Source organism: Pseudoalteromonas sp. B160 (assembly GCF_037162485.1).
Lineage (GTDB): Bacteria > Pseudomonadota > Gammaproteobacteria > Enterobacterales > Alteromonadaceae > Pseudoalteromonas > Pseudoalteromonas rhizosphaerae.
This window is the reverse complement of record NZ_JARLUX010000001.1, coordinates 173014-288356: the sequence shown is the minus strand read 5'-3', so window position 1 is coordinate 288356 and position 115343 is coordinate 173014. Positions and strand designations below refer to the sequence as shown.

93 protein-coding genes, 2 rRNA genes, 11 pseudogenes and 1 riboswitch (2 of these 107 only partly in view) are annotated in these 115343 nt (G+C 40.2%); of the genes and pseudogenes, 59 read left to right on the top strand and 47 right to left on the bottom strand.

Annotation, left to right across the window (positions count from 1 at the left end; genetic code table 11):
* The 5 genes from P4S61_RS01180 to adk form a co-directional block, all read left to right on the top strand.
* Positions 1-1656, top strand: a 23S ribosomal RNA gene (locus tag P4S61_RS01180); it begins 1231 nt to the left of the window's first position.
* 197 nt (positions 1657-1853) lie between these two features.
* Positions 1854-1968, top strand: a 5S ribosomal RNA gene (rrf, locus tag P4S61_RS01175).
* Between the two features lie 299 nt (positions 1969-2267).
* Positions 2268-2981, top strand: a complete 714-nt coding sequence (locus P4S61_RS01170) for an RluA family pseudouridine synthase (RefSeq protein ID WP_337117644.1) — start codon at positions 2268-2270, stop codon at positions 2979-2981.
* A gap of 135 nt (positions 2982-3116) precedes the next feature.
* The gene (gene htpG, locus P4S61_RS01165; RefSeq protein WP_337117643.1) at positions 3117-5030 is read left to right on the top strand and encodes a molecular chaperone HtpG; all 1914 of its coding nucleotides are present in this window, start codon (positions 3117-3119) and stop codon (positions 5028-5030) included.
* Between the two features lie 180 nt (positions 5031-5210).
* Positions 5211-5855, top strand: coding sequence for an adenylate kinase (gene adk / locus P4S61_RS01160; RefSeq protein WP_064665952.1), 645 nt, complete (start codon positions 5211-5213; stop codon positions 5853-5855).
* A gap of 69 nt (positions 5856-5924) precedes the next feature.
* Here adk and tpx read toward each other — a convergent pair whose 3' ends face one another.
* Positions 5925-6506, bottom strand: a complete 582-nt coding sequence (tpx, locus tag P4S61_RS01155) for a thiol peroxidase (protein ID WP_145242161.1) — start codon at positions 6504-6506, stop codon at positions 5925-5927.
* Positions 6507-6679: 173 nt separating this feature from the next.
* Between tpx and P4S61_RS01150 the strand changes: the two genes are divergently transcribed.
* The gene (locus P4S61_RS01150) at positions 6680-7684 is read left to right on the top strand and encodes a response regulator (RefSeq protein WP_145242159.1); all 1005 of its coding nucleotides are present in this window, start codon (positions 6680-6682) and stop codon (positions 7682-7684) included.
* 4 nt (positions 7685-7688) lie between these two features.
* Positions 7689-8654 (top strand): sensor domain-containing diguanylate cyclase, encoded by a 966-nt coding sequence (locus tag P4S61_RS01145; RefSeq protein ID WP_145242157.1) that lies wholly within the window; start codon positions 7689-7691, stop codon positions 8652-8654.
* A gap of 118 nt (positions 8655-8772) precedes the next feature.
* Here P4S61_RS01145 and P4S61_RS01140 read toward each other — a convergent pair whose 3' ends face one another.
* The 5 genes from P4S61_RS01140 to P4S61_RS01120 all read right to left on the bottom strand — a co-directional run bounded on the left by P4S61_RS01140 (position 8773) and on the right by P4S61_RS01120 (position 15193).
* The gene (locus tag P4S61_RS01140; protein ID WP_145242155.1) at positions 8773-9654 is read right to left on the bottom strand and encodes a universal stress protein; all 882 of its coding nucleotides are present in this window, start codon (positions 9652-9654) and stop codon (positions 8773-8775) included.
* 5 nt (positions 9655-9659) lie between these two features.
* Positions 9660-11174: a SpoVR family protein gene (locus P4S61_RS01135; protein ID WP_337117642.1), complete on the bottom strand. Its 1515-nt coding sequence runs from the start codon at positions 11172-11174 to the stop codon at positions 9660-9662.
* A 21-nt stretch (positions 11175-11195) separates the two neighbouring features.
* Positions 11196-12479 carry a YeaH/YhbH family protein gene (locus P4S61_RS01130; protein WP_145242150.1) on the bottom strand — a complete coding sequence of 428 codons (1284 nt, stop codon included), beginning with the start codon at positions 12477-12479 and terminating at the stop codon, positions 11196-11198.
* A 30-nt stretch (positions 12480-12509) separates the two neighbouring features.
* Positions 12510-14432, bottom strand: coding sequence for a PrkA family serine protein kinase (locus P4S61_RS01125; protein WP_145242148.1), 1923 nt, complete (start codon positions 14430-14432; stop codon positions 12510-12512).
* A 179-nt stretch (positions 14433-14611) separates the two neighbouring features.
* On the bottom strand, positions 14612-15193 hold the full coding sequence (locus tag P4S61_RS01120; RefSeq protein WP_145242146.1) for a superoxide dismutase: 582 nt from the start codon (positions 15191-15193) through the stop codon (positions 14612-14614).
* A 276-nt stretch (positions 15194-15469) separates the two neighbouring features.
* On the opposite strand from P4S61_RS01120, the gene P4S61_RS01115 reads away from it, so the two are divergent.
* Positions 15470-15808: a Grx4 family monothiol glutaredoxin gene (locus P4S61_RS01115; protein WP_064665960.1), complete on the top strand. Its 339-nt coding sequence runs from the start codon at positions 15470-15472 to the stop codon at positions 15806-15808.
* A 29-nt stretch (positions 15809-15837) separates the two neighbouring features.
* Here P4S61_RS01115 and P4S61_RS01110 read toward each other — a convergent pair whose 3' ends face one another.
* From P4S61_RS01110 to P4S61_RS01085, 6 genes and pseudogenes are all read right to left on the bottom strand, one after another.
* Positions 15838-17178: a sensor histidine kinase gene (locus tag P4S61_RS01110; RefSeq protein WP_145242144.1), complete on the bottom strand. Its 1341-nt coding sequence runs from the start codon at positions 17176-17178 to the stop codon at positions 15838-15840.
* Positions 17178-18506, bottom strand: coding sequence for a sigma-54-dependent transcriptional regulator (locus P4S61_RS01105; protein ID WP_337117641.1), 1329 nt, complete (start codon positions 18504-18506; stop codon positions 17178-17180). The genes P4S61_RS01110 and P4S61_RS01105 overlap by 1 nt, the downstream gene beginning before the upstream one ends.
* Positions 18507-18589: 83 nt before the next feature.
* A complete protein-coding gene (locus tag P4S61_RS01100) occupies positions 18590-19798 on the bottom strand; it encodes an ABC transporter permease (RefSeq protein WP_149982775.1) in 1209 nt (402 codons plus the stop codon).
* 11 nt (positions 19799-19809) lie between these two features.
* Positions 19810-21122, bottom strand: a pseudogene (locus tag P4S61_RS01095) (ABC transporter permease).
* A gap of 3 nt (positions 21123-21125) precedes the next feature.
* Positions 21126-21836, bottom strand: a complete 711-nt coding sequence (locus P4S61_RS01090; protein WP_145242138.1) for an ABC transporter ATP-binding protein — start codon at positions 21834-21836, stop codon at positions 21126-21128.
* Positions 21837-21863: 27 nt separating this feature from the next.
* The gene (locus tag P4S61_RS01085; RefSeq protein ID WP_145242136.1) at positions 21864-23117 is read right to left on the bottom strand and encodes an efflux RND transporter periplasmic adaptor subunit; all 1254 of its coding nucleotides are present in this window, start codon (positions 23115-23117) and stop codon (positions 21864-21866) included.
* 790 nt (positions 23118-23907) lie between these two features.
* Between P4S61_RS01085 and gltB the strand changes: the two are divergent.
* From gltB to P4S61_RS01060, 5 genes and pseudogenes are all read left to right on the top strand, one after another.
* A pseudogene (gltB, locus tag P4S61_RS01080) lies at positions 23908-28365 on the top strand (glutamate synthase large subunit).
* 9 nt (positions 28366-28374) lie between these two features.
* On the top strand, positions 28375-29790 hold the full coding sequence (locus P4S61_RS01075; RefSeq protein ID WP_337117640.1) for an FAD-dependent oxidoreductase: 1416 nt from the start codon (positions 28375-28377) through the stop codon (positions 29788-29790).
* A gap of 224 nt (positions 29791-30014) precedes the next feature.
* A complete protein-coding gene (locus P4S61_RS01070) occupies positions 30015-32186 on the top strand; it encodes an ATP-binding protein (RefSeq protein ID WP_337117639.1) in 2172 nt (723 codons plus the stop codon).
* A 121-nt stretch (positions 32187-32307) separates the two neighbouring features.
* Complete coding sequence (locus P4S61_RS01065; protein ID WP_337117638.1) at positions 32308-32505, top strand: hypothetical protein; 198 nt, start codon at positions 32308-32310, stop codon at positions 32503-32505.
* 12 nt (positions 32506-32517) lie between these two features.
* Positions 32518-33207, top strand: coding sequence for a response regulator (locus P4S61_RS01060; RefSeq protein ID WP_337117637.1), 690 nt, complete (start codon positions 32518-32520; stop codon positions 33205-33207).
* 109 nt (positions 33208-33316) lie between these two features.
* On the opposite strand, the gene P4S61_RS01055 is transcribed toward P4S61_RS01060, so the two are convergent.
* The 4 genes from P4S61_RS01055 to P4S61_RS01040 form a co-directional block, all read right to left on the bottom strand.
* Entirely contained in the window at positions 33317-33799 is a 483-nt protein-coding gene (locus tag P4S61_RS01055) for a hypothetical protein (RefSeq protein ID WP_337117636.1), read from the bottom strand.
* Between the two features lie 72 nt (positions 33800-33871).
* Positions 33872-34648 (bottom strand): sensor histidine kinase, encoded by a 777-nt coding sequence (locus P4S61_RS01050; protein ID WP_337117635.1) that lies wholly within the window; start codon positions 34646-34648, stop codon positions 33872-33874.
* Positions 34633-35028, bottom strand: a complete 396-nt coding sequence (locus P4S61_RS01045) for a hypothetical protein (protein WP_337117634.1) — start codon at positions 35026-35028, stop codon at positions 34633-34635. Before P4S61_RS01045 ends, P4S61_RS01050 begins: the two co-directional genes overlap by 16 nt.
* 287 nt (positions 35029-35315) lie before the next feature.
* Positions 35316-35879 carry a hypothetical protein gene (locus P4S61_RS01040; protein WP_337117633.1) on the bottom strand — a complete coding sequence of 188 codons (564 nt, stop codon included), beginning with the start codon at positions 35877-35879 and terminating at the stop codon, positions 35316-35318.
* Between the two features lie 691 nt (positions 35880-36570).
* Here P4S61_RS01040 and P4S61_RS01035 point away from each other — a divergent pair.
* The 6 genes and pseudogenes from P4S61_RS01035 (at position 36571) to P4S61_RS01015 (ending at position 40061) form a co-directional block, all read left to right on the top strand.
* Complete coding sequence (locus tag P4S61_RS01035) at positions 36571-37044, top strand: Crp/Fnr family transcriptional regulator (protein WP_337117632.1); 474 nt, start codon at positions 36571-36573, stop codon at positions 37042-37044.
* Between the two features lie 70 nt (positions 37045-37114).
* Entirely contained in the window at positions 37115-37324 is a 210-nt protein-coding gene (locus tag P4S61_RS22865; RefSeq protein WP_442961537.1) for a hypothetical protein, read from the top strand.
* 6 nt (positions 37325-37330) lie between these two features.
* Positions 37331-37564, top strand: coding sequence for a GNAT family N-acetyltransferase (locus tag P4S61_RS22860; protein ID WP_442961583.1), 234 nt, complete (start codon positions 37331-37333; stop codon positions 37562-37564).
* A gap of 29 nt (positions 37565-37593) precedes the next feature.
* Positions 37594-38142: a DMT family transporter gene (locus tag P4S61_RS01025; protein ID WP_337118866.1), complete on the top strand. Its 549-nt coding sequence runs from the start codon at positions 37594-37596 to the stop codon at positions 38140-38142.
* Positions 38031-38435, top strand: a complete 405-nt coding sequence (locus tag P4S61_RS01020; RefSeq protein ID WP_337118865.1) for an EamA family transporter — start codon at positions 38031-38033, stop codon at positions 38433-38435. Before P4S61_RS01025 ends, P4S61_RS01020 begins: the two co-directional genes overlap by 112 nt.
* A gap of 475 nt (positions 38436-38910) precedes the next feature.
* Positions 38911-40061 (top strand): annotated as a pseudogene (locus P4S61_RS01015) (IS3 family transposase).
* 523 nt (positions 40062-40584) lie between these two features.
* Here the strand turns inward: P4S61_RS01015 and P4S61_RS01010 are convergent.
* The 6 genes and pseudogenes from P4S61_RS01010 to nadK form a co-directional block, all read right to left on the bottom strand.
* Positions 40585-40905: a hypothetical protein gene (locus P4S61_RS01010; protein ID WP_145242196.1), complete on the bottom strand. Its 321-nt coding sequence runs from the start codon at positions 40903-40905 to the stop codon at positions 40585-40587.
* 103 nt (positions 40906-41008) lie between these two features.
* Complete coding sequence (locus P4S61_RS01005; protein ID WP_337117631.1) at positions 41009-41374, bottom strand: hypothetical protein; 366 nt, start codon at positions 41372-41374, stop codon at positions 41009-41011.
* 169 nt (positions 41375-41543) lie between these two features.
* Positions 41544-43215: pseudogene (gene recN / locus P4S61_RS01000) on the bottom strand (DNA repair protein RecN).
* Positions 43216-43307: 92 nt separating this feature from the next.
* Positions 43308-43586 (bottom strand): hypothetical protein, encoded by a 279-nt coding sequence (locus tag P4S61_RS00995; protein WP_337117630.1) that lies wholly within the window; start codon positions 43584-43586, stop codon positions 43308-43310.
* Positions 43587-43714: 128 nt separating this feature from the next.
* Entirely contained in the window at positions 43715-43846 is a 132-nt protein-coding gene (locus tag P4S61_RS00990) for a hypothetical protein (RefSeq protein WP_337117629.1), read from the bottom strand.
* A 78-nt stretch (positions 43847-43924) separates the two neighbouring features.
* Positions 43925-44809, bottom strand: coding sequence for an NAD(+) kinase (nadK, locus tag P4S61_RS00985; protein ID WP_145242288.1), 885 nt, complete (start codon positions 44807-44809; stop codon positions 43925-43927).
* A 100-nt stretch (positions 44810-44909) separates the two neighbouring features.
* Between nadK and P4S61_RS00980 the strand changes: the two genes are divergently transcribed.
* A complete protein-coding gene (locus P4S61_RS00980; protein ID WP_145242204.1) occupies positions 44910-45875 on the top strand; it encodes an HrcA family transcriptional regulator in 966 nt (321 codons plus the stop codon).
* A 58-nt stretch (positions 45876-45933) separates the two neighbouring features.
* Positions 45934-46542, top strand: a complete 609-nt coding sequence (grpE, locus tag P4S61_RS00975) for a nucleotide exchange factor GrpE (protein WP_145242206.1) — start codon at positions 45934-45936, stop codon at positions 46540-46542.
* Here grpE and P4S61_RS00970 read toward each other — a convergent pair.
* Positions 46526-47767, bottom strand: coding sequence for a Bcr/CflA family efflux MFS transporter (locus P4S61_RS00970; protein WP_337117628.1), 1242 nt, complete (start codon positions 47765-47767; stop codon positions 46526-46528). The two genes, grpE and P4S61_RS00970, sit on opposite strands and share 17 nt — an antisense overlap.
* Positions 47768-47959: 192 nt before the next feature.
* Between P4S61_RS00970 and P4S61_RS00965 the strand changes: the two genes are divergently transcribed.
* The gene (locus tag P4S61_RS00965; RefSeq protein WP_145242210.1) at positions 47960-48757 is read left to right on the top strand and encodes a M48 family metallopeptidase; all 798 of its coding nucleotides are present in this window, start codon (positions 47960-47962) and stop codon (positions 48755-48757) included.
* A 71-nt stretch (positions 48758-48828) separates the two neighbouring features.
* Here the strand turns inward: P4S61_RS00965 and ald are convergent.
* Positions 48829-49949 (bottom strand): annotated as a pseudogene (ald, locus tag P4S61_RS00960) (alanine dehydrogenase).
* A gap of 139 nt (positions 49950-50088) precedes the next feature.
* Here ald and lrp point away from each other — a divergent pair.
* The 6 genes and pseudogenes from lrp (at position 50089) to serS (ending at position 56880) form a co-directional block, all read left to right on the top strand.
* Positions 50089-50568 (top strand): leucine-responsive transcriptional regulator Lrp, encoded by a 480-nt coding sequence (gene lrp / locus P4S61_RS00955; RefSeq protein ID WP_145242214.1) that lies wholly within the window; start codon positions 50089-50091, stop codon positions 50566-50568.
* Between the two features lie 186 nt (positions 50569-50754).
* Positions 50755-53223 (top strand): DNA translocase FtsK, encoded by a 2469-nt coding sequence (locus P4S61_RS00950; protein ID WP_182731956.1) that lies wholly within the window; start codon positions 50755-50757, stop codon positions 53221-53223.
* Entirely contained in the window at positions 53224-53865 is a 642-nt protein-coding gene (gene lolA / locus P4S61_RS00945) for an outer membrane lipoprotein chaperone LolA (protein WP_149982719.1), read from the top strand.
* The gene (locus P4S61_RS00940) at positions 53858-55201 is read left to right on the top strand and encodes a replication-associated recombination protein A (RefSeq protein WP_145242220.1); all 1344 of its coding nucleotides are present in this window, start codon (positions 53858-53860) and stop codon (positions 55199-55201) included. Before lolA ends, P4S61_RS00940 begins: the two co-directional genes overlap by 8 nt.
* Positions 55188-55573, top strand: a pseudogene (crcB, locus tag P4S61_RS00935) (fluoride efflux transporter CrcB). The gene P4S61_RS00940 and the pseudogene crcB overlap by 14 nt, the downstream one beginning before the upstream one ends.
* An 8-nt stretch (positions 55574-55581) precedes the next feature.
* The gene (gene serS / locus P4S61_RS00930) at positions 55582-56880 is read left to right on the top strand and encodes a serine--tRNA ligase (RefSeq protein WP_149982716.1); all 1299 of its coding nucleotides are present in this window, start codon (positions 55582-55584) and stop codon (positions 56878-56880) included.
* Between the two features lie 205 nt (positions 56881-57085).
* On the opposite strand, the gene P4S61_RS00925 is transcribed toward serS, so the two are convergent.
* A complete protein-coding gene (locus P4S61_RS00925; protein ID WP_145242227.1) occupies positions 57086-57190 on the bottom strand; it encodes a phage integrase N-terminal SAM-like domain-containing protein in 105 nt (34 codons plus the stop codon).
* Positions 57191-57364: 174 nt separating this feature from the next.
* Between P4S61_RS00925 and P4S61_RS00920 the strand changes: the two genes are divergently transcribed.
* The 4 genes from P4S61_RS00920 (at position 57365) to P4S61_RS00905 (ending at position 60795) form a co-directional block, all read left to right on the top strand.
* The gene (locus P4S61_RS00920; RefSeq protein ID WP_145242229.1) at positions 57365-57670 is read left to right on the top strand and encodes a hypothetical protein; all 306 of its coding nucleotides are present in this window, start codon (positions 57365-57367) and stop codon (positions 57668-57670) included.
* Between the two features lie 170 nt (positions 57671-57840).
* Positions 57841-58110: a hypothetical protein gene (locus P4S61_RS00915; protein WP_337117627.1), complete on the top strand. Its 270-nt coding sequence runs from the start codon at positions 57841-57843 to the stop codon at positions 58108-58110.
* Positions 58111-59243: 1133 nt separating this feature from the next.
* Positions 59244-59684, top strand: a complete 441-nt coding sequence (locus P4S61_RS22855) for a hypothetical protein (protein WP_149982715.1) — start codon at positions 59244-59246, stop codon at positions 59682-59684.
* 355 nt (positions 59685-60039) lie between these two features.
* On the top strand, positions 60040-60795 hold the full coding sequence (locus P4S61_RS00905; protein WP_182819966.1) for a hypothetical protein: 756 nt from the start codon (positions 60040-60042) through the stop codon (positions 60793-60795).
* A 76-nt stretch (positions 60796-60871) separates the two neighbouring features.
* Here the strand turns inward: P4S61_RS00905 and P4S61_RS00900 are convergent, their stop codons facing one another.
* On the bottom strand, positions 60872-62143 hold the full coding sequence (locus P4S61_RS00900) for a PQQ-dependent sugar dehydrogenase (RefSeq protein ID WP_337117626.1): 1272 nt from the start codon (positions 62141-62143) through the stop codon (positions 60872-60874).
* On the opposite strand from P4S61_RS00900, the gene P4S61_RS00895 reads away from it, so the two are divergent.
* A complete protein-coding gene (locus P4S61_RS00895) occupies positions 62128-62583 on the top strand; it encodes a hypothetical protein (protein ID WP_182758634.1) in 456 nt (151 codons plus the stop codon). The genes P4S61_RS00900 and P4S61_RS00895 overlap by 16 nt on opposite strands.
* Positions 62584-62692: 109 nt before the next feature.
* Here P4S61_RS00895 and P4S61_RS00890 read toward each other — a convergent pair.
* Positions 62693-63219: pseudogene (locus P4S61_RS00890) on the bottom strand (helix-turn-helix transcriptional regulator).
* A 194-nt stretch (positions 63220-63413) separates the two neighbouring features.
* On the opposite strand from P4S61_RS00890, the gene P4S61_RS00885 reads away from it, so the two are divergent.
* From P4S61_RS00885 to P4S61_RS00870, 4 genes are all read left to right on the top strand, one after another.
* Positions 63414-64454 carry a hypothetical protein gene (locus P4S61_RS00885; protein WP_337117625.1) on the top strand — a complete coding sequence of 347 codons (1041 nt, stop codon included), beginning with the start codon at positions 63414-63416 and terminating at the stop codon, positions 64452-64454.
* A complete protein-coding gene (locus P4S61_RS00880) occupies positions 64455-67529 on the top strand; it encodes an efflux RND transporter permease subunit (protein WP_337117624.1) in 3075 nt (1024 codons plus the stop codon).
* Positions 67522-67827, top strand: coding sequence for a DUF3240 family protein (locus P4S61_RS00875; RefSeq protein WP_337117623.1), 306 nt, complete (start codon positions 67522-67524; stop codon positions 67825-67827). The genes P4S61_RS00880 and P4S61_RS00875 overlap by 8 nt, the downstream gene beginning before the upstream one ends.
* An 815-nt stretch (positions 67828-68642) precedes the next feature.
* Complete coding sequence (locus P4S61_RS00870; protein WP_145242251.1) at positions 68643-68927, top strand: hypothetical protein; 285 nt, start codon at positions 68643-68645, stop codon at positions 68925-68927.
* Between the two features lie 71 nt (positions 68928-68998).
* On the opposite strand, the gene P4S61_RS00865 is transcribed toward P4S61_RS00870, so the two are convergent.
* A complete protein-coding gene (locus tag P4S61_RS00865) occupies positions 68999-69655 on the bottom strand; it encodes a nitroreductase family protein (RefSeq protein WP_145242253.1) in 657 nt (218 codons plus the stop codon).
* 124 nt (positions 69656-69779) lie between these two features.
* Between P4S61_RS00865 and P4S61_RS00860 the strand changes: the two genes are divergently transcribed.
* Positions 69780-70718, top strand: a complete 939-nt coding sequence (locus P4S61_RS00860; protein ID WP_145242290.1) for a LysR family transcriptional regulator — start codon at positions 69780-69782, stop codon at positions 70716-70718.
* 95 nt (positions 70719-70813) lie between these two features.
* Here P4S61_RS00860 and P4S61_RS00855 read toward each other — a convergent pair whose 3' ends face one another.
* From P4S61_RS00855 to P4S61_RS00845, 3 genes are all read right to left on the bottom strand, one after another.
* Positions 70814-72259: a serine hydrolase domain-containing protein gene (locus P4S61_RS00855; protein ID WP_337117622.1), complete on the bottom strand. Its 1446-nt coding sequence runs from the start codon at positions 72257-72259 to the stop codon at positions 70814-70816.
* 173 nt (positions 72260-72432) lie between these two features.
* Positions 72433-75612: an efflux RND transporter permease subunit gene (locus tag P4S61_RS00850; RefSeq protein WP_145242257.1), complete on the bottom strand. Its 3180-nt coding sequence runs from the start codon at positions 75610-75612 to the stop codon at positions 72433-72435.
* A 3-nt stretch (positions 75613-75615) separates the two neighbouring features.
* A complete protein-coding gene (locus P4S61_RS00845) occupies positions 75616-76788 on the bottom strand; it encodes an efflux RND transporter periplasmic adaptor subunit (RefSeq protein ID WP_145242259.1) in 1173 nt (390 codons plus the stop codon).
* Between the two features lie 126 nt (positions 76789-76914).
* On the opposite strand from P4S61_RS00845, the gene P4S61_RS00840 reads away from it, so the two are divergent.
* On the top strand, positions 76915-77178 hold the full coding sequence (locus tag P4S61_RS00840) for a YkgJ family cysteine cluster protein (protein ID WP_149982705.1): 264 nt from the start codon (positions 76915-76917) through the stop codon (positions 77176-77178).
* Between the two features lie 44 nt (positions 77179-77222).
* On the opposite strand, the gene P4S61_RS00835 is transcribed toward P4S61_RS00840, so the two are convergent.
* Positions 77223-79079, bottom strand: a complete 1857-nt coding sequence (locus tag P4S61_RS00835) for a TonB-dependent receptor plug domain-containing protein (RefSeq protein ID WP_337117621.1) — start codon at positions 79077-79079, stop codon at positions 77223-77225.
* Between the two features lie 202 nt (positions 79080-79281).
* Between P4S61_RS00835 and P4S61_RS00830 the strand changes: the two genes are divergently transcribed.
* Positions 79282-79794 carry a peptide-methionine (S)-S-oxide reductase gene (locus tag P4S61_RS00830; protein WP_145242264.1) on the top strand — a complete coding sequence of 171 codons (513 nt, stop codon included), beginning with the start codon at positions 79282-79284 and terminating at the stop codon, positions 79792-79794.
* A gap of 224 nt (positions 79795-80018) precedes the next feature.
* Here the strand turns inward: P4S61_RS00830 and P4S61_RS00825 are convergent, their stop codons facing one another.
* The 5 genes and pseudogenes from P4S61_RS00825 to P4S61_RS00805 all read right to left on the bottom strand — a co-directional run bounded on the left by P4S61_RS00825 (position 80019) and on the right by P4S61_RS00805 (position 86709).
* Complete coding sequence (locus P4S61_RS00825) at positions 80019-81137, bottom strand: ISAs1 family transposase (RefSeq protein ID WP_337117620.1); 1119 nt, start codon at positions 81135-81137, stop codon at positions 80019-80021.
* A gap of 248 nt (positions 81138-81385) precedes the next feature.
* A complete protein-coding gene (locus tag P4S61_RS00820; RefSeq protein ID WP_145242267.1) occupies positions 81386-81931 on the bottom strand; it encodes a DUF4136 domain-containing protein in 546 nt (181 codons plus the stop codon).
* A 169-nt stretch (positions 81932-82100) separates the two neighbouring features.
* Positions 82101-84879 (bottom strand): annotated as a pseudogene (locus tag P4S61_RS00815) (ATPase).
* A pseudogene (locus tag P4S61_RS00810) lies at positions 84879-85423 on the bottom strand (condensin complex protein MksE). Before P4S61_RS00810 ends, P4S61_RS00815 begins: the two co-directional pseudogenes overlap by 1 nt.
* Before the next feature lie 5 nt (positions 85424-85428).
* Positions 85429-86709 carry a hypothetical protein gene (locus tag P4S61_RS00805; protein ID WP_337117618.1) on the bottom strand — a complete coding sequence of 427 codons (1281 nt, stop codon included), beginning with the start codon at positions 86707-86709 and terminating at the stop codon, positions 85429-85431.
* A gap of 178 nt (positions 86710-86887) precedes the next feature.
* Between P4S61_RS00805 and nhaD the strand changes: the two genes are divergently transcribed.
* Both nhaD and lysC read left to right on the top strand, forming a co-directional pair.
* On the top strand, positions 86888-88135 hold the full coding sequence (nhaD, locus tag P4S61_RS00800; RefSeq protein WP_145242276.1) for a sodium:proton antiporter NhaD: 1248 nt from the start codon (positions 86888-86890) through the stop codon (positions 88133-88135).
* Positions 88136-88249: 114 nt separating this feature from the next.
* A riboswitch (Lysine riboswitch) is annotated at positions 88250-88420 on the top strand.
* A gap of 77 nt (positions 88421-88497) precedes the next feature.
* Positions 88498-89901 (top strand): lysine-sensitive aspartokinase 3, encoded by a 1404-nt coding sequence (gene lysC / locus P4S61_RS00795; RefSeq protein WP_149982695.1) that lies wholly within the window; start codon positions 88498-88500, stop codon positions 89899-89901.
* Here the strand turns inward: lysC and P4S61_RS00790 are convergent.
* Positions 89878-90621 (bottom strand): 4'-phosphopantetheinyl transferase family protein, encoded by a 744-nt coding sequence (locus P4S61_RS00790; protein ID WP_182758642.1) that lies wholly within the window; start codon positions 90619-90621, stop codon positions 89878-89880. The two genes, lysC and P4S61_RS00790, sit on opposite strands and share 24 nt — an antisense overlap.
* A 153-nt stretch (positions 90622-90774) precedes the next feature.
* Between P4S61_RS00790 and P4S61_RS00785 the strand changes: the two genes are divergently transcribed.
* From P4S61_RS00785 to P4S61_RS00775, 3 genes are all read left to right on the top strand, one after another.
* Positions 90775-92097 carry a sodium-dependent transporter gene (locus P4S61_RS00785; RefSeq protein WP_182719136.1) on the top strand — a complete coding sequence of 441 codons (1323 nt, stop codon included), beginning with the start codon at positions 90775-90777 and terminating at the stop codon, positions 92095-92097.
* A 137-nt stretch (positions 92098-92234) separates the two neighbouring features.
* A complete protein-coding gene (locus P4S61_RS00780) occupies positions 92235-92639 on the top strand; it encodes a biotin/lipoyl-containing protein (RefSeq protein WP_182719137.1) in 405 nt (134 codons plus the stop codon).
* A 5-nt stretch (positions 92640-92644) separates the two neighbouring features.
* The gene (locus P4S61_RS00775; RefSeq protein ID WP_182719138.1) at positions 92645-93124 is read left to right on the top strand and encodes a zinc-ribbon domain containing protein; all 480 of its coding nucleotides are present in this window, start codon (positions 92645-92647) and stop codon (positions 93122-93124) included.
* A 433-nt stretch (positions 93125-93557) separates the two neighbouring features.
* Here P4S61_RS00775 and P4S61_RS00770 read toward each other — a convergent pair whose 3' ends face one another.
* On the bottom strand, positions 93558-94394 hold the full coding sequence (locus P4S61_RS00770; RefSeq protein WP_337117617.1) for a DUF2971 domain-containing protein: 837 nt from the start codon (positions 94392-94394) through the stop codon (positions 93558-93560).
* A 456-nt stretch (positions 94395-94850) separates the two neighbouring features.
* Here P4S61_RS00770 and P4S61_RS00765 point away from each other — a divergent pair, with 456 nt between their 5' ends.
* On the top strand, positions 94851-95825 hold the full coding sequence (locus tag P4S61_RS00765; RefSeq protein WP_337117616.1) for a transposase: 975 nt from the start codon (positions 94851-94853) through the stop codon (positions 95823-95825).
* A 194-nt stretch (positions 95826-96019) separates the two neighbouring features.
* Here P4S61_RS00765 and P4S61_RS00760 read toward each other — a convergent pair whose 3' ends face one another.
* The 3 genes from P4S61_RS00760 to P4S61_RS00750 all read right to left on the bottom strand — a co-directional run bounded on the left by P4S61_RS00760 (position 96020) and on the right by P4S61_RS00750 (position 98712).
* On the bottom strand, positions 96020-96790 hold the full coding sequence (locus P4S61_RS00760) for an AbiJ-NTD4 domain-containing protein (protein WP_337117615.1): 771 nt from the start codon (positions 96788-96790) through the stop codon (positions 96020-96022).
* 454 nt (positions 96791-97244) lie between these two features.
* Entirely contained in the window at positions 97245-98231 is a 987-nt protein-coding gene (locus P4S61_RS00755) for a 2-hydroxyacid dehydrogenase (protein ID WP_337118864.1), read from the bottom strand.
* Complete coding sequence (locus P4S61_RS00750; protein WP_182731252.1) at positions 98191-98712, bottom strand: glutathione peroxidase; 522 nt, start codon at positions 98710-98712, stop codon at positions 98191-98193. The genes P4S61_RS00755 and P4S61_RS00750 overlap by 41 nt, the downstream gene beginning before the upstream one ends.
* Positions 98713-98834: 122 nt before the next feature.
* Between P4S61_RS00750 and P4S61_RS00745 the strand changes: the two genes are divergently transcribed.
* The 11 genes and pseudogenes from P4S61_RS00745 to P4S61_RS00690 all read left to right on the top strand — a co-directional run bounded on the left by P4S61_RS00745 (position 98835) and on the right by P4S61_RS00690 (position 107930).
* Positions 98835-99716 (top strand): NAD(P)-dependent oxidoreductase, encoded by an 882-nt coding sequence (locus P4S61_RS00745; protein WP_145233016.1) that lies wholly within the window; start codon positions 98835-98837, stop codon positions 99714-99716.
* 242 nt (positions 99717-99958) lie between these two features.
* On the top strand, positions 99959-100597 hold the full coding sequence (locus P4S61_RS00740) for a thermostable hemolysin (protein ID WP_337117614.1): 639 nt from the start codon (positions 99959-99961) through the stop codon (positions 100595-100597).
* Positions 100597-102070 (top strand): annotated as a pseudogene (locus P4S61_RS22850) (AMP-binding protein). The gene P4S61_RS00740 and the pseudogene P4S61_RS22850 overlap by 1 nt, the downstream one beginning before the upstream one ends.
* Positions 102067-102756 carry a TenA family transcriptional regulator gene (locus P4S61_RS00725; RefSeq protein WP_145233019.1) on the top strand — a complete coding sequence of 230 codons (690 nt, stop codon included), beginning with the start codon at positions 102067-102069 and terminating at the stop codon, positions 102754-102756. The pseudogene P4S61_RS22850 and the gene P4S61_RS00725 overlap by 4 nt, the downstream one beginning before the upstream one ends.
* Complete coding sequence (locus P4S61_RS00720) at positions 102753-103547, top strand: SDR family oxidoreductase (protein WP_182757570.1); 795 nt, start codon at positions 102753-102755, stop codon at positions 103545-103547. The genes P4S61_RS00725 and P4S61_RS00720 overlap by 4 nt, the downstream gene beginning before the upstream one ends.
* A complete protein-coding gene (locus P4S61_RS00715) occupies positions 103544-104197 on the top strand; it encodes a hypothetical protein (protein WP_442961536.1) in 654 nt (217 codons plus the stop codon). The genes P4S61_RS00720 and P4S61_RS00715 overlap by 4 nt, the downstream gene beginning before the upstream one ends.
* A 1-nt stretch (position 104198) precedes the next feature.
* Complete coding sequence (locus P4S61_RS00710) at positions 104199-104858, top strand: response regulator transcription factor (protein ID WP_149980957.1); 660 nt, start codon at positions 104199-104201, stop codon at positions 104856-104858.
* On the top strand, positions 104858-106162 hold the full coding sequence (locus P4S61_RS00705) for an ATP-binding protein (protein WP_182719150.1): 1305 nt from the start codon (positions 104858-104860) through the stop codon (positions 106160-106162). The genes P4S61_RS00710 and P4S61_RS00705 overlap by 1 nt, the downstream gene beginning before the upstream one ends.
* Before the next feature lie 13 nt (positions 106163-106175).
* A complete protein-coding gene (locus tag P4S61_RS00700; protein WP_246175520.1) occupies positions 106176-106502 on the top strand; it encodes a cupredoxin domain-containing protein in 327 nt (108 codons plus the stop codon).
* Entirely contained in the window at positions 106489-107229 is a 741-nt protein-coding gene (locus P4S61_RS00695; RefSeq protein WP_337117610.1) for an iron transporter, read from the top strand. The genes P4S61_RS00700 and P4S61_RS00695 overlap by 14 nt, the downstream gene beginning before the upstream one ends.
* Positions 107230-107267: 38 nt before the next feature.
* Positions 107268-107930: a hypothetical protein gene (locus tag P4S61_RS00690; protein ID WP_246175522.1), complete on the top strand. Its 663-nt coding sequence runs from the start codon at positions 107268-107270 to the stop codon at positions 107928-107930.
* Between the two features lie 48 nt (positions 107931-107978).
* On the opposite strand, the pseudogene sbcB reads toward P4S61_RS00690, so the two are convergent.
* Positions 107979-109423 (bottom strand): annotated as a pseudogene (sbcB, locus tag P4S61_RS00685) (exodeoxyribonuclease I).
* Between the two features lie 846 nt (positions 109424-110269).
* On the opposite strand from sbcB, the gene P4S61_RS00680 reads away from it, so the two are divergent.
* A complete protein-coding gene (locus tag P4S61_RS00680) occupies positions 110270-110677 on the top strand; it encodes a hypothetical protein (RefSeq protein ID WP_145233033.1) in 408 nt (135 codons plus the stop codon).
* A 251-nt stretch (positions 110678-110928) separates the two neighbouring features.
* Here the strand turns inward: P4S61_RS00680 and P4S61_RS00675 are convergent, their stop codons facing one another.
* The 4 genes from P4S61_RS00675 to P4S61_RS00660 all read right to left on the bottom strand — a co-directional run bounded on the left by P4S61_RS00675 (position 110929) and on the right by P4S61_RS00660 (position 114905).
* Entirely contained in the window at positions 110929-111135 is a 207-nt protein-coding gene (locus tag P4S61_RS00675) for a hypothetical protein (RefSeq protein WP_337118863.1), read from the bottom strand.
* Between the two features lie 2 nt (positions 111136-111137).
* Positions 111138-113063 carry a PKD domain-containing protein gene (locus P4S61_RS00670; RefSeq protein ID WP_337117609.1) on the bottom strand — a complete coding sequence of 642 codons (1926 nt, stop codon included), beginning with the start codon at positions 113061-113063 and terminating at the stop codon, positions 111138-111140.
* A gap of 503 nt (positions 113064-113566) precedes the next feature.
* On the bottom strand, positions 113567-113812 hold the full coding sequence (locus tag P4S61_RS00665; RefSeq protein WP_182718880.1) for a hypothetical protein: 246 nt from the start codon (positions 113810-113812) through the stop codon (positions 113567-113569).
* 169 nt (positions 113813-113981) lie between these two features.
* Positions 113982-114905: a DMT family transporter gene (locus tag P4S61_RS00660; RefSeq protein WP_337117608.1), complete on the bottom strand. Its 924-nt coding sequence runs from the start codon at positions 114903-114905 to the stop codon at positions 113982-113984.
* A 91-nt stretch (positions 114906-114996) separates the two neighbouring features.
* Between P4S61_RS00660 and P4S61_RS00655 the strand changes: the two genes are divergently transcribed.
* Positions 114997-115343, top strand: partial view of a LysR family transcriptional regulator gene (locus tag P4S61_RS00655; protein ID WP_145233038.1) — the start only. 547 nt of this gene lie beyond the right edge of the window; 347 of the gene's 894 nt are visible here — the first part of the coding sequence; the start codon lies at positions 114997-114999; the stop codon falls past the right edge of the window.

The window sequence follows — 115343 nt, the reverse complement described above, 5'->3', positions numbered from 1 at the left end:
TGCGAATGCTGACATGAGTAACGATAATGCGGGTGAAAAACCCGCACGCCGGAAGACCAAGGGTTCCTATCCCATGTTAATCAGGGTAGGGTAAGTCGACCCCTAAGGCGAGGCCGAAAGGCGTAGTCGATGGGAAACGGATTAATATTTCCGTACTTGGTATAATTGCGATGGGGGGACGGAGCAGGCTAAGCAAGCATGGCGTTGGTAGTCCATGTGAAAGTGAGTAGGCTAGTGACTTAGGTAAATCCGGGTTGCTGTTAGGCTGAGACACGAGACGAGTCACTAAGGTGATGAAGTTGCTGATGCCATACTTCCAGGAAAAGCCTCTAAGCTTCAGATTATACCGAATCGTACCCCAAACCGACACAGGTGGTCAGGTAGAGAATACTAAGGCGCTTGAGAGAACTCGGGTGAAGGAACTAGGCAAAATCGTACCGTAACTTCGGGAGAAGGTACGCTCCGATTGGTGATGAGACTTGCTCTCTAAGCTGATTGGAGCCGCAGTGACCAGGTGGCTGGGACTGTTTATTAAAAACACAGCACTGTGCAAAATCGCAAGATGACGTATACGGTGTGACACCTGCCCGGTGCCGGAAGGTTAATTGATGGGGTTATCTTCGGAGAAGCTCTTGATCGAAGCCCCGGTAAACGGCGGCCGTAACTATAACGGTCCTAAGGTAGCGAAATTCCTTGTCGGGTAAGTTCCGACCTGCACGAATGGTGTAACCATGGCCACGCTGTCTCCACCCGAGACTCAGTGAAATTGAAATCGCAGTGAAGATGCTGTGTACCCGCGGCTAGACGGAAAGACCCCGTGAACCTTTACTACAGCTTGGCACTGAACATTGAACCTACATGTGTAGGATAGGTGGGAGACTTAGAAGCAGAGACGCTAGTTTTTGTGGAGTCGTCCTTGAAATACCACCCTTGTAGTTTTGATGTTCTAACGTTGGCCCCTGAATCGGGGTTACGGACAGTGCCTGGTGGGTAGTTTGACTGGGGCGGTCTCCTCCCAAAGAGTAACGGAGGAGCACGAAGGTTGGCTAAGTACGGTCGGACATCGTACGGTTAGTGTAATGGTAGAAGCCAGCTTAACTGCGAGACAGACACGTCGAGCAGGTACGAAAGTAGGTCATAGTGATCCGGTGGTTCTGAATGGAAGGGCCATCGCTCAACGGATAAAAGGTACTCCGGGGATAACAGGCTGATACCGCCCAAGAGTTCATATCGACGGCGGTGTTTGGCACCTCGATGTCGGCTCATCACATCCTGGGGCTGAAGTCGGTCCCAAGGGTATGGCTGTTCGCCATTTAAAGTGGTACGCGAGCTGGGTTTAGAACGTCGTGAGACAGTTCGGTCCCTATCTGCCGTGGGCGTTTGAGAATTGAGAGGGGTTGCTCCTAGTACGAGAGGACCGGAGTGAACGAACCGCTGGTGTTCGGGTTGTCATGCCAATGGCATTGCCCGGTAGCTACGTTCGGAACTGATAAGCGCTGAAAGCATCTAAGCGCGAAGCAGGCCTCGAGATGAGTTCTCACTAGAGCTATAAGCTCTCTGAAGGGCCGTTGAAGACTACAACGTTGATAGGCAAGATGTGGAAGCATAGTGATATGTTAAGCTAACTTGTACTAATTACCCGTGAGGCTTAACCATACAACGCCAAACGCGTTTTATGTGATAGTTGATAGCGCAAGAAGTTAATAGACTAAAGTAGATTTACTGAAAACTTTATTATCAGAATTCCAAATTTATAAGGTGACTCTTAGCGCGTAGCGTTAAAGTTGAGGCACCTTGCGCAAAGGAAATGTAAGCACTACGTGCTTTGTCATTACTCCTTTGCACCGTATTTGCTTGGTAACAATAGCGTTTTGGACCCACCTGACCCCATGCCGAACTCAGTAGTGAAACGAAACAGCGCCGATGATAGTGTAGCATTTGCTATGTGAAAGTAGGACATTGCCAGGCTCCAAATTGAGAAAGCCGCTTCAGAAATGAAGCGGCTTTTTTACGTCTGTAGGAAAGTGAAATAGTAAGCGAGTTAGCGAGAGTAAAGCTAGCGAGCCGCACTGTGTCAACCTATACACCGTAGCGTGGGTTGAGTATCTGACACCCACGGATAAAAGAACGCGACGATTAAGCCAGAGCTTTTTCTTTCACATATTTAAATAAGCTTTAAAATAGTGCAATAAGAACTTTTCGTACTCATCGCTAAATTCTAGCGCTAATTATTTTGGTTTATGTACTAAATCACAGTAAGGAATTAAATGTCTGATTGTAGTTTGAAACCTAAGATTATTGTTGATGACTTTATTGCATCGATTTGCTATGAGTATGTGGAAATTTTATATCAAGACGATGATATTTTATTGATCAATAAACCCAGTGGTTTACTGAGTTTGTCTGGTAAAAACCTGGCCAATTTGGATTCCGTGCATTATCGCCTAGTGCATGGGCAGCCAGGAATTACAGCTGCATTCCCAAGCGCTAAATTGCCGCATCGGTTAGATTATGGTACTTCAGGTATTATGATTGTTGGCCTTAACCCTGAATCAACTAAGCTCCTTAATAAGCAGTTTCAATCAGGGACAATAAAAAAACACTATATAGCCATGTTGGATGGCTGGTTATTAAATGACGTAGGTCAAATAAACGCTGCAATAGTCAAAGATAAGTTACTCTTTCCATTAGTTAAAATTTGTAATGTGACGGGTAAGTCTGCCGTCAGTGACTATTTAGTATTACAGCGCTTAACATCACCGCCGCGTACTTTAGTGCAATTTACCCCTGTGACGGGGCGTACACATCAATTACGTATACACAGTCACAGCATTGGGCACCCAATTATTGGCTGTGATCTGTATAAAAACCAACATAGCCAACAACTGGCTGAGCGCTTACAATTACATGCCAGCGATCTGTTTTTTGTACACCCTCGAAGCTCCAAGCAAACGCACCTACATTGCCCACAGCCATTTTGATTGTAAGAAAAAACAACTTAACTTCCGTGTTTATCTTGCTATGGCTTACTTTTTTGCTCTTTTGACTTGAAGTTAACAAACCGCGCCCCATATTAAGTGCATAACGCAGACACTTTGCAAATTGGAGATATATAAATGACTGCAACACAAAAAGAAACATTAGGCTTTCAAACAGAAGTTAAACAACTATTAAACTTAATGATTCACTCACTTTATTCTAATAAAGAAATTTTCTTACGTGAGCTTGTGTCAAATGCCTCAGACGCAGCTGATAAATTACGCTTTTTAGCACTTTCAAATGGTGAACTATACCAAGGTGACGCAGACTTACGTGTACGTATCAGTGCCGATAAAGAAAAAAATACCGTAACTATTTCTGATAACGGTATTGGTATGACTCGTGATGAAGTGATCAGCTCGTTAGGGACTATTGCTAAATCAGGCACTGCTGAGTTTTTCAAAAACTTAACTGGCGACCAAAGCAAAGATTCGCAACTAATTGGTCAGTTCGGTGTTGGTTTTTACTCTGCATTTATAGTTGCAGACTTAGTGACTGTTCGTACTCGCAAAGCCGGTGAAGAAAAAGGCGTTGAATGGCAATCACAAGGTGAGGGCGAATACACGCTAGAAGAAATTGAAAAAGCAGGCCGTGGTACTGAAATTACTTTACATCTTCGTGAAGATGAAAAAGAGTTTGCTGATGAATGGCGCCTACGTAGTATTGTAACTAAGTACTCGGATCATATTTCAACACCAGTACAAATGTACAAAGCCGAAGTACCTGAGTCAGAAGGTGAAGATGGCGAGAAAATTCCAGCCGTACCTGGTGAGTGGGAAAGCATTAACCGCGCCACAGCAATGTGGACGCGTGATAAATCAGAGCTATCTGATGAAGAATATAAAGAATTTTATAAGCATGTAAGCCATGATTGGGAAGATCCACTGAGCTGGGCTCACAACAAAGTTGAAGGTAAAACTGAATACACAAGCTTACTGTATATTCCTAAAAAAGCACCATTTGATTTATGGAATCGTGACCGTCAAAGTGGCTTAAAGCTATATGTACAACGTGTATTTGTAATGGATGATGCTGAGCAATTTATGCCTAGCTACTTACGCTTTGTAAAAGGTTTACTTGATTCAAACGATTTACCGTTAAACGTATCACGTGAAATTTTACAAGATAACAAAGTAACGCAAGCAATCCGCAAAGGTTGTACGTCACGTACCTTAAAACTGCTTGAGCGTATGGCGAAAAATAAAGCCGACGATTACCAAGTATTTTGGAATGAATTTGGTCAAGTGATCAAAGAAGGTCCAGCAGAAGATGCAGCGAATAAAGAAGCGATTGCTAAGTTACTGCGTTTCTCATCAACACATACTGATGAAGAAGCACAAAACGTTTCATTAGAGCAATACGTTGAGCGTATGAATGAAGGCCAAGACGCGATTTACTACGTTGTTGCGGATTCATTCACTGCGGCGAAAAGCTCTCCACATCTAGAGATCTTCCGTAAGAAAGGTATCGAAGTACTGTTGATGAGTGACCGTGTTGATGAGTGGATGATGAGCCACTTAACCGAGTTTGCTGAAAAACCATTTAAGTCAATTACCCGTGGTGACCTAGACTTAGGTAGCTTAGATGATGAAGAGACCAAAAAAGCGCAAGAAGAGTCTGAAAAAGAAGTTGCAGGCTTAGTTGAGCGCATCAAAACAGCACTTGGCGATAATGTTAAAGATGTACGCTTTACGCATCGTTTAACTGACTCACCAGCCTGTGTGGTCGCTGATGACAACGACATGAGCTCACAAATGCAAAAGCTAATGGAATCAGTAGGTCAAGCTGCTCCAGAAGCAAAACCAATTTTTGAGCTTAACCCTGAGCATCAACTTGTTAAGCATTTAAATGTTGAACAAGACGAAGACAAATTTGCACAGTGGTCACATGTACTGCTTGATCAAGCCTTGCTTGCAGAGCGCGGTACATTAAAAGATCCAGCAGGTTTTGTGACTCGCTTAAATAAATTAATGTTAGATTTGAGTAAGTAATTGCTCAAAAACTAACATTTTAATAAAAAGGGAACTTCGGTTCCCTTTTTTTATGATCTCAACGTAGTCAATTGGTATAAGTTGCTTGAGTATCTGCGGCGCTTATGGAAGAATTCAAGCTTTATAATAAATCATACTGATATGCTTTTTGTAAAATCAGTATCAAACGAGGACAATGATATGCGCATTATTCTTTTGGGCGCGCCAGGTGCAGGTAAAGGCACTCAAGCTCAGTTTTTGATGGATAAGTACGGTATTCCACAAATTTCAACTGGTGATATGTTACGTGCTGCAATTAAAGAAGGCACACCACTGGGTCTTGAAGCGAAAAAAGTAATGGATGCAGGTCAGTTAATTTCTGATGACATCATCATAGGTCTTGTTAAAGAGCGTATTACTAAAGCTGATTGTGAAAAAGGTTTTTTACTAGACGGTTTCCCACGTACCATCCCACAAGCTGATGCAATGAAAGAAAATGGCGTAGTTGTTGATCACGTTATTGAGTTTGATGTGGCTGATGAAATTATTGTTGACCGAATGGGTGGACGTCGCGTTCATCCTGGTTCCGGCCGTGTTTATCACGTAGTTTACAATCCGCCAAAAGTGGAAGGTAAAGACGACGTTACAGGTGAAGATCTGATCATCCGTGCTGATGACACAGAAGAAACAGTACGTAAACGTTTAGGTATTTACCATGAGCAAACAATGCCATTGGTTGATTATTACCAAGCGGAAGCGCAAGCGGGCAATACGCAATATCATAAACTAGATGGTACCCAAGCTGTTGAAGCTGTTAATCAGCAACTTGCTGAATTATTGGGTTGATAATTCAATCAATAAAAAACCGCCGATTGGCGGTTTTTTTATCATTGTAATGTACTCTAGCGCAATAAATTACAATGCGTTTAAAGCACTTATAACTGGGTCATACTTTGGCTCTGTTGATAAATCAGCTACTAACTGCTTGTAAACAACTTTATGACTTGCATCTAATACAAATACGGCTCGTGTAAGCAGACCCATATCTTTAATGATCAGACCATAGTTTTGACCAAAGTCACGCCATACTGAATCAGATAAAGCAGTAATTTTATCTATGTTCTCGGCTTTGCAAAAACGTTTTTGTGCAAACGGTAAATCAGCACTAATGGTGAGCATGGCTATATTTGGAAATTGCGATGCAACCTTTTCGTTAAAATGCTTGGTTTGAATGCTACAAACACCAGTATCCAGACTTGGAACAACGCTTATTAAAACGGCTTTACCTTGGTAATCGGCTAAAGTAATTGGCGTGAATGAGCCATCAACCACTTTAAAGTCTGGTGCTTTATCGCCTAGTTTTACACCTTGTCCTAATAAAGTGATTGGCTTAGATTGTGCTGATACTTTTCCCGCATCAAGCGTGTTTTCGGTCATATCGGCGGCAAAAGCCATTGAACAAAAGGCACTTAAAGCAAAAGTGAGTGATCGGAGCATAAGGTATTTCCTTTAGAGTTAACGCAATTAGGCTGAGTGTATTATAATCATCCATGGACACCAAGAGTTTAATGCAATTTAAAATTGTAATGTATGGTTACATTGATTAACATAAAGCAGTAATAAATGTTTACATTTTTACTAATAAAAATAAAAGCAATCAGAGAGAGACTATGTCAACATCGGTACTAATTTGTGATGATTCTAAGCTTGCGCGCCGTCAGTTAGCTCGTTCGTTGCCCGATGATTGGGATATTAAAGTTGAGTTTGCTGAAGATGGCGTGCATTGTATTAAGCAAATTAAAGCGTTAAACCCGGAAATCTTATTTCTCGATTTAAATATGCCGCAAATGGATGGCTACGAAGTACTGCAAGCGATTCAAGAGCAAAACTTGGATATATTAACCGTTGTTGTCTCTGGCGATATTCAGCCCAATGCGCATCAACGGGTAATCGAACTTGGCGCGATAGACTTTATCCAAAAACCATGTGATGCCCAAAAGCTTGCCGATATTATCGAACACCATGGAATTAAAGATAAAGCAATGCGTGAGCGGCTCTCACACCGCTTAGGTGAGCAAGTTGACCCAGATGTCAGAGACATATACCAAGAGCTGACTAACGTGGCAATGGGGCAGGCTGGAGACTTATTAGCACGGCTATTAAATGTATTTGTTGAATTGCCTATTCCTAATGTCAATATTCTCGAAGTTAATGAACTTGATATGGCACTGCGATCAATTGATGCCAATGCAACAACGTCAGGCGTGTGCCAAGGTTTTATTGGTGGTGGTGTATCCGGTGAGGCATTGTTACTTCTAAATGATTCTAGCTTTAAAGAAATTGCGTCCTTGATGAATTATGAAGGGGAGCTCACTAACAAAATTGAGCTGGAGTTATTAATGGATATTAGTAATATCCTGATTGGTGCAATCTTAACGGGATTATCTCGCCAATTAGATATGACTTTTAGCCAAGGACATCCGGTGGTGTTAGGCCAACATTGTGATGTATCTGATTTAGTTAAAGCAAACAAATCACGCTGGCAACGTACTCTGGCAATAGAAATTAGCTATGGTATTGAGAACCACAATATTAACTGTGACTTGATGCTATTATTTACCGAAGACTCACTAAAAACTTTGAAATACAAAGTTGCTTACCTATTAGAAGACTAACATTATGCCTGCTGCTGATTTTAATATGAATGAAATCCATTGGTTAATGGATATGTTTAATACCGTAGATGTTGGTTTAGTGGTGTTAGATAGGGACTATAAAGTGTGTATTTGGAATGGTTTTATGGAAAACCATTCAGGTATGTTACCCAGCGCTGTAAAAGATAAAGACTTGTTTGATTTATTTCCATCAATTGATGAAAAGTGGTTTCGTAGTAAGTCAGAATCAGTGTTTATTTTGAAAAACCGTTCATTCACTATTTGGGAACAGCAGCCATATATTTTCCGCTTTAAAAATTACCGTCCAATCACGGGTAAAGCAGACCATATGTTTCAAAACGCTACGTTTATTCCTCTATCAAATACGATGGGAGAAGTTGGCCATATTTGTATCATTCTTTATGATGTAACTGATATGGCAGTGAATAAAAAAGAACTTGAAGAAGTAAATCGTGAACTTGAACAAGTGAGTCAAACGGACGCACTAACAAAATTGACTAATCGAGGTCATTGGGAAGATACCCTACGAAAAGAATTTCTTAGGATCAAACGCAGTGGTGGCACAAGTACTTTATTGATGTTTGATATCGATCACTTTAAAAAAGTAAATGATGAACATGGGCACCGTTGTGGCGATGAAGCACTGCGTAACATTGCTGATTTACTGCGTAAAACATTACGTGAAACAGACATCGCAGGTCGTTATGGCGGCGAAGAATTTGCAGTAACGTTATTAGACACGGATCACAAAGGTGCTGAGATATTTGCTGAGCGTTTGCGTAGTTTAATTGAAAACTCATCCATTTACTTTGACGAAAAGCAAATTAAAGTGACTGTTAGTGTTGGTTTTGCCTGTTTTCAAGATGAATTCGAACGTTATGAAAAATGGATTGAAGCGGCTGATAAGGCACTTTACTTTTCAAAAGAAAATGGCAGAAATTGTATTACTGCATATAAAGATTTGAGTTAACCTTGATTAGTATAAATACCCTCGCGACACAATAGCAAAAGTTTAAATTAAGTTGCTTTGAATAGGCATAAAAAATGACGCAAAATGCGTCATTTTTTATGCTATCGCCAGCAGGTATCTAGCATTCAGGTGGCAAAATAAGCAAGTCTGTTTTTAGTAACCGCATAACTTTTTCAGCGGTATTGCCAATTAACTTACCTTTTATACCTATGTTGCCTACTGAGCCCATGATCACGAGACCGGCACTAAGCTTAGCTGCAATACTTGGGATCACTTGCTCGGCTAGGCCCGCTTTTATATGAAGGTTATTTTTTATATCGTGCTCAATAATTAAATTACGTTGAATGACAGGTAGTTTGTCAAAAGCATTCAGTACTTGTTCGTCTGAAAATACAATGCCTAAGTCTCTTAAAATTGGGGATACATGAACGGTATAACAAGTATAAAACTGACAGTCATAATGCTTAGAATAAGCTAAACCAGTTTCAATTATATCTTTGTTTAGTTTGTATTTAGTGGCTTTTTCGCTACCTAAATCAAGCGCAGCTAACACATTGGTGTTATTGCGCCAGGTATTATCCGCAGCTAAATAAAGTGGTAGTGGGGTAAAGCGGATCAACTGCCAGTCAAGTTCACTAAATTGACAATGCTCGTCAATATGCCGCGTTTTTATCACCATCTCATAATTTTCAAAGTCACTCTCATTGGCTAACCATTGCTCAGGTGCCTCATGCCAAATAATATTTAATGAATAATCTGATTCTGACAATTCGCTTTCAAGTAGTGGTACTAATTCTTTTTTGAGAGTAGCCAACCTTGTTTCTTGAATTACTTGCAATTGTTCAGCTGGCGGCGAGAACAAAATATTACCAGCACTTTCATAGGCAAAGGCGACAATATCAATATGTTTTTGCTTACCAATTGCTTTGTGTTTCGCGTGCAAAATAGCAGTACGTGCAAATTCTACTGAATCAATTAGTACGAGAAGCTTTTTATCCATTCTATTCACTCTGTTGTATGGCGTGAATCATCTGATGGACATTGCCCGAGTATATTCAATTCGCCAGAGGTTGACTCTTGTTCCAGTTTTACCTTAAAGCCCCATAGTCTGTAAAGGTGTTTTAATACCTCATGGTGAGACTTTGCCAGTGGAATATCCTGATGTGGCACGTAGCGCAAGGTTAAAGAGCGATCACCTCTAATATCAACATCATAGATCTGAATGTTGGGTTCGTGATTACTGAGGTTATATTGTGCTGAGAGCGCAGTCCGTACCGCGTGATAGCCGCTTTCATCGTGGATCGCACCAACTTGTAGATTCGGATCTTTTTCATGATCGATAATAGTGAATAATTTAAAGTCACGAATAAGTTTGGGTGATAAAAATTGGCTAATAAAACTTTCGTCTTTAAAGTTTTCCATTGCAAAGTGCAGCGTATCTAACCAGTTGCTCCTGGCATATTCTGGAAACCACTGTTTATCTTCTTCGGTAGGGTTTTCACAAATACGGCGGATATCCACCATCATATTAAAACCCAGCGCATAAGGGTTAATACCCGAATAATAATTACTATTGTAAGGGGGCTGATACACAACATTAGTATGACTTTGTAAAAACTCTAACATGAATGAGTCAGTGAGTTTCCCTTCATCATATAAGTGATTCAAAATAGTATAATGCCAAAACGTTGCCCAGCCTTCATTCATTACTTGGGTTTGCTTTTGAGGATAAAAATATTGTGAGATTTTACGCACAATACGAATTATTTCTCGTTGCCAAGATTCCAGTAATGGCGCATTTTTTTCTATAAAATACAAAATATTTTCTTGTGGCTCTGAAGGAAAATGACGCTCGTGTTTTTTAGTTTCCTGTTGATGTGAAGGTATTGTGCGCCAAAGTTCGTTCACTTGTGATTGTAAGTAATCTTCGCGCTCTTGTTGGCGTTTTTGTTCTTCAAATAAAGATATTTGCTGTGGGCGTTTATAACGATCAACACCGTAATTCATAAGTGCATGGCATGAATCGATTAGGTTTTCGACTTCATCAATGCCATGTTTTTCTTCGCAACGAGCAATATAATTTTTTGCAAATAATAGGTAGTCAATAATAGAGCTGGCATCAGTCCATGTTTTAAATAAATAATTACCTTTAAAAAACGAGTTGTGCCCGTAGCAAGCGTGCGCCATCACTAAAGCCTGCATTGGAAGGGTATTTTCTTCCATTAAATAAGCAATACAAGGATTCGAGTTTATGACAATTTCATAAGCCAATCCCATTTGTCCGCGTTTGTAGTTTTGCTCAGTTTGAATAAATTTTTTACCATAAGACCAGTGACTATAGCCAATAGGCATACCAACACTGGAATAGGCATCCATCATTTGTTCTGCGGTGATCACTTCAATCTGATTAGGATAAGTATCGAGGCGATAATGTTCAGCAACCCGCGCAATTTCGTCTTGGTATTGTTGTAGTAATTCAAATGTCCAATCTGGCCCATCACTCATTCGTTTATTGGTCATATAAATACCTCGCTGTACAGCCTAGGCTGCCCCTTGGTGTTGACGACTCTTCTTGAATAACTCACGGAAAATAGGGTAAATATCTTCAACATTGCGTATATGTTGAATCGCAAAGTTATTATGAGTTTGACAAATATTTTGATACTCACGCCATAGGCTCTGATGGGCGCGGGTAGTGATCTCAATATAAGCGTAATAGCGAATGGTACTGAGCAACTTGTTGCGTAAGATCTCTGAGCATTGGGGAGAGTCATCTGCCCAATTGTCGCCATCAGAGGCTTGTGCTGCATACACATTCCACTCGCCAGCGTTATAACGCTCGGTAATTATCTCATTCATTAACTTCAGTGCGCTGGAGACAATTGTGCCGCCAGTTTCTTGGGAATAGAAAAACTCCTGTTCGTCGACCTCTTTGGCTTGGGTATGATGGCGAATATACACCACTTCAATGTCTTTATAACTGCGGGTCAAAAATTGATAAAGCAAAATATAAAAACGTTTTGCCATATCTTTGGTTGCTTGATCCATCGAGCCCGACACATCCATAATACAAAACATCACCGCTTTACTAGTTGGATGAGGCTGTTTTTCATAGTTACGAAAGCGCAAATCGTAATTATCAATAAAGGGCACTGCACTGATGCGTTTTTGTAATGCGGCGATTTCTTGCTCCATTAATGCAATAGCAGCTATATCAGGTTCAGGCTCAGCCATTAATAGGCAAAGCTGTGCTTCAAGCTCTGCTAATTGACGCTTTTTACCCGCGCTCATCGCAACACGCCTTGCAAGTGAGCCCTGAAGTGAACGCACAATATCAATATTACTCGGCATACCATCACTACAAAAACCAGCACGATGAGTTTTCATTTGCACGAGTTTGTCTAACTGGTTTTGCTGTAAATTTGGCAGTTCTAAGTCTTCAAACAGTAAGTCTAGATACTCATCTTTAGAAATCGAGAAGACAAAGTCATCTTCTCCTTCACCAGAGTCACTCGCTTCACCTTCGCCGGCTCCACCACCTTGGCCACCTTGCGGGCGTTTAATTTTATCACCGGTTGAGAACTGATCGTTACCAGGATGAATTTGTTCTCTATCGCCCCCTTTACCTTGATGGAAAGTAGGTTCACTTATATCCCGTTGCGGAATTGAAATACTCTCACCGCTACTGGAGTCAGTGACACTGCGTTTATTTATTGCATCTGACACCGCTTCTTTGATCTGTTTTTTATAGCGCCTGATAAAGCGTTGACGATTTAACGTGCTCTTATTCTTACCGTTCAGGCGACGGTCTATAAAATGCGCCATAAAGACCCCCTAAAAATACACAGCTGCGTGTTATTGCGATTTACGCACGCGTAAATACCACTCTGATAACAAACGAACTTGCTTTTGGGTATATCCTTTTTCCACCATACGATTGACAAAATCTTCATGTTTTTTCTGATCTTCTGCGGATGTTTTCGCATTGAAGGAAATAACGGGTAATAGTTCTTCAGTATTGGAGAACATTTTTTTCTCAATCACAGTGCGCAGTTTTTCATAGCTGGTCCACAATGGATTTTTACCATTGTTGTGCGCCCGTGCACGCAATACAAAATTAACGATTTCGTTACGGAAATCTTTTGGATTTGAAATGCCTGCTGGTTTTTCAATTTTTTCAAGTTCGGCATTTAATGCTTCGCGGTTGAATAGCTGGCCGGTATCAGGGTCGCGATACTCTTGGTCTTGGATCCAAAAATCAGCATAAGTGACATAGCGGTCAAAAATGTTTTGCCCGTACTCAGAGTAAGACTCTAAATAAGCTGTTTGCAGTTCTTTACCAATAAACTCAACATACTGCGGGATTAAATAGCCTTTCAAGTGGCTTAAGTAGCGTTCTTCAACGTCGGCAGAGAATTGCTCTCGTTCAATTTGTTGCTCTAATACATAAAATAAATGCACTGGGTTTGCCGCTACCTCAAGTGTGTCAAAGTTAAACACGCGCGATAAAATTTTAAATGCAAACCGAGTTGATAGTCCGGTCATGCCTTCATCTACACCGGCATAATCTCGATACTCTTGATACGATTTAGCTTTAGGATCGGTGTCTTTCAAGCTTTCGCCGTCATATACCCGCATTTTTGAGTAGATACTAGAGTTTTCTGGATCTTTTAACCGTGATAGCGTGGTAAATTTTGCCAATGTTTCCAGTGTGCCTGGCGCGCAAGGAGCATTATATAATTCACTATGTTCCAATAGCTTGTCGTAGATTTTTACCTCTTCAGATGCACGTAAACAATACGGCACTTTGACGATGTAAACACGGTCTAAAAAGGCTTCATTGTTCTTGTTGTTTTTAAAGGTCTGCCATTCTGATTCGTTTGAATGAGCCAAAATCATGCCATTAAAGGGCAGTGCACTAATACCTTCGGTGCCATTATAATTTCCCTCTTGCGTGGCTGTTAAAAGCGGATGCAATACTTTGATTGGCGCTTTAAACATCTCAACAAATTCCATTAAACCTTGATTTGCAAGACATAATGAACCGGAATAAGCATAAGCATCAGCATCGTTTTGAGCAAAATGTTCTAGTTTGCGAATATCAACTTTACCGACTAAAGCGGAAATATCTTGGTTGTTTTCATCCCCAGGTTCAGTTTTTGCAATAGCAATTTGATTTAAAATAGAGGGGTAGCGTTTTACCACTCTAAACTGGCTAATATCACCATTAAATTCAGATAAGCGCTTAGTGGCCCATGGTGACATAATGGTTTTTAAGTAACGGGGCTTTATTCCGTATTCTTTTGCCATCAGCTCAGCATCTTCATTAGGATCAAAAAGCGCCAACGGGTGGTCATTGACCGGTGAGCCTTTAATTGAGTAAATAGGCACTTGTTGCATTAAATATTTTAGCTTTTCGGCAATCGATGATTTACCACCGCCAACAGGTCCAAGTAGATAAAGCACTTGTTTACATTCTTCAAGGCCTTGCGCGGCATGTTTTAGGTAAGAAACGATTTGTTCAATCGCATCCTCCATACCGTAAAAATCATTAAAGGCAGGGTAACGTGCTACTACTCTGTTTGAAAATAATCGACTTAACCGTGCATCCTTTGAAGTATCGATCATTTTTGGCTCACCAATGGCCGCTAATAATCGCTCTGGTGCGCTGGCATAAGCCGATTTATCAGTTTTACAAATCTCTAAGAACTCAGCGATACTATACTCTTCTTCTTGTGCCGCCTCGTATCGTGCTTGGTAATGCTCAAAAATACTCATGGAAACCTCCGAAAAACCTGCTTAAACTAGGTGCTTACAAATTAAAAAAGAAGCAAAGGTTATTTAAAGCTTAGTCACGAATTTGATTTTTTGTGCAATAAAATTAAAAATTTATGTTAGAAAACAAAAAAGACGCCGGAGCGTCTTTTAAATTGGGCTTGCTCAGAACGAGCAATCAATTATGCGAAGTTAGCGTTCGCGAATTCCCAGTTAACAAGCGACCAGAATGCTTTTAAGTAGTCTGGACGAACGTTACGGAAATCAATGTAGTAAGCATGTTCCCACAGGTCCACAGTCAGGATCGGTGTTACACCGTCTTGAGTTAGTGGCGTTGCTGCGTTAGAAGTATTAACGATGTCTAAAGAACCATCAGCTAATTTAACTAACCATGTCCAGCTTGAACCAAAGTTGTTTACTGCTTTATCATCAAAAGCTGCTTGGAATGCTTCAAAAGAACCCCATTTAGCATTGATAGCATCTGCAACAGCGCCTGTTGCTTCGCCACCGCCATTTGGAGATAGGCTGTTCCAGTAAAAAGTATGGTTCCAGATCTGTGCTGCATTGTTAAATACGCCACCTTCAGAAGAACATACGATTTCTTCAAGTGATTTACCTTCAAATTCAGTACCTGGGATTAAACCGTTAAGTTTAGTCACATAAGTGTTGTGGTGCTTGCCGTGGTGAAACTCTAATGTTTCTTGTGAAATATGTGGCTCAAGTGCATTAATTGCATATGGTAGTGACGGTAGTTCAAATGCCATTTTTTATCTCCATCTTCTTTTGGTTGATAGTTCAAATAGTAATAGTTAATGCCTGTTCAAACAGGGTAGTTACCTATACCAAATGAGATTATAGTGTTACTATAATTGTTGAGTATTTTACTCAAGTTTTAGCAAACAGCAATGCCAAACAGCAGTGCAAATGCAAGACTATTTCGATTGCGGCTTTATTTGCCCACTTTAAGATACATATATGAGGCTTAATGAAAATTTTTCAAGCCTTAATATGTTCAGCTATCGTCACTTTTGAGGTTGTAGATGGAAACCATTGATAAAATTAAACAGCAGATTTCTGAAAATCCAATTATCCTTTATATGAAAGGATCGCCTAAATTACCAAATTGTGGTTTTTCTTCACAAGCATCTCAAGCATTAATGTCATGCGGTGAACCGTTTGCCTATGTTGATATTTTACTAAATCCTGATATCCGAGCTGAATTACCAGCATATGCCAATTGGCCAACATTTCCACAACTGTGGGTTGATGGCGAATTAATTGGTGGTTGTGACATTATCATTGAAATGTTTCAACGTGGTGAATTACAACCACTGATCACCGAAACAGCAGCTAAATATAAAGAAGCTGACGCTGAGTAACGTTTATCAGCAAATCAACAAAAAGCCGCTTAATTGCGGCTTTTTTGTGATTGTTTGTTAGGACCGTGGGGCAGAATGACATGAACACTAAGCCCACCGTGCTTACGATTGTGTAAGCTAATTTGACCATGATGCGCTTCGACTATTTCACGGCACAATGCTAACCCCAAACCACTACCAGCGACTTTAGTTGAATAAAATGGGATTAATGCATTGGCCATCACTTGCTCACTCATACCTTTACCTTGGTCGTTTACACTGATATGTGTGCCTTTAATATTCTGTGTAACAGTGACACTTATATGTTCGCTTGCAGAGCCTGATTCGTGAGCATTTTTTATTAAGTTGATCAGTAGCTGCTCGACTTGAGTCGGATCAGCCAGTGTATGCACGTCATTACTTATATCGAGCATAAAACACCATTGATTTTGCAGTTGCGTGAGCAACACTTGCCAATTAATTGCGCTTGGCTGAGGAGTGGGCAGTTTGGCAAATTTGCCATAGCCTTGTACAAAGTCGTTTAAATGTTTGATGCGTTCAGAAATGGTAGCAAACACGCGGCTAAGTCTGGGTTCGTCTACTTTTTCACTGAGTAACTGGCCGCTGTGCAGCATTGACGACATGGGACCCAGAGAGTTATTAAGTTCGTGACTGATGATCCGAATGACCTTTTTCCACACCTCGACTTCTTGACGGCTAAGTTCGCGGGTGAGTTGTTTAAAGACATATAAGTAATGGTATTGATTGTTAAGTAATAACTTACCGGTTGATAAATGCCACGCTTGAGATTCTTGGTCTTCAGTATCTAGCGTAAATAAACCATCACTACCGCGCGTTAAAGCATTGTTTAACTGTGGATGAGCATTTTCAAGCAGGTGTGCAAACTGACTCCCTTCAAGCGCTGTTTTGGCATTAAAAAGGTCTCGGGCACTGTAGTTACTATAAACAATAAAGCCTTTATCATTTTTTAAAATAACGGCTTGGGGAGAGCTTTGTAGCACTTTATCAAGCATCAGCTCGCGCTGATAGATCCATTGTTTCTCTTGGCGTAATTGCTTTGCAGTTTGATTATACAATTGACACAAGCGGCCTAATTCATCGTTGCCGTTATAAGCTAGTAAGGTGGCTAATTCACCGTCTTTAAAATTAAGCAAACCAGTTTCAAGTGAGTGTATGCCTTGCACCAGAGTGCCGCTGAGCCGAAAAGATAAATAACTTGCCAGCAGCGATGTGAGCAGCGTTGTTATTAATAGTGAAGGCCAGCTTAAATGGGTTAACCAGCAGATGAGCCAAACAGGAATAAGTGCAGAGATGTTACATATCAGCACTATTTTACGAGTGAGAGACAGTGCAGGTTTATTTTTTTCCATTAGTAATCAATCTCAAATTTCTGCAAACGGCGGTACAGTGCTTGACGACTTAAACCAAACTGTCTGGCAACTTTTGCGATCACTCCTTGGTGCTGACGCATAGCTTGTTCTAGTTCTACTCTACTGGGTTCTTGTTTAGCAAAGTTAGTGTGCAGCGGTTGCGATTGTAGAGCAAAATCATCGAGGGTAATGTCGCCATTAGGTTTGAGTACGGCTGCGCGTTTACAGGCATTTTCTAGCTCACGAACGTTGCTGGGCCAATTGTGCGCGAGTAATCCTTGCTCTGTTGTAAGCGATAATTCGCGCTCGCCTAAGAAGTGTTTAGCAAGCGCTAAAATGTCATCTGGTCTTTGCGCTAAACTGGGTAAATTTAGCTCAATCACGTTGAGGCGATAATATAAGTCTTCTCTAAATCGACCTGCATGAATGGCCGCTTTTAAATCTTCATTGGTAGCTGAAATAACCCGAACATTTACTTTTTGTGTTTTTGTTGAACCGAGTCGTTCAAACTCACCAGTTTGTAACACGCGCAGTAGTTTCATTTGCCCTGATAATGGCAGGTTACCAATTTCATCTAAAAATAGCGTACCACCATCAGCGGCCTCAAAGCGACCAATTCGCTGTTTGGTGATGCCAGTATAAGCACCCGCTTCAGCGCCAAATAATTCGGCTTCAATTAAATCATGGGGCAGGGCTCCGGCATTGATGGTCAAAAACGGGGCATGGTTTAAGTGAGAATTGGCTTGAATAATTTGTGCAATGCGTTCTTTACCACTGCCATTTGCACCTGTTATTAGCACAGAGACATCTGACTTAGCGACTTGTATTGCCATATTGAGAATTTTTTCCATGGCGGTACTTTGATACACTAAACCAACTAGGTTGGCATCGGCTAAACTTGATGTTCGCTCTTGCTGGTGGCGCGCATACATTACATTTTGTTGTTTTGCTTGGCCAAGTTCGATTAAGTTATTAACACAGGTGAGGAGCTTGCTATCGTCCCATGGTTTAGGTAAGTAATCAGCGGCGCCGGCTTTGACTAGCTCTATGGCGCTGGCCAGTTCAGTCCACGCGGTGATCAAAATAATCGGTAAGTGCGGGTTGAGAGCTCTTAGTTGATAAAACAACGCTTTACCTTCTTCGCCAGAGGTGGTGTCATTGCTAAAATTCATATCTTGAATAACCAGCGCGATACGTTGGTATTGCACTATTTGTAAGGCTTCAAGCTGCGTTTTTGCAGTCACAACCTGATAGTCATGAATTTCTAACAGTAATGACAAGGCTTCTAATATGGCAGGGTTGTCATCGACAATAAGTATTTTTTCCATGTGAATTTAATCGCTGTTTTTGTTATCTTTATTTCAAAATGCTACACGGTATTAAACCAGTGTAGCATAGGTTGGGAGCTGCTTTATATTGTTCGCGTGGCGATACTCGGTGATATGTTGGCGGCACGTTTTGCAGGGCCAAACACGGCAAGTAAGCTCATAACAAACACCATAATGGCAGTGCCTGCGATATAGCTCGGTGGCAGTGCGGCAATTGAAAAGTGCTGCATTAATAATTGACCAAGTAACAGCGCCGCAATAATGCCAAGGAGCAACCCCACGCAGCAGATCATCGCATTTTCAACTAAAAAGTAGTTAATAATGGCTGATTTTCTGGCTCCTAATGCACGGCGAGTGCCTATTTGCTTGGTGCGTTTGCTGATATTAAATAAGGTTAAGCCAAAAATCCCCAATGCAGTTACCAGTACTAATATCGTGATGAGCACAATCAGCATACGCATCATCAATTTGTCTGCTGCAACATATTCGTCTTTAAGTTGATCTAAGCCATTGATATTGTTGATTACCCGTTTATTGTAATTATTTAGCATCGCGGTTTCGATTTGCTTCATCACAGCGGCACGTTGACCATGCTTGGTTCTGACTGCAAATTGTGCGTAAGTTTTGCCTTGAATATAAGGGATCAGCGCAACATTATTTGGGTGACTATCTTTAAGCCAAGGGCTCTTCATATGATCTGCCACACCGATAATCGTCAAAGGCAAATCGCCAAAATAAATTGTTTTGCCGAGGCCATCACCTTCAGGAAAAAGTTCATCGAGTAAAGCTTGCGTGACAACAGTAACATTGGTAGTTCTCTCAGTAGGTGAATTAGTGATTGTTACTTCATCCTCTGTAAAGTTGCGCCCTGCAATTAGTTTTACACCATAAGTGTCTAAACCATGCTCATCAATGAAAATATAAGAACTACGGATACTTTTACTTTCTTGAGGAGCCGGTTTCAAATTAAAGCTTGATGCACTGCCACTACCGGATAGGGGAATACTGCTGCTTTGTGCTGCATTTACAACCCCAGGTAGTGCTCTTAACATCGCTTCGTCTAATTCAAACTGTTGACTTAAATCGATATCTTTACCAAACGTCATCACATTAAACATAAACAAGTCTTGCTCTGGATAACCGGTTTCTTGATTTAAAAAAGCGACTCTATCTTGGATAATAAATGCCGCATTACTAACGATTGCGGTGGTTATGGCAATTTGAATTAAGAGTAATATTGCCCCGACTTTTGAGCGGCAAAGAGCATGAAATATAGGTTTGATCTCTAACATTAGTGTGCTCCTTATTGGCTTTTAAGATAAATAGCAGGGTTAGTACGGCAAACTAGCCATGCAGGATAAAGCCCGGCTACTATGCAGGTTGTAATAGCGATAACAGGTGCACTGAGTAACATAGTGATATCCATTGTGGCGATTGATGAATAGTAATCATAGCTTTGACGAACAGCCCACAAACCTAATTGCGCAAGTACGATACCGACTAGGCCGCCAAAACATCCAAGCATAGCCACTTCAACAAGGTGTTGTAAAAACACTTGTCGTTTACTGGCGCCTAGTGCTCGGCGCACACCTACCTCCGGTGCCCGACGCAAAAACTTAGCTAACAATAAACCAAGAATATTGGCTAAACACACTGCTAAAAACATAAAACTTAAGCCGACCAATATTTTATTGTCTTCACTAACGACATTGTTGTATTGCATCCATTGGTTAACATCACGTAGCTTATATTCGGGTTTTTCTCGGGCAAAGCGGCCACGCTTTTTTTGCTCTTGAATGTAAGAATTAAGATAATTTTCGTAGTTTGCTTTTTGCTCCGCGTTATCTAGTTGCGCCCAAAATTGGATCCAAACTATTTCCGATTGCATTCTATCGGCGTAGCTATTGATATTCTCATGTTTCCAACCGTTGCTGTTGCCCCAACTAGTTAGCTCTTTGGTTTTGACTAAGCTAAATGGTAAAAATAATTCTTCAGGTTCATTAAATGCACCATTATTTAAATCATAATACTTAAGGTTAAGTGACCAGTCAGCGATCACACCAACAACTTCGTAGCTGTAATCATCTAAGTAGATCAATTGGCCAATTGAGTTGTTTCCTGCAAACAGTTTATCGTTGAGTTCTTTTGAAATCACCACCACAGGGGCGGCAGATTGCTCTTGTTGTTCACTCCATTCACCGCCGTAAATAAACGATACATTAAACATATTAAAAAAATTAGGCGTAGTCATCCGTGCATTACTGGTAAACGGCTTTACTTTGTCTGAATCTAGATACACTGAGAATCCAGTACGCATCATCGCGACCTTTTTTCAGGAACCGGCGCATTCTGTAAATTGACTGCATCTTGATAAGTCAGTTGCATAGGAAGGTTATCCTCGGTCCACCACGTATGGCCTTCATCCATGGTTTGTAATTGCACAGCATAAAGTTGACTACTTTTTTCGGGAATAGGATCCGCCGACATCATATGATAAACGCTTAAGCTGGTCATGGTTACACCAATCCCAATAGCAATGGCTAGCACCATTAACATGCTTACCAGTGGTGTGCGCTTAAAACTACGCCAACTTAAATCGAGGTAATGTAATAGCATAAGTTACGCTCCAGCCACATTTTTTAGGTTTTGCGCGCCTTGATACAAGGTAAAGTCGGCAAGTTGACCATCAACCACTTGAATATTACGAGGTGCTCTGCGGGCAAGTTCTGGGTCATGAGTCACCATAATGATGGTCGCGCCGTCACGGTTAATTTGCTCCAGCAATTCCATCACTTGACGTGCCATTAAGCTGTCTAGGTTACCTGTTGGTTCATCGGCTAATAAAAAGCGCGGCTCACCGGCGAGGGCGCGGGCAATCGCTACCCGTTGCTGTTGACCACCTGATAACTGCTGCGGCAAATGTTTAGCGCGTGAAGCTAGACCTACTTGTTCTAAGCACTGTTCAATACGACGTTTACGCTCGCTTGCTTTAATACCTCGGTAGCGCAGTGGCACTTCAATGTTTTCATACAAATTTAAATCAGGGATCAGGTTGAAGCCTTGGAAAATAAAACCAATTTTTTGATTGCGACAATCCGCCCGTTGATTGTCGTTCAGTTTGCCAACATCAATACCATCGAGCAGATATTCACCACTGCTAAAAGGTTCTAACATGCCTGCGATATTTAAAAAGGTGGTTTTCCCGGAGCCACTAGGGCCAGTTACTGCAATAAACTCACCTTCATCTACGTGCAAATTAAAGTCGCGTAGTGCATGGGTTTGCACCATTTCTGTTTGATACAGTTTACTAATATTGTTCATTTTAAGCATGAGTTGATCCTTGTAATATGTTTGTTCTTATCTCAGTAATAATGTTGGCGCTTGTTTAAAGTTATCGTAACTGGAGATGATCAGCTGATCGCCTGAGCTAACACCTTGTAGCAATTCTATTGCGTTGATGCTGCTTGCCCCGGTTGTGATATTTACCAGTTGTGCGGTGTCGCCGATAACTTTGTAAACCTGCGTACCACCTTGCTGCATAAACGCACCGCGTTTGATTTGTAAAACGTCATCACGATTTTCTAATAAAATGCGCGCTGTTAATCGCTGGTTTTGGCGAATGCCTTTTAGCTCTTCGTCAAAGCGTACTCGAGTAGTTACTTCACGATTGTTAACTTCCGGCGAAATTGCCGACAACACACCAGTCACTTTTTTTGCCCCGAGTGTGAGCTCAACTTCCATTCCTAAACCGAGTTCGTTGGCGTAACTTTCAGGTACTTGCAGTTGTGCTTCAAAATTACTTAAATCAACCAGCGTCATTAACGGCTGACTTTGGGTAACGGCTTCTTTTTGTTGTACAAGCAGGTTACCAACAATGCCGGTGACGCTGGCTTTAATAGTTAAGTTTCTGACTTGACGATTTAAATCATCAACGATCAGTTGTTGGCGAGCGAGATCGCGCTCTGCAGCTTTGAGTTCAAATGCGAGTGTATCTTTAGCAAGTTCAACTTCTTGTTGAGCGTGTTTGTAAGAAAGCTTGGCTCGGGCAAGATCATCAACTGCTTTTTCTAAATCAATTTGGCTGATCAAGTTTTTTTCGATAGAAAGCTTAGCACGGCGATTTTCCCTGTCTGCTGCATTGAGCTCTACTTGGGCGAGATCAAGCGTTTTGGTTAAGCTTAACTTTTGTCGGCGTGCTTCTAAGTGCTTACGTTGTAATTCACCATCAAGGCGGGCTAACACCGATTGTTGCTGTTTTAGTTCATTATTGAGTTCTGGGCTATCGACTAAAGCAATAATGTCATCTTTATTTACTTTATCACCGGCTTTAACTTGTAAATCCACATATCCACGTTCTGGGCTATAAACCTTGGGAGCATTTGCAGCAACAATTTTACCGCTGGCGGCTACATCACGTACTAAACGACTAATATTAACGGTAGCAATCTGTAAAGAAGCCCGCTCAACAGAAATACTGCCTTGATTGTTACCCATAAATGCTTGTGCACATAAAGCAAGTACAGCAAGTGATAGCGCCAGTACTATTAATGGTTTTTTGTAACTACGTCTTTGCGTAATACTTACATCTTGTCCGCTGGTATCTTTTATCATGAGTGATCCTTAGCTATGTCTATTCTCGCAGTAAGTGATCATCAAGCTCACTACTAAGACAGTGATTGGTGAAACTAAAAATAAACTGAGAATAAACATAAGTTGTGTCCTGTAATTATCTTTTAATGTTTATTCGAATATCATGCCACTATTTAATGTCATGATTTTAATGAAATAATTATTTATTTTTAAATTATTTGGTGTCCGCGGACATAAATTGTGTCCGCTGCGGACACTTTACTATGGCGGCTAAGAAGCTGCCGCAGGCGTCAACAGGGTGAGCAAGCTAAAAACTTACTAACTAGCGTAAATTATGCAAAATGTGACTGTTGTGATGATAATTATGCATTAATTAGTGGCTTTAAATTTACCCATAAAAAGACACTGGAAAGAGTATTTACTCTAATGTGCACTGTGGTATCGACCTTGAACGACAGCAAAGAGATTCAATAAAAAAGAAAGCATTTATTTTCGCTACATAACTCAGTGAATATTTATTCATTTTTACTCTGGTTTACGTTAACGTAAACTGCAGGTTTGTAGAGCGGTTATTTTACAACTTGTTAAATATGACACCAGTGTCATAAAAAAATAACGGGTAAAATATCGCTAAATGTTAAAAATAGGCATGAAATAAAAAGATTGTGTTGTGGTGAGAAATATTCAAGAATGTGAATATGTATTCAAGGCGCTATTGACTCAATGTACAATTGGCGATAGTTTTGACTGTCTGCTAGCAAACCGTCGAGAAGGTCATTCATAGCTAGCTGTTGTAGCAAGGGAGGGGTCTATGTTATACGACTCAAAATTAGAAAAAGATAATTGTGGCTTTGGCTTAATAGCCCAAGTTAATGGTCAGGCAAGTCATCGTTTAATTCGAACAGCGATCACTGGCTTAGACCGTATGGAACACCGTGGTGGTATTTCTGCCGATGGTAAAACAGGCGATGGCTGTGGCTTATTATTACAAAAGCCAGATAGCTTTTTTCGTGCTATTGCCGCTGAAAAAATTGGCACTTGGGTAAAAATTATGCCGTTGGCATGATTTTCCTAAACTCAGATCCAGTACTTGCGCAAGCTGCAAAAGATATATTGAGTGAAGAACTCGAAAAAGAAACCCTCAATATTCAAGGTTGGCGAATTGTGCCAACAGATGAATCATGTTTAGGGCCAATTGCAATAAAGCAGTTACCTAAATTTGAACAGATTTTTGTTAATGCACCAGAAGGCTGGCGCCCAAAAGATTTAGAGCGTCGTTTATACGTTGCGCGCCGTCGTGCTGAAAAGCGTTTAAGCGAAGATGAAGGCTTTTACATTGCCAGCTTGTCAGGGTTAGTAACTATCTACAAAGGCTTAATGATGCCGGTGGATTTGCCTAACTTCTATTTAGATTTAGCTGATATCCGCATGACCAGCGCAATTTGTGTATTTCACCAACGTTTTTCAACTAATACACAACCGCGTTGGCCTTTGGCTCAGCCGTTCCGCTATTTAGCGCACAATGGTGAAATCAACACCATACAAGGTAACCGCCAGTGGGCTCGTGCTCGTTCATATAAGTTTGCATCGCCGCTTATTCCAGATTTGCAATCAGCAGCACCATTTGTCAATGAAACCGGCTCAGATTCATCAAGCCTAGATAATATGCTTGAGTTGTTTTTAGCTGGTGGTATGGATTTATTCCGTGCTATGCGAATGCTAGTGCCACCTGCATGGCAGAAAAACCGTGCGATGGATGATGACTTACGTGCATTTTACGACTTTAACTCTATGCACATGGAACCATGGGATGGCCCTGCTGGTATTGTGATGTCTGATGGGCGTTTTGCAGCGTGTAACTTGGACCGTAATGGTCTGCGTCCTGCACGTTATGTGATCACTCAAGATGGCTTTATTACCCTAGCTTCTGAAGTGGGTATTTGGGATTACACTGCGGATGAAGTGGTTGAGAAAGGCCGCGTTGGCCCTGGTGAGCTATTAGTTATTGATACTCAGTTAGGTAAAATTTGGCACTCAGACGAAATTGATCGCGATCTTAAATCTCGCCATCCATATAAAGCATGGCTTGAGGCCAATGTTAAGCGCTTAACGCCGTTTGAGCAGCTATCAGAGCAAGATGCGGGCAACCGTTCATTTGATGATGAAACATTACTGAAATATCAAAAAATGTTTGGTTACACCAATGAAGAACTTGATAGCGTTATTCGCGTAATGGGTGAAATTGGTCAAGAAGCAACGGGTTCTATGGGGGATGACACGCCATTTGCAGTGCTTTCTGAAGGTAACCGTTCATTGTTTGATTACTTCCGTCAAAAGTTTGCGCAAGTAACTAACCCGCCAATCGATCCACTGCGTGAAAACCATGTAATGTCGCTGGCGACCTGTATCGGTAGTGAGCAAAACGTGTTTAACGAGACCACCGGCCACGCTAAGCGCCTACAGTTTGATACGCCAATCCTAATGTATGCAGACATGCAACAATTATTGAGCGCTGATCAGGCTCATTACAGCTATTGCAAAATCGATATCACCTACAGCAAAGAAGAAGGCCTTGGTGATGCAGTAATCCGTATTTGTGACGAAGCGCAAGAAAAAGCAGCTGGTGGCTGTGTCATGTTGTTTTTAAGTGACCGTAATTTTGATGAGAATAAGTTACCAATTCCTGCCGCTATGGCTGTTGGAGCGGTACAAAAGCGTTTAGTTGATAACAATTTACGTTGTGAATCAAATATCATCATTGAAACAGGTAGTGTCCGTGACGCGCATCAATTTGCGGTATTAATTGGTTTTGGTGCAACGGCAATTTACCCGTACTTAGCATATGAATCACTGGTTGCGATGAGCGACTCTAAAGTGATCAACAAGAGCTATTGCCAAGTTACGCTTGCTTATCGTAATGCAATCAACAAAGGCTTGTACAAGATCATGTCAAAAATGGGCATTAGTACCGTGGCATCGTATCGTTGTTCAATGTTGTTTGAAGCAGTTGGTTTGTCGGATGCAATTGTTGATACCTGTTTTAATGGTGTGGCAAGTCGCATTAAAGGCGCGTGTTTTACTGATTTTGATGATGACCAACGCAAGTTACATACTTTGGCATTAAGTAAACGTAAATTACTCAGCCATGGCGGCTTATTAAAGTATGTGCATGACGGCGAGTATCACGCGTACAACCCAGATGTTATTCAAACGCTACAAAAAGCGGTGCGCTCAGGTGAATATTCTGATTACAGCGTATACGCAGATCTTGTTAATAAGCGCCCAATTGCCACATTACGTGACATGCTTGCACTGAAACTGCCAGCAGAAGGGATCAGTATTGATGATGTTGAGCCAGCAACTGAGCTATATAAGCGTTTTGACTCGGCGGCAATGAGTATCGGTGCATTATCGCCAGAGGCGCATGAAGCGCTTGCAATTGCGATGAACCGCTTAGGTGGCTGTTCAAATTCAGGTGAAGGCGGCGAAGACAAACTACGCTATGGTACCGAGAAAAACTCTCGTATCAAGCAAGTTGCATCAGGTCGTTTTGGGGTAACACCGCATTATTTACGCAGTGCTGACGTTATTCAAATTAAAGTAGCGCAAGGTGCAAAACCAGGTGAAGGCGGGCAATTGCCGGGCGAAAAAGTAACCCCGTATATTGCTAAGCTTCGTTACTCGGTACCAGGGGTGACCTTAATTTCGCCACCACCGCATCACGATATTTATTCGATTGAAGATTTAGCTCAGCTTATTTTCGATTTAAAACAAGTAAACCCTAAAGCGTTGATCTCAGTAAAACTAGTATCAGAGCCAGGTGTGGGCACAATCGCCACTGGTGTTGCTAAAGCATATGCTGATTTAATTACTATTTCAGGCTATGACGGCGGTACTGGCGCAAGCCCGCTAACGTCGGTTAAATATGCGGGTAGCCCGTGGGAGCTTGGTCTTGCTGAAACACAACAAGCGCTGGTTGAAAACGGTTTACGTCATCGTATTCGTTTGCAAACTGATGGTGGTTTAAAAACCGGCCTTGATATCATCAAAGCAGCTATTTTAGGTGCAGAGAGCTTTGGTTTTGGTACGGGTCCTATGGTTGCGCTTGGTTGTAAGTATCTGCGTATTTGCCACCTAAATAACTGTGCAACCGGTGTAGCAACGCAAGACGAAACATTGCGTCAAAAACATTTCCATGGCCTACCAGAAATGGCGATGAACTACTTTAAGTTTATTGCTCAAGAAGCCCGTGAAATTATGGCAAGCCTAGGGGTTGCCAAACTAACAGAACTTAATCGGTCGTCTTGATTTACTCGAAGCGATTGAAGGTAAAACGGCAAAGCAGCAAAAAATTGACTTATCGTCAGTGATTGCACAGCCGAATAACCCAACTGGTGAAACCTTATACTGCAGCGCACCTAATACGTCACATTATTTAGGTAAGTTGAATGAAACCTTACTTGCTAAAGCTCAACAAGCAATTGATGAGAGCAGCGGTATTTCACTGGTCAGCCGTATTTGTAACACTGACCGTTCAGTGGGCGCGATGTTATCGGGTTATATAGCCGATAAGCATGGCAATCAAGGCATGGCAGCTGATCCTGTCTCGATTGAGTTACACGGAACCGCTGGTCAATCATTTGGTGTATGGAATGCTGGTGGCCTAGAAATGACCCTAGTCGGCGATGCTAACGATTACGTAGGCAAAGGCATGGCGGGCGGTAAGCTGGTTATTCGCCCACCACTGGGTTCGTCATTTGAAAGTCACAAAGCGACCATCGCAGGTAATACCTGTTTATATGGTGCAACGGGTGGCAAGCTGTTTGCTGCAGGTTGTGCGGGAGAGCGTTTTGCGGTTCGTAACTCAGGCGTGCAAGCGGTTGTTGAAGGCGTAGGTGATAATGGCTGTGAGTACATGACCGGTGGCGTAGTTTGCGTGTTGGGCAATGTAGGCGTGAACTTTGGTGCAGGTATGACCGGTGGCTTTGCCTATATTTTGGATGAGCGTAATGACTTTGAAAAACGCATTAATCCAGAGCTAGTCGAAGTGGTGCTGTTAGATGAGCTAGCGTCACACCAAGAGCATTTGCGTGGTCTAATTGCTGAGCATTTAGAACTAACAGGCTCAAGCCGTGCAGAAACTATTTTAGCCAGTTTTGAAACGTATTTACCAAAATTCAAACTAGTTAAGCCAAAATCAAGTGATGTGAAAAGTTTACTCGGGCATCGCGCTCGTAGTAGTGCTGAACTTCGTGTTCAAGCACAGTAAGGGGGTAGTATGAGCGAGAATGTATATCAATTTATAGACGTGCAGCGGGTTGATCCCCGCAAAAAGCCAATTTCGTCACGTAAAAAATCATTTGTTGAAATTTACGAACCCTTTTCAGAGAAGCAAGTAAACTCACAAGCGGACCGCTGCCTAGATTGTGGTAACCCGTATTGTGAATGGAAATGCCCAGTGCATAACTATATCCCACAGTGGTTAAAGTTAATTCGTACTGGCCGTATTCTTGAAGCTGCGGAGCTATCACACCGCACAAATAGTTTACCAGAAGTGTGTGGCCGGGTGTGCCCGCAAGATCGTTTGTGTGAAGGTTCATGTACATTAGACGAAGAGTTTGGTGCAGTAACAATCGGTAATATTGAAAAATATATTACTGATACTGCATTTAAAATGGGCTGGAAGCCTGATATGTCGTACGTGGTATGGACCGATAAAAAAGTAGCTATCATCGGTGCCGGCCCTGCAGGCCTAGGTTGCGCTGATATTCTAGTGCGTAATGGTGTAAAACCAGTGGTATTTGACCGTCACCCAGAAATTGGTGGCTTGTTAACCTTTGGTATTCCATCGTTTAAGCTTGAAAAAGAAGTCATGCAAAAACGTCGTGAGATTTTCACTGAAATGGGTGTTGAGTTTAAACTTAACACCGAAGTAGGCGTTGATATCACGATGGATGAAATATTGGCAGAATACGACGCAGTATTTTTGGGAGTGGGGACTTATCAAAGTATGCGTGCAGGCCTTGAAAACGAAGATGCACCAGGCGTACATGATGCATTACCGTTCTTAATAGGCAATACCAACCGCGTTATGGGCTATGACGAGTCTAATCAAGCATATATCGATATGGCAAACCAAAAGGTAGTGGTACTAGGTGGCGGTGATACCGCGATGGACTGTGTACGTACATCAATTCGCCAAGGTGCTACGCAAGTTACCTGTGCTTATCGTCGTGATGAAGAAAACATGCCAGGTTCAAGACGTGAAGTGAAAAACGCCAAAGAAGAGGGCGTTGAATTTACTTTTAACGTGCAACCAACCGGTATCGTACTAAACGACAACGGCCATGTTGCAGGCGTACAAATGGTAAAAACCCAAATGGGTGAACCAGATGAAAAAGGCCGCAGCCGCGCAGAAGTAGTACCTGACTCAGAACATGTGATTGAAGCCGACCAAGTAATAATGGCATTTGGTTTCAAACCACACAAAATGGACTGGTTAGAAAAGTATGATGTAGAAATTAACCACTGGGGCGGCATTAACGCACCAGAGCAAGGTGAATTTACCCATCAAACAACTAACCCTAAAATCTTTGCTGGCGGCGATATAGTGCGCGGCTCAGATTTAGTAGTCACCGCAATCTTTGAAGGGCGTAACGCCGTTGAAGGGATCATGGACTATTTGAAAGTGTAAACCTTACAGACATAAAGATGTAAAGAGCAAGCCAAATGGCTTGCTTTTTTTATGGCTAAAAATAGTTTCCACTATTCTTGTTTGCTTATTATAAATAGTAGTTAGGACACAGCTATTTTGTCTTTTTTATGTCGTTAATACGTGTAAAATTGCGGCTCACAAATGATGATTATACAAAGCATATATTTGTCATCGATCAAAAGCTCAAAATTAGAATAAAAACAATGCATCAATTATTTATTATTTTTTTAATCACAGTACTTTCAGTTTCTTACCAGTCTAAAGCGAATACCCTTGAAATATCAGAATTTGACCGCTTCGTGCAAAATGTGGAACAACAAAAAAAGAAAACAGATTTAGTTATCCAAGGTGAGGCGCTTTTAGCTGAGCGATTAACCGACAATCAGCGTGCATACGTTTTACACAAAGTGGCCCTAATGAATAATAAATTAGGAAAATTTGATGAAGTAGAACGGGATTTAGATAAATTAGAAACGTTATTGAAAGATTATGATAGTAACGAGTACCGAGGCAAGTTGTATATCACTAGAGGCGATTTAGCAATTAATTTAGGGCAGTTTAACTCCGCCCAAGGTCACTTTAAAAAAGCGATAATCATGTTTGAACTGACAAACGATTATCGCATGCTCAGCCATGCACTTCGTTTTTACTCATTTGCTCTTAGATCCAGTGGTCAAATTAGCGAGGCATTAATCGCTGTGGGTAAAGCCAAAGATGCTGCAAAGCTGGCTAAAAACACGCCAGTGACTATGGCCGCTTATAATGCTGAAGCTGGAATTTATAATTATTTAAAACTGCCAGAAAAGGCATTAAAACTACAGTTGGAATTTTTAGCGTATGTGACAGCGGAAGCTGAGGACCCAAGTACGTGGTATGCCCAGTTACATTACGGTATTGGCGATAGTTATGCGCAGTTAAAAGAGCACGAAAAGAGCTTAAATGCCTATAAGAAAGCGTATCAATACGACATAGCTGCTGAAATGGTTAATTATGCTGGGCATGATTTAGTGCAAATAAGTCGTCAGCTAATGGCTTTAAAACGTTATGACGAAGTACCGAGCTATTTGCAACAAGCTTTGGATTTATTTACACAGTTGAATAACACACGAAATATTACTTGGGTTAAGGGCAACCAAGCTGAGTTGCAGTTATTGCAGCAACAGTATGCAACTGCTGCAACCTTATTTAAAGGCGTAATTGATAGCTTGGATGCCGTGGAAAATAAAACGTTACACCAAGATTTCTCCTTCTTGTACGCAAAAGCTTTACTTGGCAAAAAAGACTATCAACAAGCAGTCGAAATTCTTGAGAATATACAAGCAACTGAATCCAGCCATGAAGTACAGATGATGACACTGAATTTATTATCTCAAGCTTATAGCGAGCTTGGTAAGTTTGCGGATGCTTTTGCGCTGAAACAACGCACTTATACTATGTTAGAAGAGCAACTTATACAGGATGCTAAATCAAAAGCATTAGGCTATGCAGCTCAAACGCAATATCAAACTACAAAAATCGAACTTGCTGAAATTAAAAACCAACAAGCGATCAATAAAATTAAAAATCAACAATACTTATTAATTAGTGGAACCATAGCACTATTATTGATGATAGGAATGGTTACTACCTATATTTTATATAGGCAGAAAAAGAAGATGAGCCAGCAAGAAGCTCTAGTGCTAAATAATTCGATACAACTTAAAGAGCAATTATTAGCCGATGTGTCACATGAATTAAGGACCCCATTAACTGTTTTAAAATTGAATATAGAATCTTTAGAGCATAACTTAGTTGAAAACCCTGATGCGACCTACAAAATTTTGCACCAAAGATTAGATAGTTTGAATCAGCTGATCACAGATATTTACGAGCTTGCGCAGTCTGACTGCGGTGGCTTAGCGTTACAGATCAAAGAGCATAATATTTATGAGCTCGTTAATAGCTTTACAAATGATATAGCAGCGCTTGCAACTACAGCGGGCTTGCAATTTACTCAGCAAGTGAACATCGATGAAGAGCGGACTATAGAGCTTGATAGTTACAGATTAAATCAAGTAATTCATAATCTTGCTCGTAATACAGTAAATTATACTGATCTGCCAGGTAATGTTTTGTTTGCAGCACAAATCGACAATAACTATTTAAAATTATCTTTAAGTGATTCAAGTCCTGGTGTTGCTGAGACAGATTTAGGTAATATCTTTGATCGGCTATATCGATGCGATAAATCAAGAAGCCGAGACTTAGGAGGCTCAGGACTAGGTTTGGCCATTAGTCAGAAGATTATTTCTCTACATGGCGGAACAATTAATGCTCAAGCAAGTGAATTAGGTGGCCTTACAATCACAATTCTACTGCCACTCAAAAACAACTAATTATTATAAATGATAGTGATTATCCATATTTCCTCCATATTGTTGAGCTTTAATAGTGTTATTAAAGTTCAACACCAAATGGTATTTGGTGTAAATATAAAAAAGGATAAGGCACAAAAATATGTCTTTTTCACAAGATGTATCACCACAGCTCAGTTTTATAGAACTGACAAGCCCATGCGATCGTGATTTACTTTCAGAGATTTCAAGTTGCGATGATATACCAGAAATTTTGGCTATGTTATTACTTGATGAAACATTATCATCTACTTTGAAGGTTTCAATAAAAAAACAATTAGAAATGTTACAACAACAATAAGCAGGCTTTTTCATGCAACACATTTTGATAGTCGAAGATGATATCGATATTGCACAACAGGTAATGTTATTTTTTAAAGCGTCTGGCTTTAAAACGACTCACATAGCAGGTGGTGCAGATGTGGTTGCGTGGGTTAAGCTAAATAACCCTGACACAATTATTATGGATGTCATGTTACCAAATCAAGATGGTGTTGAATGCTTAAAACAAATTAGGCTGTTTTCAATGGTACCTATTATAATGGTGACAGCAAAAGTAGCCGAAGCTGACAGGCTCAGAGGGCTTGAATTAGGTGCAGACGATTATGTATGTAAGCCTTTCAGTGCCGCGGAGTTAGTGATGCGCGTCAAAGCCATTTTGCGCCGTTGCCTAGTGCACGAATTACCCACCAAAGTAACAGAGCAACAACTCATTGAAGTAAATACAAATAATTTAACTGTAAAAATTAAAGGGCACCAGTTACTACTGACGAAAGTTGAATTTGATGTGTTCTCACTTTTGTATCATGCCCCGAATCGAGTATTTTCGAGACAACATATTCTTGAGCATATACAGCCTAGTAATTTTGAGATCGCAGATCGTGTCATAGACAGTCATATAAAAAATATCCGCAAAAAAATAAAAAATTTAAACTTCTCTCCTAAGATAGTCGGCTCTGTTTATGGGGCTGGCTATCGCTTTGATAAACAGCAAATAGTCTAACATTACAAAAAAATATAACTTTTTATCAGCTAAGTAAGCAATATAGTGAGTAATTAAGCTCACTATATTGGTTATCTCTGTCAGTAGCTTACTCGTTCATTTGGCTATTTCAGTGCTCATGCGCAATGCACTCTACAGTGTAGCCAGTGCGTATTGAAGAACCAGTAAACATATGAATTATTAAACGACGATGCTCAATAATACGCCATAATCGCTCACTTTTTGCAGGGCATAGTGTTTGCTGTATGTAACTTGTTAGCACAGGCTCTTTAAGCGCTAATGAATTGGGTAAATTAATATAGATTTTGATTTGGTTATCTTTAAAATCAGCATGGCTAAATTGCCAATTACCCAAAGTAAGTTTTCTTGAGAAATGCTGTTGTATATTCTGTTGTTGCTGAATAGTTAGTTGAGTCAGCTGCTGTGGATTATTAAGCTCGTTATAGATTAATCCGGTTATTAATGCCGCAGCCGCGAAAATTGTGCACTTTGCTACAATTTTAGGCTGCTTTTTAGGTTTTGCAGTAATTTGTTGGTGGCGATTATCAATGATCTTCACCCAATCCCGATGTTTTAATGTTCGCTGTGTCATCTTTATCCTCCTTACTTTAATCGTTTTATTAAAGCAAAAGAATGTGGATGAAAAATGGATAACAGACTAAATTTAATCAATTTTTTGTTCGTTATGAAGTGGTAATAGCAAGCGAATACACAGCCCACCGTATTTACCTTGATGTAATGATATCGAGCCTTGCATTAGCTTAATTAAGCTCAAGCAAATAGATAGACCTAGGCCAGATCCATCAATGGATTTTGCGCGAGTACTATCAACTCGATAAAGTCTTTCAAATAAATGTGGTATTTGGGATTGAAGTACTCTCGGAGAGCTATCATCTATTTGAATAAATAGCTGAGTAGGATTTAAGCGTACCTTGAGTCTTACAACACCTGGACTGTCAGTATATAAGCATGCATTTTTAAACAAGTTATAGATGATCTGATCGAGTTTGTGTTTATCAATAGAAATACTTTGTTTATTGCTGACAGTATTGTCGATAATGCAAATTAAGTTTTTTGCAGCGGCCATTGTTTCTAAATCGTCTGCGTAGTGTGTAAATAAAGAGCTAACCAGATAGGCTTGGTTATTTAAGCTCATTGAACAATTGTCAACTTGTGATAGCTGATAAACATCACTAATTAATTTATTCAGTTGGCTAATTTTGTCGTTGATTTTTAAGTAAGCGAGCGATTTATCTTCTTGAAGATCATGTTCTAAAGCTTCTATGTTTAATTTTAGTACACTCAACGGGGTTCTTAGCTCATGGGAAATATCAGCCAGCATTTTATCTTTTAAATCCAAACTGGCTTGATAAAGTTCGGCTTTATAATGTGCTCGCTTGTGCTTTATATAATATAGAGTGATCACTAGTATACTGAGCATAAAAATAATCGAGTAGCCCAATAGCCACACTCTTTTTCTAATCGCTGGCTTTTTAATTCGGCTTTAGTAATGGCATTATTTTGCTCAGAAGTAACTAATTTTTGTCGCTGCACAAGCGCATCGACCTGTTTCATGTAATTAATGGTCGATTCGTTTAAGTAGCTTTTCTGGATAATCTCATGATATGAATCGACTTTTTTATAGTGATAAACAGCTTCAGTTAATTGGGTGGTGAGTTCGAAAAGTAGTGCATTATAACGATGATATTTCAAGGTTAAAATTTCATTATCAATCCCCTCTATTAGTAACGTTATTTGCGCTAAAGTGTGTTTGCTTTGTGGGATGTCTTGTTGTGCTAAGTATAGATCGAGTAGTTGCATGTAAGCGTAGGTTTTATAAATTGGAGAGTCTGTTTTTAATGAGAAATCGACACTCTGTTTAGCACTATTTATCGCTTGCTGAATATTCTTTGTGTGTTGGTATGCAACGGCTAATTGGCGGTAGGCAACTGAAAGCTGTTGAGTCGCGTTTAGCGGCGTAAGGTACTCGATTGTTTGATGTAATTGTTCAATAGCAAGTAAGTAGTTTTCTTGCCTAATCGTAATTTTCGCTAAACTTAAACTAGTGGAAGCAATGTTGTATGCATCACCAGATTTTTTATCACTTTCTAATGCCCTGAAAAAAAGTGGGACGCTTGAGCTAAGTTGTTTAAGCGCAGTGACATGTCACCTAAATTATAATAAACACTTGCTTGCAATTCCCAATCAGTACTGTCTTTTAGTAGCTCTAAGGCAGCCGTTTGCTCTTGCATCGCAAGAGCTAAATTACTTTGTGTATCGTATAACACACCTAAGTTCGCATGAGCACGTGCTAATAATTCATTATCATTTATTCGTTGTGCTAGTTCTTTTGCCTTTGAATAATGCACGTTTGCTTGCTGGGTATCTAATATGCGTCGAAAATTGATCCCCAACTCGGTATGCAACCTAAAACGCTCCCTATCAGTTAATGCTTTGGACTCTAGCAGGGGATCAATAATCGAAATTGCTTGTGTATGTTTAGCGTTTTTTCTCAGCACAGCAGCAAGCTCGACTAAAATATTAAATGAAGTAGGGTATTGCTCTGCTAGACGCTCTAATTTAGCTGTTGCAGCTACTAAGTCACCTTGTTGGATTTGTTGTTTTATTTCAGTTAAATCGTACGATTCAGTACTTGTTACACAACAAGACACAGTGAACAGAAAAGGAAATAAAAGTCGGTGCATAGAATTTTAAAAATTAAGAGGAATATTTTTTAATTCTATGCTGAGAATGTGGTCAAAATATGGAGAGGGCTACTGCCAATTATCGTAGTTGATTTAATTGAAACAGCCACGATGCTAAAAGGCATTTTTAGATAATTTTATGGTTAGCCGCTTAAAAGTTTGCATTCCCAATCGCTTGAATGTGGCACTTTTAGACATCTCGATTTAACGCGTTTTTGCCCCGAAACAAGCTAACGCAATTACTCTAAAGATCGGCTTTGAACGACAAGCAGACACTAGTAGATAGTAAACTCACAGGGTATGCTACCTTGCAAAGTCTTGCTGATAAATGATACCTACAGGTAAATATGCGAAATTTTCTTGTCTTATTAATTACGATTCTTGCTTGTAAGTCATTCACAGCTACAAATAAGGAACCTAGGGGTATAAAATGGCACGTAGAATGCTAATTTGATGTAGGTTATCATCACCTGAACACCTCCGCTTTAATTGTTTTTTGGCGAATTTATTGTGTGCTTAAATATTCAGTTAATGTTTGGTTATAGATAAATACTTAGGTACAACCAATTATGCTTGACGCTTTCTAGAGCAGTTACAAAAAAATGACTTTACTCGACACGAAGTAGAACAGCTAAAGCAATCTGCAAAGCTTTGTTCTTTGCCTAGTCGGCATATTTTTTTCCATCAAGGGGAAGTTGCAAAAGAGATTTTCTTTCTATTAGAAGGAATATGTCACGCTGTTTATTTTACTGACAAGGGCAAAGAGTTTAGCAAACAGTTTTATTGGGAAAATGACTGGATCATTGGTTTTGAAAGCCTAGTTAACCAAACGCCATCACCATACCAACTTGAATCACTTACCTCTTGCTCGATTATGTCTCTCCCTATCGAAACATTAAGAACATGGCGTAAGAATAAATATAGTATTTATCTCAAGCTATTGGAAATACAACTGATGTATAAAGAAAACAAAGAACGTTTTATGTTGCTTTATACTCCAGAAGAACGCTATCAACAGTTCTGTAACAGTTATCCTAACTTGTTAGAGCGCCTCACCGATTATCAAATTGCAGCTTATCTTGGCATTACACCGATCAGCCTGAGTCGTATCAAAAAACGCAATCCAACTTAACAATTGTTAATGTCTAGACTTATTCACCTTGCTACATTTCGGATATCAATATGTGTAAGGCTGAATTAAAATGATTACTTGGCAACTCCATCCGTTTCCCCAATTAACAACAATGCAACTATATCAACTGCTAAAACTCAGAGTTGACGTGTTTGTTGTCGAGCAAGAATGTCCCTATCCTGAGTTGGATGGTAAAGATCACCAAGAAGGTGTTTACCACTTACTGGGTTATCAAGGTGGCAAGTTAATGGCCTGCACGCTTAATGTCAAAAGGGGTTAGTTATCCATCCGTCAGTATTGGTCGTGTTGCTATTTCAAAAATTCTCGTGGAGGGGGCATAGGGCATCAACTGGTACAAGAGGCTCTATGTGCATGTGACAAGTTGTGGCCCAGAGAGTCAATCGAAATTGGCGCTCAAGAACACCTATCAGAATTCTACCAAAACCATGGATTTATGCCGACTTCTGTAATGTATTTGGAGGATGACATCCCACATATCGATATGAAGTTGGAAAAATAACAGTGTCTTTTCCTGTGGTAAACCTCGCGATGATCTTTCTCATATTAGGTAATCTTGCTGCTTCACTATCTGATGTCGCAGTTAAGTTACTTAATGGGGAGGTATCAGCCTTTCAATACATTTTTATACGGCAATTATTTTCTACTTTAGTTATTTATCCTTTATGGTTAAAGCAGTCCAAGCAAAAGCGAAAACTGTATAGCGCTAAACTCAATCTATTTAGGGCACATCTAATTATAATAGGCAGTGGTTGCATGGTAATTGCAATCACTCACTTAACTTTAGCTACGGCTAATGCGATTTTTCATGCTGCGCCACTAATGATGCTTCCATTATCGATTTTACTTCTCCAAGAGAAACTAACGATTAAGAGCAGTGTATTATCTCTTATAGGGTTTTCAGGAGTGATTGTGGTTTTAAGACCATCAGAATTTGAATTGGCGGTAGTCTTCGCCCTTGTTACTACATTTACAATTGCCTTGTTCAACCTTACCGCGAAAAAATTACCAACGGAGCAAACTGTTGTCAGCACGCTTTTTGGACATCATTACTTTCACTACCGATCTCTGGCTGCCTAGCTATATTCCATTGGGTGCCTCTTTCGACCACGAATCTGCTGTTCATTTTGGCAAGTGCAACTTTGGTTCTTACTTACAACGGATTAGCTGTTGCTTCGTATCAACGAGCACCTGCTAATTCTATTGCCCTAGCAGAGAACTCAGGACTGGTATTTGTCACCTTATTTGGTGTTACTTTATTCAATGAAGTGCCAGACTTTTTTACCATATTAGGGATATTGATGATCATACTACCTTTATTACCTTGGAAAATGTTGTTACAAGTAAATCGGTTGAATCAACCGTCCGAATAAACCCAAAAGGCATAGGCGAAAGTGAATTAGAAAATATATTGATGACATCTACCATGAATATAAACCCAACCAATGAAGAGCTGGTAATTGCTCGTGAATGTGTAGAGCGTATTTGACCGTAAGCCTTGCAGCCAATAAAAAGCCCGAGCGTTTAAACTCGGGCTTTTTATTGGCTGCGGTTTATTGAATTTGAAGTTATCGACTAAGCATGCTCAAACATCAGGAAAAGATAAACCACAAACAGAACCAAATGCGTTGCGCCATGCAATACATTGGTTCGGCCACTACTGAATGTTACCTTGCACACCATTAAAGTGGTGACAAGTAATACCAAATCAGAAGAGGATAGACCAAGACGAACCTCTTGATCCATCATCGCGCCGATGAATAGAACGGCTGGCACAGTAAGCGCGTGATCCGCACCACCAGTTTTGGACACCTAATTAAGTGAGTACAATCACTAATGAGGTGAACCATGACAAACAAGAAAAAACGTATTCTCCATTCTGCTGAATTTAAAGCAGAAGCACTGAAACTAGCAGAAAAGCTGGGAGTAGCTACGGCAGCGCAGCATCTCTCGTTACACGAATCCCAGATCTACGGTTGGCGTAAAGCAGCCAAGAAAGATACTAGCACCAGTCAGCGGGAAAAAGATCTAGCCGTTGAAGTCGCAAAGCTCAAAGGCAATTGGCTGAGCAAGCTGAAGAGCTAGATATCGTAAAAAAGGCCGCCACCTACTTCGCGAAAAATCTAAAGTAGATAGCTACGAATTTATGCTCGAACACCTGCTGTGCTTCCAGTGCTGTCCGCATGGCTAAGGTGTTCGGGGTTTCACGAAGTGGGTTTTATTACTGGATTAAGCATCGCCACAAGGCCACTCAGCGCGAGGTAACTCGCCAAGAGCTTGATACGAAGGTCAAAAAGGCTTTTGACAATAGCAAAGGCCGTGATGGTTCAAGGCGCATCCAGAAATAGCTGGCAGAGAACGGTGATAGCCGTAATGTTAAAACCATTGCCGCTAGTATGAAGCGTCAGGATTTAACGCCGAAAGCGGCACGTAAGTTTAGGTGCACTACGGATAGCAAACATAAAATGCCAGTTGCTCCGAACCTGCTGGCTCAGGATTTTAACGCGGAGGCTCCGAATCAAAAGTGGGCGGGAGACATCACCTATGTTGCGACAAGTGAAGGCTGGCTGTATTTGGCGGTAATTATTGACCTTTATTCAAGGCAAGTAGTCGGCTGGTCTATGGATACCAGAATGACCGCAACACTGGTCTGCGATGCATTATCAATGGCCTTGTTCCGTCGTGGGTTCCCTGAGCAGGTGATCGTTCATAGTGACCGAGGTAGTCAGTACTGCTCAAAAGATTATCGAGACATCATAACCGCTTATAATCTAAAGCAAAGTATGAGTAGGAAAGGAAACTGCTGGGATAATGCTTGTGTTGAGAGCTTCTTCCATTCAATGAAGGTTGAAGCGATCCAATATGAGCCGATCATGACGCGAGACGAGATGCGTCAAACGCTCTTTGAATACATCGAGGTTGATTATAATCGGACAAGAAGGCACAGTGCTCTCGGGTATCTAAGTCCAGTTAACTTTGAAAATAAAAATGTCGCTTAATGAAGTGTCCAGTCTGGCTGGAGCAGATCATTTTTGATGTTAAAGATATCTTTGGACTAAATATTTTCTGAATAATTTGTTTTCAATAGCCAACTTCAAGAAGATCATTAGGTGAACCTCTCGAGGTCGAAGCTATTTCCTATATTCTTTATAGTTTAAATTATGCGAATTTAGTGGAAATAGTTCGTGTCGGTAACCCCATTTCTGTCCGTACGACCTGAAGTCGTATTAAGTGTGGTTCTCCACGATAAGAGGGAATTAGTTTCGTGAGCGTTGGGTGTATGTCATTTATGATAATGGATGAAGTTTGCTAAAACAGTTTTGTCCAGAACCTTCACTGTGGGCACTTCGTAACTCACCTTTGTCCAAAAGGGTGTTAGAGCTACTGTTTATTTTGCTCTGAGCTGTTATTCAGTTTCAATCATTTATCGTCGAGTTGGTTGCATTCAACCTAATCTGCGGGTTATTTGACAGCCAAACTGTTTGGGCTTTCCTAGCAGCTAGCGCCTCCAACCTAAAACCTTTAATGACTCGCTTGCAGGCAATTAAGCCACTCATCGGGTTCAGCTAAAATAAACTCTAGATGATAATTTTCTTTGGTGGTTATTTTGATTCCAGCGGTGGTAATAGGGATTAAACCGCCAGCTTTAGCTGCGCATTTTTCGACATGGGAAATATTATTAAGTTTGATGGCATAACAACCTAAGTTAAGTTGTTTATTGAGGGCTTCAAAATGCAGCAGGTTATCAGTAAGAGTAAGGCGGCCATCAGCTTTAGCAACACCCAGTTGTAATGTTGCGTAACAACGTTTTAGCTGGGTGATTTTAGATTGTGTAGCGCTCATTATTCATTCCATCGATTTTTTTATTTTATTGAGTGTATGTTGCTAAATTAAATGTGTCAATTATGTAAAACAAATGTTTTTAATTGTTGTATTAAACAATGCTTTACAGAAAGTTTTTAGCGCGGTGGTGCATTTTTTGTTGTTTATTAACAAGTACAAAAGCAGCCACGACTAATACCATTTGAGTGGCTAGCGCGCACAGCGTTAACATCAAATCCATACGGTTATCAGCGCGTTGCACTAAGCTTAATTCGATAAACCACGCTATGGCGAGCATTAAAACAAGTGAGCCATGTAAATAACGTTGCAGAGTTATTTTAAACTGAAGGTGCTTCCATTGACTAAATATAAGCAGCGCTAAGCTAATTAATGGGATCAAAAATAGGCTAATAAATGCAATGACTAAAAGTGGTTGCCATGTGCTATTCGTCAGTTGCGTGGTATTTATAAAGTAATCGTTACAACCCATTAAAAGTGTAAAACAAAAAAGTAGGCTAATTAATTTTATTGGCAATGTTGTTATCGTCATGATTTATATGTGTTCTATTGTTAGTTATTAAGCCTTGCTTTATATAAGTAAGGCTTAATGGATGGTTGTATTTAAAAATAGTCTAAACGTAGGTGTTGTTTTAGCTTAATTAAGCATGCGCCATAATTAACTCTTTTGCGTTAGCTTTGGCTGTTTTACTGATGTTATCACCACCAAGTAAACGGGCAATTTCATCAATACGGCCATGTTTACTGAGTGGCAACATTTGTGTAAAGGTTTCGCCATTGGCAATTTCTTTGGCCACAAAAAACTGCTGATGCCCCGAGCTGGCAACTTGCGGTAAATGGGTTACGCAGATAACTTGAGTTGATTTGCCTAATTGACGTAAAAGCTTGCCTACAGCTGCTGCGGTTGGTCCAGAAATACCTACATCCACTTCATCAAAAATAAGCGTTGGCGTAGTGACTTTTTGCGCAATAATAACTTGTATCGCTAAACTTATACGCGACAGCTCACCGCCAGAGGCGACTTTAGACAGTGGTTGTAATGGCTGCCCGGGTTGGTTGATACTAAAAACGCTACATTATCAAAACCTAAGCTGTTTGGTGCTTTTTCAGGTTGTGGTGTAAGGGCTATTTCAAACACACCATTTTCCATTGATAAATGCGCCATGCTTGCACTGATCAATGTATTTAATGTCTGCGCGGCCTCATGACGGCTTTCGCTTAGGGTTTGCGCAGCTTGCTGATAAGCTGCTAATGCTTGGTTAATTTCACCTTCAAGTTGCGTTAAACGGGTAGAGTTATTACTAATCGACTCAAGCTCTTGTGTGATACTTTGGTGAAACTCAACTAAGTCCTCTGGTTTAATATGGTGTTTACGTGATAAATCCATCGCACCACTTAATCGTGTTTCAACGTCGATTAGTCGGCTCGGATCAAGTTCAGCTTGCTCTGCATAATTACGAATTTCACGACTCGCTTCCTCAACTTGCACAGCCGCTTCTTCGAGTAAAGCAGCCACACTAGTTAGGCTTTCATCAAACCCCGCAAGCTCAGCAAACTGCTGCGCGCTATGTTGTAATAGGGAACAGGCATTTTGCTCGTCATTTTCGTATAAGCTTTGTAGCTCACGTTGGCATGCTTCAATAATAGTTTGGCTGTGGCTGAGCTTATAATGCTCGGCTTCAATTTGCGAAAATTCATCTGGTTGTAAAGCAAACTCATCAAGCTCAGCTACTTGGTACTCTAATAATTGCTTTTGCGCTGCTTGTTGCAACTGGGCTTGTTCGAGCGCGGTAAATTCTTTTTGTAAGTTTTGGCAATTACGATAATGCTGGCGCACTGCTTCAACCAGAGGTTGATGACCTGCATAAGCGTCTAATAGCTGGAGTTGATGTTCGCTTTTAAGCAAATATTGGTGAGCATGTTGACCATGAATAGAGATCAAGTACTGACCGATTTCTTTTAGTTGGGCTGCAGTGACTAGGGTGCCATTAATATAACTTTTGCTGCGGCCATTTTTACACACCACACGACGAAGTAAGCACTCTTGCTCATCATTCGATAGCAAATGCTGTTCTAAAAACTGCTTAGCCAAGGGAGGTTGGTTAAATCGAAGGTGGCGCATATTTCAGCGCGCTCAGTGCCTGGGCGAACAGCTGAGGCTTCGGCACGTTCACCCAAACATAAAGATAAGGCATCAATAGCAATAGATTTACCGGCACCTGTTTCACCCGTAATGGCTGTCATACCGCTTTGCCACTCGGTGCTTAAATTGCTTACAATTGCAAAATTTTTAATCTCTAACCCAGTTAACATACTGTTCATCCATCCAGTCAATTAACTGTTAATTTATACAGTGTTTTGGGTTTTTGCAAATTAATTTTTAATGTCGCTATCTAGTTTATTACTTACTCACTGGTTGATTTCTCAAAATTAGTTTCAGGATCAACAGGTTTGACATAATCTTCAGGATTCGCAGATAAATCATCAGTGCGTAAAACTTTAATCATGGATGGTAAAAGTTCATGGTAAAACGTTTTATTGTAAGCAACACCGGCTATGGGTAATTCAGCCACAAAAAAATCTAAGCGTTCAGCTAGTGCATCTCGCTCACCTGTTACATAAGTTTTTGCCAACTCACTACTAATCGTGCTGATCAATGACTCGTTTATGCGTTCAAGATACAATAAGTTTTCGTCAGTATGAGGTTGTACGACAAAGAAATTACTGGCAATAACTTGTATTCTTGGGATGTATTTAGGACGAATTATTTTTGCGTCGCAGTACTCATTTAATTTAATTTTTAACTGTTGAGTTACTTCTTTAACGCGATTATTGAATAGCTTTTTTGCGCTTCAAGCGCTTTTCGGCGATTATTTTCAATCATTAGATAACTGCCAAGCAGTGTTATCAATAATAATAAAGCAAAGAAAACAACATACGTCATTGCGGTTTGATTTCCCTTGAAAAGGTAATAAATGAATTCAGCTCATTTTGCTCTAAAGTCTGAATGAGCGCAATAAAATTAATATAAACGACTACCCCAGTTGAGCTTAGTGCGAAGTACATGATAGTAAGAGTAGTCTTTGGGGTGGATCAGGCGCAGTTTTTTATCTGCTTTTTTAATTATCACTTCATCGCCAGGCAATACAGCAAGCACCACATGACTATCGCAGCTGACTTGTAAGCTGTCGGTATTCTCTAAGCTGAGCTTTAAGCGTACTTCGTTATCGGCATCAACTACTAATGGTCGACTTGATAATGTATGCGGAAACATCGGCACTAATGATATTGCATTTAGTTCAGGGGTCAAAATGGGCCCGCCACCCGACAGCGAATAGGCTGTTGAGCCCGTAGGGGTTGAGACAATTAAACCATCAGAGCGCTGAGAAAAAACAAAATCGTTATTAATGAAGGCTTCAAATTCAATCATGTGAGCGACTTTATCGGCATGTAAAACGGCTTCATTCACTGCTGAGTTAGCACTTTTTAATTCGCCATGGCGATAAACTGCAACTTCTAATAAAAAGCGTTTTTCTTCAAGATATTGACCACTTAATACTTGTTCTAAACTAGCTTCAAAGCCTTCTGGGTTTAAATCTGTTAGAAAGCCTAAATTGCCTCTGTTTACGCCTATAACAGCAACATCAAATCGGGCTAATACCCTTGCTGCGCCAAGCATATTACCATCACCTCCGACCACAATAGCGAGATCGGCACGTTCGCCAAGCTCAACCAGTTTGACTAACTTTTCCTTGGGGACATTGGTTAATTGATGACCTGTTCTCTGCTCTAATAACACGTCAAATCCTAACGCATTTAAAAAAGTGTATAAGCGCTGTAAAGTTGCAGCTGCACCACTGTGATTTGGTTTGCCAATTAAACCTATGGTTTTAAACGGTGATTCCATGATAAACGCATCAATAGTATTAATATCAGTAGAGTAACTCAAAAGTGACAAGTTTGAAAATAACCTTGAAATAAACTCACTACGCCCCGATATCCCCAGTATGCAGCAAGATGTAGATACTATGAATTTAAACCCTCGAGATCAGCAAATATTTTCCGCCGTGATGAGCCTGTACTGTAATGGTGAAGGTCAACCTGTCGCGTCAAGCCGTATTGCCAAGCAAAAAGGTATGGCTGTGTGTTCTGCAACAGTTAGAAATGCGATGTCGCGCCTAGAAAAAATAGGCCTGCTGTATTCACCGCATACTTCTGCTGGACGGGTACCTACTAATGCCGGATTTGATTATTGGCTAAGTGAATTTTTCCCTCTGTCGCAGATTGCGCAATATTGGCAGCCTGCACAAGCGCAATTAGTCGAGATGGCGCATGGTATAAGCCAGCGTTATCAGGTATGTTGCTGCGTTGGTCTGCCACAAGTAAGTTCTCAACATGTTTTTAGAGTTGAAGTATTAGATTTTGACAGCAATGATTGGCTTATTTTACTGTTAGATAGAGCAGGGCAAAGCCATAACATTTGTATTCATAAGCCGGATGATGCGTCTGACACCGTACGTTATCAATTCGCTACTTGGCTTAATACTGTATTCAGTCAGCAAACTTTAATGGAAGGCTTGTACCGTATGCAAGCAATGGCAAATACAGCACCACGAAATTGTCATGATTCGTTAAATCAATGGACCCGTGAGCTGAGCCATAAATTAGGCTCAGATAACAGTATCGTGGTCGGCGAAAATTATTTATATCGGCAAATTGATTGTGAACAAAGCTTAAATATTGGTGTCTCATTTTTGAACTTTGTAGAAGATAAGTTAGCTTTTAAAAATGGTGTGTCGGTTTTAAATACGTCACAATTGCCATTTACTGATTGTGACGAACTGATGGTGATCAGCGTGCCGTATTTTCAAAATCAAGAATATCAAAGTCGTTTTTGTGTAATTTGTCCTAAATCGGCGCAAATTGAAGCAATCATTCAAGAATTTAAATTAATCGAGTCATCTGGCTCTTGAATCTTTTGATTCAATCCCCATAATTACCGCAATTGAAAAGTATTGGAGCACTTAAATTATGTCTGAGCAGACAAAATCACCAGAGCAAGAAGTTGAATTAAACGAAGAACTAGAGCAAATGCAAGCAGACGTTGAAGCGGCTGTAGAAGCGGCTGACGCGCACGAAGGCGAAGAAGTTAGCCCTGAAGCTGAAATTGCTATGCTTTATGCTGAGCTTGAAGATGCGAAACAAACTATCGCAAACCAAAAAGATAGCGTAGTACGTGCCGCTGCAGACGTTGATAATATTCGTCGCCGTGCTGCACAAGATGTAGAAAAAGCGCATAAATTTGCACTTGAAAAGTTCGCTAACGAATTATTACCTGTTATTGATAATCTAGAACGTGCTATTGAGTTCTCAGACAAAGAAAACGAAACCTTAAAGCCATTGCTTGAAGGGATTGATATGACAGTTAAGAGCTTCAACGATGCGGTTGCAAAATTTGGTGTTGAAATTGTCAACCCACAAGGTGAGCAGTTTAATCCTGAATTCCACCAAGCAATGTCGATTCAACCAAGTAATGATGTAACACCTAACACTGTATTAGCAGTGATGCAAAAAGGGTATACATTAAATGGTCGTTTATTACGCCCTGCAATGGTGATGGTATCTAAAGCAGCTGAATAAATAAGTCGCTTAGAAAAAAATGCCCGTTAACTACGGGCATTTTTTTGTTTCTAGCTCGGTGCCAAAGCTGGGCTATTAGTGTTAATACTAATGCGCTGAACATTAAGCTTGAAAATGGTACCGCACTTTGTGCATGCATTAAGGCTAAAATTGGACCGACTAATGCACCGCTGCCAAAGCGCAATGTACCAATAACCGCCGTAGCGGTGCCAGAACGCTCTTCAAACTGCATTAAGATCAATGCATCAGCATTACTAGCGGTAACCCCTAAACTCATCATCAGAGGAGCAATAGCTGCAACAATAAAATACAGCGATAGGTGTAATATGCTAAATGTGAGTAGGGCACTGCCAGCTACAAAGCCGACCGCTAATCCATAATACAGCATTTTTCGTGAACCAATACGTGGTACTAGGCGGGTATTTAAAAAGTTACCAAACATTAGCGCCATGACATTGAAAGCAAATAAAACACCAAATAATTGTTCTGATACTTTAAAGTAATCAAGGTATACAAAGGGCACTGCGGTTAAAAAGCAAAAAAAGCCGAATGAGACAAACATTGAGCTGGCTATATCTGCTCGGGTATCTTTATTTTTAAATACGGTTTTATAGCTATCGAAAAATAGTGCAAAGCCTTTCATCGGGCTTTTGAAAATAGGGATATCGATTAAGTATATTTGTACCAAGGCTAAAATAACAAAGCTGTAACTAGCCAGTACTAAAAAGATTGTTTGCCAGTGAGATAAGCCCATGATCATTGATCCAACCGTTGGTGCGACTAAGGGCGCTACCATCATGATCATCGATACATACGACATTCCTTTAGCAGTATCTTGTTTATAAATATGACGAATTATCCCTGGCACCACAACGGTTGTTGCAGCACCTGTGAATGCTTGTACGCCCCGCAAAGCCCAAAATAGATGAATGTCATTACAAAAGGCCAATGCGACAGAGCTTAAGCCAAACAATGCTAAGCCGACCTTCGTTAACACGCGACGACCAATTTGATCTGCGATTGGGCCAAAAAATAGCATTCCCAGCGCATAGCCAGCTAAATATATGCTTAACGATATTTGTACATTAGGCATTGTGGTATTAAGGTCGTTAGCAATGACTAACATTGCCGGAAGATACATATCGATTGCCAGTGGCGTAATTGCAACAATACTGGCGAGTAAAGGTAATAGAATGCGTTTATTTAAAGAAACCGAGTCCTGCATGACTAACCCATTAAACAAAAAGAGGCTGCTATTGTAACAGCGACAATTAGTCTTGGGTACTTAGTTTGCATGCTAACTATCGCCTTTAACTGAAATATAACGCAACAGATGTTTTTACTGGCAGTCGATATATTCAATTGCAGGCTGGTTTGCTATTCTAAGAACAATTAAATTGTTAGTTAAGAGAATACAATGAAAAAATTAGTTTTGGCTGTGCTTGCCACCGCTGTATTAGCGGGTTGTAAAACATCACCAACAGGGCGTACGCAAATTGCGCTTTATTCTGATCAACAAATGAGTCAGATGGGTCAGCAAAGCTTTGCTGATATGAAAAAGAATCAAAAAATTAATAATAATCCTCAAGTAAATGCGTATGTAAAGTGCATTGCTGACGATGTGATTGCAGTATTACCGCAACAGTATGCAACTCAGGCGTGGGAAGTGGTGGTATTTGAAGACGATTCAGCTAACGCGTTTGCATTACCCGGTGGCTATATTGGTGTGCATACAGGGTTGTTAAAAGTGGCTGAAAATCAAGATCAGCTAGCAACCGTTATCGGGCACGAAGTAGGGCATGTAATTGCTGAGCACTCTAATGAACGCGTATCACAAAGTTCCTTGCTACAAACAGGTATGCAAGCGGGCAGTGCCGCACTTGAAATGGGCAATGTACAATATCGTAACGAAATTATGCAAGGTCTTGGTTTAGGTGCGCAGTACGGCGTTATTTTACCATTTAGTCGCTCTCATGAATCTGAGGCCGACCAAGTGGGTTTAGATTTAATGGCAAAAGCCGGATTTAATCCAAAAGAATCCGTAACACTTTGGCAGAATATGAGTAAAGCAGGCAGTGGTAATACACCTGAATTTATGTCTACTCACCCAGCACCTGCTAACCGCATTAAAGAGCTACAAGCAAAATTGCCACAAGCATTAAATGAGCAAAAAGCAGCAAAAGCGGCGGGTAAAAACCCACAATGTAAGCTGTAATAAACTTTTTTGGTGATATAAAAAAAGCCTGTGAACTGATGTTCACAGGCTTTTATTATTCTAAACGCTAGTTATGCGTTTTCAACAGCAGTACGTGGATCTACGTATGGCATGTTGAAGGCTTCAGCAACTTCTTTGTAAGTTACTTGGCCTTTGATCACGTTAAGACCTTTAAGGAAATTAGCGTCATCTAGTAATGCTTTCTTATAACCTTTGTTTGCAAGGTTAATGATGAAAGGCAATGTTGCATTGTTAAGTGCGAAAGTAGATGTACGTGGTACAGCACCTGGCATGTTAGCAACACAGTAGTGAACAACGTCATCAACGATGAAGGTCGGATCAGCGTGAGTTGTTGCTTTAGACGTTGCGATACAACCACCTTGGTCAATTGCAACATCAACAATTGCAGAGCCAGGCTTCATTGCTTTAATGTGTTCAGCAGTAACTAGTTTAGGTGCAGCAGCACCTGGGATAAGTACGCCACCAATTACTAGGTCAGCTTCAAGTACATGCTTTTCAAGTGCATCAGCTGTTGAGTAAATCGCTTTAACTTTATTACCAAACTGAGCGTCAAGTGCGCGTAGTACGTCAATGTTACGATCAAGTACGACAACTTCAGCACCAAGGCCAACAGCCATTTGTGCTGCGCTACGACCAACCATGCCGCCGCCAATAACAACAACTTTAGCTGGCTCAACACCCGGTACGCCGCCAAGTAGCATGCCACGACCATGGTTTGATTTTTCAAGCGCTTGTGCACCAGCTTGAATAGACATACGGCCAGCAACTTCACTCATAGGTGCAAGTAGTGGCAAACCACCGCGTGAATCAGTTACTGTTTCGTATGCGATACAAATTGCTTTGCTTTTGATTAGGTCTTCAGTTTGTGGAAGATCTGGTGCAAGGTGTAAGTAAGTGAAAAGAATTTGGTCTTCACGTAGCATTGCACGTTCAATGGCTTGTGGCTCTTTTACTTTTATAATCATCTCTGCTGTTGCGAAAACCTCAGCAGCAGTTGCTAGAATTTCTGCACCTGCCAGTGTGTAATCTTCGTTAGTGAAGCCAATGCCCATACCTGCATCAGATTCAACAAAACTTGGTGGCCGTGGTTTACTAACTCACGAACACTAGCAGGGACCATACCTACACGGTATTCATGGTTTTTTATTTCTTTAGGTACACCGATAATCATAATATTGCCTTAATAGAACGGGATAAAATTTTTCACTATTATATTCATGTACTGGCAGTGTGTCTCACCTTTTTAATCGGTATTCTAGTGATATAATCTGAAAACACCGTTTAAACAGTACAAAAAACTAGTCGTTATTATGCATGAGTTATTAGACCGTATTGACCGTAAGATTTTAATAGAGCTACAGCACGATGGCCGAGTGTCTAATGTTGAATTAGCTCGACGTGTGGGGCTCAGTGCAACGCCCTGTTTAGAGCGTGTAAAAAAGCTCGAACGCGAAGGTTACATCGTCGGTTATAAAGCCGTGGTTGACCCTGCTAAACTTGGGCAAGGTTTGTCGGTGTACGTCGAAGTGACAATCACTAAAACATCACCTGATGTGTTTGATGAATTTAGTGCTGCAGTTAAAAAGCATGATGAAATTATCGAATGCCATTTAGTCTCGGGTAACTTTGACTTTTTACTAAAAACCCGCGTAAATGATATGTCTGAATATCGTGGTGTATTAGGGGATATTCTGCTCAAGCTACCGAACGTTAGTGAAAGCCGTACCTATGTTGTTATGGAAGAAGTAAAAGGCGAGCAAGGGGTGATTATTCGCCCATATATCGGCTGAATTATGCGCCATTTTTTAGTAACTACTTAAGTTGTATTATTGATACATGCGCGATTAATAAAAACCTGTTCATAATCAGGCCATCATGGTTAAGATAAAGTGCAACAAAAAGTATTTCCTGCTAAGGTATTCCATTGCTAAGAATGAGTACAAAGAAGTACAAAGAAAAATGAGGAATAGCGAGTTATGCGCCTAAACGGTGTACAAAGACTATTAGAAACCGGTTTAATAATTAGCACCTTTGCCGCAATATTTATATTGTGTGCGCTGGTAAGCTTTGATCCTGCTGATCCGAGTTGGTCGCAAACAGGTTATGACAATGTAAGAAACATAACTGGAGCTGCAGGTGCGTGGATCGCCGATATTTTATTGCTGACATTTGGCTGGTTAGCTTATTTTGTGCCAGCTGCACTACAAATATTCGGCTACTTATTATTTAAGCAACCTCATAGAATATTTCAACTCGACTATACAACGTTATCGCTTAGAGTGATTGGTTTTGCATTATTTATCACTTCAGCAACGGCTATCAGTAGTATTAATTTTGATGATATTTATAATTTTTCATCCGGTGGGGTAGTCGGTGATGTGATAGCTTCAGCGATGATGCCTGCATTTAACTTTACCGGTACCTCGATTTTATTATTATGTTTCTTTTTTGCTGGATTAACATTATTAACAGGCGTGTCGTGGGTGCAATGTGTCGATTTTATTGGCGATTTGATCATGCGAGGTTATCGTTTTATTGCCCATCACTTAAAAGCATGGTTACAACGCGAACGCACTGCAAATACTGAAGTTGTAATTGAACAAGACCCTGTTAATGAGCAACAGACACGTAAAGAAACACCCGCCATTCGCTTTTCAGAACCAAAAGTGGATAGTGATAGTGCGGTGTCAAATCAAGACTCTCATCCTGCATTTGATGATTTGGATGACATTCTGGATCAAGAAATTAATTTTAGCGCCATTGATGATGAACCAATGGACACTGCGGCTGCCTTAAATGCGCTTGATCAAAGCCATGTTACTGAGCCTGAAAAACCAGTTACTACTGTGGTTTCGCCAGCAAGACCAATGCCAAAACCAAAGAGTACCTATCAGCCTCCACCTACCGCAAAAGAAAAGTTTGAGCAGCTACTCGAAGAAAAGCCGCCAAGTACGCCATTGCCTACGCTTGATTTGTTAGATAGACCTGATAAAGCCAAAAACCCAATTTCACCAGAAGAGCTTGAAGCTGTATCGAGGTTAGTTGAAACTAAACTCCTTGATTTTAACGTTCAAGCTACGGTTGTTGCCGTATACCCTGGACCTGTTGTAACCCGTTTTGAGCTTGATTTAGCGCCGGGTATTAAAGTTTCTAAAATTACTGGTCTTGCTAAAGATTTAGCCCGCTCGCTATCAGCGGTTAGTGTCCGAGTGGTTGAAGTTATTCCGGGTAAAACCTATGTAGGGATTGAATTACCGAATAAACACCGTGAAATAGTGCGGTTATCAGAAGTAATCGACGCGCCAAAATTTGAGCAAAATCCATCGCCACTGACTATGGTCTTAGGTAAAGATATTGCCGGTGAGCCAATCTGTGCTGATTTGGGTAAAATGCCGCATTTACTGGTGGCAGGTACCACAGGTTCAGGTAAGTCAGTGGGCGTTAATGTAATGATATTAAGCTTACTGTACAAATCAGGCCCTGATGATGTGCGTATGATCATGATTGACCCGAAAATGTTGGAACTTTCTGTTTACGAAGGTATCCCACATTTACTGTGTGAAGTGGTCACCGATATGAAAGAAGCTGCCAATGCGCTGCGTTGGTGTGTAGGTGAGATGGAACGTCGTTATAAGTTAATGTCGGCGTTAGGTGTTCGTAACTTAAAAGGTTACAACCAAAAGGTATTGGATGCGAAAGAGGCGGGTTACCCGATTCTCGATCCATTATTTAAAGATACTGATGGTATGAAAGAAGGACCAGACGAGTTAGGTAAGTTACCGAGTATCGTGGTGGTGATTGACGAATTTGCTGACATGATGATGATTGTTGGTAAAAAAGTTGAAGAGCTAATTGCCCGTATTGCGCAAAAAGCCCGAGCGGCAGGTATTCATTTAATACTAGCAACACAGCGCCCATCGGTTGATGTAATTACTGGTTTAATTAAAGCGAATATCCCAACGCGAATGGCGTTTCAGGTATCAAGTAAAATTGACTCGCGTACCATCTTAGATCAACAAGGCGCAGAAAACCTGCTAGGTATGGGTGATATGCTCTATTTACCGCCGGGCACCAGCGTACCGATACGTGTGCATGGCGCGTTTGTTGATGACCATGAAGTACATGCGGTGGTGAATGACTGGAAAGCACGTGCAAAACCAAATTATATAGACGAAATTTTAAATGGTGACGCCACTGAGGATATTTTATTGCCAGGCGAAGCCAGTGAAAATGCGGATGAAGAATCAGATCCGCTTTATGATGAAGCCGTGTCATTTGTTGTTGAAACAGGCAAAGTGTCAGTTTCAAGTGTGCAGCGAAAATTACGTGTTGGTTACAACCGTGCCGCACGTTTAGTTGAACAAATGGAAACATCGGGTATTGTAAGCGCACCAGGTCATAACGGTGCCCGAGATGTATTAGTGCCCAATGGTGGAGCAAATTAAATGAAACAAATTAAATATTTAGCCTTAGCAATTAGCTGTTTTTTATCAGCATCAGTATTTGCAAGTGACAGTGCAACGGATGACAGCCAAGCATTACAAGATAAACTGGCCGGTTTAAAGAGTTTTCAAGCGCAATTTGCGCAGCAAGTTAATGACGACCAAGGTCAATCAATTATGCAAGGTGAAGGTACTATCGCCTTACAACAGCCAATGATGATCCGTTGGCAACAAGCGAGCCCTGATGACACGTTATTTGTATCAAATGGCGATAAAACCTATTACTTCGACAGCTTTGCTGAGCAAGTAACGATTATGAATACTCACAGTTTGATTGATTCAACACCGTTTGTATTACTCACCTCCAAAGATCCGGCGCAATGGCAAAAGTACCAAGTACACGCCACGGATACTGGGTTCAGTGTTACACCTAATAAAGGCGTTGAAAGCCAAGTTGAACAGCTGGATATTGTGTTTGCAGCAGATAAAGTAGGCTTAGCGTCATTATTGGTTAAAGACAGCTCCGGGCAATCATCTACATTTACTTTTAGCGACACTAAAGTAAATCAAAGCCTTGCTACTTCAACCTTTGAGTTTAGTATTCCTGAAGGCGTTGAAATAGACGATCAAAGTCAAGGTGAGTAATTTAGGCTTTAATTTTGGCCCGGATGTGCGCCCACTTGCTGCGCGCATGCGACCAACCAGTTTAGATCAGTATATTGGCCAGCAACATCTATTAAGCCAAGATAAGCCTCTCTATCAAGCTATTTTAGCAGGGCGTTGCCACAGTCTTATTTTGTGGGGGCCGCCGGGCGTTGGTAAAACTACCTTAGCGCAAATTATTGCCAACCATGCCGATGCGGCGCTGATTCAAATGTCGGCGGTAACGGCAGGCATTAAAGATATTCGTGATGCGGTGAGTGAAGCGCGTACTAACCTTGAAGGTCGTGGCCAACGTACCTTACTGTTTGTTGACGAAGTACATCGTTTTAATAAATCTCAGCAAGATGCGTTTTTACCACATATAGAGGATGGTACCTTTATTTTTGTTGGTGCCACCACCGAGAATCCCTCGTTTGCACTAAACAATGCGATTTTATCGCGAGCACGAGTATATGTCCTTAAATCGCTGCAAGACACTGATTTGCATCTTGTTATTGAGCGAGCGCTTGCAAGCGATGATGAACTGAAAAATAAAACGGTGGTACTTGCACAAAATGCTAAACAAGCGTTGTGCCAAGCCAGTGATGGCGATGCTCGTAAAGTGCTGAATTTACTTGAGCAGGCGATTGATTTAACCGTAGAGCAAAACGGCCAATACCTAGTTGATGAGCACGTACTCAGTCAAGTATTGCCAACGCATTTAGCCAAGTATGACAAAGGGGGGGATGAATTTTACGATTTGATCTCAGCCTTTCATAAGTCAGTTCGAGGTAGCTCCCCAGATGGTGCTTTGTATTGGTATTGTCGTATTTTAGCCGGTGGCGGCGATCCGCTGTATGTTGCAAGGCGGTTACTCGCCATCGCCACTGAAGATATTGGTAATGCTGATCCGCGTGCCATGGAAGTGGCCCTCAATGCATGGGATATATTTCAGCGAGTTGGACCAAGTGAAGGCGAGCGTGCAATTGCACAAGCTACGATTTACCTAGCTAGCGCACCGAAGAGTAATGCGGTGTACGCGGCGTTTAATCAAGCCAAAGCGGATGCGCAGAACGAGCCAAGTTACCCGGTGCCAGAGCATTTACGTAATGCACCAACCAACTTAATGAAAGACTTAGGCTATGGTGCTGAATATCGCTATGCGCACAATGAAGAAGGCGCCTATGCTGCAGGAGAAAAGTACTTTCCAGAGCAGATAGCCGATAAGCAATATTACTTTCCAACGGATCGTGGCTTAGAACAAAAAATAAAGCAAAAGCTCGACTATTTAAAAGAGCGCGATCATCACAGTGACATAAAACGCTATGACAAGCCTTAAGATATATCTCATGATTGCCGCAGGAGGAGCCTCAGGCGCCTGTTTACGGTTTTTTATTAGTGAAACCATGCTAAAACTACTTGGTAGGGGATTCCCTTTTGGCACGTTGACGGTTAATATTCTTGGTTCATTGTTGATGGGCGTATTATACGGTTTGATAGAGCGCGAAATTATCACCGTTAGCCCCGCTAAAACCCTTATAGGGATTGGCTTTCTAGGTGCTTTGACCACCTTCTCGACATTTTCAATGGATTCGTTGTTGTTATTACAACAAGGTCACTTTTTAAAATGGCCCTCAATATCACCTTAAATGTGGTGGTGTGTATTTTTATGGCTTGGCTGGGCCTTCAGCTGGTAATGCAAAAAGGTTAAAAACTAACATGTTAGATTCTAAATTATTACGTCAAGATCTCGAGCAAACAGCTGCGCGTCTAGCAGCACGTGGTTACGAGCTAGATACTGCGACTGTCAGCGCACTTGAAGAAAAACGCAAAACATTACAAGTAAAAACACAAGAATTACAAAGTGAGCGTAACAGTAGCTCCAAAGCGATTGGCCAAGCTAAAGCTAAAGGCGAAGATGCACAACCATTGTTAGATGCAGTAAGCAACTTAGGCGCGCAACTTGATAGTGTTAAAGCTGAGCAAGACGCTATTTTAGAAGAGCTTAAGCAAATTTCTTTAGCTATCCCAAATTTACCTGATGAATCAGTACCAGCGGGCGCTGATGAATCTGACAACGTTGAGATTTCAACCTGGGGCGAGCCTAAAAAGTATGATTTTGCAGTAAAAGATCATGTAGACTTAGGACAAGATTTAAACGGCCTTGATTTTGAAATGGGCGTTAAAATTACCGGTTCACGCTTTACTGTAATGCGCGGCGCAATGGCCCGCATGCACCGTGCACTAGTGCAATTTATGCTAGACACGCATACAGATAAAAACGGTTATACAGAAATGTACGTACCGTATTTAGTAAACCGCGACAGTTTATACGGTACAGGTCAATTACCTAAGTTTGCAGAAGACTTATTCCACACTAAAGGTCTTGTAAATGATGACGGTGAAGAGCAAGAAGGTTTTAGCTTAATTCCTACTGCAGAAGTACCACTGACAAACAGCGCGCGTGACGAAATTTACGACGAAAAAGATTTACCAATTCGTTTAACTGCCCACACTCCGTGTTTTAGAAGTGAAGCTGGCAGTTATGGCCGTGATACTCGTGGCCTTATTCGTCAGCACCAGTTCGATAAAGTTGAGCTAGTACAGCTGGTAAAACCAGAAGATTCAATGCAAGCATTGGAAGAGCTAACAGGTCACGCAGAGCAAATATTACAAGCACTAGAGCTACCATACCGTAAAGTAATTTTATGTATGGGTGACATGGGCTTTGGCTCAGCAAAAACCTACGATTTAGAAGTATGGTTACCAGCGCAAGATACCTACCGTGAAATCTCATCATGTTCAAACATGGTTGATTTCCAAGCGCGCCGTATGCAAGCACGTTTTCGTCGCAATGGTGAGAAAAAGCCAGAGTTATTGCATACACTAAACGGTTCGGGTTTAGCGGTTGGCCGTACTCTAGTAGCAATACTTGAAAACTACCAACAAGCGGATGGTTCAGTAGTCGTGCCTGAAGTACTTCGTTCATATATGAACGGCCTTGAAGTAATTAAATAAGCCCGTTAAAGCTTTAGAGCTGTAAGTTTTAAGCTTTAAGAGAGAAGCCGCTGTTTGTAATGAACAGCGGCTTTTTTATTGAGAGTTTTAGTTAGCAAGTTAGCGAGAGTAAAGTTAGCGCGCTGTGAGATTAACTCGGTGTGAAACCATCACGTAGGAATAAGCTTTAACCATGATCGGGTCAAGCTCATCTGTAGGTCGTGCTTTAGCGCGTTAATTTATATAAGAAACTTAGCACATTCAATGCCTGTGCTCGCGTGCCTTGCCCTACATTTTGCGAGTTTATTAAATGGTTTAAGTATGATTCCATTTTAAAAGTCGTTTTGGTGTATTTTAACCATGGTAATTTTATAACATGCGTAATTGTATGTTTACATTGGAGTTGTTTAGTGGAATTATGAAGCTATGTAATATACGCCGTTTTGGGGTGTTATAACCCCCAAAAGTGGTGTTCAATAAGCCGTTATTTTTCAAAAGTTGAGCTATGTGGAATCAAACTGATAATGGAGATACCATCGGAACGATAGGTTCTGAAATAGGTGAAATAATTAAGGATGAGGAGCATTCTAAAGGTGCCCGTCTAACTTTGGAAAAAGGTGGTGATATTGCGCCATATTCTATAACTAGTGGGGTGTATGGTTGCTTCTTTCATACAACTTACTTATCAACCCTCGAAGAGGGTGTAAGCGAGTTAGATGCTATGAAAGCTGAAATATCAGAGTTCTTTGATACTGAAACGACAGGTAATGAAGAGCATGATTGGATTGTGGCATTTGTTGGTAAGCATTGAAAACTAACAAACCCTTAAACCACAAAGGGCGCAAAACAGCAGGCTTGCGCTCCTTCGTCGCTAATTTTAGCCTGTATTTTGCGCTGGTTAAGCGAGGCGTTGCTCTTAAAGGATTGAGTTTTTCGATACGATTATGCGAAAAATAGAATTTCAGAGGCAATCAAGGAACTTTGTATCGCCCTGGGGATGTTAAAATTAGATTGCTACTTGTTAACAATTTAACGGGTAGTCTTAATCCTAGCCACTTCCCTGATAAGCTATTGCCTTTATGGTTGGATATTAAAAAAAACATGTCTAAACATGGCCCAATGACAAACTATGCAGGTAAAGCTGTTGGCGGTGCTGTTGCAAATATAATGAGGAAAAGTTGTAATTCTACAGGTGTAAAAATAGCTGAAAAGCTCTACGAATTACATGAGAAATTCCAGCAAGAGTACTGAGCAGTTAAAACATATCAGCCTTTACTCTATCAATAGGCGCTACTGTTCTTTTTGACCGTTTTTATAAATTGACGATCAATCCTAAATCAATAAACAAGTTCGTTTTCTTCGTCTGTCGATGCGGCTGTTAAGCAAGCAGCTTACGGCAAACACATATAAGAAGCGCGACAGAATAGCCCTTACGTTATTAGCACAGCATTTGCTTATTTGTCCTCCTGTGAGTAAATCACTTAAAACCATTTTGCACAAAGAGAAGTGAATGAGGGTGAATGAGGGTAAATGAGAAAACAAAAAGAATATTTTAATTTTCGGGCTAAGACCTAGTCACTTCCCTAGACCCTAGCAGCTTTAACTTCAACCTCTTAAGCGCAGCGCCTCTAAAACTCTTTGTGAATAATTCACAAAATTTTTTGCACAAAGAGAATGAGAAGTAAATGAGGATGAACGTGAAGGCTTAATATTGATATGTAAAACACGATGCATTAATAAAAGTAAGCCCTTATCACCTAAAATAAGCCACTTAAAGACCTGTGATACCTGCCAAAACGCCAATTAAAGCAACAGCAAATCCTCTTTTTATATTTTACGAAAAATTGAAGTAACTAATTGAATCAAAATAGGAACTCGGCTATGGTAAAGCATCAATAAAAATAAATTAAAAACGAGTTATTCTACAGGCTCGTTATGTGCCACTAGATAAATGAAATACCTGTTAATATTTTTAGTCAATTTTATAGCCTTAAGCGCATCGGTGATGAGACTGTTGTCAACTTGTATGTGGGGTTGTCCTAGTACAGGTGTGCAGTTGACGTTTAAAATATCCAGTGGCTTACTATTCACAAGCCAGATTCTTATTGCTGTATTATGGTTTACTAGCAAAAGCAGAGTTGGAAGAAATATAGATGATGAATAACCATTGCCCGGCACATAACAAGCCAATGTTGTACAGCCAGCCAGCAAGCTGGCTTGGGGAAATTAATCGCTGGCACTTAGTGCCAAAACACTCACAATTTCCCCAAATTGTAGAGTTATAACTACTCGCAAGTTCGGCTGTATTATCGATATCACGGAGAGATAAAATTAATAAACTCATCACAAAAGAACACAAACTATTATTGGTTCTGATTATATCAATGCTTTTTGCTGTTTTTATTGTTAAATGGGTAAAGGAAGATAGCCCCATTTATAGGCCGTTAATTCAAGATATGCGGTTGGTTGACTCTGTTAAAATTGCGGACGTACTAGAGCAAGAACGTATTTATTACTATGCCGATGTAAAAAATCATATGCTTTACGTCAACCAGGAACAATCCGAGTTAGCTCGAGTTTCACTTGCTAAAATTGGTATTGTTATTGAATACCCTAAAATTACTAAGCACACAGATCTGAATAAGGCTTACGACGAATTCATCAAACAAAAAAAGATGGATGAGGAAACGGGAGAAATATGGCAAAGACCATGGTTTTTTAGACTAATTAAGTTAGTTATGGGGGCGTTGGTAATTATTATTTTAATTCTTGCAGTAGTTCGTCCAGTACTAGCTTCAATAATTTATGACGAAGATGAAAAGTAGTAACTATAAGTTGCTTAAACGGAATAAAAACAGATGGCCATTGCTTCGCGATTATACCCAACAATTTTTATCTGCTTAGCAAGGTATATATGAGTAGAGTATGAGATTAACCTTTGGCACACTTTTACTGTTTTTTAGTATGAAGCTTTTGGCAGATGAGTCTCCAAGTTCAATTTTGGATTCATTATTGGATAACTGTACCACTACACAGTTAGTAAAATAATGCTGCTATCATCATAAAATTATTTTTGTTTCCATCATTCATTCTATAAAACTTTAACTAGTGCGCAGAGTTAAATAAGGGTGTTATAGTTTACTTTTGATTAATCGAGTTTTTAACAAGGATTGTTTTATAATGTATAAGCACCTATTTATATTCACTTTTATTTTTTTAGTTTCAGCGTGCCAATCGGTTCAAAGGGGAGGTGCTGTTCCTTTAGGTTCAAATGAAAAAATTAAACTAGATGTATTAAATATCGATTGGAATGATTGGAGTTTAGCTATAGGGGATCGAAGAATTGAAGGTTCAGGTTTTGTTATTACTAATTGGGTTAATACGTCGGATGATGTAGGGCTGCGTTATGGGGTTCTTGGCGTTATAGCATCTGATTTGTCTAATGAAAAGCACATGAAAGGCAGTTTAGAGTTCGACTTAAAAGAGAACTTTGATTTAGCGAGCACTTTGTTGAATTCGCTAAATAGCATTCAAATTTTAAAAGAATCAGTAAAGTCTATTCACTTAAATGAAAATCTTCATAAACAAGTTATAACACTTGAGCCATGGTGCGTCATTTTTACCGACGAAAAAAGCACAAGGTTTTTACCTCAGCTCAAAGCCGTCCTTAAGTCTAAAACAGGTAAAGTAATTTGGGAAGGCAACTATGGGCCAATGAATCCAAGTAAGCCTTTTATTTTAGGCAACTCGATGACTCACGACGATATTAAAACATTACAGACTCAATTAGATGTTGCCTATGAGGAGATTGCAAACCAGTTACTTGCAAATATTCAAGGCAAAGGAAGTTATGTCAGTAAAGAAGAAAGTGAAAAGTTCACTAACGATTTATTAAATAGCATAACCATTGAAATAGACGAAAGCCAATTTAACTAACTCACCTTGATTGTATTTAATCAGAAATATGCATCGCAAAAACCAATAAAGTCAGGTCTTTCTTTTTGACTTTCGCTCAAACAGCAAAAAATAAGACCTGATAATCATATAAAAAGCTCGTCGAGTATTTAGATACAGTTGTGTTGAACGATCTAGTCAAGCTAATCACTTTGGCGTTATCAGCAGCAACTTTTGCATCTTTTCCATCGGTTAACACCGCGATATTACCCTCGGTTGTAACAAATACATCCCGCAAACGCCCAGTTACCTCTGGTAAAACATGAGTCTGGGTAAGTTCACCATTCGCTAAATTAACGCTGTAGAGCTTTTTATCGACCAGCGTAGTGATTAGCACATGCTGTTGTAGTGAGGGAAAAGCTAAATGCTTTGAGCCATAATAAGCCATGCCAGAAGGGGCGATTGAGGGCGTCCAATCAACCGTTGGTTTAGCCATTCCAGGGTATTCTCTAAACGGTGAAATACGTGCTTGTGAGTAATCATCTCCGTTGGTGATCACCGGCCAGCCGTAATTGGTGCTTGGGGTTAAATAGTTTAGTTCGTCGCCGCCTGCGGGGCCGTGTTCGTGGCTAACAATTTGCTGTGTATCGTAATCATAAACCAAGCCTTGCAAGTTACGGTGCCCGAGTGAGTACACAGCATGAGCTGCAGGATTTTTGTGATTAATAAATGGGTTATCGTTTGGTATCGTGCCGTTTAAGTTTATGCGTAATGTTTTGCCAAGTTGACTGGTCATAACCTGTGCTTGCTCACGGTAGTCAAAGCCATCGCCACTTGAAAATAATAAGGTATTATCGGGTAGGACAAGGGCGCGGCCTGAGTAATGTTGTGGTGTGTCTTTATCAGTGGCAACTTTATAAATAATTTTTGGCGTTGAAAATTGCGCACCATCAAACGTAGCTTTGGCAATAACGAGCCTGTTTGCATCAAGCTCACCTTGAGCGTAAGTGAATATAATTTCTTTTGATTCACTGTAATTTGGCGAAAGCACTATATCGAGTAGGCCGCCTTGGCCTGCAACGTATAAGCCCTCGAAATCTAGTTTAACTCGGGTTTGTTGGTTGTTTTTAATGATAACAATATGACCATCACGTTCCGTGACTAACCAGGTATTGTTTGGGAGTTTAACCATGCTCCACGGTGAATTGAGTCCCGTTGCTAAGGTATCAGCAGTGTATTGCTGTTTTGGTAGCTCGGCACTGGCGTTACAAGAAAACGCTAAAAGCGAGAGTAGAGTAATACAACGTAGAGATTGTTTACCCTGCAAGCCTTTGCTACTGTAAGAAAAAAGTTTCATTTTAAGTTGAGATAACCATGTCGTTTTTAACACGTATACTCCCTTCATTTTTAGTTTCTTGGTTACTTACATTTACACTCGCTAGCTTGTTTCATAGTCAATACGTTGTCAATCAATTAGTTAATGTGGGTGTTGTGGTGGGCTTTAATGACCGTGTTAACTTAACCCTTGAAGATTGGCTCGGCATGCTACCGACCTATGGTGCTATTATTGCTATTGCACTTGCCATCGCGTTTTTGGTTACCTGGCTTATTGCTAAAAAAGTTAAAAAACAATGTGCGCAATTATTTGTAATTGCGGGTATTGTGGCGTTTGCTTCGGCTTTAATTGCTATCGAGTCAATTATGAATATCACTATTATAGCGGGCGCAAGAGGCTGGGGTTTTTATATGCAGCTGCTTGCAGGGGCTGTAGGGGGTTATGTTTTTGCTAAGTTGAGCAATGGTTGTCATAGTAAAAATGAATTCATCTAGTTTTACACAGAGATAATCATTAAGGTTTTTAATTATTCCTTAAGATTTAATGCACAGCGGATGCAAAGCTATAGAAATAACCAGAGGCCTCACCTTTGTAGCTTTTCAATTAATTGAGGCTTGAACTTGTTGGTTGGTATTGTCCTTGTTGCATAAAGTCTTCTAAAAACCATGCAGCAAACTCATGTCGGCCTTCTACATCGGCTTTGCTGTAAATATCGGACGCTTGTTGACGAACGGTTTTTTCTTTTGTGCTTCTTAGTTCGCTTATTTCTTTAAAGCTTAAGCCTTTAAGTAACAACATCGCGACTTCTTGCTCACTGCGGGTCAATGTCCACTGTGAAAATTGGGTTTGAATAACGCCGCTGTATTCATGGCGAGCATCCATCATTGCTTGTGATATATTCTTAAGTTCTTTTTTTGAATGCACTAATTCTTGTTTCAGCGCATTAATATTTGCTGTACGCGCACGAATGTCTCTAATTAAGTAAATAGCACAGGCTGCAGAGATAACTACGATCAAGCCTTCGGAAAAAATATGCCACTGCGGCACCCCTAAACGTATATCTGTTAGAACATCAAAAAATTCAACACCATTATTACCAACAATGTAGCCGCTATTAGCTTATCTCTCATTAAAACCTCTACTATCAATGCATTATAATTACAATGGACAAATGTACCATGCTGTAAATTAAGCTGTTTTTAGGAACGTTACGGCGTATGCCTGATGATTTAACAGCATAAAAGAGTCATGGTTGATTCTATAAAATTAATCAAATGTGAACAAACGAAATGCTGTTAAATTTTACAAAAAAATGCGTCATTTTTTGCGTATTCAATATACGTTATTTTTCTTCTTTACGGTGACTTTATTAACATTTAATCCTGTGTTTGCTTCGCAAAATTTAGCACCTGTAAGGCTTTCGTCACTCAGTGGTTTTGATGTTGAATTTGCGCCGATTCAAAAAACAGAGTTTATTAACGGGCAAAGTTTAATTGGTGAAGTCAATTTCAAACCTGGGGTCAATTATACGGTGCTGTTTGCGTTTGATGTACAGCAAGTTCGTTACTTATACGCTAACGGCAGCATGGTAGAAAAGGGCGCCACTATCGCAAGTGTTGAGGGCAGTGATGTACACCATTTTTTAGATGCCTATCAATCAGCAAAAGACATGCTTGCTATTGCTAAAAGCCATTACGACATAAACCAACAGCACTTAAAAAATAAAATAATAAGAAGCTCTGAATGGGTTGAAATCACAAAAAGCTATTTTGAAGCCAAACTAAATTTTGAACATATGCAACATCAAATGGCATTTTTAAACATTGATGATAATGAAAACGTAACCTTAGTGAGTCCAAAAACGGGCATTTTAAAACTCACCAATGAGTCGGGAAACCGTATGATGGGTGACACCGCGTTTGATATTATCGATGCAAGTAGTATTCGCGTTAAGATTAAAGTCCCTCTTAGTTTTACCAACACGTTAGCGCATTTTAAGCTGTCACACAGTTGCAGCTTAAATATTGAGAGCTATGACAGTATTGCAGATAAATACCATCAAATTGTGTGGGCGTCGCCAAGCTCAAATGAGTGCCAGCTGACACTGGGGCAAACCATCAAAGTCACGCTGGTAAATAAATTAACGGGCTTTAAAATAGCAAAGTCAGCGGTGTTTGAATTTGAAGATGTTAATTACATTGCTTTGAAGTCTGGCGATAACCTTGAGTTACTGCCGATTGAGCTCAAAGGTACACAAGGCAAAGACTATGTATTTACTGCTAACAAAAACCTAGATGATCAGCAGGTACTAATAAGCTCGGTAAGTGCGCTACAAGGCATGTTGCTTCACTTAGGGAGAGAGTAAATGTTAAACCAGCTTATTAAGTTTTCACTTACTCAGCGCTTGTTTATTAGTATTTTTGTTATTGTTGCTATGGCCATTGGCGCTAAATCTTGGTTAAGTATTCCGGTGGATGCTTTTCCAGAAATATCACCCACTCAAGTTAAAATAGTTTACAAATTACCTGGCATGAACGCCCTTGAAATAGAATCGCAAGTAACACGGGTGATTGAAACCGAATTACTGGGTATTCCGTCACAGCAAATGCTGCGCTCTACCACTAAGTATTCTATTACCGATATTACCATTGACTTTGAAGAGGGCACCGACATTTATTGGGCCCGTCAGCAAGTTAATGAGCGTTTATTAAATATTTTACCCACCTTGCCCAGTAATATTAGTGGCGGCATGGCGCCAATGAGCACGCCTTTGAGCGAGGTGTTCATGTTTACCATAGAAAGTACTCACTTATCGCTGATTGAAAAAAGAGAGCTTTTAGATTGGCAAATTCGTCCATTACTGCGCACTGTAACCGGCGTTGCTGATGTAAATAGCCTTGGCGGCTTTTCAAAAACCTATGAAATACTTCCCAATACTTTATTGATGCAACAGCATCAAGTCAGCTTTGATGAAATGAAGTTGGCAATCACGCAAACGAATCAAAACGGTGGCATAGGGCGCTTAGAAAAAGGCAACGACACCTTAATTCTGCGCACTGAGGGCAAATACACCGATATAACCGCCATTGAAAATACCGTGATTAAGTCCACTCAAAATAAGGTTATTCGGTTAAGTGATATTGCCACGGTACATGTTGGCAGTTTAACCCGTTATGGCGCAGTCACTAAAAACAGTGAAGAGGCGGTACAAGGGCTTATAATTGCGCTTAAAAATAGTAATACAGCGCAAGTTGTTGCAGATGTAAAAGATAAACTTCGCACTATTGAAGCGTCATTACCGCAAGGCACAAAAATTAATGTGTTTTACGACCGTTCTAACTTAATAAATACCGCAATTAGCACCATTACCAGCGCATTAGGCCAAGCGATTATTTTAGTGATAGTGCTACTTGCCTTGTTTTTAGGTGATATTCGCTCTTCATTGGTGGTGTCTTTGTCTTTACCTATGTCGGCATTGCTGACATTTATAATGATGAAGCAGTTTGATTTATCGGCTAATTTAATGAGTTTAGGCGGCTTAGTGATTGCCATTGGTATGCTGGTGGACTCATCGGTAGTTATTGTTGAAAACATAGTGAATCGGTTGGCTAACAATCAGCACCTCCCTCGGCTGCATGTTATTTATCGCGCCTGTAAAGAAGTCGCGGCGCCAGTGTTCTCAGGCACAATTATTATTATTATCGTGTTTTCACCGCTATTAATGTTAACAGGGTTAGAGGGCAAGTTATTTACCCCAGTGGCGCTCACTATCGTGTTTGCCATGCTAAGTGCGCTGTTGTTGTCGTTAACGGTTATTCCAATTTTAGCCTCATTGTTATTAAAAAATGAACCCGTAACCCAGCCTAAAATGGTCACGCTATTACAAGGTTTTTATACTAAAACACTTGCCCAAGCAATTAAAAAGCCGGTGGCTATTAGTGTTATATCAGTTGCTGTTTTAGTGCTCAGTGGGGTGTTATTTCAGGGGCTTGGTAAAAGCTTTATGCCCGTTTTAGATGAAGGCGACATTATTGTGCAACTGGAAAAATCGCCGAGTATTTCCTTGCAAGCCTCGCTGGATATCGATAAACAAATTGAAGCCACACTGCTAAAAAACACCCCAGAAATCGTACAAATTGTTGCCCGTACCGGCTCCGATGAACTCGGGCTTGATCCTATGGGGTTAAACGAAACCGATGTGTTTATGGAATTAGCGCCAAAAGATACGTGGCGTTTTGACTCCAAAGCGCTGCTAATCGAGGATATTCGACAAACACTTGCGCAATTTCCAGGGGTAAATATTGGCTTTACTCAGCCAATACAAATGCGGGTATCAGAAATGCTCACCGGTGGCACCGGTGATATTTCGATTAAAGTATTCGGTAATGACATTGCGACACTTGCCTCATTAGCCGAAAAAATCACGGCACTTGCCACTAATATTGACGGCGCAAGTGATGTGCAAATGGCGCTTATTGAAGGGGGTAAATACGTAAATATTAAACTTATTCCTGAGGTTGCTAGTCAGTTTGGTTTAACCACCGAAGGATTAAGCGATTATTTAAAGTTGCAATTAGAAGGCTTACAGGTATCGGCACTGCAAGAAGGAAACCGCGTGATCCCAATTGTGTTTAATGCACAAAAAGGTGAAAGCGCAGCACACTTTGAGTTATCGTCAATGAGCGCATTAAAACAAAAGTTAATTTTAATGCCCTACAACAGCCTACTGCCACTTGAAGAGGTTGCTAATATTAGCTTTAAAACGGGGCCATTGTTAATAGAGCGAGAAAAAGCAAAGCGCTTTGCTTCTGTAAGCGTTAATGTGGATAACCGCGATGTGGTTAGTTATGTGAATGAACTGGAAGCTAAAATTAATAGCAGCATAAAATTACCCAGTGGTTTTACCTTGTCGTTTGGTGGCGAATTTGAAAGCCAGCAACGTGCAACACAAAACTTGCTGGTGCTTATTCCGGTGGCATTAATACTGATTTTCATTATTTTATTTACCACGTTTAAATCGTTATCTAAATCAACGCTGATAATTGCTAATATTCCGTTTGCGTTAATGGGGGGAGTGATTGCCCTGTTTATTAGTAATGAATACCTCTCGGTGCCTGCGTCGGTTGGTTTTGTTGCTTTACTTGGCGTAGCGGTACTCAATGGTATTGTGATGATCAGCTACTTTGAGCAAATGAAAATGTTTTCTGCCAATGTAACGCAGCGCATTTTAGATGGTGCAAGCAGACGCCTTCGCCCAGTGTTAATGACAGCCACAACCGCAATGTTTGGTTTACTGCCACTGGTATTTGCCACCGGCCCTGGCGCTGAGATTCAAAAGCCATTGGCGATTGTGGTTATTGGCGGGTTAATTACCTCAACAATTACAACACTTTATTTATTACCTATCTTTTATGGTTGGTTGGAGAAAAAACATGGCTGAACAGTTACTTTTTACCCTAAATGTACCCACAAACATAAAAGATGACGTGGTTGATATATTAATTGGCATAGACTGCATTACCGGCTTTAACTTAAAAAACATTGAAGGCTACAGTAAAGAGCACAGTGAATTTGACATTGCCGAGCAAGTAGAAGGGCATCGCAGCTTTTATCAGTTTGAGGTGCATATATTATTACCTGAACTTGCCATAGTAAAAACGGCGTTAAGCCCTGTTTGTAAGTACACGCCGTTAAAATATTGGGTTACGCCTATAGTTGAAAGCGGGCACCTTAGATAGTGTAGTTAGAATTATAGGCTGCTGCTTCGAGCAGCCTCTTTTTATAACTAAATACAAAATAGTTAAAAAGAGGTCACAATATTGCTATAAGTTAATAAAGTCGAAGCCTGCTGCGATGCCCGTACCTAATTCACGTGAGAGCGTCACTTGCTGCATTGACCCTATAGTTGCGTAATAGCGTGTAACTATATGATTTTTTAATTTGGATTAGTTAAAGAGTAAATCGAAATACAAGGTTATTGAGTTGCTCTGCTATCGCTATATACACATCAAGTACTGACTCTATATTTTTTATATTTGCGGCTAAGGTCGTAATACCAGCTACTTAGTGTTGGATCTCTGAAACCAATGAACCTATTGTTTTGATGATTTTGTTTATTTTAGTCTGCCCTAATGGTGCTTTTTATCCGCAACCTCAGTATTATCACTTGTAGAGTTTGCACTATGCGCAACTTCTTCAATGGCTGCTGTAGGTTCATTAACCGCTGTAGCTATCTACTCAAGCTGATCTCTTTATTTGGGTGCAACTTGACTTCTTTAACAGAATCACTGCTAAAGTAAGTTGCCTATCTATGATATTGTTATTGAAGAGAATGTTAGGGAAGTTCCCTCAATATAAAACGGTTGCATAGTGTGGTGTCTGATGTGCATGTTTATTAGTGAAAATTGAACCTATAAGCTTGATTTATATGTGCAAGGTTTGCGGGGAGCGCATACTTTGTTTAGTAAAGTATTTATAAGATAGTTACCCAACAATCTATAAATATTAATTTTTATGGTTTCTATATGACAATTAAAAACGAGGATGTTATAAGATGAAATTAGTTACGACTATATGTTTTACTTTGACGATGTTATCAGGCTGTATCGTTGTACCAACTAAGGACATGTCAGCAGTCAATAAATGTGAAATATCTTCTGACCGTAAGACATTGAAAATAATTAATGGCTTTGAGGATACCAATACCTACTATTCAATTAGTGGGATATTATTAGTCCCTATTACAGGCGTTGTATCTGGCGCCTATGTAGCAATAAATAATATATATCATCTTGGCGAAGAAAAAATTGTTTGTGGAGCTGCTAAAGAGAGCACATAGCAGAGGCTATAATGCCAAAAGCTTGTTTAAGTGAGCCTGTAACAGGCTCTTCTTAACCGGTAATGTAAAACTTAAACCACTTGAATAATTTGATCTTGACTCAAACGTGATTTTGGCAGCTTAGCATTATAGTCGGTTTGTGTTTCGTGATAACCAATTACAAGTGCGACTTCACAAATATAACCATCTAACTCATCCGCAAAAAGTTCACTAATTAGCGCGCTATCTACGCCTTCCATTGGTGTTGAATCAATACCTAAGCGCGCAACAGCATGCATAGTATTACCAAGTGCAAGGTAAGTTTGTGTTTTGGTCCATGCGGCATTATTGCCAGATGCGTCAGTATTTAAGTCAACAAATGCGTATGCACCAAAGGCTTGCTCGCGATTTTCTGCTGGCGTACGACCATTGGCGATATCAGTGTCAATCACTTTTGCATAATCTTCTCTGGTGTATTTCGGGTTGTAAGCAAACAAAATAATGTGTGATGCAGTTTTAATATGCGGCTGATTAAATTGAAACTTGTTAGCGAAAGTATCATGCATACGTTGTTTTGCTTGCTCAGACTCAATAACAATGAATTTCCATGGCTGCGAATTAATTGATGACGGAGATAAACGCATGGCTTGATAGATCACAGCTAAATCTTCTGCCGATACACGTTTAGTTGCATCATATTTTTTTGCTGTGTAACGCGCTTCTAAGTCGGTAATAATCGGGTGTGTCATAATTGGTTCCTGTAGCGAATAGCTTTATTTAATCAAAGCCGTTGAATGAGGCAGATGATAGCGCTTGCATTACTTTTGATAAACAGCATAATTATTGAATCATTATCAAATATATTTAGATAATATGCAGATTGACGATTTAAAACTTATTTTAAAAGTTGCTGAATTTAAAAGTATTACCCTTGCAGCTGCAAAACTTGATATGCGTACAGCAACCGCCAGTGCTGCTATCAAACGGGTAGAATCAACATTAGGTGTAGACCTGTTTGTGCGTACAACACGTCACCTAAGGCTTTCTGCCGCAGGGGATCGCTATATCCCACAGTGTGAGCAAGCAATAGCGATACTTGAGCAAGCTCGGCAGAACCTAAAAGGCGAACATGATGAGATTGAAGGTGAGTTAAGGGTTGCATTATCTTCTGATCTTGGCCGTAATTTAGTGATCCCTTGGATTGATGAAATTATGGATAGTTACCCGAAGGTGAGCCTGCGCGCACATATTAGTGATAGTAACGTGGATTTCTACCGAGATTCGGTGGATATAGCATTGCGTTATGGCTCGCCAACTGATGCCAATGTTTACGGATTTAAAATTTGTAATATTCCACGTTTGTTATGCGCCACACCTGACTATATAAAACGCTATGGTGCGCCTATGCACCCAGATGATTTAGCACAGCATCAAGGGTTATTTTATCAACTGCAAGATATTATCAATAATGTTTGGGAATTCACCAATGGGCAAAAAAAATACAAAGTAAAAATGCAAGGCAAGCGTGCCTCAAATGATGGTGATTTAGTCAGGCGCTGGTGTGTTGCTGGCAAAGGGCTTGCCGTAAAATCGGCATTAGATATTGCTGATGATCTTCTTAACGATAGGGTGGTTACAGTGATGAATAATTACCAGCATACCTGTGGTGAGCTGTGGTTAATTTGTCCAAGCCGCCAATCAATAACGCCTGCAGTGCGTTTATTGCGTGATGTATGCAGAGAAAAAGCACGTACGATGATAAGCCAACTAATTGATAAAGGTATACTTGAACCTAGTGTTCTTGATGACTAATTACTTGAAATTATAAACTACTAACTCGCTTATGTTCGTAGCATAAGCGAGTTTAATGTTGCAGATTTTAAATAATATAACGCGACTTTTTAGAATTATTGTAGTTTTATAATTGCTTGCTTTGCGCTTTCACTGTCGGGGTTTAATTCAAGGGCGCGCTGGTAACTTTTTAATGCAAGTACGGGTTTATTAGCAGTTAAATACGCTTCACCCAGACTATCGTGAGTATTAGCAGAATCGGGGTATTTAGCAGCATTTAGTTCAAATACTGCGATTGCGGCATCGAGTTTTTTCATTGCTATTAATTCATAACCAAAGTAATTTATGCTTCTTTCTCGCAGCGGAACTTTTTGCTCATCCAATTGATTATATTTGCTTTTAAGCTGTGCAATACCGCCATTTTGCAAGGCATGATAAAGTTGGCTATCCACATTTTCAGTTGCACCGTCATAGGGCTTACCATAAAAAATATTGGTTAATCCTTTAGTCATAGGTGTCATTGGTGCACCGCCAGTGTTATTTAAAATTATCACCAGTAGCTGATCTTCAATAATACGGCTAATAAATGCATTAAACCCTTCGATACCACCGCCATGTTGTACTTGTGTCAATGGTTTACCATATTTATCAGCATCTAGCTGATTAACTTCCCAGCCAAGTGCGTAATTACGCTGTTCAGATACGGTGTACATTTGTTTTTTTAGTTCTTTATTTATTAGCATATTTGTGTACAGCGCTTGGTCCCACTTAACGAGATCGCGTGCGGTTGAGTATATTGACCCCGCAGCATAAGGGATCGACATATCTAGGTAATCAGCATTAGTGTAACCGTCTAAGTTATTGCTATAACCAGATGCACGTTGGTTGATTATTTTTGCATGCGAATCGTAACCGGTGTTATGCATATTGAGTGGTTTAAAAATATTTTCTTGCAGTACATCTTGGTAACGTTGTTGAGTGACTTTTTCAATCACGGCGCCCAAAATAAAGTAGCCTGAATTGCTATAGCGAAATTGCGTGCCAGGCTCAAACAATAAATCATCACTACACAGTAATTTTATAAATTCATCTACACTGTAAGGGTTGCGACTGTATTCACTTCTGAAGGTCTTCGTTTGAGTATAATTACTAAGTCCTGATGTATGATTAAGTATCTGCCTAATGGTGATTTTATTACCTATATCTTGGCGATAGTCGGGTAGGTAAGTAGCAAGGGGAGCATCAAGCTGTATTTTATTCTGCTGCGCTAACTGTAAAATAAGCAACGCAGTGAATTGCTTGGTAATTGAGCCTATTCGAAATTTAGTCTCGGCAGTATTTTTGATGTCCCATTCAAAATTGGCGTAGCCATAACTTTTTTCAAAAATAACCTTACCTTGCTTGGCGACCAGTACGTTGCCATTGAATTGTTTGAAACCATGAAATTGTTCAATAAATGCATCCATTTCTTTCGCGTGTTCGCCTGCAATTGCAGTGTATGAGAGCAGTAGTAGAGCTGTGATAAAAATAGTGTGATAAAACATATTCGAGGTGAGTTTCATGAGCTTCCTTGGTTTTTTAGTTTGTTTTATGTACTACTTTTACCGTGGATAAAATACAAAGTAAATTATTATCGTGTTGATTTTATGTGAATAAATTATATTTCATTGTTATTATAAGCATAAAAAAGCCCGAACTGTATACAGCTCGGGCTAGTTGGTTAGGATATCAAATTTTATAAAGGTGAGCGGTTTATTATAGTATTCACTTTGCTATGAATTGATTCACCATCTACCAGCGCTTCTTTTCCACGCCATTTACGAATTAATCGTTTAGCATCTTCTAGTGCGACATATTGACATGGGATCAGGATCAGCGTGATCACCGTGGCAAATAACACACCAAAGGCCAGTGATACTGCCATTGGGATGACAATTTTAGCTTGTAAGCTGGTTTCCATAATGATTGGTAACACGCCAATAAAGGTAGTGATTGAGGTGAGCATAATCGCTCTAAAGCGACGTGCACCAGCTTGCATTACTGCGTCTTTTATTGCTACGCCATCAGCACGTGCTTTATTAACAAAGTCCACCATTACTAATGAATCGTTTACAACAACACCGGCTACAGCAATGATCCCGAAAATTGATAAGCCACTCATAGTCATGCCTAAAATCATATGGCCAAACATGGCACCAATAACCCCAAATGGGATCACTGACATAATAATCAATGGTTGTGAGTATGAGCGTAGTGGGATTGCCAATAACGCGAAGATAATCATCATTGAAAGAGCAAAATCACGCACTTGCTCAGCAACGCTATCCATTTCTTCTTGAATACGTCCAGCAACACTACTTTGTACACCTGGGTAGTTTTTCAGTAGTGCCGGTAAGTACTCATCACGTATTTCTTCAGCAATGGCAAAAGGTTCAACTTGGTCGGTATCAACTGCTGCCCATACGTTAACAGTACGCTTTGAGTTTTCGCGGCGAATACGGTTTACACCATCAACCAGTTTTACATCGGCAATTTCAGCCAAAGGTACTTCTGCGCCACTAGGTGTAATGATACGAGCACTGGCGATATCGCTGATCGAGTTACGTGCTTCTTCAGGGTAGCGGATCATTACTTTCACTTCTTCGCCGTCACGTAGAATACGCTGTGCTTCAAGGCCGTAGTAACTAAAGCTGACTTGTGAGGCAACATCGGCAAGGGTTAAACCCATGCTGTACGCCAGTGGTTTTAAGTCAAGCTGTACTTCATCTGTAGCGCTTTGCATTGAGTCATTTACATCACCCACACCTTCCATGGTGTTGAGTTTTTCTTTAAGTTTTGCTGCTACTTCTTTTAATTGTTTGGCATCCTTTCCTTCTAGGCGGAAGCTCACATCACCGTCGTCTCGACCACCATTCATAATACTGTCTTGAATGGTTAGTGTTTTCACGCCCGGTAAAGGAGGCATTTGTTCACGCCATAGTGCGCTCAATGCAAAGGTATCGATAGGGCGTAACTCAGGATCAATTAATACTGCCATGATACTGGCATTGGTACGTCCGCGTAAGCTAACTGAAAGATCGCGTACCATAGCTGTGCCATATTGCTCTTTAAGTTGTTTATCAACATTGATAATAACTTGCTCTATTTTTTGCGCAGTTTCTAGGGTTGCTTGTTCAGACGATGCTAAGTTCATTTCAACTGAAATACGTGGAAAGTCATGAGGAATTTTAGGGTTCGCTACGAACTTCACTAAACCACCGGCAAACATCCCAGCACTGACAATTAATACACAAATAAAACCAATAATTACGGTATAACGATAATGAATACAATGGCCAATAAATGGCGTGTAATAGTTATCAACAAACCGTTTTAAACCGCCATCCATCACTTTACGGAGGCGATGTAATGGGTTTTTCGGATTTGGTTCTCGGTGTTTCATTGCTGCTATGTGGGCTGGTAAAATAAGTTTTGATTCAATCAGAGAGAAAATCAAACACAGAATAATAACCCCGCCAATGGCTTTTGAAAACGCAGCACCAGGGCCACTTGCTAAAGTTTGCGGTAAAAAAGCGGCGATGGTAGTTAAGACACCGAAGGTGGCAGGCATTGCGACGCGTTTAACACCACGTACTACGTTATCAAGAGAGTGGCCATGCTTTTCAATTTCAGCACTGGCTGATTCACCTACGACGATGGCGTCATCAACCACAATACCTAGCACTAATATAAAGGCAAATAGTGATGCTAAGTTGATGGTGACATCTAAAAAGCCCATCGGCATCATTAAAAATGCGCCAAGGAATGACACAGGTAAACCCATCATCACCCAAAATGCTAAGCGTAGGGGTAAAAATAGCGCAAGTACTACCATAACCAATAGACCACCCCACACCATGTTGTCGATCATCATGTCTAATCGACCCTCTAGGTAGTAGGTTAAATCGACAATCGGCGTGAGTTTAACACCCGCTGGAAGTTGACCTGCTTTATCATTAAGGTACTGCTTAAGAACTTTTGCAACTTTGGTAATATCTTGATCTTTTGAGGCATTTACTTCAAACGACAAGGAATTTTTACCATTGTATTTAGAGTATTGTAAGCCTTCTGCAAAGCCATCGTTAATGGTTGCTACATCGCCTAAATACACTTGTGCACCATCAGGTAGTAATATCAATGGCAGTTTGGCAAATTCATCACCTCGGTAAGCTTGTTTTTCAACCCGCATCGAAATATAGCCGTTTTCAGAGCGAATCTGACCTGCAGACATATTGGCTGAAAAAGCACGCACTGCATTCGCAATGTCTCTAAAAGTTAAACCATACTCACGAAGTTTATCAGGGCTAACTTCAATACCAATTTCATAATCAAGGCCACCATTAAATTCAACTAAGTTAATTTGTGGCAGTGCTTGCAGTTCGTCTTTGATATTGTTGCCAAGTTCTTTGAGCTGATAATTGCTCATGTCACCGTATAAGGCGAGGATCATTACTTCTTGTTCAAACTTATCATGGCGCACAATAGGACGCTCCATGTCTGCAGGGAAGGTGTTGATTGCATCAACCTGCATTTTTACTTCATCGAGCACTTCTTTAGTATCATATTTTTCTTCAATTTCGATCCACGCTTGAGAATAACCGCGGTTTGAATAAGTAATTTTCCGTTTAATACCCTCTAGGCCTTCGAGAGCTTCTTCTACCTTGATGGTGATGCCTTCTTCTACTTCTTGTGGGGCAGCACCTGGGTAGACAGCTTGGACGCTGATCCAGTTATTTTCAAATTGTGGGAACATTTGTTTGCGAATAGAAAACGCGGTTAAAATACCACCCACTAAAATAAAAATCATTAATAGGTTTGCTGCAACAGGGTTGCGAGCAAACCAGGCAATTAAGCCTTTTTCGCTATGGATGGTCATGCTCTATTCCTCTTTCAGTGCAAGTTGAGTTGCAGCTGCAGGTTTATCAGAGTCATTTAGCTTTACTTGCATGCCTTCGGTTGGGAAATCTAAAGCCGAGGTGATCAATTGCTCACCATCATTTAAGCCTTGTGAAGCGATGACCATGCCATTTTGCTCTCTAATAATATTAAGAGGTTTGAACGAAAGAGTTAAATCATCATTCATTACCACTATTTTACCGTTTTTCACTAAGTGATGAGGAACGATAATCGCATTATCAAGCTCGCGGCCAGAAATGGTCGCATTGATATAAGAGCCAAAGCGCAGCGGTTGCTCACTGGCATAAGGTGTATTTACTTGCGCCACTAAATAGCTCATACGACTTTTTTGATCAATAACACCTTCGCTGCGGACAATTTTTGCCTGCCAAGTAGTTGGCTTACCAGCATAGTCTGCACTGAGTGTTACATTCGCGCCGATACCGCTATCGATTAGGTATTGTAATTCTTTATCTGCCACAGGAAGGCGAATTTCAGCCACTAAGGTTGAACTGAGAGCGCCAAATTGGCTTCCAGGATTAACTACGCTGCCTAAACTAATTGCACGTTCAGAAATAATCGCATCATAAGGCGCTTTTATGTATGTGCGCTCTAAATTACGTTTTGCGCGTTTTTCAGATGCCTGTGCTGCACGGTAACGCGCTAGTTTTTCGGCTAATTGTGGTTTGCGTAAATATAATTGAGATGGGATCATTTGATTTGAATCGTCTTTTATTCGATCCCACTCTGCCTGTGCTACATGAGCTTGCGCTCGCTCAATTTCTAGATCAGAGCTGGCTTGCGCCATGCCTGCTTGGGCTTCAATTAACGCAGCTTCATAATCATTTGGATCTATTCGTGCTAGAATATCGCCTTGTTTGACAAATCCACCTTGCACAAATTGCTCAGAGACAAATACCACTTGACCGCTTACTTGCGCAACCAGTGGGGTGTGATCTTTTGCTTTTACTACACCATACGATTTTACGTCTAGCGTAATTGCATCAAGGTGAACTGCGCTAACTGATACCAGAGGGCGTGTATCTTGTGCTGGCTTTTCTTCTGGCGGTTGTTTCATTGCTGAAAACGCAACCGCAAGACCTACACCGGCGACTAATACGGCAATAGGTAGAATTATTTGTTTTTTAGTAGCCACAGGGCTTTCCTCATAATTAGGTGACACAGCAATTATAATGAATAAAGTGTTTACAAGGCGTATTAAGATGTAACAAGTCATTACACAATTAACAAATTAGCGAAATAGATTACAAAAGGGGCAAAGATGAATACATCACCAATGACGTGTCGACTCGGGTGTGGGGCTTGTTGTATCGCACCAAGTATTAGCTCACCAATTCCGGGGATGCCTAATGGCAAAAAAGCAGGAGAGCGCTGTATTCAGTTAGATAACAACAATTTATGTAAGTTATTTGGTGATGAAAGGCGGCCAAAAGTATGCAGTGATTTTAGTGCGACGATTGATGTGTGTGGAACAACGAATGCGCAAGCGCTGCAATTAATTACCGAGCTTGAACAAATGACATAAAAAAACCGCATCTTAAAAATGCGGTTTTTATACATATTTTTTATTTACCAGCTATAAGTTGCAGTTAGTGTGTATTGCTCACCGCGGCCAGGTGTGCCTGGAATTTCCTCAAACGATTCATCCCAAAGGTTATCTGCTGCTAAAGTAATAAAGAAGTTTTGCAGTATCGGTGGCGTTACTTTTAACGTCAGCTGAGTAAACAAGGCTTCATCATCAGAGCGTCGCAGCGCATTTTTATGCTGTTTACGCCATTCATTATCAATCCGAAACTCTAATATATCCGTAGGGCTCCATACAGCACCAAGAGTTAAACGGTGATCAGGGAAGTTTAAGGCATAAAAGCTTGCATCGACATCTGGCGAGCCATAGGTTTCTGATTTATGGAGGTAGGTGTAACTGGCTATAATTTCAGTATTTTCAAATTGCTTAGTGGCTAAAAATTCAAGGCCAGCGGTATCAATATCAACTGGTTCGGCAAAACGCGCTGAGGTTGAATCAAAGCTAAATGTCCAGTCAGTTAAGTTATTATCTTGGCGGTAAAAAATAGCCGAATTAAGCTGCCAACTTTGTTGTTCTAGTAATAAACCCAGTTCTAAGTTTTTGGTGGTTTCACGCTCAAGGTTATAATTACTTCTAAACAATCCACCAGAGTCATTGCCACCAATAGCAGTATAACCTGCAACTTGACTGGCCTCAGCGTAGGATAAATAAAATGTCCGCTCAGTGGCGTTACTATTAATTGTATTGAATGTGATATCACCTATCAGCGATAATTGTGAGTCATCGCGGTTGGTATCATCGAAGGCTGCGCCTAAACGCACTGTTAGCTGCTGATTGTTCTCAAGAGCCACAGTGTATTCTGGCAATACACTGATTTTATAATAGTTACGCGAAGTAAAGTTATTCTCAAGCGTGGTTGATTCAATGGAATCTTCAATAAATTGTGCTGAGTAGTTTAGTGAGAACACATCGTTTTGAGCATGTCGCCCGGAGATGGCGAATGATTTAACTTCTGTTTCGTGAAAAGCTTCAAACGCGCTTGGGTTTTCACGAGAGTAAATATAATGGTCGTTATTTTTTCGATAATAAGCCGATACTTCAAACTCACTGTTTGTTGCATAACTTTGTTTATGGTTAAGCATTAACAGTTGCGTTTCTAAGTCTTCTGTTTCATTCACGCCAAATGGGGTATAGAGGTTCGGCCAGCCAAAAAATTTCTCTTGTGAGCCAAAAAATAAATCAGTTTGTGAATCTGCACTCGTTAATTGCACACGAGCTGTAGCGCGATTAAAATCATGATCGCCAAAATCAATTGAGCCATCGCTTTGTGAATGAGAATATTCCCCTTCAAAACCTAGGCGCCAATCGGCGATTGTATCTAAAGGGATACTTTTACCAGCATGAACACTCTGTAAATTAAAGTCGTTAGTGCCGACACCTACAGATACACTGCCACCAGTGGTAATTGGCTTCCAACCAAACGACACAGTACCTACTGAGCTATTTACACCGTAAAGTGCATTATCAGCACCGGTCAATACACTTGCGCCAGTGAGCATTTGTGGTGCAATAGGAATTTCTGCAAAATAATGGCCTGATTGCGGATCGAGTAAAGTAGCACTGCCGACTCTAAAACCGGTGTTTTCAAAGATACCGCCACGAATAGTAACATCAGCTTGTGCTTCTGCCATGTTACGCGATTGCAAATCAACACGAGGGTCATACTCTAAATTTGATATAGGAGAGTCAAAGGTACCCACAGGTAACGTATTTGCTGTAGGTGATACCTCGATTGTTATTTGCTCAATGGTTGTCGATTCTTCAGAGTCATCTGCCGCATAAGCAACATTTGATATGCTGGCAAGTACTAAGGGTATGATAAGGTGCGAGGTACGGTTCATGTTGTTTTTCTCATATTCTTTATGTGCGATTGCGCTAAAATTAAAGTCGTAACACTTTTTTATAGCGTGATAAAATAGCAAAATTAAACAGTCACGATTTTTGGCGCTATTGTACATTAATTCGAAAAAACTGCATTTGATAATCATTCTTAAAATGAAAGCATTACACTGTCTTTGCTTGTTAAATATATTAGGTCCCTCTATGAATGAAAAACAACTAGCTAACTTTTATGCTCGCCAGCAAACTATTTATTTTGCGGGAGGGTGTTTGTGGGGCGTGCAAGAGTTTATGAAGCACTTACCTGGAGTAGTTATTACAGAAGCAGGGCGGGCTAATGGTACAAGTGATAATACACAAAGTGAGTACGATGGTTATGCAGAGTGTGTCAAAGTCATTTTTGATACTGATGCTGTCACGCCTAATAAACTAATTGATTATTTCTTTGAAATTATTGACCCATACAGTATTAATAAGCAAGGTGATGATGTGGGTGAAAAATACCGCACGGCTATTTATAGTGAAGAGCAAAGTCACTTAACGTTAGCAAGCGATTATATCAGCCAACGAGATGATGCCGACAAAATAGCTGTACAGGTTAAACCGCTAACAAATTATGTCCCCAGTGATGCTGAGCACCAAGACCGACTAACTAATCATCCAGATGATTACTGCCATATACCGCTAGATTTACTGCATAAATATAAAAAAGACTAGGGCGTGTAGACCTTTCGTGGTTGATTTTGCTGCAGTATGTTTGGTATTTAGGCAAGGCAAAGGCTATGTAGTGTGGTTGTTCCAATGAATAGGCGATTACGCAGCATAAAGGCCAAATACGCTCTGCATGAAAGATTTTGACAAGGGGGAATTGACTCTTTGTCACTTATATTGATGTAAGTAAAGGGCGTGAGCAAGACGCAGGGCAAGAGCATGAAAAAAATCTATGATTTCAATATCTTTTCAAGGTAATCTGTACTGCGCATAGCTTTTTTCTGTTTTGCGGGCATGCCTTTATTAAAGCTTGTTTCTGCTTTTAGCTGATTAAATGCAATGTGTCTCAGCCCCGCAAATACAGGTGCTGCACCTTCACGCCTAATTCGGCAATCATCTTCTTTAAATCCGACATCTAAACGCCAATGTAATCCATTCTCTATTTGCCAATGTTGCCGTGCGGATCTTGCGAGTTCTTCCGCCGATAAATATGCTGAACTGATGTAGTATCTATAGCATAACTCATTGCTTACTTTGTTTTTTTCTTTCCTATAAGAAACAATAACTCCCACTGTTTTAGCATCTTTCCAATTGCTCGTTTCTGATAAATCACTTACGTTATGACTAACAGCACAACACCTGAATTCTTCTCTGTTTTTATGATAATCGGCTTCATTAAACAAAACTCCTTCGGACGCTTGTCGTGTGACCTCAGGTAATAAAGCATTCTCTATTTGTGACAGTAGTCCTTTATGGTTCGCTTTTACTGCAAGTAGGTAATCGGCTTGTTTATCCACTATTGTCTCTGCAATTGATTTTTGACACCCCATCGCGTCAATCGTGACTAAGCAGCCTTTTATCTCCAGTAATTCAAGAAGCTCTGGTAACGCTGTGATTTCATTCGACTTTTTATCAACAGGGCATTGCGCCAAAACAACACCATTTTCGCACGCAAATGCACTGACCATATAAAGTGCATCGCGCCTATCTGACTGATTAAATGAACCTTTCAATCGCTTACCATCAATCGCAACTACATCGCCATGAGTTAATTTAGAGCAGTCTTTCATCCAAGAAGAAAAAGAATCTTGAAACTGCGTCATATCAATGCGACTCATCACACGAGCGATTGTGTCATGGCGAGGGATACCTTGCTCAAGAGGAACGTACTTCCTGAGCCAATCTAATCTATCATGGCCAAAATCTTCAATATCTTCCCAGCCTTGGCACCCAGATATGACAGCGCTGACAGCTAAGAATATGATATCAAAAAGTTTATGGACAACTTTACCCTGCTGGCGAGGGTCGTCAATTGATTCGAAATATTTAAATAGTTGAATATCAGGCATGGGGGCTCCTTAAAAAGGAGTATAAGATCATACTTTTAAGTCAAGGTAAAGTTCGTGATCTTGCCCTGGAGCAAGACGCCGTAACCTTGCTCGATTTTTACTTATTCTTACATGGATGTAAGCTAGTTGAATAACCTAGGAGCAGTTATCGATCCCGCTCGATTACAAATCTCGCGCCGCGATTAAATTGCCCCTAGATTGAACAAATTTTAATTCTGAAAGTTCTATACGCCCTTAATAATTTAGCTCTATTTTAGTTTTTCTGGTGGAAAACCACTTAAAATTGTTGCAACGGCTTCTTGTACTGCTTTGTTACGCTCTTCAGGTGTTTGTTTCTTCTGAAGGCGACCTTCACGAGCACCACGCCAAACAAGCTGGTTAGAGGCACGGTCAACAACATCAATCACTAAAGTGCCCACATCATATTCATGGGTTGTTGTTTGCGTGTTATAACCCATGCCCCAGTAGTTCCAACGTGCACCGTAACCTACATTAAATGTATCAACGTCAACTTTAGTATCAACAGAGGCATGATAGTTAATTAATACATCTGCTGATGCTTCATCCGCAGGTGTCATACCGTTTGCTTGTAATTGTGCATTTACCGCTTCACGCACACGTTTTTCCATCAATGGACTGATTTGATAGTTACCAGCGTCAGCCAAGGTCGCTTGTGGAAACCAAGCAAATGTTTTGTAGTTACCAAAGTCCACAGATTTGTCGTAGTCAATATCAGGCGTTTTTGCACACGCTGCTAGTAGTAATACAGCAGCTGCAATTAGTATATTTTTCATGGAGTTTGCTCCTTGGCAAATTTAATTACTATTCGTTTGATAACATAACATAGAATTAATTCAAGGAAATGTTATTTTTTACCTGTAATTTGTGTACAAAGTAGATGTTGATCAGTCTAGTCGTCCTTGACTGAATGATGCATTAATTTACACAAACGTAGTAATTGTCTTATTCATGCTCTACTTCTATCCAATCCTTTTCATCTACCCAGTTTTGTGCGCCGTCTTTAACGGAGCGAATTGGCACAATATAATCACAGCTAATTTGTGGTTTCACCGAGGCAAATATTGGCACAAAGCCAAAGCTGAGTGCGGTTTCTATAATTGCTTTTTGATTTTGCGGATCGATATCGGCCGCTTCATCAATATAAATCGGGATGCGGTATAAGTTTTGCTCTTGGTCGCTTAATAAGTAGCGGATAAACAACATGCCGCATAATAATTTTATGGTGATACGCGTACCGTTTGAGCCAGCCGAATCAATTTTTTCAAAATGCTCGGTTTCGCCTGCACGGTTTACTACTTCAAAGCGAATATCAAATAAGTCAGTAAGGGTTAAACCGGCTTTATCAGAGGCAAGTTTAATTAAGTGATCTTTTGCTTCGTTGACAGCACTTTCACTGTAGGGTTCTTGGCTGAGTAAATCCAGCGTATCACCTTGTTCAAACTGATTTGAGGTACTGATGATGGTATCAATACTATCAACCAACATTTTGCGTGGTATCACGTTAATTTTAAATGCTTGTAAGTTTGAAATACGATGCTGACTAATGCCTTTATTGAAGCTGTTCATTTCACGGCGCAGTCTGTCTAAATCTTCACGCAGTCCCTTAATCGTCGCGGCTACTTCTGTGAGTGCAACCTCGGGCTTGGCGTTCAACCGCATCACGTTCGTTATCAATATTATGGAACGCGCCAATCAATTTCTGGTATTTACTAAACTCGTCATTTTCGTTATCAAATTTGGTAATACCGGCATTGTAAATATGCAAATAGGTATTACGAACGTTGATATCAAAATTACGCAGCTCTTGGCAATCTTTATTAAAGTGATGAACTAAGTCACTGAGATTATCAAAATCAATTTGCACATCAATCATATACGGGGTGACTTTACCGCTATATAAATCCAGCGTGTGGTCAATTCGTTCAGATTTCACTTGGCGTAGGCGCTCGGCTTGGCGTGAAATTAAATCTTTTTTCGATTTAATAATCGAGCGTCGATCACTAATTGAACCGCTGTTATTTTGAATATCTTGTAAGTAGCTATCAACTTGCTCGCGTTCAGCCAATAATTGCTCTTTTAAGAGTGTTTGTGCATCAATAGATTGCAGCATAACCTGGAATTGTTCAAAGCGTTTAAGTGCGCTTTCTGCTGCCATGAGTTCATCGTATAAGGCATCTTTTTCTTTTTGTTTGTCGGCCACATTGGCGGCCACATCACGCTGTTGCTTAAATTCATTGAGTGACTGTTCAAGGGCGCTGAGTTGCGCAGTAAGTTGCTCTTTATTTTCACCGCTTTGCATCTGCACCGGGGAGAGTTTTTTCAGCTTGATGGTCGCGCCTGGCAGGGTGAGCACGCCGCCTTTCACGTTATCTGATAATTGCTCTAAAAATGCACCAAAGGCATCTTCGTCAGTGATATCTATATCACCATTACTGGTGGTGGCAAATGACAGAATGTCAGGGTTTAAAATACGCGAGATCTCTTCAACTTCTTTAAGTGATAAATCCTCGCGCATACGGGTGAATAAATTAAACTCAAGATTTTTAAGTTGCAGCTTTAAGCTTTTGATCTGCTTTTGTGTTTCACTAATACGGTAATCAAGAGTATGCAGGCTTTGCCCTTGCGCACTGTTGATAGAATGAGATAGTGACTCGTAATCTTGCTTTAATTGACCAAGGCTTACTTTTAAGGTTGCCATGTTAACCAATTCAAATTCAGATTTTAGAGCACCAAAGTCTAAAAACCATTGCTCTATTTGTGTTTGCCTGCGTTCAATATCGCGCGATTGTTGTACATAAAGTTGTTGTTTTTGTTCAAACTCGTGCTTTTCGTGTTCAATGTCTTCAAGGGCAACATTAAGCTCGCTCAATTGCGCCTCTTGGTAGCTATCAAAATCGATTAATGCTTGGTCAATTTTGGGGGCGTATGCGGCTAATTTACCTTTGAGTACGGTTTGGTTTTCAAGCATTGATTCAAGGGCGCAGATAGGCTCTTGCATCGACTCGAGTGCTTTTAGCTCACGTTTTGCGCGGTTTACTTTATCAAAGGAGCGACGCCATACTTCATAAAAATCGACCTTTGAGTTTGACATGTGGCGTTCAAATACGCGTAACATAAAGCGCTTTACGTCGGCAGCGCCTAATTTATGCAGGTTCAAAATACGGCGGAAAATTTCTTTATAAATTGCCGAATCTTGCACGTTGTTAAGCGGGATCATCTTTAAGTTAATGTCGCCATCAAATGGCGTGGCACCACCCGTTAATAGTGCGTTGAGCTCTTGCGCTTTAAGCTCAATAGGGTTAAAGCCTTGCTCTTTTAAATGATTAAACAGTTTAGTGAACTTAATGATGGTTTTACCTTGAGTATACTGCTCAAGATCAAGCTTGCCTTGGTAACAAAAAAACTGATGTGCGTAACCGGCAATTTTACCAAGCCCAGCTACACCAATCACCACCGGACCATGGGGTAGGTCGGCTTCGAGTAAAATATAGGATTGATCTGACGAAAAATAAAATTTACGGGTTTCGTCTAAATCATGACCGTCCCATTCTGTTAGGCGTAAATCATTAATAAGCGGAAATTGCAGAGCATTGATCACCGAGCTTTTACCGGTGTTATTTGGTGCACAAATTGAGCTGCTTTTATCAAGCGGGATCACACATTTGGCATAACCGGCGGTGTTTAATAATGCCAGCTTACTGAGGCCGTATAGGTTTTTCATTATTCGTCCTCTCCAATATAGGTTTCTTCGTTTACTTCCATTAAGGCATCAATATAACGGTAGATAGGTGCTTGCAGAATAAAGCCGCCTTCTACTTCACGGGCAAGGCCAAGTCGTATCATGCGTAAGTACACGTCTTTACGTAGGTCTGATCCTGAAAAATTTCGAGTTGATCAAATAAGTGCTTGTTCATTTGCACTAAAGTTTGCATCAGTTCTAAATCATTCACTTCATCAAATAAGGCACGCATTGGGTCTTTACCTGAGTTTGCATAGTGCTCAATTAAGATATAAATGGTTAAGGCAATCGCGCGGGAAATTTTCCCCATATTGGGTGTACTTTCATCACTGGCAAAGTAATAAAAACCACGGCTGTCATGTTGTAAATCGTGGCCAAGGGCGCTGAATAATGCGCGGTAATGATCAATTTGTTGGTCAAGCTCTTGCCACATTACGGTGTCTTGTTCGCTAATGTGATAGCCGGTGACTAATTTTTTATTAATTGCTTGTAGATGACTAAGTTCATCTAAATTTATCTGTGTCATAACGGTTACTCATCCACTGTTGGTGTTTGCTGAGAGTCAACAGGCTTAGAATTAAAAGGGAAAAGAGAAAAATGTTGCCCGGCAATTTTCACGCGCATTTTTTCATCACTTTGATTGATTTCAATATCGGTGTCACTTACCAGCTTTTGATATAAAAACAGCATTTCGTCGGCTTCAAGGTCGGGGTAGCTTTGCTCTAAAAAGGTCAATAATGGTTGTGGCTTTTTACGTTTAGCATTGAAGCGTTTTTTAAAGTTTGCTTTAACATTATTGTAATCTGGAATATTTGGCGTAACAAAAGCAGGCACATCTTGTTGATCAGGAAGTTCGTATTCACTGTGTTCAAACTCAACAAGTGCAGCCATATAAGCGACCATATGGCGCTGTTGCCCCAATGAGAATCGCTGCGTGTCAGAGACAAAATTTGGTTGTACGGCGCTGAGCATATTATCAACGCCATTTTTACGTACTAAACCAAGTACTTTAGCTGCTTGACGAGTGATCATATTATTACGGCGTAACTCTTCACGCAGTGGCATTAGCATATCGGCACTTTTACGCAGGCTTTCGCGACCAACTAAATGCATTTCTAAAATTCGAGTACGTAATCGTTCAAGCATGCGTTTATCTTGATAAGCTTTACCGCTGCGTTCAATATATTCGATTTGCGTACTGATTTGTGTTTCGATGGTATTAAAACAAGCATGAAAATCGCCACGAATATCAACCATTTCAAGCATTGGTTCAATGTATTCATCAAACGCTTCAATCACCGCTTGATAACGCTTTTGTAATGATTGCACCGCATTATTAGCTTTTGCTTGTTCTACAATATTTAAAATGGCATTTTCGTTGTGGGCAAATAGTTTCATTATTTTACGCACCCGATCATCCATAATGCGGCTAAAACGGCGCATCTCGTCGTAGTCTTCAATACTACCGGCATTGTCTAAACGGTTACCCAAACGGGCTAAATCTTCAACCAGCACGCTAATTTCTTGCGCCAAGCCTAAATGCTCTTCCTGCAATAAAAAAGTGGCAAAATCTGCAATTGCACGGTTAATTTCAAGTTGTGACGATTTAGCCAAGGGAATAATAATATCTTGGTTTAAAAGGCGGTTGGTTTCTTTGTAAATGCGCTCATTTGACCACGTAGGTTGTTTTTGTTTGATCGCATTTTGCACGTCTTTTAGGCTGAAATCAGCCATTTTAAAACGTTTAAATAGCAGCTCTAACATTCCCCAGTGCTCTGTTAGGGTATTTAGCAACTTTTTAGCTGGGATCATAAAACTCCAAAAATCCTAATTTATCTTGTAAAGCCGGCTTGTTAGGCCTCAGCGATTAGTCGTAGAAAAGCAAATTGACAATAGTTTTACACATTCTTTGGTGCTAGACTGCGCGCCGTGTCGTCCTGCGGCTCATAACATACAATTTTTACATTTTTATAAAGGTTGTTCAAACACCATGGTAACTGCAATTATCCTAACCCTGATAACGCTAGCATTCGTGCTCATCGTTATAGAGGATATTATCCATGTAAACAAGGCCAAAACCACGCTTTTCTTTGGTACTTTATGCTGGATTATCTTATTTATCTCGCCGCTTCACGGGCAAAGCCCCGAAAACGTACAACATCAACTTGACCACAATATTTTAGAGATTGCCACACTGTGGTTGTTTTTAATGGCTGCAATGACCTTTGTAGCCTATTTGAACTCCAAAGGTTTTATCCAAAATATTGTGCATAAGATAATGCCCAGTGCTATTAGCGAACGCAAACTGATGTTTTTGATTGGCGGGTTCTCCTTCTTATTTTCGTCGATTTCAGACAATATCACAGCCACATTAATTTCCCTTGCGGTGGTGATGTCGTTAAAACTCGATCCGAAAAAGCTAATTAAATACGCTACGCTTATCATCTTTAGTGTGAACTCGGGCGGAGTGTCGTTAATTACCGGTGATGTTACTACCTTGATGATTTTCCTTGATGACAAAGTTACCATTGGTCACTTGCTATTGTTGGTTGTGCCTGCGTTATTTAGCGTGGCGCTATTGGCCATTATGCTGTCATTTGGACTCAACGGCCAAGTTGAGTTTACCAAACAAGAGGACCGTCGCATTGAGAAAACAGATATCACTATTGCAGTGATTTTCTTATCAACGATTGTCGGGACATTAACGTTAAGCGTGCTTTATCATGTGCCGCCTTTGTTAACTTTCTTATTTGGTTTGTCGTTGATGTTTTTAGTAGCGCAATTTTTAATGCGCAAAAAAGATGTGAATAAAAAAATCATCGATTATATTCGCGAAATAGAATACGACACCTTGCTGTTCTTCGTTGGCGTATTATTACTTGTAGGCGCCCTGAAAGAAGTCGGTATGCTCAGTAAGTTCACTCATCTTTACGAGTTAATGCCAGCACAATACGCTAATTATTTAATGGGTATATTATCCGCTGCGGTTGACAACGTACCACTAACGGCTGCGTTACTTAAAGCTGAAATTGTGATGAGTCCACAACAATGGTTGTCGTTTACGTATGCAACTGGGGTGGGGGGGTCCATGCTTATTATTGGCTCGGCTGCCGGTATTATCGCTATGAGTAAAGTAAAAGCGCTTACCTTTATGAGTTATTTACGTATGTCGGTGTATTTATTAATCGCTTATACAATTGGTTATATGGGATCGTATTTAGCAGGTAGCTTTATTTAATTGCTTTTATTATTTAAAACAACTTGACAGCTAGACGTCTAAACGATAACTTTCAAAGCCCGCTTAATAGCGGGTTTTGTTATTTAATTGCTAATAATTTACGTAATTAATCTAACATTCAGAAGAGGTGCGGTACTTAGGTACTTAATGTTAGGCGACGTATGCCTGTAATCATTAAGGAGGAAGTACTCGCCGAGGAAAGCAACTGGACGTCACAGTGGTTTTTCGGTTTATGGGGCTGAATCCTCAAAACTGTCACCAATTAGGTGGAGAGCTTCTGGCAGTGGACTTTTCTTATCGAGCACCCCCTTGCCAAGTTCTTCTTGTTTTATCGTGGTATGAATGCCACAAAAGGAGACGACATGAATACCCAATTAGCTGCAACTAACTTGCAACAGTCAGCACAAAATCAAAAATCAGACTACGTAGTCGCAAAGTTCGGTGGCACCAGTGTGGCTAACTTTGAAGCGATGAGCCGTTGCAGTGAAATTATTGTAGCCGATAACAACGTACGAGTAGTGGCCGTAAGTGCCAGCGCAGGAGTGACTAATCACCTTGTGACCTTATGTAAAAAAGATTTATCAGCAGATGAGCGCAATGAGAACATTGCTGGCGTTATTGCTATTCAAGAAGCTATTTTAAATGAGCTGTCATTGGATGCTGATTTAGCTCATGGCTTTGATGAAACCATTAAAGCTTTTAAGTCACTTGCCAGTGAGCCACTAAAATCAAAGCAACAACATGATGAGTTATTGAGCTTTGGTGAGCGTTTATCATCCTATTTATTTACTCAGGTACTGCGTTTAAATGGCTTAAATGCGGTGCGTTTTGATGTGCGACAGGTATTAAAAACCGACAGCCAGTTTTCTAAAGCAACCCCAGATGTAGCTGCAACAGCAATGGCCGCAAAAGAGCATTTAATTCCGTTATTAGCTGAACAGGTTATTGTAACTCAAGGCTTTATAGGCAGTGACGCGCATGGTCAAACTACCACACTTGGTCGTGGTGGTTCAGATTACAGTGCGGCATTACTGGCCGAAGCTATAAACGCTAAAAGCGTGCACATTTGGACTGATGTCGTGGGCATTTTTAGCACCGATCCGCGCTTATGTGCTAAGGCTACGCCGATTGCGCGTTTAAGTTTTGATGAAGCGGCCGAAATGGCTACCTTTGGGGCGAAAGTATTACATCCGGCAACGATCTTGCCTGCGAGCCGCAGCCATATTAGTGTGTTTGTTGGTTCTAGCCGTGAGCCTGAACGTGGTGGTACCTGGATCGAACGTGAGAAATCACAAATCCCTGGAATTCGTGCTGTCACGCAGCGTAAAAATCAAATATTGTTAACCTTAAAAAGCCCCGAAATGCTTTTGGCTAGTGGTTTTTTAGCCCACGTGTTTACAATTTTAAGTGAGTTTAATATCTCGGTTGATTTGGTAACTACCTCAGAGATAAGTGTTGCAATTACTTTAGATAATGCGCCAAATGCCTCGCGTCCTGAGCTTGATCAAGAATGCCTTGATAAGTTAGCGGAGTTTTGCCACGTGTCGGTTGAAAACAACTTAACCTTAGTGGCATTAATTGGTTCACAAATTCAATTACGTCAGCAAGAAATTAACTTAATGAATGTATTAAGCGATTTTAATATTCGCTTAATTTGTCATGGCGCAAGTAAACATAACCTGTGCTTTTTAGTGGAGCAGAGCGAGTCAGACTTTGTTGTGCAAGCGATCCACAGCCGTTTATTAGAAGTTCAAAACGCCGCGTAATTGGGCGGTAGAATTTACCACAGAGCACTGCCAGTCAGTGCTCTTGTCACTTACCACACTAATATCAAACTCATGATATTGACAACTCAGCGCTGTTAAATTTGCTCGCTCAAGTTCAGTAAATACATTAGGGCTGAGTAATTTTGCAATTGGTTGGCTGGTGGCTTTGGCAAGTGCTTCTTTTAAGGTCCATATTCTAAAAAATCGTTCTGCGCTTTGCTGATCTTGCGTTATTAAATTTACCTCATCAAGATGATAAAAATGCTTAGCGAGCTTTGCAAATGGGCGCTTCAGGTTTATTTTTTCAATATCAAAACCAAATTCAATTCGTTCTAAATTTAATGCAGCACCCACAAAACCATTAGAGTGGGATAAACAACTACGCAATACTGTGTCACTGTCAGTTATATGTAGCAGTAATTTACTGCTTTGCTGGTCAAATTCAGAGCTAATATGGTTATTTGCTAGCTCACGAAATTGTGGCATCGTTTGCTTTACCAAATACTTAAGCAGTAGCCGAGTGGCTAAATATTCTTGCTTGGCTTTGTAACTTTTTCTACGGGTGATAACCGTCAGTTCAAATGGGCTTAATAGTGCGTTTAAATCAAATTCATCAACATTTAACTGCTGGGCGTCAAATAATAAAATAGTATTCGCATTGAACGGCTGCACGCTGTGTTTGGTGATAACGAGTTGCTGTTGAAAAAATAACGCAGGCATAAAATCCACAATTAAAGTGATAAAAGAACAAACATGTTTATATTTTGTGCGGTTGTGCGCTGGTTAATTAAGCCAAGGCAAATTTATTACTCTGTGAGAGTTAAATATGGTTTAATTCACAATAATGAAAAATAATAACAGATTTGTAGATGTATGGCACAATTGCGTGATGGTTTTCAAAGCCGCCTTGGCTTTGTTTTAGCAGCTTCTGGCGCTGCAGTTGGATTAGGTAATATTTGGGGATTTCCCACGCAAGCGGCAAATCATGGCGGCGGCGCGTTTTTACTAGTCTATTTTATAGTTATCTTTTTTTTAGCCTTGCCAGCTTTATACACTGAGTTGTACTTAGGTCATAAAGCGCAAGCTAATCCGGTTAAAGCACTTAGACAAGCATGGCAAGAGCAAGCACCGCAAGTAGGCGCTGCTGCTGGTTATTTAGGTTTAGCCGGTGCAATTGTGATGCTGAGCTTTTACTCAATTGTTGCAGGTTGGATGCTTGCTTATGCCCTTGAACCCATTGCTAGCTTTTTTGGATTTACCACCGTCAGTACGTTTTTACACACGGATTCGATGGCGCGTAATTTTGTATTTACACCACTGATGCTGATCCTCACTGCGAGTATTATTCTCAAAGGTGTTAAATCTGGCATAGAAACATGGTCGCGACGGTTAATGCCGATGCTATTAGTGTTACTCGTTGTGCTAATTGCTTATATAGCCACGCTTGATGGCGCAAGTGAAGGCTTTGCTGCGTATTTAGTGCCAGACTTTAGCCAAATACTCGACCCAGGTTTAATTATTGCGGCAATGGGGCAGGCGTTCTTTTCGCTGTCACTGGGTGTCGGTTGTATGATGATTTATGGCTCGTACTTGCAGCCTGATGCTAATTTGCCGCGGTTAACCGCGTCGGTAGCGTTACTTGATACAGGGGTTGCCTTTTTAGCTGGTTTATTAATTATTCCTGCAATTTACGTGGCGCAGCACAATGGCGTGCAAGTATTTAGTGATGGAAAATTAGTGGGAGAAGGGCAACTAATTTTCGCAATTCTACCGCAGTTATTTAATACTATGGGCGAAATTGGCTTATTGGTTGGTTTACTGTTTTTTGTACTTATGTCGATTGCATCACTCACATCGACTATTTCATCAACTGAAATTCCAGTGGCTTTTTTAGTTGAAAACCATCAAGTAGAGCGTAAAAAAGCGACGTTTTTAGTGAGCTTAACGGTTTTAGCCGCGTCATCGTTGATTATTTTCAATTTTGATTGGCTATTTGGTTTAGTGATCATGGTACTGACTCAGTATCAATTACCGCTTATGGGCTTATTTTACTTTATCACTGTAGGGTGGTTGTGGCGCCGTGGTAATCAATTAAATGAGGCTGCAAGTGGCATGCGTTATTGGTTTGCTCAGTACATACGTTATGTGTGTCCGATACTGATGACCGCCGTGTTCGCTAATGTCGCGTTTGGTTGATAATTTAGCTGTCAGTTTTTTAGTTTTAATTGTTAATATATAGTGTTGTACCAATCGTTTTAAGTTACTGACCATTTATAGCGACAGATAAATGGTTAAATATTTAAGTCGATTGGTATTATATCCAGGGAGGAATTATGAACATAGATGTTAAAGTCCCCACGCTTCCAGACTCAATAAACACAGCAGATATCGCTAAACTTTATGTTAGTGAAGGCCAACTCGTTTATGCCGGTGATGTGTTATTTGATGTTGAAACTGAAAAAGTTGTTTTAGAAATAATGGCCGACTGCAGTGGCATTATTGAGAATATAACGATTGCAAATGGCGACCATGTTAATCCTGAACAGGTTGTAATGACTTTGCAGCAGCTTGCAGACAGCGAACTGCCAGCAAGACCAACAGCTCAACAGCCTCAACCGCGAGTAAACGACTCAGAAAATGACGTTATTGTTTCTCCTTGGTTGAGTAAACTAAATAAAAGTTTAATTATTGCTCTAGCAGTCGGCGCTTTAGCCATCCTTTTTGTGCTGGGTAAATAGCTAAGATGACCAATTATGTAAACCACCCAAGATATGGCAGCGAGCCAATCCTCTCTGGTAATAGTTATACAAAGCAAGAAATCGAGAATGCCTTTTGGTGGTATAAAAGTGTTCGCTACTTTCCTGAGACGGCAATCCCCGCAGTTATCGAAAAACAATGTGACAGTTTATATCCAAGGCAACTCTATGTTGATATAGAAGAGCAATGTGTCGATTGCCATAGAGCGTTTATATTTTTTGCTAAAGAGCAGCAATACTGGTTTGAAGAATTAAAGTTTTGGATTGATGCACATGCGATCAAGTGCTTTGAATGCAGAAAGAAAAGCCGTGCAATAAACCAGTTGCAAATTATCTATGCAAACTTAATCATTAAAGAGCATATAACGCTTGAGGAAACTCAATTGCTCAAGTCCAGCGCGCAGCAACTTTTTGAGTCAGGAGTTATTAAGAAGATTAATAAAGTGAATGCTATCCGTAAAATGTAAGTGCCAGTGTTTAAGATACTTATATGTATAAGCTTGTTTGTCAGATTCGATTAACAGGACTTGACTAAACCTGACAGTCAGAAGCCTGCCAATTGCAGGCGTTCAGGAGTTTTAATGTCTGAAGTCAAGATTTGACCCCTTCGGCTCAAATTACCTATGCAAACTTAATCATTAAAGAGCATATAACGTTTGAGGAAACTCAATTGCTCAAGTTCAGCACGCAGCAACTTTTTGAGTCCCGAGTTATTAAGAAGATTAATAAAATAAATGCTATCCGAAAAATGTAAGTAGACGTATTTAAGGGACCTATGTGGTTAACAGACCTAAGTGATTAAGTCTTAACTTGATTTGTCAGATCCGATAAATAGGACTCAATCAAGTCTGACTGTCACAGATGTGCCATGAGCAGACGGGTCGTAACCTTATTCACTTGTTATAACTCAATGAACTCAAGGCCAAACTCTTCATTTGATATTTGTGCTTGTTTAATCGTTATGTGAGGATAATTTTTTCTTACCACCGATAAAATGTTTTCTTTCACATTTTTTTCTATACAAGCACCTAAAATTATCTCTTTGACCGCTGAATTTGGAAATTGAAATAGGTGTACCGGTAAGGGTGTTGTACTGATAGTTTTTTCGCTATCTTCCAGTACAGCACACATTCTCCATTCTTGCTCATATTCCCAAGCCTGTGACTTTATTAAAAATAGCTCTACACCATTCAATTGACTTACAAGTTTGGACGGTCTCATTTTACTGTATGAAACTTTACGCAAATGATAAAACTCATCAACCTCGCTTCTCTTTCTGTTGAAAAAGGGTGAAGTATTATCAAACCCGATACAGAACCCTTTATGCGAATACGCATAATGTGACCACATCAGAAGATTGTCGTTTTTTTCCGTTAGAGAAAGAACACCAATTAATGTGTTTGCTTTATCAATAAAAACTCTAGTTGTTTCACTGCCCATTTCTTTCAATTTAGTTTTCAAAGAAGGCCAATGCTGTTCATATAATTTACGTGTAACTGCTTCTAGCTGTGCAGGTGAAATTTGTGTGCGTATTTCTGAGGGTAATTTTTGAAGTTCTTCTTGGACGATTGTTTTAAGATCTTCATCCATAGCCTTATCGAACTCTTCCTTTGAGGTCACTGACGAAATTACAGGCCGAAATTCAAAAGGATCATTAAAATCGGCTGGCTGAGTAAAACGTATATGACCAGAGGCTAAAACATCAATTCTATCGGGCTCTAGGTATTTGAAAAGCAAAATACTCTCTCCTGGAGTTATAAGACCGCTTATTGCCTTGTTATAACAACAAACTACACATTAATAAGCTTATTTTCAACAAACCATAAGCCGAAATTAGGGTATTCATATTTTATATCTAAAGATCCATTTTCATATGCCGTCGCAAGCTCTAATTCATATATTTCTGACACAACCCCAACACCTAAACTCTAACAAGTCTGATGATTCAAGCATATTTTCTTTTAGAATTGTCCAATTAGCAGAGAACTCAGGCCAAGCATTACATATTGATTTTAGGTAAAAATTTCCGTCTTCCATTATCTCAAATAATGAGAAAGTGTTACCTGTTGCTTCATACTCATCCAAAATAGAACAAAGATGAAAAAAGAACAAAGATGACACCCATCCTAAAGTTTGTATTTCCCCTATTTTTTGCTAGCTTTAAATTAGTATGAAAAACAAATAGGGTGTTCCATGCCAATTGCAAGAAAGCGTCAAGTAAGTTTGATTGATACAAAATACTATCATTGTATTTCTCGGTGTGTACGCCGTGCTTTTTTATGCGGTGAAGACAGTTTTACAGGTCAGTCCTATGAGCACCGCAGAGGCTGGGTAGAAGATAAACTACTCGCATTGGCTAAGGTGTTTTGCATTGATGTGTGTGCGTATGCAGTGATGAGCAATCACACACATTTAGTGTTGTATGTTGATGATAAAAAAGCCAAACGCCTTAATGACAAAGCCATTATTCTACGCTGGCATAAGCTGTGTAAAGGCACGTTATTGACGAAAAAGTATTTGCAAGGTGAAAAATTAAGTAAATCAGAGCTCATCTTTTTTAATCAAACGGTTGAGCAATATCGAGAGCGGTTATCCAGTATTAGCTGGTTTATGCGGTTGTTAAATGAAGATATTGCCCGCAGAGCCAATAAAGAAGATAACTGCACAGGCCGATTCTGGGAAGGTCGCTTTAAATCACAAGCTCTACTAGATGAAGCAGCACTTGCAGCCTGTATGGCCTATGTTGATTTAAACCCAATAAGAGCAAAAATAGCCAACACGCCAGAAGAATCAATCCATACCAGTGTGCAAAAACGAATTGAAAGTGCAACCACAGGTAAGCAACCTAAAAAGCTATTACGTTTTGCAGGGATGCCACGCCAAAGAATGCCAAAAGGACTCCCGTTTGAGCTTAAATCGTATCTTGAACTTGTTGAATTAACGGGCCGTGTAATGCGAGAAGATAAGCGAGGATACATTGAAAACACATCCCTTTCTTTATTAGAGCGAGTCAATATTAGCCCAGAGAACTGGTTAAAACTCACAACGCAATTTACCCGCGTGTTCCATGGCGCTGTTGGAAGACCTTCGTCACATGAAAGCTATTGTGATAATTTAGGAAGGAAACGAAGAGCGAATATGAGTAACTGTGAAAAGTTACTTGCATGAGAATCAAACTACTCAGTAAAAATTTAAAACTGCATCATGCAGTTATTGTCATGCATGTAATTTAGGTTTAATAGTGACAATGACCCATTTTATGGATGAGGTGAAAGTAACCAAGTAGCAAAAGATATATTTTAGCCTAAAAGAGTAAATTTAGTGGCACAGTTTTGCTTGTTCAATAAGAGTGGCTGTCTGCGTTAGTTTCTATAGCTAATGGAGTCCTCCTCAAGGAGGGCGTGTCTTATACCCCCAGAGTCGTTTGTGTACCCATACAAGTTTGACAAGGCCTTTTTAAAGGCCGGATGAAGGTTGTGACTTTTTTCAATCTGCTTTAGTGCAGAGCCTAATGTGCCTTTTGGATCATCAGACACTGCTTTACATAAAGACTCAACAGCACTAATTGATTCTTTGATAGAGTTTCTATAATCCGGTGATTTTCTGTCTGAGAGAAAACCCAGAGAAGTTTTAAGATGCTCACTTGCTCCGGTGAACTTAGTTGAGGACTTTATTGCTTCTTCAATGCTCTCAATTTCTTCTTCACTTGTTATGTCCGTTAGTTGCTTGCCAACAAACCTATATGCAGACAGCTCATTCTCTAGAACATGATTGCAAAAAGATACAAAACTATCAGAAAGCTCTTCTGGACAATTCTGTGCCGTAAACTCTATAAAGTCATAAACCTCGTACCACTCAACTTTATAATATGTTTCACGTAATCGAGTTAGTACACCGTCCATGTAATTTTGCATATTATCTAGAGGGATTTTGAATAGGTTGTGCCAGTAGCACTGGAATAGGCCATACAAATTTGAGGATTGAAAGGTTCCCGAGTAGTGTGAATATTCGTTACCATCCCAAATGCAAACATGTAATGCATTCCACAAACCATGGCGAAGAGGGTCATCCATACCATCCTTTTGGATGGAATCCTTAACCAGGCTAAACCCTTTCCTTTTAGAAAATAACACTAATCTCTCCTGAGAAGCTAACGTCTTATTGAACACCATTTTGGTGGTTTATAACACACCAAAACGGCGTATATTACATACCCTAATAATTTCACCAATAATTACCTTTGTAAACAAGTAATTAAAATGGCTATAAATTAAGCTGTTTATTTTGCAATAAAACGGTGTTTAATAATGTTATCGGACAAAATTAGGTTTCTACTCAAAACACAGGAATATATTTAATTTTTTAATGTCTGCATCGCTCATCGCTGCCTGCCAGCCAACTCTAATTATTGGTTAATAGTGTTAGAACAGATATTTGTTACTCCAGCTTATGCAACTTAACCGGTTTAAACCAAGCTAACTTGGTTGATTTTTTCTGCCTTAGTTTTTAAACTTTGACCTAGCACCTAGCACCTAGCACCTAGCACCTAGCACCTAGCACCTAGCACCTAGCACCTAAATCAACCCCTTATTTAACTTCATTACTTAGTGGTTGGTTATTGGCGAACTCAAGCGCATTATTTACGGTTATTTGCGCAATTTCACTCAATGCTTCTTTGGTAAAAAAGCCTTGGTGGCCGGTGACCAGTACGTTTGGAAAACTTACCAAACGTGAAAACACATCGTCTTGCATAATTTCATCACTGCGGTCCTTAAAGAATAGTTCTGACTCTTGTTCGTACACATCTAGCCCTAAATAACCCAATTTTTTAGTTTTAAGTGCGCCAATACAGGCTTTGCTATCAACTAATGCGCCGCGGGAAGTGTTTATAAGCATCACCCCTTGCTTCATTTTGGCAAAAGCGTGTTCGTTGATCATATGATGAGTTTGCTCGGTTAACGGGCAGTGCAAAGAGATCACATCGCTTTGACTTAATAAAGTGTCTAGATCACAAATTGTATAATTGCCTGGTACTGCATAAGGGTCGCAAACCAATACATTTGCACCAAAGCCATTGAGTATATTTACTAAAGCCAAGCCAATTTTTCCACAGCCAATGATACCAATGGTTTTCTTGAATAAGTTAAAGCCAAGCAAGCCATTTAAATCAAAATTATCTTCACGGATACGGTTATAGGCTTTGTGAGTTTTGCGATTGAGGGTAAGCATTAATGCCACACAGTGCTCTGCAACTGCCTCTGGACTGTAAGCGGGTACTCGGCATACTTTGATGTTATGGGCATGTGCCGCAGCTAGGTCAACGTTATTAAAGCCAGCACAGCGTAATAAAATACATTTCACGCCGAATTGAGCAAGCTGCTCAATAACCGTTTTATCAACGATATCGTTTACAAATACGCATACAGCATCAAAGCCTTGGCTAAGTATGGCACTTTTCGCATCAAGAGATTGTTCAAAACGGGTTAATTTGATGCGTGTTTGATTGTTTAAACAGGCATCAAAAGATGCATGTTCATATTTTTGCGAACTGAAAAGCGCTACCGTTAGTTGCATCATTAATATTACTCTCTATGACCTGTTTCAAGGTGTCGGGTTTAGTGCGCGGTGCATAACGTACCGCCAATTGTCCCTCAGAGTTTATTAGAAACTTGGTGAAATTCCATTTTATAGCACGATTTTGTGCAATTCCTCGGGTATGTGCTTTTAAATAGTTAAATAACGGGTGAGCATCAGGGCCGTTGACCATTACTTTACTAAACACAGGAAAACTAACATTAAACTGTTGTTGATAAAAGTCTTTAATATCAATGTTGTCTATTGGCTCATTGTAGTCAAATTGATTACACGGAAATGCTAACACAATAAACCCTTGTGCTTTATATTGCTGATACAGCTTTTCAAGTGCGCTTAACTGCACCGAAAAGTTACACTTACTGGCGGTATTGACGATTAAAATCGTTTTGCCTTTTAACTGACTTAAGGCAAAATTTTCGCCGTTATAAAGCGGGGCACTGAATTGATATATGCTATCCATAGGTTACCTATTTTGTCTCGTCCATGAAGAAATTTAATGAAGACTTTTTCATTCGCTTTTTTACTGTTCGGTTGAGATAATCAAATTATCTTTTTAAGTTACCACTGAAATAGGTCAATTTTATGTCAATGAAAGTCGCATTTATCGGTTTAGGTGTAATGGGTTATCCAATGGCGGGTCATTTAGCAACTGCCGGTCATCAAGTAACCGTGTATAACCGTACCACAGCAAAAGCACAGCAATGGGCAGAAAAATACGCAGGTCAGGTGGCATTAACGCCAGCAAAAGCCGCAGAACATGCAGATATCGTATTTATGTGTGTAGGTAACGATGATGATTTACGCTCAGTCGTTTATGGTGCTGACGGGGTGATTAAAGGTATGCAAGCAGGCACTATTTTAGTCGATCACACCACGACTTCAGCCGAAGTTGCGCGCGAAGTATCCGCTAATGCGGCACTAAAAGATATTGCGTTTATTGATGCGCCAGTATCGGGTGGTCAAGCTGGTGCTGAAAATGGTGTATTAACAGTCATGGCTGGTGGCGACTCAGCAGTGTTTGCAAAAGTACAACCAGTTATGGCGGCATTTAGCCGTTTTAGCCAGTTACTTGGCGAGGTTGGCTCTGGGCAGTTGTGTAAGATGGTTAATCAAATTTGTATCGCTGGCGTAGTGCAAGGCTTGGCCGAGGGCTTACATTTTGCAAAACAAGCAGGCCTTGATGGCGAAAAAGTCATTGAGACGATTGCAAAAGGTGCGGCTGGTTCATGGCAAATGGAAAACCGTTACAAAACCATGTGGGCAGGTGAGTACGAATTTGGTTTTGCTGTTGATTGGATGCGTAAAGATTTAGGTATTGCGTTAGATGAAGCAAAAAATAATGGTGCCACTTTACCAATGACCGCGACGGTCGATCAGTACTACGCTGACGTACAAGCACTTGGTGGTGGGCGTTTTGACACATCAAGCTTATTGGCGCGCATCGAAGCGTTACATAAAAAATAGATAATCAGAGCGTCGGATAATAAGTCTATCTCCAGCAAGTAAATTAAACGCTAACTGTCTTCAATTTACTTGCATAAGCCCGCAATTAGCGGGTAGATGTGGCTTATTATTCCTGAAATCTCCAGTTACGTAATCACTGACCCAAACATTGTTTGGGTTTTTTTATAAAAATTAATTTTTCTTAAGGTTTATTTAAGTTTTGCTCGTTAGATTTTACCCATAGTCTAAAAAGAGCGAACACTATGCAATCACTTCAAGTTACTAACTTGCCTGTTACCAACACACATGATTATGTGTGCGCTAATGCAAACATGCCACTTCGTGTGCAATTAGAGCAAGTCGTTAAAGCGAGTTTTGCCAGAGCTTACGGCGCCAATATTAAGCAGTTTATGCCGGTGTTATGCCAATTAAGTATTGCCGCTGATTCTTGCACGCTGGGACTTAGAGCTGCTACTCAATCACTTTTTATCGAGCAATACTTACCAGAGCCGATTGAATACTTTGTTGATGTACCGAGGGAAGATATTTACGAGCTTGGTAATTTATGCTCAACAAATCGCAAAGCTACTCTCGCTCATTTTGTACTAATGAATGAAGCACTTTATCAAATTGGCGCAAAACGTTTGGTATTTTGTGCCACTGCAAAGGTTAGAGCATTATTAAAAATGCTCTCAGTTAATTGCACTGAAATTGCATTAGCCAATAGTCAGGCACTTGATAACCCAGCAGATTGGGGTACTTATTATGAAAATAAACCAACACTGTGTGTGGTTGATTTAGCGGCTGCTCATGATTGCGTAATAAACACACCTCATTTGTTTAATATTAAACAGCACTATCATCAAGCGAGTTGCCAATTAGCATCGCAATTGGAGGCATAATGGGATTTTTATTGAAATTACCACACGCAGCGCTTGATACTGTGATTGTTGATCATCATGACCAACAAATGCAGCCGATCAGTAAACAGACGCTGATGCAAGCAGTAGCCGAGTTAATTATCGACTTTAAAGCGCTTGATATGTCAGCCGTGGCGTTTGTAATGGACAATACGCCTGCTTGGTTAATTGTTGACTTTGCATTGATTGAGTTACAACAAGTAAGCATTCCGCTGCCGACCTTTTTTAGCCCACAACAGCTTACTAATAGCGTGAATAAAAGCGGCGTTTCGCATTTTATCAGCGACACCCCCTGTGAACTTGACGGGTTAGAATGTATTGCGACCTTGAGCGTGTTAACCCGCTACCCGCTTTATATCTATAAAGTAAGCGCGTCGAGCCCTACAACATTTTTTACAGATACCCAAAAAGTGACGTTTACTTCAGGCTCTACCGGTGAGCCAAAGGGAGTGTGCTTATCTTTACAAAGTCAATTACAAGTGGCGACCTCATTGCATAAAAAAATAGCGATAAAACAGCCAAAACATCTGTGTTTATTACCTTTGCCAGTATTACTTGAAAACATTGCAGGGGTTTTTGCACCGTTATTAGCCGCAGGTGAAGTGCATGTTATGACACTGCCAGAATTAGGCTTCTCTGGGGCAAAATTAAATGATACCAGTCAACTGATCAATGCCATTGATCGTGTGCAACCGAATACGCTTATTTTGGTGCCGGAATTATTGACCTGTTTAGTCTGGTTTGCCAAGCAGGGATGGACAGTACCAAAGAGCCTGAAATTTATTGCCGTTGGTGGCGCTGTGGTCAGCAGTGAATTGATCACTGTGGCGCGTAGTTTAGGGTTACCAGTTTATCAAGGTTATGGCTTATCTGGAAGCTTCATCAGTGGTGAGCTTAAACACGCCAAATGATGATGACATAGAGTGTGCAGGGCGGGTGTTAAATCACTTGCAAAGCAAACTGGTAGACGGGCAGCTATTTATTAAAGGACCCTTATTTTTAGGCTATTTAGGTCAACAACCCCATGATCAAACGAGTTGGTATGCAACCGGTGATTTGGTTGATCAACAACAAGGTCGGTTAACTATTAAGGGGCGTTTAAAAAACCAAATTATTACTAGTTTTGGGCGCAACATCAGCGCTGAGTGGCCTGAATCTTTGCTACTCAGTAACAGTGAAGTACAACAAGCTGTTGTCTTTGGTGAAGGTCAAGCGCATTTAGTAGCACTTATTTATGCATCAGTAAATATGACTGATGAGGTATTAGCCGAGCATTGTAGAGGTATTAACTCACAATTACCTGAATATGCCCAAATTAAAACATTTCATCGCTTAGCTGAACCACTTACTGCAGAGCGGGGATTATTAACCAGTAATAACCGCCCTAAACGCCAAGCAATAGCAAACTATTATCATGCACAACTAACAGCACTGTACAGTGAGGCAATATTATGAGCAATTTTTTCGAGACATTAAAATCACAAACCCAAGCAGAACGCGAGTATTTACTGGCTGCACCGATCATTGCTCGAGTATTCAAGGGGCAAGTAAGCACAACTGAGTATGCTTCATTTTTAGCTCAAGCCTATCATCACGTTAAACATACGGTGCCATTAATGATGGCCGTGGGCGCGAAATTATCGACTGAACAAGAGTGGATCCGCGAGGCTGTTGCGGAATATATAGAAGAAGAAATAGGTCATCAAGAGTGGGTGCTCAATGATATTGCAGCCTGTGGTTTTGATAAACAACAAGTACGTCAAAGTGCTCCCAAATTTGCCACCGAGTTAATGGTTGCTTATGCCTATGATACAATTAATCGTGGTAATCCATTGGCATTTTTTGGCATGGTGCATGTACTCGAAGGTACTTCAATTGCGTTAGCCGATAATGCGGCAAGTAATATAGCCAATATGACCGGATTACCTAAAAAGGCATTTAGCTATTTAACATCTCATGGAGCTTTGGATATTGAGCATGTGAAGTTTTTTGAAGATCTGATGAATAAAATAGAGTCTCCTGCAGATCAACAAGCGATTGTGCATGCCGCTAAATGTTTTTATAAGTTATATGGCAATATTTTTCGTGAATTAGATACAGATCCACAGTTTGCAAGTAGCGACTTGGAGCAAACTGCATGAACCGTCCACTTTGCGTGTTAACAGGTGCGACAGGCGGAATTGGTCAAGCCGTGGCATTAAAGTTGATTCAGCATGGTTGGCGTTTACTGTTAGTTGGTCGCCAACAAGCACAACTAGAGGCATTACAGGTTAAGTGTGGCCAAGACTGTGAGATATTTATTGGTGATTTAACATCAGCACAGACTCGCCAAAAACTACTTGCACATGCTAAATCACTTGGCGGTGCAACAATGCTTATCAATAACGCTGGCATTAATGTGATGCAAGGTTTTAGTGAAATGACGGAGCAGCAAATAGATGACTTACTGATCGTTAATCTGTCGGTGCCAATTAAGTTATGCCAACTATTTTTACCACAAATTTTAGCTAAAAAAGGCTCAATTGTTAATGTGGGATCATCGTTTGGTAGTATTGGTTACCCTTATCAAACCTTATATTGCGCAAGTAAATTTGGTTTACGAGGAATGACCGAAGCGCTGGCCCGCGAACTCAGTCACTGTGATGTAAAAATATTATATTTAGCACCTAGAGCAACTGATACAAATATCAATTCAGTGCAAGTACGCGCGATGAATAAAGCTTTAGGCAATACAATGGATCCACCTGATAAAGTGGCAGATGCGCTTATTTCATTATTGAAATCTGGAAATTCACGCAGTTACATTGGCTTCCCAGAACGCTTATTTGTCAAACTAAATGGTGCTTTTCCATCCTTAGTAGATAACGCAATTGCAAAACAACTTCCTAAAATTAAAAGTTTTTTTGCAGATAAAATTGATAAAGGTGAATGACTATGATTAAACTACTTTATACTAGCTGCTTGTTAACTGGGATATTTTTAACCAGTGCAGCGCATGCTGATGTTGCTAGCGAATTAACTCAGGTGCAAACAAGTTGGGCAACTGTGAATTATGAATTAGTAGATAAAGCGCAGCTCAATGCATTTGAAAAGTTATCAGAGCAGGCCGCTGAGTTTGCAAAGACCTATGATGATCAGGCACAAAGCCATATTTGGTATGGTATTGTGCTATCTAGTTATGCTGGGGCAAAAGGCGGCTTAGGTGCATTAGGATTAGCAAAAGATGCTAAAGCACAGTTAGAGCAAGCCATAGAAATTGATGCCAATGCGTTATCAGGCTCTGCTTACACCAGTTTAGCGACCCTTTATAGTAAAGTACCGGGTTGGCCAATTGGATTTGGTGATGATGACAAAGCGAATAAATTATTTAACCAAGCGCTTGCTATTAATCCAAATGGTATCGATAGTAATTACTTATACGCGGCATTTTTGTATGACGAAAGAGAATACAAAAAGGCAAAAACACATTTACTTGCCGCTCAACAGGCTCCTGCACGTCCTGATAGGCCAAAAGCGGATTTATACCGCCAGCAAGAGATCACCCAATTGTTGGTAAAAGTAGATAAGAAACTAAAGAGATAATATGCATTTACTACTGGTTGAAGATGATAAGTTAGTGGCTGAAGGATTATGTCGTTCACTTCGCCAACAAGGTTACAGTGTAGAGCACTGTGCTAGTATAAAATCAGCCATGCAATGGCTCGAAAATGACGAGATCGAATTACTTGTGCTTGATTTAGGACTACCTGATGGCGATGGCATTGATGTATTAAAACACGTCAAAAAGCATCGCCCTAACTTACCTGTAGTGATCTTAACGGCACGCGGTAGTATTGACGACAAAGTACAAGGGCTAGATTTAGGTGCTGATGATTATTTAGCTAAGCCATTCGATCCTGCTGAATTATTTGCCCGTTTAAGAGTCGCTAGTCGACGCGTAACTCATGCGCAATCAAGTACTATTAATGTAGCAAATGTAGAAATGGATACCTCCGCTTTTACAGTCACACTTGATCAGGAACCGGTAAACCTGCCGCGTAAAGAGTTTATGTTACTAAAAGCACTTTTTGAAAATCAAGGGCGCGTATTGTCCAAACAACAATTAGAAAGCAAACTATATGAGTGGGGCGAAGAAGTAGGTTCAAATACTATTGAGGTGCATATTCATCATCTACGTAAAAAGCTCCCTAAAGATCTAATTAAAACCTTACGTGGCATAGGTTATGTGGTAGGTAAACGTTAGTGTCAATTAAACGCAGATTAACGCTGATTATTTTATCAACGGTGATCCTGACTTGCTTTTTGGCATTCAGCAAAGGCTACCGCGAAAGTATGAGCCAGGCCGAGCTGCTACTTGATAACGAATTGCAAACCATTGCTCATGTACTGATCGAGCAACCTATACACAGCGACAAGCCAGTGTTAAGAAGTGATCTAACTCGATTACTGTTTCAAATTTGGCAAGATAACAATTTGCTTAGCGCGTCTAAATCATTAGCTGAACTGGCGCAAAAACCAAGCCTGAATGGATTTAGTGTTGAAAACTTAGCCGGACAGCGGATGCGAGTATTCAGATTAACCATGCAGACAAAACAAGTGCTGGTGGCAGAGCCGCTGAGTAAACGCTATGCCCTTAGCGAGACTATGATTTTGTCAGCAATGACACCTTTGCTTTGGAGTGTGCCACTGCTTGCGGTGTTGATCAGTCTATTTGTCAAACAAGGATTAAGGCCCTTAACACGCCTTTCAACATTATTAAAAACGCGACAAGCCAATGACTTTACTGCCATTAATTGGCAAGTGAGCGAATACGAAATTAAACCGGTGATCTCACGGTTAAATGATCTGTTTAAACGTGTAGAAAGTGCCTACTTAAGAGAACGCTTTTTTGCCTCAGATGCTGCCCACGAATTACGCACCCCGTTGAGTAGTTTAAAAATAAATGTTCATAATCTACGCGCACAAGGTGACGGTTGCTTGGAACTTGATGCAATGGCGCAAGGTATCGATAAACTTAGTAATATTGTTGAGCAAATGTTGATTTTGGGACGCACCTATCCAGAGCAATGGCAGGCACAATTTAGCCCAATTTCAGTGCTAGAGGTCAGTCAACAAGTGGTTGCACAGCTATACGAACGACTTGATGCAAAACAACATATGATCAGTATTGAAGGCGATGATTATGTTATTAATGGTGACCAATTTACCTTGGCAACCTTATTTAGTAATTTATTAAGTAACGCCATAAAATATACGCCCAGTGGTGGCAATATAGTGATCCGCTTAAATAATCAACAAGGTGAGTATGGTTGGCAGATTGATGACTCAGGTCCTGGCATTGATGATGCCCATAAAGCACGAATTTTTAACCGTTTTTACCGTGTTGGAGGTGATAAACACCCCTCTGGAGAGCAAGGTGCCGGATTAGGTATGGCGATAGTTGAACATATAGTAACAATTTATGATGCAAGTATTTCTTTAGCCGACAGTGAATTAGGCGGCTTACAAGTACGAGTAGAATTTATGCAAGGAGCAGAGAGTGAATAACTGGTTAGGGTTTATCAGCCTGCTGCTATTTAGCGTATTACCGTTTTCGTGTTTTGCTAAAGAATATAAATTAATTTTAAAAGATCACCTTTTTTATCCAGCGGAGATCATCGTTCCGGCCAATACTAAACTAAAACTTTTAATTGAAAATCAAGATAGTACGCCAGAAGAGTTTGACAGCTTTGATTTAAATCGAGAGAAAGTGCTGTATCCAAATCGTAGTAGTGTGATTTATATCGGGCCACTGAGCCCTGGGCGTTATGAGTTTTTTGGTGAGTTTTCACCTAACACAGCCCGTGGTGCAGTATTAGTAGAAGGAAAGACTGATGCTGATAACTAGTTTATTGATGAGTATAAATCAGCTGTTACCAGTCGTGATTTTACTCGTGCTGTTACAGTCATTGCTAAAGCTAAACCAGCGTGTGCTGATAGTGACCGCTTTTGTTGGGCTGCTTTGTAGTATTATTTATGTACAAAGTGCCGCTTGGTTGAGCCAGTTATTTGATCATCGCGGCCTTGAGTTTAGTCAAATGCTATTGTGTGTCATCGTGTATGTTGCATCACTAATAAGTTGTAAACAGCAGCGTTTATTCGCATTGCTTGCAATAGTTGCGGTTATGGCGCTGTATTTGAGTCACTATTTTATTTATCTGGTTGGTTTTTGGCATAACACCGATACAGCAAAACCTTTGCTTATAGGTACATCTTTGGGAATAGGGATCTGTGGTAGTTTTGGTGTGTTGCTATTATTTTTACTGCATAGTGTTAGAGCACGATTTGGTGTGTATCCACTGATGTTGTTTTTGGCTTTTAATGCCTCGGCAAAATTACTGATAGTATTAGATCTGGCCAGCCAAATTGACTTGATCAATATTACGTCCAACTACTTTGATTGGCGTGCAGTGCTAGTCGAAAACTCAGAGTTAGGCCGTGTACTCAAAGCCTTAGTCGGCTATGAGGCAACGCCAAGCAAAACTGCATTATGGCTTTATCTAGTGGCGGTTTTAGCCTTTATTGGCACCAGTATAGTATTTACTCGGCAATTTTCTCAAAAGGAGCCATCATGAGATTTATTCTCGCGTGGTGCTTAACTTCGCTTTTGTTCATGGCATCGTTTAATGTGCGAGCCGATGGAATAGTCGTAGATAAAGTTTACCACCCTTACGTATTACCATTTGAGCGCGAATTTGAATGGCGTTTGATCTCTCATCAAACAGATAAGGGCAATATTTTAGCCCAACGAATTGGCTTAGGTGGCTCGTTTAACGATACCATGAGTTTGGAAGGTTATGCGGTTGGAGAGCGTGATGACGACGGTAACTTTGGCTTCTCAGCCTACGAACTAGAACTGCGTTGGCAGTTGGTGGAGCAAGGGCGGCTGTGGGCTGATTGGGGCGCCTTATTTGAACTTGAAAAGCAAGAAGGCAAAGATAGTTATGAAGCCACAACTGGCTTTTTATGGGAAAAAGAATTTGGTCGTACTAGTCTCACCATGAATGCATTTTTAGTCTACGAGTGGGGCGGTGATATTAAAAACGAATGGGAAACTGAGTTTCGAGCACAGTATCGTTATCGTTTTCGCTCTGAGTTTCAGCCTGCATTAGAGCTATACGCCGGAGAAGACTTCTTTGGTATTGGTCCTGGTTTTATTGGGCTACATCGATTTTCAGCGAAGCGACAACTAAAGTGGGAAGCAGGATTTGTGACCGAGCTGAGCCAACAAGGTAAAGATCATAGTTTTCGCCTTGCCCTAGAGTTTGAATTTTAAAGTAAAAAGCCGCGAATAACTCTACTCGCGGCTTTAAATCTCTGCAAACTACATACTTTGCGCGTAGTTATAAAGCGCTTTTAGAATAGTCAGATTTTTTTCATTATCGTCATGTTCATGGGCGAGATTTTCTAGTGTAACCATAAAATCTTGCGCGCTGATCGATGGTTGATCTTCACCATGCATTAATTTGTTTTGGCAATATTGACGCCACTGATCAAGTTCATCTTGATTAAGCGATTGAGGCCAGTTACGGGCACGGTATTTAAACAATAAGTTATCAAACTTTTTATCTTCAAAATCCAACTTCATACTCGCTAATTGCTCAGGGCTGGCATCGCGGATAATGGCAAATTTTGCTTTATCAGCATGACTGGTGAAACCGTCGTATAACATGTAATCAGTATTGGTGGTTTTACCGTAATCGGGCTTATCGTTAAATACTTCAGTCACTTTATCGCGAAGACTTGGGTTGGCTTTTAAAATCGCAAGATTTTTTAAACACTGCTCGCGGTCAATGCCTAAACGGGCGGCGTTTTCAGGTAATAAGGTTTTAGCCGGCGCTAAAATAGGGCATTTATTTAAATGTACCAGTTTTAAACCAACAGGCAGTTCATCATCGGCAAGCTCACTGCGCTTGGTATAAAGGCGGGTGCGCAACTCTTCAATTGACAAATCGAGTAATACCTGTGGATCTTCGGTTAAGTTAAAACACACGACTGCATTTTTATTAGTCGGATGAAAGCTCATCGGGGCAATCCAACTGGTACAGCCTTGGGTAGCAGGAATACGTGATGAAGTATGCACCAGCGGCGTCATATTAAATACATCAACTAACTCAGCTAAGGCTTTTTTACCGCGCAAACTAAAAAAGAAGTTATACAGTTTTGGCTGTTTTTCTTTTATTAGTTTAGCCAAAGCAATCGTCGCGGTTACATCAGATAACGCATCATGCGCCGCAGCGTGTTCAATGCCATTGGCAACCGTTAAATGCTCCAACTTAAAGCTTGGGCTGCCATCTTCTTTTAACGGCCATTCAATACCTTCAGGGCGCAGCGCATAACAAGCACGCACTAAATCTATAATATCCCAGCGGCTGTTATTGTTTTTGTATTCGCGCTCGTAAGGGTCGTAAAAGTTACGATAAAAGCTGTAACGACTTACTTCATCATCAAAACGAATGCTGTTATAACCGGCCACGCAGGTATTCGGCACACTAAATTCAGCATGAATTTTGGCAATAAAGTCAGCCTCAACTAAACCTTTTTGCATCGCCACTTGCGGAGTAATACCGGTGATCAAACATGCCTCAGGATGCGGTAAATAATCAGCCACAGGTTTGCAATATTCAATCAGCGGCTCACCAATAATGTTTAAATCAAGATCAGTACGAACACCCGCAAACTGGCTCGGCTTATCCTTTTGCGGACTCGCCCCCAGGTCTCATAATCGTGCCAATAAATAGTTGCTTGATTTTGCTCTTGATAAGCCATTTAAAAACCCTTTAAGTTAGCTTGAAGCGGTTGCAATACCGCCAAGTTACTAAATTCATGAATTATTTAGATTATGGCATACAGGCGAGGGAGTTTATAGGTTTGGATGATGAAATGATGGTAATCATACTTTCTCAGGTAGCTTGTCTTAAGTGTTGCGAAACCTAATTAATCATTAAAAGAAAAGCCTGCTTAAAAACTCATAACTATGAATGCATTCAATTGCATGTTGAGCTTTAGCCCGAAAAGATTTTACTGCGAGCTACAAGAGCATTATCGTAGGCGTTAAGCTTGCTGGCGCATTTTTTGGTCGAGAAAACAAGGGCGAGTATCAGCGTTAAAGTTTTTATAAATCAGTGATCTAAATTAAAAGCAATATTTAAATTGTTGTTGAGCTTTTTGGCCCTATAAGTAGGAGTGCGCTTTAGCCACGAATGTTTTTTACCTTTTCATCATGTTCTACACTTTAAAGCTTTCCTATTGCTCAGATGGAATTCATCATCAATTGCTTATTTTCAGGTTGTTACGACGAGAAAGAGCTTAAAAGCATATTTGCAGCTAATTTATATAATTAAGTTGCTGAAACTAATTATAAAGTTCACAACTAGTATTGTATTCAATACTAATAGCGATTACGTACAAATCCAGTAATATTTCATTGTCAGGCGTATATGAACAATTTAATGCCGTTAATAAATAGAATATCAGTTCGTTTATTAGACTAAAGTCTATAAGTTAATTTTCTTCACCTATCGGATTTAGTTTTATCGTTTGTCGAAATTGAGCCAACACTCTAAAGTTCAGTTGTCGGCAACAGATACGACGTAACCAAATAGGAATATAATCATGAAACTTACACTAATCAAAACCATCGCACTTGGCTCATTATTTACTTGCTCAGCGGCTGTTATGGCTGATCAAAGTGATTACAAATTAATGATTATTGATAATGCGGCAGCGTCTCAGCCAGTTGAACAATCATTTAATAACTGCGCATTAAATGTGAAATCAAAAAATTATGCACAAGCAGATGAAATTTGTACCAAAGCAATTGCATTACTAAAGCAAAGTAATGGTCCACGTATGAAAGTTCGCGAGCTAACGTCATTTGCATTAAGCAACCGTGGTGTGTCACGTATGATGGCAAACAATGATACGGCTGGTCTTTCTGATTTATACGAAGCGGCACAAATCGCTGATAGCGAAATGGTTTCTCATAACCTGACGCGCGCTAAAGAGTACCTTTCTCTATAATAGTTTTTATAAACGATTAAAGACAAAACCACGTTAGGCTAAGCCAACGTGGTTTTTTGTTTTTTTAAAGTGTTTATCTTCTGAGCCAACCGTAAAATTCACTTATTTATTTACGTATTTACTGGCCTCAGTTTAGCTGTACTAAATATATTAAATTTTAAGTTGTAGAGTGGGGCTTTATCTAAACTAGTAAAAAATAAAAACACTTCAGAGGGCGCTGAAGTGCTTTGTACAAGGGGAGTAATGTTATTTTACTGTGCAGTAGCGACTAGTTTAACCCAGTCATAACTGACTATCCCTAGTAACCCGATTTGTAACGATTGACCAGCGTTAACAGCTAAAGTACAGCTTTCGTTGCTGCCGGGATTTTTTGACTGGCAATCATACTTTGTTTGCGTGACTGCACCATCTGCATTTACATATAGGCTTATATCTCCTTGGCTGCCTGCTGTACTTATTGTTACAGATGTTTTTCCTGTAGGAACCAGATAGCTGTATCGTTGCCAAAAACCGGAAATCCATAGGCGCGAGAGGTAATAATTGTGCTATCTCCCGTCGGTGGTGTACTGTTTTTATAATCAGCCATGATAGTGACATTATTGTAGCTGCTATAGGCTTTGAGCATAATATAATAGCGACCCTCTCCTAGGTTAACTGTACAGATTTCCTCGTTACCATTTTTAAAGGGCCGACAGTCATAGTCTGAAGTGGTGGGCTTAGCGCCTTTCTTAACGTATAGGTCTGCATCGCCGTTACCACCTGATATGCTCATCATAATATTATTGGCATCAGCTGGCACATCAATAAAATAGATATTTTCTTGGTTTCTTGTTGCATTAAGACCTGGTAATGCTTGGCCTTTATTTAACTCAATGTCAGATGACGTACCATCAGAAACACTGACTAGCTGAGCTAGTGTGTTGGTGTTGTTATTGCTATCTTGAACGGTTACAGAAACGTTGTAGTTTCCAGTAGAAGTGAAGGTGTGCTGTACAGTTGCGCCACTGTCTATTTGATTATCGCCAAAATCCCAGCTGTAATTAGTTATTGTGCCCGAAGAGCTGGAACCAGTAGCATCAAAGTTACATTGCAATTGATCACAATTGTATTCAAAACGGGCCGTAGGCGCAGGAGGGGTATTACCATCATTATCGCCAATGGGCACAGTACCGTTAAAATAGCTGGCTACTTGAGGCCAAATTTTACTTATTTTAGCTCCTTTGTTGTAGCAGCCACCTAGATGATGCAATGCAATAACACGATTGCTTGATGCAGCTACAACAGGCGAACCAGATGAGCCACCAATGGTATCGCAATAATATCCTATATCTGTGTTGTTGCCACGGCCATTTGTTGAAGGAGCATTAACTTGGCATAAACCATCATTGTCTTGATCTGACTCTATTGCAAGTTCTTTGGGGTTACCGGATCCATGTTGTGGAATATATATGCGTTCACTTTGTTGCGCGTTTCGTACATCTAGCCCTAAATAACCAAATTGCTCGATAGTGCTAAAATCATTAACACTGAACAAAGTATAATCGAGCGTGTAATCGGTTTTAAAAAACTCATTCCCCGTGACTTTTACGACAGTTTCTTTAGTTGAGCCATTACAGCTTTTATTTTGATAATTAAACCATACTTCCGTTGAGGCAAGTTCTGATGCGGTCTCAATACAATGATTATTAGTAAATAATTTATTATCACTCCCAACGCGCCAGCCCGTGCATAAACTGCGCCCACCGATCACTAAGCGCGCAATAGGTCGGCTTCGGTCAAACTCTATTGGATGGGAATCAGCCCAGCATTGCACATCTTTTCGTTGATTAACGCCACAGGTTGATAATAGCGCTGGTTCATTGCCATTATTTAACTCTGTATTCGTAGTTATATCACTTTCGGTGCCATAAAAATAACTATCAATAATGCCAAACTGGGTTTGTTGTTTACTGAGTGTCGGGTCGGGGTAATATTCAATGATAACGCTATCATTAGAGACCGACATAGCTGAAAACGAATGCACCCCGTCATCACCTTTAACATCATCAATTGTTGCAGCATTCATGTTGTCACTACTATATTCGTATCGTTCAGTGTTATCTTGGTTTCTGACGACTAGTTTTGCATTACCACTGAGTTGCACCCGACTAAAATGTACTTTTATATAATCAGCACCGGGATGACTGATTGTATGGCTGATTACTTGGCTTTGAATATTTACAAATTGCTTAGAGAGTTTTAAATGAGTATCGGCTTGTGCACCGATTGTCGTTTTTTTTGCTGCTTGATTGGTATGTTGCATAATAGTCAGTTCATCGACTTCAGCAATACTGTGTTGGCCATAGATGGCAATGGCAATTAATGCTGCATATTTACATTTTTTCATCTTTATTTCCTACCATAGGTAATTTACCGACTGTTTGATGTAAAACTAATGATTAATTACATGTTTGATTCATAAAAATCTTGGCAAATAATCAGTACCCAATTGCTAAAGCAAAATCTAGAGTGAATTTTAATCAATGCCAATAAATTGCGTGAAATATTTAGAACCCCCAATAAGTGCAATAAAGTCAATAAAAAAACTTGTTTGTTATCCAGTTGAAAACAAAAATATGATGGTTAACAACAAATGAGCTGGTTACACGTGTATTTTTAATGTTTTTATTTTGTAAATTGAATGTAAATATAAGTGTGCGTTTTTATGTTTTTAAACACGTTTAGTGAGCTAAATATAACTAAACGTGTTCTTTACTGAAGGTTTTTTAACTATGAATAGTTATTAGAAGTCTATTTGGTCGTCGTAATGTTATTTTTAGTGAGTACTATTTATATAGTGTTGGTTGTGATTAATCTTAATTAACATAGGCTAATGTATTGACTTAATGTTTAAAACTTTGGGCATAAAGCGTGATCAAAGCCTTTTTCAGTTAATAAAAAAGTCGCGCTTGGGGTAGCAAAAATATAGCCTTCGTAGTTAAGAAACGCAATTGTGCCTTTAACTGATTCGATTTGCTCTGCTGATGCACTTTCTATAATAGCTTTCGGATCTAAATTGACTGGTGTTGGAAACTGCTTATAAAGCTGCTTAAAAATTAAGGTGGCGATAGTTTTAAAGGTGTCGTTATTTTTCATTTTTTTGCTCTTTGGTATTTATGTGTGCTGCTAATGCATTATTGTAACTCTTTCTATTTAAAGAGTAACTGCCACACTTACCTGTTTATCCTAAAATAATACGCGGTTAAATAGCGATAGAGTTGCAGGTAACTTATCGCTATATCATGAGCTGGTGCTGTATTACTTGTTATTTACAAGGTTCAGGAATGCGTTTTGGGGTAACAATTCGTGGCAGTAATAAGCCGATGATCACAACAATAATGCCAATTAATTGTAGTTCTGTAATTGGTTGGCCCATCAAAAATGCTGTTAACATGGCAAATACCGGAACGAAGTTAAAGAATAACGATGCATTCGCTGAGCCAAGTTGGCGTATGCCATTCAGCCACAGAAGATAGCCGGCAACAGTTCCAAATAAGCCAATATAAATAACATCGATAATACCTACCATAGAGCTATTACTGAGTTCGCTAAGCGGGTGTACATTGGCGGTCACTAAACACATTAAGCCAATGATTGTTGCACCACTTAGCATACTAACAAAAGTATAAGGCAATACAGGCATGTACTGATTGATACCTTGGCTAAAGTAAGTGTATGAACTCCAAGCTAACATACCTAAAAAGATCATTTTGTCGCCGGCATTGATTTGCATATTCAAAAGCACGGCTAAGTCGCCATTGGTGATAACTAATAATACACCTGATAGGCTAACGATTAAGCTAAAACATTGTGCTGCAGTAGGCATTGAGCGCTTTGCAACTGAGCTTATTAATGAGGTTGCAAGTGGGCTCAGCGCCATTATTAACGAGCCGTTTGCGGCACTGGTATGTTCCAGCCCGGTAAATAAACCGAGGTTTAAGCCACCTACGCCAACAGCACTAACAATAATCACCCAAGCCCATTGGTTGAACGTTAAACTTGGTTTTGTAGTGTTAATTATTTTTAAGTAGATAGCCAAGCAGATTGCGGCAATACTAAAGCGCCAAAATACTAAAGTCAGTGCGTGTACTTGATTTAATGCATGTTTACCAATAGGAAAACAACTTCCCCAAAAAAATGCACATAATAACAGGAGTAAAATAGCTTTTGTGTTGGCTGAGAAGTTCATCAGCAATCCAGAGATGTTGAAAAGTTGCGGCAAGTGTATTACTTTCCATAATGTGGATAAACAAGCAAAAATAAGAGAGTAGATTCCAAAAATGAAATATAGATATTCACTAGACGATTTACGCTATTTTTGTATTGTTGCTCATTTAAAAAGTTTTAAAGATGCTGCACTGGCTTTATCAGTGCCTTTATCAACATTGAGCCGTCGTATTCGACAACTTGAAGATGATTTACAGCTTAGATTGTTAAACCGTGATGCTCATCGCGTATCGCTGACCCATATGGGGGAGCTGTATTACCAACGTTCGAGTGCATTGTTTGCTGAGTTAGATGGAATTAATGATGATCTTCATATCGAGAAGAATCAACCGAAAGGTAAGATCATAATCAGTGCACCTATTAATGCCGGCTCGCAATTTTTAAGGGATATTTTTTATGA

What these genes read in the sequence shown, in the direction of transcription:
- P4S61_RS01170 (WP_337117644.1), top strand. Translation starts at nt 2,268, where the DNA reads ATGTCTGATTGTAGTTTGAAACCTAAGATTATTGTTGATGACTTTATT.
- htpG (WP_337117643.1), top strand. Translation starts at nt 3,117, where the DNA reads ATGACTGCAACACAAAAAGAAACATTAGGCTTTCAAACAGAAGTTAAA.
- adk (WP_064665952.1), top strand. Translation starts at nt 5,211, where the DNA reads ATGCGCATTATTCTTTTGGGCGCGCCAGGTGCAGGTAAAGGCACTCAA.
- tpx (WP_145242161.1), bottom strand. Translation starts at nt 6,506, where the DNA reads ATGCTCCGATCACTCACTTTTGCTTTAAGTGCCTTTTGTTCAATGGCT.
- P4S61_RS01150 (WP_145242159.1), top strand. Translation starts at nt 6,680, where the DNA reads ATGTCAACATCGGTACTAATTTGTGATGATTCTAAGCTTGCGCGCCGT.
- P4S61_RS01145 (WP_145242157.1), top strand. Translation starts at nt 7,689, where the DNA reads ATGCCTGCTGCTGATTTTAATATGAATGAAATCCATTGGTTAATGGAT.
- P4S61_RS01140 (WP_145242155.1), bottom strand. Translation starts at nt 9,654, where the DNA reads ATGGATAAAAAGCTTCTCGTACTAATTGATTCAGTAGAATTTGCACGT.
- P4S61_RS01135 (WP_337117642.1), bottom strand. Translation starts at nt 11,174, where the DNA reads ATGACCAATAAACGAATGAGTGATGGGCCAGATTGGACATTTGAATTA.
- P4S61_RS01130 (WP_145242150.1), bottom strand. Translation starts at nt 12,479, where the DNA reads ATGGCGCATTTTATAGACCGTCGCCTGAACGGTAAGAATAAGAGCACG.
- P4S61_RS01125 (WP_145242148.1), bottom strand. Translation starts at nt 14,432, where the DNA reads ATGAGTATTTTTGAGCATTACCAAGCACGATACGAGGCGGCACAAGAA.
- P4S61_RS01120 (WP_145242146.1), bottom strand. Translation starts at nt 15,193, where the DNA reads ATGGCATTTGAACTACCGTCACTACCATATGCAATTAATGCACTTGAG.
- P4S61_RS01115 (WP_064665960.1), top strand. Translation starts at nt 15,470, where the DNA reads ATGGAAACCATTGATAAAATTAAACAGCAGATTTCTGAAAATCCAATT.
- P4S61_RS01110 (WP_145242144.1), bottom strand. Translation starts at nt 17,178, where the DNA reads ATGGAAAAAAATAAACCTGCACTGTCTCTCACTCGTAAAATAGTGCTG.
- P4S61_RS01105 (WP_337117641.1), bottom strand. Translation starts at nt 18,506, where the DNA reads ATGGAAAAAATACTTATTGTCGATGACAACCCTGCCATATTAGAAGCC.
- P4S61_RS01100 (WP_149982775.1), bottom strand. Translation starts at nt 19,798, where the DNA reads ATGTTAGAGATCAAACCTATATTTCATGCTCTTTGCCGCTCAAAAGTC.
- P4S61_RS01090 (WP_145242138.1), bottom strand. Translation starts at nt 21,836, where the DNA reads ATGCTTAAAATGAACAATATTAGTAAACTGTATCAAACAGAAATGGTG.
- P4S61_RS01085 (WP_145242136.1), bottom strand. Translation starts at nt 23,117, where the DNA reads ATGATAAAAGATACCAGCGGACAAGATGTAAGTATTACGCAAAGACGT.
- P4S61_RS01075 (WP_337117640.1), top strand. Translation starts at nt 28,375, where the DNA reads ATGAGCGAGAATGTATATCAATTTATAGACGTGCAGCGGGTTGATCCC.
- P4S61_RS01070 (WP_337117639.1), top strand. Translation starts at nt 30,015, where the DNA reads ATGCATCAATTATTTATTATTTTTTTAATCACAGTACTTTCAGTTTCT.
- P4S61_RS01065 (WP_337117638.1), top strand. Translation starts at nt 32,308, where the DNA reads ATGTCTTTTTCACAAGATGTATCACCACAGCTCAGTTTTATAGAACTG.
- P4S61_RS01060 (WP_337117637.1), top strand. Translation starts at nt 32,518, where the DNA reads ATGCAACACATTTTGATAGTCGAAGATGATATCGATATTGCACAACAG.
- P4S61_RS01055 (WP_337117636.1), bottom strand. Translation starts at nt 33,799, where the DNA reads ATGACACAGCGAACATTAAAACATCGGGATTGGGTGAAGATCATTGAT.
- P4S61_RS01050 (WP_337117635.1), bottom strand. Translation starts at nt 34,648, where the DNA reads ATGCTCAGTATACTAGTGATCACTCTATATTATATAAAGCACAAGCGA.
- P4S61_RS01045 (WP_337117634.1), bottom strand. Translation starts at nt 35,028, where the DNA reads ATGCAACTACTCGATCTATACTTAGCACAACAAGACATCCCACAAAGC.
- P4S61_RS22865 (WP_442961537.1), top strand. Translation starts at nt 37,115, where the DNA reads ATGATTACTTGGCAACTCCATCCGTTTCCCCAATTAACAACAATGCAA.
- P4S61_RS01025 (WP_337118866.1), top strand. Translation starts at nt 37,594, where the DNA reads ATGATCTTTCTCATATTAGGTAATCTTGCTGCTTCACTATCTGATGTC.
- P4S61_RS01010 (WP_145242196.1), bottom strand. Translation starts at nt 40,905, where the DNA reads ATGAGCGCTACACAATCTAAAATCACCCAGCTAAAACGTTGTTACGCA.
- P4S61_RS01005 (WP_337117631.1), bottom strand. Translation starts at nt 41,374, where the DNA reads ATGGGTTGTAACGATTACTTTATAAATACCACGCAACTGACGAATAGC.
- P4S61_RS00990 (WP_337117629.1), bottom strand. Translation starts at nt 43,846, where the DNA reads ATGACGTATGTTGTTTTCTTTGCTTTATTATTATTGATAACACTGCTT.
- nadK (WP_145242288.1), bottom strand. Translation starts at nt 44,809, where the DNA reads ATGGAATCACCGTTTAAAACCATAGGTTTAATTGGCAAACCAAATCAC.
- P4S61_RS00980 (WP_145242204.1), top strand. Translation starts at nt 44,910, where the DNA reads ATGCAGCAAGATGTAGATACTATGAATTTAAACCCTCGAGATCAGCAA.
- grpE (WP_145242206.1), top strand. Translation starts at nt 45,934, where the DNA reads ATGTCTGAGCAGACAAAATCACCAGAGCAAGAAGTTGAATTAAACGAA.
- P4S61_RS00970 (WP_337117628.1), bottom strand. Translation starts at nt 47,767, where the DNA reads ATGCAGGACTCGGTTTCTTTAAATAAACGCATTCTATTACCTTTACTC.
- P4S61_RS00965 (WP_145242210.1), top strand. Translation starts at nt 47,960, where the DNA reads ATGAAAAAATTAGTTTTGGCTGTGCTTGCCACCGCTGTATTAGCGGGT.
- lrp (WP_145242214.1), top strand. Translation starts at nt 50,089, where the DNA reads ATGCATGAGTTATTAGACCGTATTGACCGTAAGATTTTAATAGAGCTA.
- P4S61_RS00950 (WP_182731956.1), top strand. Translation starts at nt 50,755, where the DNA reads ATGCGCCTAAACGGTGTACAAAGACTATTAGAAACCGGTTTAATAATT.
- lolA (WP_149982719.1), top strand. Translation starts at nt 53,224, where the DNA reads ATGAAACAAATTAAATATTTAGCCTTAGCAATTAGCTGTTTTTTATCA.
- serS (WP_149982716.1), top strand. Translation starts at nt 55,582, where the DNA reads ATGTTAGATTCTAAATTATTACGTCAAGATCTCGAGCAAACAGCTGCG.
- P4S61_RS00925 (WP_145242227.1), bottom strand. Translation starts at nt 57,190, where the DNA reads ATGGAATCATACTTAAACCATTTAATAAACTCGCAAAATGTAGGGCAA.
- P4S61_RS00920 (WP_145242229.1), top strand. Translation starts at nt 57,365, where the DNA reads ATGTGGAATCAAACTGATAATGGAGATACCATCGGAACGATAGGTTCT.
- P4S61_RS22855 (WP_149982715.1), top strand. Translation starts at nt 59,244, where the DNA reads ATGCTTTTTGCTGTTTTTATTGTTAAATGGGTAAAGGAAGATAGCCCC.
- P4S61_RS00905 (WP_182819966.1), top strand. Translation starts at nt 60,040, where the DNA reads ATGTATAAGCACCTATTTATATTCACTTTTATTTTTTTAGTTTCAGCG.
- P4S61_RS00895 (WP_182758634.1), top strand. Translation starts at nt 62,128, where the DNA reads ATGTCGTTTTTAACACGTATACTCCCTTCATTTTTAGTTTCTTGGTTA.
- P4S61_RS00880 (WP_337117624.1), top strand. Translation starts at nt 64,455, where the DNA reads ATGTTAAACCAGCTTATTAAGTTTTCACTTACTCAGCGCTTGTTTATT.
- P4S61_RS00875 (WP_337117623.1), top strand. Translation starts at nt 67,522, where the DNA reads ATGGCTGAACAGTTACTTTTTACCCTAAATGTACCCACAAACATAAAA.
- P4S61_RS00870 (WP_145242251.1), top strand. Translation starts at nt 68,643, where the DNA reads ATGAAATTAGTTACGACTATATGTTTTACTTTGACGATGTTATCAGGC.
- P4S61_RS00865 (WP_145242253.1), bottom strand. Translation starts at nt 69,655, where the DNA reads ATGACACACCCGATTATTACCGACTTAGAAGCGCGTTACACAGCAAAA.
- P4S61_RS00860 (WP_145242290.1), top strand. Translation starts at nt 69,780, where the DNA reads ATGCAGATTGACGATTTAAAACTTATTTTAAAAGTTGCTGAATTTAAA.
- P4S61_RS00855 (WP_337117622.1), bottom strand. Translation starts at nt 72,259, where the DNA reads ATGAAACTCACCTCGAATATGTTTTATCACACTATTTTTATCACAGCT.
- P4S61_RS00850 (WP_145242257.1), bottom strand. Translation starts at nt 75,612, where the DNA reads ATGACCATCCATAGCGAAAAAGGCTTAATTGCCTGGTTTGCTCGCAAC.
- P4S61_RS00840 (WP_149982705.1), top strand. Translation starts at nt 76,915, where the DNA reads ATGAATACATCACCAATGACGTGTCGACTCGGGTGTGGGGCTTGTTGT.
- P4S61_RS00835 (WP_337117621.1), bottom strand. Translation starts at nt 79,079, where the DNA reads ATGAACCGTACCTCGCACCTTATCATACCCTTAGTACTTGCCAGCATA.
- P4S61_RS00830 (WP_145242264.1), top strand. Translation starts at nt 79,282, where the DNA reads ATGAATGAAAAACAACTAGCTAACTTTTATGCTCGCCAGCAAACTATT.
- P4S61_RS00825 (WP_337117620.1), bottom strand. Translation starts at nt 81,137, where the DNA reads ATGCCTGATATTCAACTATTTAAATATTTCGAATCAATTGACGACCCT.
- P4S61_RS00820 (WP_145242267.1), bottom strand. Translation starts at nt 81,931, where the DNA reads ATGAAAAATATACTAATTGCAGCTGCTGTATTACTACTAGCAGCGTGT.
- P4S61_RS00805 (WP_337117618.1), bottom strand. Translation starts at nt 86,709, where the DNA reads ATGATCCCAGCTAAAAAGTTGCTAAATACCCTAACAGAGCACTGGGGA.
- nhaD (WP_145242276.1), top strand. Translation starts at nt 86,888, where the DNA reads ATGGTAACTGCAATTATCCTAACCCTGATAACGCTAGCATTCGTGCTC.
- lysC (WP_149982695.1), top strand. Translation starts at nt 88,498, where the DNA reads ATGAATACCCAATTAGCTGCAACTAACTTGCAACAGTCAGCACAAAAT.
- P4S61_RS00790 (WP_182758642.1), bottom strand. Translation starts at nt 90,621, where the DNA reads ATGCCTGCGTTATTTTTTCAACAGCAACTCGTTATCACCAAACACAGC.
- P4S61_RS00785 (WP_182719136.1), top strand. Translation starts at nt 90,775, where the DNA reads ATGGCACAATTGCGTGATGGTTTTCAAAGCCGCCTTGGCTTTGTTTTA.
- P4S61_RS00780 (WP_182719137.1), top strand. Translation starts at nt 92,235, where the DNA reads ATGAACATAGATGTTAAAGTCCCCACGCTTCCAGACTCAATAAACACA.
- P4S61_RS00775 (WP_182719138.1), top strand. Translation starts at nt 92,645, where the DNA reads ATGACCAATTATGTAAACCACCCAAGATATGGCAGCGAGCCAATCCTC.
- P4S61_RS00765 (WP_337117616.1), top strand. Translation starts at nt 94,851, where the DNA reads ATGCCAATTGCAAGAAAGCGTCAAGTAAGTTTGATTGATACAAAATAC.
- P4S61_RS00755 (WP_337118864.1), bottom strand. Translation starts at nt 98,231, where the DNA reads ATGCAACTAACGGTAGCGCTTTTCAGTTCGCAAAAATATGAACATGCA.
- P4S61_RS00750 (WP_182731252.1), bottom strand. Translation starts at nt 98,712, where the DNA reads ATGGATAGCATATATCAATTCAGTGCCCCGCTTTATAACGGCGAAAAT.
- P4S61_RS00745 (WP_145233016.1), top strand. Translation starts at nt 98,835, where the DNA reads ATGTCAATGAAAGTCGCATTTATCGGTTTAGGTGTAATGGGTTATCCA.
- P4S61_RS00740 (WP_337117614.1), top strand. Translation starts at nt 99,959, where the DNA reads ATGCAATCACTTCAAGTTACTAACTTGCCTGTTACCAACACACATGAT.
- P4S61_RS00725 (WP_145233019.1), top strand. Translation starts at nt 102,067, where the DNA reads ATGAGCAATTTTTTCGAGACATTAAAATCACAAACCCAAGCAGAACGC.
- P4S61_RS00720 (WP_182757570.1), top strand. Translation starts at nt 102,753, where the DNA reads ATGAACCGTCCACTTTGCGTGTTAACAGGTGCGACAGGCGGAATTGGT.
- P4S61_RS00715 (WP_442961536.1), top strand. Translation starts at nt 103,544, where the DNA reads ATGACTATGATTAAACTACTTTATACTAGCTGCTTGTTAACTGGGATA.
- P4S61_RS00710 (WP_149980957.1), top strand. Translation starts at nt 104,199, where the DNA reads ATGCATTTACTACTGGTTGAAGATGATAAGTTAGTGGCTGAAGGATTA.
- P4S61_RS00695 (WP_337117610.1), top strand. Translation starts at nt 106,489, where the DNA reads ATGCTGATAACTAGTTTATTGATGAGTATAAATCAGCTGTTACCAGTC.
- P4S61_RS00690 (WP_246175522.1), top strand. Translation starts at nt 107,268, where the DNA reads ATGGCATCGTTTAATGTGCGAGCCGATGGAATAGTCGTAGATAAAGTT.
- P4S61_RS00680 (WP_145233033.1), top strand. Translation starts at nt 110,270, where the DNA reads ATGAAACTTACACTAATCAAAACCATCGCACTTGGCTCATTATTTACT.
- P4S61_RS00670 (WP_337117609.1), bottom strand. Translation starts at nt 113,063, where the DNA reads ATGAAAAAATGTAAATATGCAGCATTAATTGCCATTGCCATCTATGGC.
- P4S61_RS00665 (WP_182718880.1), bottom strand. Translation starts at nt 113,812, where the DNA reads ATGAAAAATAACGACACCTTTAAAACTATCGCCACCTTAATTTTTAAG.
- P4S61_RS00660 (WP_337117608.1), bottom strand. Translation starts at nt 114,905, where the DNA reads ATGAACTTCTCAGCCAACACAAAAGCTATTTTACTCCTGTTATTATGT.